Origin of the sequence: Staphylococcus debuckii (assembly GCF_003718735.1) — a bacterium.
GTDB classification, from domain to species: domain Bacteria; phylum Bacillota; class Bacilli; order Staphylococcales; family Staphylococcaceae; genus Staphylococcus; species Staphylococcus debuckii.
The window spans coordinates 1903159-2018501 of record NZ_CP033460.1; the positions used below are offsets into that span (position 1 = coordinate 1903159).

At 35.4% G+C, this 115343-nt stretch carries 108 protein-coding genes, 28 tRNA genes, 3 rRNA genes and 2 pseudogenes; 35 read left to right on the top strand and 106 right to left on the bottom strand.

Going from position 1 to position 115343, the window contains the following annotated elements; all coding sequences use genetic code 11:
* Positions 1 to 273 precede the first annotated feature (273 nt).
* A complete protein-coding gene (locus CNQ82_RS09000) occupies positions 274 to 690 on the top strand; it encodes a hypothetical protein (RefSeq protein WP_123145005.1) in 417 nt (138 codons plus the stop codon).
* 305 nt (positions 691 to 995) lie between these two features.
* Here CNQ82_RS09000 and CNQ82_RS09005 read toward each other — a convergent pair.
* The 34 genes from CNQ82_RS09005 to bcp form a co-directional block, all read right to left on the bottom strand.
* A tRNA-Leu gene (locus CNQ82_RS09005) sits at positions 996 to 1080 on the bottom strand.
* Between the two features lie 6 nt (positions 1081 to 1086).
* Positions 1087 to 1161, bottom strand: a tRNA-Gly gene (locus CNQ82_RS13150).
* A gap of 8 nt (positions 1162 to 1169) precedes the next feature.
* Positions 1170 to 1244 (bottom strand) — tRNA-Gly (locus CNQ82_RS09010).
* Positions 1245 to 1254: 10 nt separating this feature from the next.
* Positions 1255 to 1329, bottom strand: a tRNA-Gly gene (locus CNQ82_RS13155).
* A 10-nt stretch (positions 1330 to 1339) separates the two neighbouring features.
* Positions 1340 to 1414 (bottom strand) — tRNA-Gly (locus CNQ82_RS09015).
* Between the two features lie 11 nt (positions 1415 to 1425).
* Positions 1426 to 1497 (bottom strand) — tRNA-Cys (locus CNQ82_RS09020).
* 7 nt (positions 1498 to 1504) lie between these two features.
* Positions 1505 to 1576, bottom strand: a tRNA-Gln gene (locus CNQ82_RS09025).
* Positions 1577 to 1587: 11 nt separating this feature from the next.
* Positions 1588 to 1660, bottom strand: a tRNA-His gene (locus CNQ82_RS09030).
* 2 nt (positions 1661 to 1662) lie between these two features.
* A tRNA-Trp gene (locus CNQ82_RS09035) sits at positions 1663 to 1736 on the bottom strand.
* A gap of 15 nt (positions 1737 to 1751) precedes the next feature.
* A tRNA-Tyr gene (locus CNQ82_RS09040) sits at positions 1752 to 1835 on the bottom strand.
* 4 nt (positions 1836 to 1839) lie between these two features.
* Positions 1840 to 1915 (bottom strand) — tRNA-Thr (locus CNQ82_RS09045).
* Between the two features lie 3 nt (positions 1916 to 1918).
* Positions 1919 to 1994: transfer RNA gene (locus tag CNQ82_RS09050), tRNA-Phe, on the bottom strand.
* Positions 1995 to 2011: 17 nt separating this feature from the next.
* Positions 2012 to 2087: transfer RNA gene (locus CNQ82_RS09055), tRNA-Asp, on the bottom strand.
* Positions 2088 to 2100: 13 nt separating this feature from the next.
* Positions 2101 to 2174, bottom strand: a tRNA-Met gene (locus tag CNQ82_RS09060).
* A gap of 16 nt (positions 2175 to 2190) precedes the next feature.
* Positions 2191 to 2283, bottom strand: a tRNA-Ser gene (locus tag CNQ82_RS09065).
* A gap of 12 nt (positions 2284 to 2295) precedes the next feature.
* Positions 2296 to 2369, bottom strand: a tRNA-Ile gene (locus tag CNQ82_RS09070).
* A gap of 28 nt (positions 2370 to 2397) precedes the next feature.
* Positions 2398 to 2471 (bottom strand) — tRNA-Met (locus CNQ82_RS09075).
* A gap of 30 nt (positions 2472 to 2501) precedes the next feature.
* Positions 2502 to 2577: transfer RNA gene (locus tag CNQ82_RS09080), tRNA-Ala, on the bottom strand.
* Between the two features lie 16 nt (positions 2578 to 2593).
* Positions 2594 to 2667 (bottom strand) — tRNA-Pro (locus CNQ82_RS09085).
* Between the two features lie 12 nt (positions 2668 to 2679).
* Positions 2680 to 2753: transfer RNA gene (locus CNQ82_RS09090), tRNA-Arg, on the bottom strand.
* A 10-nt stretch (positions 2754 to 2763) separates the two neighbouring features.
* A tRNA-Leu gene (locus CNQ82_RS09095) sits at positions 2764 to 2852 on the bottom strand.
* A gap of 7 nt (positions 2853 to 2859) precedes the next feature.
* A tRNA-Gly gene (locus tag CNQ82_RS09100) sits at positions 2860 to 2934 on the bottom strand.
* A gap of 3 nt (positions 2935 to 2937) precedes the next feature.
* Positions 2938 to 3019: transfer RNA gene (locus CNQ82_RS09105), tRNA-Leu, on the bottom strand.
* 8 nt (positions 3020 to 3027) lie between these two features.
* Positions 3028 to 3103: transfer RNA gene (locus CNQ82_RS09110), tRNA-Lys, on the bottom strand.
* 5 nt (positions 3104 to 3108) lie between these two features.
* Positions 3109 to 3184: transfer RNA gene (locus CNQ82_RS09115), tRNA-Thr, on the bottom strand.
* Between the two features lie 8 nt (positions 3185 to 3192).
* Positions 3193 to 3268, bottom strand: a tRNA-Val gene (locus tag CNQ82_RS09120).
* Between the two features lie 11 nt (positions 3269 to 3279).
* A 5S ribosomal RNA gene (gene rrf / locus CNQ82_RS09125) occupies positions 3280 to 3394 on the bottom strand.
* A 68-nt stretch (positions 3395 to 3462) separates the two neighbouring features.
* A 23S ribosomal RNA gene (locus tag CNQ82_RS09130) occupies positions 3463 to 6387 on the bottom strand.
* A gap of 166 nt (positions 6388 to 6553) precedes the next feature.
* A tRNA-Ala gene (locus CNQ82_RS09135) sits at positions 6554 to 6629 on the bottom strand.
* A 20-nt stretch (positions 6630 to 6649) separates the two neighbouring features.
* Positions 6650 to 6726 (bottom strand) — tRNA-Ile (locus CNQ82_RS09140).
* Between the two features lie 94 nt (positions 6727 to 6820).
* Positions 6821 to 8372 (bottom strand): 16S ribosomal RNA (locus tag CNQ82_RS09145).
* Together the 16S, 23S and 5S rRNA genes with 28 tRNA genes alongside form the textbook arrangement of a ribosomal RNA operon.
* A 771-nt stretch (positions 8373 to 9143) precedes the next feature.
* Positions 9144 to 9599, bottom strand: coding sequence for a peroxide-responsive transcriptional repressor PerR (gene perR / locus CNQ82_RS09150; protein WP_095104564.1), 456 nt, complete (start codon positions 9597 to 9599; stop codon positions 9144 to 9146).
* A 93-nt stretch (positions 9600 to 9692) separates the two neighbouring features.
* A complete protein-coding gene (locus CNQ82_RS09155; RefSeq protein ID WP_123145664.1) occupies positions 9693 to 10643 on the bottom strand; it encodes a phosphoglycerate dehydrogenase in 951 nt (316 codons plus the stop codon).
* A 5-nt stretch (positions 10644 to 10648) separates the two neighbouring features.
* Positions 10649 to 11104 carry a thioredoxin-dependent thiol peroxidase gene (gene bcp, locus CNQ82_RS09160; RefSeq protein ID WP_123145006.1) on the bottom strand — a complete coding sequence of 152 codons (456 nt, stop codon included), beginning with the start codon at positions 11102 to 11104 and terminating at the stop codon, positions 10649 to 10651.
* An 82-nt stretch (positions 11105 to 11186) separates the two neighbouring features.
* Between bcp and CNQ82_RS09165 the strand changes: the two genes are divergently transcribed.
* Positions 11187 to 12476, top strand: a complete 1290-nt coding sequence (locus CNQ82_RS09165) for a glutamate-1-semialdehyde 2,1-aminomutase (RefSeq protein WP_123145007.1) — start codon at positions 11187 to 11189, stop codon at positions 12474 to 12476.
* 109 nt (positions 12477 to 12585) lie between these two features.
* A complete protein-coding gene (locus CNQ82_RS09170) occupies positions 12586 to 13686 on the top strand; it encodes an FUSC family protein (RefSeq protein ID WP_123145008.1) in 1101 nt (366 codons plus the stop codon).
* A 49-nt stretch (positions 13687 to 13735) separates the two neighbouring features.
* On the opposite strand, the gene CNQ82_RS09175 is transcribed toward CNQ82_RS09170, so the two are convergent.
* The 3 genes from CNQ82_RS09175 to mutY all read right to left on the bottom strand — a co-directional run bounded on the left by CNQ82_RS09175 (position 13736) and on the right by mutY (position 17309).
* On the bottom strand, positions 13736 to 15472 hold the full coding sequence (locus tag CNQ82_RS09175) for an ABC transporter ATP-binding protein (RefSeq protein WP_123145009.1): 1737 nt from the start codon (positions 15470 to 15472) through the stop codon (positions 13736 to 13738).
* A gap of 170 nt (positions 15473 to 15642) precedes the next feature.
* Positions 15643 to 16188: a nucleoside tri-diphosphate phosphatase gene (gene ntdP, locus CNQ82_RS09180; RefSeq protein ID WP_095104555.1), complete on the bottom strand. Its 546-nt coding sequence runs from the start codon at positions 16186 to 16188 to the stop codon at positions 15643 to 15645.
* 62 nt (positions 16189 to 16250) lie between these two features.
* Complete coding sequence (gene mutY / locus CNQ82_RS09185) at positions 16251 to 17309, bottom strand: A/G-specific adenine glycosylase (protein WP_123145010.1); 1059 nt, start codon at positions 17307 to 17309, stop codon at positions 16251 to 16253.
* 101 nt (positions 17310 to 17410) lie between these two features.
* Between mutY and CNQ82_RS09190 the strand changes: the two genes are divergently transcribed.
* The gene (locus CNQ82_RS09190; protein ID WP_123145011.1) at positions 17411 to 18394 is read left to right on the top strand and encodes a metal-dependent hydrolase; all 984 of its coding nucleotides are present in this window, start codon (positions 17411 to 17413) and stop codon (positions 18392 to 18394) included.
* 49 nt (positions 18395 to 18443) lie between these two features.
* Here CNQ82_RS09190 and CNQ82_RS09195 read toward each other — a convergent pair whose 3' ends face one another.
* The 7 genes from CNQ82_RS09195 to CNQ82_RS13160 all read right to left on the bottom strand — a co-directional run bounded on the left by CNQ82_RS09195 (position 18444) and on the right by CNQ82_RS13160 (position 24052).
* Positions 18444 to 19295 (bottom strand): hypothetical protein, encoded by an 852-nt coding sequence (locus CNQ82_RS09195; protein ID WP_123145012.1) that lies wholly within the window; start codon positions 19293 to 19295, stop codon positions 18444 to 18446.
* Positions 19296 to 19305: 10 nt separating this feature from the next.
* On the bottom strand, positions 19306 to 20832 hold the full coding sequence (locus CNQ82_RS09200; RefSeq protein ID WP_123145013.1) for an ATP-binding cassette domain-containing protein: 1527 nt from the start codon (positions 20830 to 20832) through the stop codon (positions 19306 to 19308).
* A 16-nt stretch (positions 20833 to 20848) separates the two neighbouring features.
* Positions 20849 to 21163, bottom strand: a complete 315-nt coding sequence (locus tag CNQ82_RS09205) for a DUF1811 family protein (RefSeq protein WP_095104545.1) — start codon at positions 21161 to 21163, stop codon at positions 20849 to 20851.
* Positions 21156 to 21959, bottom strand: coding sequence for a recombination regulator RecX (recX, locus tag CNQ82_RS09210; RefSeq protein WP_123145014.1), 804 nt, complete (start codon positions 21957 to 21959; stop codon positions 21156 to 21158). Before recX ends, CNQ82_RS09205 begins: the two co-directional genes overlap by 8 nt.
* A 243-nt stretch (positions 21960 to 22202) precedes the next feature.
* Complete coding sequence (sgtB, locus tag CNQ82_RS09215) at positions 22203 to 23015, bottom strand: monofunctional peptidoglycan glycosyltransferase SgtB (RefSeq protein WP_123145015.1); 813 nt, start codon at positions 23013 to 23015, stop codon at positions 22203 to 22205.
* Between the two features lie 213 nt (positions 23016 to 23228).
* Positions 23229 to 23756, bottom strand: a complete 528-nt coding sequence (locus CNQ82_RS09220; protein ID WP_123145016.1) for a type 1 glutamine amidotransferase domain-containing protein — start codon at positions 23754 to 23756, stop codon at positions 23229 to 23231.
* Positions 23757 to 23884: 128 nt separating this feature from the next.
* Complete coding sequence (locus CNQ82_RS13160) at positions 23885 to 24052, bottom strand: SE1561 family protein (protein ID WP_240624945.1); 168 nt, start codon at positions 24050 to 24052, stop codon at positions 23885 to 23887.
* 226 nt (positions 24053 to 24278) lie between these two features.
* On the opposite strand from CNQ82_RS13160, the gene yfkAB reads away from it, so the two are divergent.
* A complete protein-coding gene (yfkAB, locus tag CNQ82_RS09225) occupies positions 24279 to 25427 on the top strand; it encodes a radical SAM/CxCxxxxC motif protein YfkAB (RefSeq protein ID WP_123145017.1) in 1149 nt (382 codons plus the stop codon).
* Positions 25428 to 25471: 44 nt separating this feature from the next.
* Here the strand turns inward: yfkAB and CNQ82_RS09230 are convergent, their stop codons facing one another.
* From CNQ82_RS09230 to CNQ82_RS09240, 3 genes are read right to left on the bottom strand one after another with little or no spacing between them, the layout of a single operon-like run.
* On the bottom strand, positions 25472 to 25969 hold the full coding sequence (locus CNQ82_RS09230; protein WP_164711996.1) for an acyl-CoA thioesterase: 498 nt from the start codon (positions 25967 to 25969) through the stop codon (positions 25472 to 25474).
* Positions 25970 to 26028: 59 nt separating this feature from the next.
* Positions 26029 to 27267 carry an aminopeptidase gene (locus tag CNQ82_RS09235; RefSeq protein ID WP_123145018.1) on the bottom strand — a complete coding sequence of 413 codons (1239 nt, stop codon included), beginning with the start codon at positions 27265 to 27267 and terminating at the stop codon, positions 26029 to 26031.
* 38 nt (positions 27268 to 27305) lie between these two features.
* On the bottom strand, positions 27306 to 27512 hold the full coding sequence (locus CNQ82_RS09240; protein WP_095104530.1) for a DUF1128 family protein: 207 nt from the start codon (positions 27510 to 27512) through the stop codon (positions 27306 to 27308).
* 235 nt (positions 27513 to 27747) lie between these two features.
* On the opposite strand from CNQ82_RS09240, the gene CNQ82_RS09245 reads away from it, so the two are divergent.
* The 4 genes from CNQ82_RS09245 (at position 27748) to CNQ82_RS09260 (ending at position 30543) form a co-directional block, all read left to right on the top strand.
* Positions 27748 to 28212, top strand: a complete 465-nt coding sequence (locus CNQ82_RS09245) for a low molecular weight protein-tyrosine-phosphatase (protein ID WP_123145019.1) — start codon at positions 27748 to 27750, stop codon at positions 28210 to 28212.
* A 7-nt stretch (positions 28213 to 28219) separates the two neighbouring features.
* Positions 28220 to 28510, top strand: a complete 291-nt coding sequence (locus CNQ82_RS09250) for a YtxH domain-containing protein (protein WP_123145020.1) — start codon at positions 28220 to 28222, stop codon at positions 28508 to 28510.
* Positions 28511 to 28628: 118 nt separating this feature from the next.
* Positions 28629 to 29705, top strand: a complete 1077-nt coding sequence (locus tag CNQ82_RS09255) for a YihY/virulence factor BrkB family protein (protein ID WP_123145021.1) — start codon at positions 28629 to 28631, stop codon at positions 29703 to 29705.
* Positions 29706 to 29964: 259 nt separating this feature from the next.
* A complete protein-coding gene (locus CNQ82_RS09260) occupies positions 29965 to 30543 on the top strand; it encodes a beta-class carbonic anhydrase (protein WP_123145022.1) in 579 nt (192 codons plus the stop codon).
* Positions 30544 to 30604: 61 nt separating this feature from the next.
* Here the strand turns inward: CNQ82_RS09260 and vraR are convergent, their stop codons facing one another.
* From vraR to map, 5 genes are all read right to left on the bottom strand, one after another.
* Entirely contained in the window at positions 30605 to 31234 is a 630-nt protein-coding gene (gene vraR, locus CNQ82_RS09265) for a response regulator transcription factor VraR (RefSeq protein WP_095104520.1), read from the bottom strand.
* The gene (gene vraS, locus CNQ82_RS09270) at positions 31224 to 32267 is read right to left on the bottom strand and encodes a sensor histidine kinase VraS (RefSeq protein WP_123145023.1); all 1044 of its coding nucleotides are present in this window, start codon (positions 32265 to 32267) and stop codon (positions 31224 to 31226) included. The genes vraR and vraS overlap by 11 nt, the downstream gene beginning before the upstream one ends.
* Positions 32264 to 32965 carry a cell wall-active antibiotics response protein VraT gene (gene vraT / locus CNQ82_RS09275; RefSeq protein ID WP_123145024.1) on the bottom strand — a complete coding sequence of 234 codons (702 nt, stop codon included), beginning with the start codon at positions 32963 to 32965 and terminating at the stop codon, positions 32264 to 32266. Before vraT ends, vraS begins: the two co-directional genes overlap by 4 nt.
* A 15-nt stretch (positions 32966 to 32980) precedes the next feature.
* On the bottom strand, positions 32981 to 33376 hold the full coding sequence (locus CNQ82_RS09280) for a hypothetical protein (RefSeq protein WP_123145025.1): 396 nt from the start codon (positions 33374 to 33376) through the stop codon (positions 32981 to 32983).
* A 133-nt stretch (positions 33377 to 33509) separates the two neighbouring features.
* Positions 33510 to 34277 (bottom strand): type I methionyl aminopeptidase, encoded by a 768-nt coding sequence (gene map, locus CNQ82_RS09285; RefSeq protein WP_123145026.1) that lies wholly within the window; start codon positions 34275 to 34277, stop codon positions 33510 to 33512.
* 254 nt (positions 34278 to 34531) lie between these two features.
* Here map and CNQ82_RS09290 point away from each other — a divergent pair, with 254 nt between their 5' ends.
* Positions 34532 to 35518, top strand: coding sequence for an FUSC family protein (locus tag CNQ82_RS09290; RefSeq protein ID WP_123145027.1), 987 nt, complete (start codon positions 34532 to 34534; stop codon positions 35516 to 35518).
* Positions 35519 to 35566: 48 nt separating this feature from the next.
* Here the strand turns inward: CNQ82_RS09290 and gatD are convergent, their stop codons facing one another.
* The gene (gatD, locus tag CNQ82_RS09295; protein ID WP_123145028.1) at positions 35567 to 36292 is read right to left on the bottom strand and encodes a lipid II isoglutaminyl synthase subunit GatD; all 726 of its coding nucleotides are present in this window, start codon (positions 36290 to 36292) and stop codon (positions 35567 to 35569) included.
* Positions 36289 to 37605, bottom strand: a complete 1317-nt coding sequence (gene murT / locus CNQ82_RS09300; protein ID WP_123145029.1) for a lipid II isoglutaminyl synthase subunit MurT — start codon at positions 37603 to 37605, stop codon at positions 36289 to 36291. The genes gatD and murT overlap by 4 nt, the downstream gene beginning before the upstream one ends.
* 166 nt (positions 37606 to 37771) lie before the next feature.
* On the opposite strand from murT, the gene CNQ82_RS09305 reads away from it, so the two are divergent.
* The gene (locus tag CNQ82_RS09305) at positions 37772 to 38329 is read left to right on the top strand and encodes a 3'-5' exonuclease (protein ID WP_123145030.1); all 558 of its coding nucleotides are present in this window, start codon (positions 37772 to 37774) and stop codon (positions 38327 to 38329) included.
* Positions 38330 to 38392: 63 nt separating this feature from the next.
* Here CNQ82_RS09305 and dinB read toward each other — a convergent pair whose 3' ends face one another.
* On the bottom strand, positions 38393 to 39463 hold the full coding sequence (gene dinB, locus CNQ82_RS09310) for a DNA polymerase IV (RefSeq protein WP_123145031.1): 1071 nt from the start codon (positions 39461 to 39463) through the stop codon (positions 38393 to 38395).
* A 275-nt stretch (positions 39464 to 39738) separates the two neighbouring features.
* Here dinB and CNQ82_RS09315 point away from each other — a divergent pair, with 275 nt between their 5' ends.
* Positions 39739 to 40059 (top strand): general stress protein, encoded by a 321-nt coding sequence (locus CNQ82_RS09315; RefSeq protein ID WP_123145032.1) that lies wholly within the window; start codon positions 39739 to 39741, stop codon positions 40057 to 40059.
* 130 nt (positions 40060 to 40189) lie between these two features.
* Here the strand turns inward: CNQ82_RS09315 and rlmD are convergent, their stop codons facing one another.
* The 5 genes from rlmD to gatC form a co-directional block, all read right to left on the bottom strand.
* The gene (gene rlmD / locus CNQ82_RS09320) at positions 40190 to 41551 is read right to left on the bottom strand and encodes a 23S rRNA (uracil(1939)-C(5))-methyltransferase RlmD (protein ID WP_123145033.1); all 1362 of its coding nucleotides are present in this window, start codon (positions 41549 to 41551) and stop codon (positions 40190 to 40192) included.
* Between the two features lie 59 nt (positions 41552 to 41610).
* On the bottom strand, positions 41611 to 42531 hold the full coding sequence (locus CNQ82_RS09325; RefSeq protein ID WP_123145034.1) for a diacylglycerol kinase: 921 nt from the start codon (positions 42529 to 42531) through the stop codon (positions 41611 to 41613).
* A gap of 207 nt (positions 42532 to 42738) precedes the next feature.
* The gene (gene gatB, locus CNQ82_RS09330; protein WP_095104494.1) at positions 42739 to 44166 is read right to left on the bottom strand and encodes an Asp-tRNA(Asn)/Glu-tRNA(Gln) amidotransferase subunit GatB; all 1428 of its coding nucleotides are present in this window, start codon (positions 44164 to 44166) and stop codon (positions 42739 to 42741) included.
* A 16-nt stretch (positions 44167 to 44182) separates the two neighbouring features.
* Complete coding sequence (gene gatA / locus CNQ82_RS09335; protein ID WP_123145035.1) at positions 44183 to 45640, bottom strand: Asp-tRNA(Asn)/Glu-tRNA(Gln) amidotransferase subunit GatA; 1458 nt, start codon at positions 45638 to 45640, stop codon at positions 44183 to 44185.
* Positions 45640 to 45942 carry an Asp-tRNA(Asn)/Glu-tRNA(Gln) amidotransferase subunit GatC gene (gene gatC / locus CNQ82_RS09340; RefSeq protein ID WP_095107250.1) on the bottom strand — a complete coding sequence of 101 codons (303 nt, stop codon included), beginning with the start codon at positions 45940 to 45942 and terminating at the stop codon, positions 45640 to 45642. Before gatC ends, gatA begins: the two co-directional genes overlap by 1 nt.
* A 388-nt stretch (positions 45943 to 46330) precedes the next feature.
* On the opposite strand from gatC, the gene putP reads away from it, so the two are divergent.
* Positions 46331 to 47872 carry a sodium/proline symporter PutP gene (putP, locus tag CNQ82_RS09345; protein ID WP_123145036.1) on the top strand — a complete coding sequence of 514 codons (1542 nt, stop codon included), beginning with the start codon at positions 46331 to 46333 and terminating at the stop codon, positions 47870 to 47872.
* 65 nt (positions 47873 to 47937) lie between these two features.
* On the opposite strand, the gene CNQ82_RS09350 is transcribed toward putP, so the two are convergent.
* The 11 genes from CNQ82_RS09350 to CNQ82_RS09400 form a co-directional block, all read right to left on the bottom strand.
* Complete coding sequence (locus CNQ82_RS09350; RefSeq protein ID WP_123145037.1) at positions 47938 to 48975, bottom strand: NAD-dependent formate dehydrogenase; 1038 nt, start codon at positions 48973 to 48975, stop codon at positions 47938 to 47940.
* 160 nt (positions 48976 to 49135) lie between these two features.
* The gene (locus CNQ82_RS09355; RefSeq protein WP_123145038.1) at positions 49136 to 50338 is read right to left on the bottom strand and encodes a CamS family sex pheromone protein; all 1203 of its coding nucleotides are present in this window, start codon (positions 50336 to 50338) and stop codon (positions 49136 to 49138) included.
* A gap of 20 nt (positions 50339 to 50358) precedes the next feature.
* Positions 50359 to 52365, bottom strand: a complete 2007-nt coding sequence (gene ligA, locus CNQ82_RS09360; RefSeq protein ID WP_123145039.1) for an NAD-dependent DNA ligase LigA — start codon at positions 52363 to 52365, stop codon at positions 50359 to 50361.
* 3 nt (positions 52366 to 52368) lie between these two features.
* Positions 52369 to 54564 carry a DNA helicase PcrA gene (gene pcrA, locus CNQ82_RS09365; protein WP_123145040.1) on the bottom strand — a complete coding sequence of 732 codons (2196 nt, stop codon included), beginning with the start codon at positions 54562 to 54564 and terminating at the stop codon, positions 52369 to 52371.
* A complete protein-coding gene (pcrB, locus tag CNQ82_RS09370) occupies positions 54564 to 55253 on the bottom strand; it encodes a heptaprenylglyceryl phosphate synthase (RefSeq protein WP_123145041.1) in 690 nt (229 codons plus the stop codon). Before pcrB ends, pcrA begins: the two co-directional genes overlap by 1 nt.
* A 216-nt stretch (positions 55254 to 55469) precedes the next feature.
* On the bottom strand, positions 55470 to 55772 hold the full coding sequence (locus tag CNQ82_RS09375) for a YerC/YecD family TrpR-related protein (RefSeq protein WP_095104475.1): 303 nt from the start codon (positions 55770 to 55772) through the stop codon (positions 55470 to 55472).
* 118 nt (positions 55773 to 55890) lie between these two features.
* On the bottom strand, positions 55891 to 57189 hold the full coding sequence (gene purB, locus CNQ82_RS09380) for an adenylosuccinate lyase (RefSeq protein ID WP_123145042.1): 1299 nt from the start codon (positions 57187 to 57189) through the stop codon (positions 55891 to 55893).
* 219 nt (positions 57190 to 57408) lie between these two features.
* Positions 57409 to 57585: an NETI motif-containing protein gene (locus tag CNQ82_RS09385; protein WP_123145043.1), complete on the bottom strand. Its 177-nt coding sequence runs from the start codon at positions 57583 to 57585 to the stop codon at positions 57409 to 57411.
* Complete coding sequence (locus tag CNQ82_RS09390) at positions 57575 to 58114, bottom strand: DUF2179 domain-containing protein (protein ID WP_371685342.1); 540 nt, start codon at positions 58112 to 58114, stop codon at positions 57575 to 57577. Before CNQ82_RS09390 ends, CNQ82_RS09385 begins: the two co-directional genes overlap by 11 nt.
* 90 nt (positions 58115 to 58204) lie before the next feature.
* Complete coding sequence (gene nadE / locus CNQ82_RS09395) at positions 58205 to 59047, bottom strand: ammonia-dependent NAD(+) synthetase (RefSeq protein WP_123145044.1); 843 nt, start codon at positions 59045 to 59047, stop codon at positions 58205 to 58207.
* Positions 59040 to 60509, bottom strand: coding sequence for a nicotinate phosphoribosyltransferase (locus tag CNQ82_RS09400; protein ID WP_123145045.1), 1470 nt, complete (start codon positions 60507 to 60509; stop codon positions 59040 to 59042). Before CNQ82_RS09400 ends, nadE begins: the two co-directional genes overlap by 8 nt.
* 247 nt (positions 60510 to 60756) lie before the next feature.
* Here CNQ82_RS09400 and CNQ82_RS09405 point away from each other — a divergent pair, with 247 nt between their 5' ends.
* The 3 genes from CNQ82_RS09405 (at position 60757) to CNQ82_RS09415 (ending at position 65066) form a co-directional block, all read left to right on the top strand.
* Positions 60757 to 61830, top strand: coding sequence for a nitric oxide synthase oxygenase (locus CNQ82_RS09405; protein ID WP_123145046.1), 1074 nt, complete (start codon positions 60757 to 60759; stop codon positions 61828 to 61830).
* Between the two features lie 33 nt (positions 61831 to 61863).
* On the top strand, positions 61864 to 62673 hold the full coding sequence (locus CNQ82_RS09410) for a prephenate dehydratase (RefSeq protein WP_123145047.1): 810 nt from the start codon (positions 61864 to 61866) through the stop codon (positions 62671 to 62673).
* Between the two features lie 128 nt (positions 62674 to 62801).
* Positions 62802 to 65066 (top strand): ATP-binding cassette domain-containing protein, encoded by a 2265-nt coding sequence (locus CNQ82_RS09415; RefSeq protein WP_123145665.1) that lies wholly within the window; start codon positions 62802 to 62804, stop codon positions 65064 to 65066.
* Between the two features lie 78 nt (positions 65067 to 65144).
* Here CNQ82_RS09415 and CNQ82_RS09420 read toward each other — a convergent pair whose 3' ends face one another.
* The 3 genes from CNQ82_RS09420 to CNQ82_RS09430 form a co-directional block, all read right to left on the bottom strand.
* A complete protein-coding gene (locus CNQ82_RS09420) occupies positions 65145 to 66521 on the bottom strand; it encodes an aldehyde dehydrogenase (protein ID WP_123145048.1) in 1377 nt (458 codons plus the stop codon).
* 209 nt (positions 66522 to 66730) lie between these two features.
* On the bottom strand, positions 66731 to 67657 hold the full coding sequence (locus CNQ82_RS09425) for a manganese-dependent inorganic pyrophosphatase (RefSeq protein ID WP_123145049.1): 927 nt from the start codon (positions 67655 to 67657) through the stop codon (positions 66731 to 66733).
* 75 nt (positions 67658 to 67732) lie between these two features.
* Positions 67733 to 68284, bottom strand: a complete 552-nt coding sequence (locus CNQ82_RS09430) for a cysteine hydrolase family protein (RefSeq protein ID WP_123145050.1) — start codon at positions 68282 to 68284, stop codon at positions 67733 to 67735.
* 137 nt (positions 68285 to 68421) lie between these two features.
* Between CNQ82_RS09430 and CNQ82_RS09435 the strand changes: the two genes are divergently transcribed.
* Positions 68422 to 69534, top strand: a complete 1113-nt coding sequence (locus CNQ82_RS09435) for a glycosyl hydrolase family 28-related protein (protein WP_123145051.1) — start codon at positions 68422 to 68424, stop codon at positions 69532 to 69534.
* An 86-nt stretch (positions 69535 to 69620) separates the two neighbouring features.
* Here CNQ82_RS09435 and CNQ82_RS09440 read toward each other — a convergent pair whose 3' ends face one another.
* The 6 genes from CNQ82_RS09440 to CNQ82_RS09460 all read right to left on the bottom strand — a co-directional run bounded on the left by CNQ82_RS09440 (position 69621) and on the right by CNQ82_RS09460 (position 74651).
* Positions 69621 to 71183 carry an SLC13 family permease gene (locus tag CNQ82_RS09440; protein ID WP_123145052.1) on the bottom strand — a complete coding sequence of 521 codons (1563 nt, stop codon included), beginning with the start codon at positions 71181 to 71183 and terminating at the stop codon, positions 69621 to 69623.
* A gap of 374 nt (positions 71184 to 71557) precedes the next feature.
* Positions 71558 to 72592 (bottom strand): 6-phosphogluconolactonase, encoded by a 1035-nt coding sequence (pglS, locus tag CNQ82_RS09445; RefSeq protein WP_123145053.1) that lies wholly within the window; start codon positions 72590 to 72592, stop codon positions 71558 to 71560.
* 389 nt (positions 72593 to 72981) lie between these two features.
* The gene (locus CNQ82_RS13165; RefSeq protein ID WP_069796513.1) at positions 72982 to 73110 is read right to left on the bottom strand and encodes an alcohol dehydrogenase; all 129 of its coding nucleotides are present in this window, start codon (positions 73108 to 73110) and stop codon (positions 72982 to 72984) included.
* 13 nt (positions 73111 to 73123) lie between these two features.
* The gene (locus CNQ82_RS09450) at positions 73124 to 74008 is read right to left on the bottom strand and encodes a permease (protein WP_123145054.1); all 885 of its coding nucleotides are present in this window, start codon (positions 74006 to 74008) and stop codon (positions 73124 to 73126) included.
* A gap of 89 nt (positions 74009 to 74097) precedes the next feature.
* The gene (locus CNQ82_RS09455; RefSeq protein ID WP_123145055.1) at positions 74098 to 74418 is read right to left on the bottom strand and encodes an ArsR/SmtB family transcription factor; all 321 of its coding nucleotides are present in this window, start codon (positions 74416 to 74418) and stop codon (positions 74098 to 74100) included.
* A 32-nt stretch (positions 74419 to 74450) separates the two neighbouring features.
* Positions 74451 to 74651 (bottom strand): hypothetical protein, encoded by a 201-nt coding sequence (locus tag CNQ82_RS09460; protein WP_123145056.1) that lies wholly within the window; start codon positions 74649 to 74651, stop codon positions 74451 to 74453.
* A 204-nt stretch (positions 74652 to 74855) separates the two neighbouring features.
* On the opposite strand from CNQ82_RS09460, the gene CNQ82_RS09465 reads away from it, so the two are divergent.
* The 3 genes from CNQ82_RS09465 to arsC are packed head-to-tail and all read left to right on the top strand — an operon-like array spanning position 74856 to position 76881.
* Entirely contained in the window at positions 74856 to 75170 is a 315-nt protein-coding gene (locus CNQ82_RS09465; protein ID WP_123145057.1) for an ArsR/SmtB family transcription factor, read from the top strand.
* Positions 75170 to 76462 carry an arsenite efflux transporter membrane subunit ArsB gene (arsB, locus tag CNQ82_RS09470; RefSeq protein WP_164711960.1) on the top strand — a complete coding sequence of 431 codons (1293 nt, stop codon included), beginning with the start codon at positions 75170 to 75172 and terminating at the stop codon, positions 76460 to 76462. Before CNQ82_RS09465 ends, arsB begins: the two co-directional genes overlap by 1 nt.
* Positions 76463 to 76479: 17 nt before the next feature.
* Positions 76480 to 76881 (top strand): arsenate reductase (thioredoxin), encoded by a 402-nt coding sequence (gene arsC, locus CNQ82_RS09475; protein WP_123145058.1) that lies wholly within the window; start codon positions 76480 to 76482, stop codon positions 76879 to 76881.
* On the opposite strand, the gene CNQ82_RS09480 is transcribed toward arsC, so the two are convergent.
* Positions 76878 to 77297: a hypothetical protein gene (locus tag CNQ82_RS09480; RefSeq protein WP_164711961.1), complete on the bottom strand. Its 420-nt coding sequence runs from the start codon at positions 77295 to 77297 to the stop codon at positions 76878 to 76880. The two genes, arsC and CNQ82_RS09480, sit on opposite strands and share 4 nt — an antisense overlap.
* Positions 77298 to 77592: 295 nt before the next feature.
* Here CNQ82_RS09480 and CNQ82_RS09485 point away from each other — a divergent pair, with 295 nt between their 5' ends.
* Positions 77593 to 78003, top strand: coding sequence for a YolD-like family protein (locus CNQ82_RS09485; RefSeq protein WP_123145060.1), 411 nt, complete (start codon positions 77593 to 77595; stop codon positions 78001 to 78003).
* 42 nt (positions 78004 to 78045) lie between these two features.
* Here the strand turns inward: CNQ82_RS09485 and CNQ82_RS09490 are convergent.
* From CNQ82_RS09490 to CNQ82_RS09505, 4 genes and pseudogenes are all read right to left on the bottom strand, one after another.
* Positions 78046 to 79416 (bottom strand): annotated as a pseudogene (locus CNQ82_RS09490) (hypothetical protein).
* Positions 79417 to 79420: 4 nt separating this feature from the next.
* Positions 79421 to 79783, bottom strand: a pseudogene (locus CNQ82_RS09495) (DUF6262 family protein).
* An 8-nt stretch (positions 79784 to 79791) separates the two neighbouring features.
* On the bottom strand, positions 79792 to 81855 hold the full coding sequence (locus tag CNQ82_RS09500) for a tyrosine-type recombinase/integrase (protein ID WP_164711962.1): 2064 nt from the start codon (positions 81853 to 81855) through the stop codon (positions 79792 to 79794).
* A gap of 2 nt (positions 81856 to 81857) precedes the next feature.
* The gene (locus tag CNQ82_RS09505; RefSeq protein ID WP_164711963.1) at positions 81858 to 82970 is read right to left on the bottom strand and encodes a tyrosine-type recombinase/integrase; all 1113 of its coding nucleotides are present in this window, start codon (positions 82968 to 82970) and stop codon (positions 81858 to 81860) included.
* Positions 82971 to 83165: 195 nt separating this feature from the next.
* Between CNQ82_RS09505 and CNQ82_RS09510 the strand changes: the two genes are divergently transcribed.
* Entirely contained in the window at positions 83166 to 83459 is a 294-nt protein-coding gene (locus CNQ82_RS09510) for a YolD-like family protein (protein ID WP_123145062.1), read from the top strand.
* Between the two features lie 52 nt (positions 83460 to 83511).
* Here CNQ82_RS09510 and CNQ82_RS09515 read toward each other — a convergent pair whose 3' ends face one another.
* Positions 83512 to 83685, bottom strand: coding sequence for a hypothetical protein (locus CNQ82_RS09515; RefSeq protein ID WP_095107244.1), 174 nt, complete (start codon positions 83683 to 83685; stop codon positions 83512 to 83514).
* Positions 83686 to 84116: 431 nt separating this feature from the next.
* On the opposite strand from CNQ82_RS09515, the gene CNQ82_RS09520 reads away from it, so the two are divergent.
* Positions 84117 to 85160 (top strand): C45 family autoproteolytic acyltransferase/hydrolase, encoded by a 1044-nt coding sequence (locus CNQ82_RS09520; RefSeq protein ID WP_123145064.1) that lies wholly within the window; start codon positions 84117 to 84119, stop codon positions 85158 to 85160.
* Between the two features lie 55 nt (positions 85161 to 85215).
* Here CNQ82_RS09520 and CNQ82_RS09525 read toward each other — a convergent pair whose 3' ends face one another.
* The 3 genes from CNQ82_RS09525 to CNQ82_RS09535 all read right to left on the bottom strand — a co-directional run bounded on the left by CNQ82_RS09525 (position 85216) and on the right by CNQ82_RS09535 (position 87258).
* A complete protein-coding gene (locus CNQ82_RS09525; RefSeq protein WP_164711964.1) occupies positions 85216 to 86052 on the bottom strand; it encodes a DUF4097 family beta strand repeat-containing protein in 837 nt (278 codons plus the stop codon).
* A complete protein-coding gene (locus tag CNQ82_RS09530; protein WP_095104429.1) occupies positions 86049 to 86609 on the bottom strand; it encodes an HAAS signaling domain-containing protein in 561 nt (186 codons plus the stop codon). Before CNQ82_RS09530 ends, CNQ82_RS09525 begins: the two co-directional genes overlap by 4 nt.
* A gap of 169 nt (positions 86610 to 86778) precedes the next feature.
* Entirely contained in the window at positions 86779 to 87258 is a 480-nt protein-coding gene (locus CNQ82_RS09535; RefSeq protein WP_123145066.1) for a hypothetical protein, read from the bottom strand.
* A 224-nt stretch (positions 87259 to 87482) separates the two neighbouring features.
* Between CNQ82_RS09535 and CNQ82_RS09540 the strand changes: the two genes are divergently transcribed.
* Complete coding sequence (locus CNQ82_RS09540) at positions 87483 to 88046, top strand: thioredoxin family protein (RefSeq protein ID WP_123145067.1); 564 nt, start codon at positions 87483 to 87485, stop codon at positions 88044 to 88046.
* A 52-nt stretch (positions 88047 to 88098) separates the two neighbouring features.
* Here the strand turns inward: CNQ82_RS09540 and pmtD are convergent, their stop codons facing one another.
* The 6 genes from pmtD to CNQ82_RS09570 all read right to left on the bottom strand — a co-directional run bounded on the left by pmtD (position 88099) and on the right by CNQ82_RS09570 (position 92046).
* The gene (pmtD, locus tag CNQ82_RS09545) at positions 88099 to 88827 is read right to left on the bottom strand and encodes a phenol-soluble modulin export ABC transporter permease subunit PmtD (protein ID WP_123145068.1); all 729 of its coding nucleotides are present in this window, start codon (positions 88825 to 88827) and stop codon (positions 88099 to 88101) included.
* Positions 88824 to 89711 carry a phenol-soluble modulin export ABC transporter ATP-binding protein PmtC gene (gene pmtC, locus CNQ82_RS09550; RefSeq protein WP_123145069.1) on the bottom strand — a complete coding sequence of 296 codons (888 nt, stop codon included), beginning with the start codon at positions 89709 to 89711 and terminating at the stop codon, positions 88824 to 88826. The genes pmtD and pmtC overlap by 4 nt, the downstream gene beginning before the upstream one ends.
* Before the next feature lie 14 nt (positions 89712 to 89725).
* Positions 89726 to 90412, bottom strand: a complete 687-nt coding sequence (gene pmtB, locus CNQ82_RS09555; RefSeq protein WP_123145070.1) for a phenol-soluble modulin export ABC transporter permease subunit PmtB — start codon at positions 90410 to 90412, stop codon at positions 89726 to 89728.
* Positions 90409 to 91299 carry a phenol-soluble modulin export ABC transporter ATP-binding protein PmtA gene (pmtA, locus tag CNQ82_RS09560; RefSeq protein ID WP_123145071.1) on the bottom strand — a complete coding sequence of 297 codons (891 nt, stop codon included), beginning with the start codon at positions 91297 to 91299 and terminating at the stop codon, positions 90409 to 90411. Before pmtA ends, pmtB begins: the two co-directional genes overlap by 4 nt.
* Positions 91296 to 91676 carry a PSM export ABC transporter transcriptional regulator PmtR gene (gene pmtR, locus CNQ82_RS09565; protein WP_095104415.1) on the bottom strand — a complete coding sequence of 127 codons (381 nt, stop codon included), beginning with the start codon at positions 91674 to 91676 and terminating at the stop codon, positions 91296 to 91298. The genes pmtA and pmtR overlap by 4 nt, the downstream gene beginning before the upstream one ends.
* 175 nt (positions 91677 to 91851) lie before the next feature.
* A complete protein-coding gene (locus tag CNQ82_RS09570) occupies positions 91852 to 92046 on the bottom strand; it encodes an SE1626 family protein (RefSeq protein ID WP_095104413.1) in 195 nt (64 codons plus the stop codon).
* Positions 92047 to 92251: 205 nt separating this feature from the next.
* Here CNQ82_RS09570 and CNQ82_RS09575 point away from each other — a divergent pair, with 205 nt between their 5' ends.
* A complete protein-coding gene (locus tag CNQ82_RS09575) occupies positions 92252 to 93547 on the top strand; it encodes an aminotransferase class I/II-fold pyridoxal phosphate-dependent enzyme (RefSeq protein WP_123145072.1) in 1296 nt (431 codons plus the stop codon).
* 98 nt (positions 93548 to 93645) lie between these two features.
* Here the strand turns inward: CNQ82_RS09575 and CNQ82_RS09580 are convergent, their stop codons facing one another.
* Positions 93646 to 94464 carry a MetQ/NlpA family ABC transporter substrate-binding protein gene (locus CNQ82_RS09580; RefSeq protein ID WP_123145073.1) on the bottom strand — a complete coding sequence of 273 codons (819 nt, stop codon included), beginning with the start codon at positions 94462 to 94464 and terminating at the stop codon, positions 93646 to 93648.
* Positions 94465 to 94707: 243 nt separating this feature from the next.
* On the opposite strand from CNQ82_RS09580, the gene CNQ82_RS09585 reads away from it, so the two are divergent.
* Positions 94708 to 95733 (top strand): threonine aldolase family protein, encoded by a 1026-nt coding sequence (locus CNQ82_RS09585; RefSeq protein WP_123145074.1) that lies wholly within the window; start codon positions 94708 to 94710, stop codon positions 95731 to 95733.
* Positions 95734 to 96408: 675 nt separating this feature from the next.
* Here CNQ82_RS09585 and groL read toward each other — a convergent pair.
* Together groL and groES are read right to left on the bottom strand one after the other, a co-directional pair.
* Positions 96409 to 98031 carry a chaperonin GroEL gene (gene groL / locus CNQ82_RS09595; RefSeq protein WP_123145076.1) on the bottom strand — a complete coding sequence of 541 codons (1623 nt, stop codon included), beginning with the start codon at positions 98029 to 98031 and terminating at the stop codon, positions 96409 to 96411.
* A gap of 39 nt (positions 98032 to 98070) precedes the next feature.
* A complete protein-coding gene (gene groES / locus CNQ82_RS09600) occupies positions 98071 to 98355 on the bottom strand; it encodes a co-chaperone GroES (protein ID WP_123145077.1) in 285 nt (94 codons plus the stop codon).
* A gap of 218 nt (positions 98356 to 98573) precedes the next feature.
* On the opposite strand from groES, the gene mroQ reads away from it, so the two are divergent.
* Positions 98574 to 99320 (top strand): intramembrane glutamic endopeptidase MroQ, encoded by a 747-nt coding sequence (gene mroQ, locus CNQ82_RS09605; RefSeq protein ID WP_123145078.1) that lies wholly within the window; start codon positions 98574 to 98576, stop codon positions 99318 to 99320.
* Between the two features lie 92 nt (positions 99321 to 99412).
* Here mroQ and CNQ82_RS09610 read toward each other — a convergent pair whose 3' ends face one another.
* Positions 99413 to 101224 carry an SdrH family protein gene (locus CNQ82_RS09610; protein ID WP_240624946.1) on the bottom strand — a complete coding sequence of 604 codons (1812 nt, stop codon included), beginning with the start codon at positions 101222 to 101224 and terminating at the stop codon, positions 99413 to 99415.
* Between the two features lie 224 nt (positions 101225 to 101448).
* Between CNQ82_RS09610 and CNQ82_RS09615 the strand changes: the two genes are divergently transcribed.
* Positions 101449 to 102249 carry a carbon-nitrogen family hydrolase gene (locus CNQ82_RS09615; protein ID WP_123145080.1) on the top strand — a complete coding sequence of 267 codons (801 nt, stop codon included), beginning with the start codon at positions 101449 to 101451 and terminating at the stop codon, positions 102247 to 102249.
* 306 nt (positions 102250 to 102555) lie between these two features.
* Here CNQ82_RS09615 and CNQ82_RS13470 read toward each other — a convergent pair whose 3' ends face one another.
* Complete coding sequence (locus CNQ82_RS13470) at positions 102556 to 102636, bottom strand: delta-lysin family phenol-soluble modulin (protein WP_047132799.1); 81 nt, start codon at positions 102634 to 102636, stop codon at positions 102556 to 102558.
* A gap of 497 nt (positions 102637 to 103133) precedes the next feature.
* Between CNQ82_RS13470 and CNQ82_RS09625 the strand changes: the two genes are divergently transcribed.
* Genes CNQ82_RS09625 through agrA form a run of 4 tightly spaced genes read left to right on the top strand, consistent with a single transcriptional unit; the run spans position 103134 to position 105899 of the window.
* The gene (locus CNQ82_RS09625) at positions 103134 to 103706 is read left to right on the top strand and encodes an accessory gene regulator AgrB (RefSeq protein ID WP_123145081.1); all 573 of its coding nucleotides are present in this window, start codon (positions 103134 to 103136) and stop codon (positions 103704 to 103706) included.
* A gap of 7 nt (positions 103707 to 103713) precedes the next feature.
* Entirely contained in the window at positions 103714 to 103851 is a 138-nt protein-coding gene (agrD, locus tag CNQ82_RS09630; protein ID WP_095104393.1) for a cyclic lactone autoinducer peptide AgrD, read from the top strand.
* Between the two features lie 31 nt (positions 103852 to 103882).
* Entirely contained in the window at positions 103883 to 105178 is a 1296-nt protein-coding gene (gene agrC / locus CNQ82_RS13475) for a quorum-sensing sensor histidine kinase AgrC (protein WP_123145082.1), read from the top strand.
* Between the two features lie 4 nt (positions 105179 to 105182).
* Positions 105183 to 105899 carry a quorum-sensing response regulator AgrA gene (gene agrA / locus CNQ82_RS09640; protein WP_123145083.1) on the top strand — a complete coding sequence of 239 codons (717 nt, stop codon included), beginning with the start codon at positions 105183 to 105185 and terminating at the stop codon, positions 105897 to 105899.
* A gap of 78 nt (positions 105900 to 105977) precedes the next feature.
* On the opposite strand, the gene CNQ82_RS09645 is transcribed toward agrA, so the two are convergent.
* Positions 105978 to 107441 (bottom strand): GH32 C-terminal domain-containing protein, encoded by a 1464-nt coding sequence (locus CNQ82_RS09645; RefSeq protein ID WP_123145084.1) that lies wholly within the window; start codon positions 107439 to 107441, stop codon positions 105978 to 105980.
* A 212-nt stretch (positions 107442 to 107653) separates the two neighbouring features.
* Here CNQ82_RS09645 and CNQ82_RS09650 point away from each other — a divergent pair, with 212 nt between their 5' ends.
* Both CNQ82_RS09650 and CNQ82_RS09655 read left to right on the top strand, forming a co-directional pair.
* The gene (locus tag CNQ82_RS09650) at positions 107654 to 108739 is read left to right on the top strand and encodes a YeeE/YedE family protein (protein ID WP_123145085.1); all 1086 of its coding nucleotides are present in this window, start codon (positions 107654 to 107656) and stop codon (positions 108737 to 108739) included.
* A gap of 26 nt (positions 108740 to 108765) precedes the next feature.
* Positions 108766 to 108990: a sulfurtransferase TusA family protein gene (locus CNQ82_RS09655; protein ID WP_095104383.1), complete on the top strand. Its 225-nt coding sequence runs from the start codon at positions 108766 to 108768 to the stop codon at positions 108988 to 108990.
* A 111-nt stretch (positions 108991 to 109101) separates the two neighbouring features.
* Here CNQ82_RS09655 and CNQ82_RS09660 read toward each other — a convergent pair whose 3' ends face one another.
* Positions 109102 to 109746: a redox-sensing transcriptional repressor Rex gene (locus CNQ82_RS09660; RefSeq protein WP_123145086.1), complete on the bottom strand. Its 645-nt coding sequence runs from the start codon at positions 109744 to 109746 to the stop codon at positions 109102 to 109104.
* A 536-nt stretch (positions 109747 to 110282) separates the two neighbouring features.
* Between CNQ82_RS09660 and CNQ82_RS09665 the strand changes: the two genes are divergently transcribed.
* Positions 110283 to 112211 (top strand): ABC-F family ATP-binding cassette domain-containing protein, encoded by a 1929-nt coding sequence (locus tag CNQ82_RS09665; RefSeq protein ID WP_123145087.1) that lies wholly within the window; start codon positions 110283 to 110285, stop codon positions 112209 to 112211.
* 373 nt (positions 112212 to 112584) lie between these two features.
* Here CNQ82_RS09665 and tsaD read toward each other — a convergent pair whose 3' ends face one another.
* The 4 genes from tsaD to tsaE are packed head-to-tail and all read right to left on the bottom strand — an operon-like array spanning position 112585 to position 115163.
* Positions 112585 to 113616 carry a tRNA (adenosine(37)-N6)-threonylcarbamoyltransferase complex transferase subunit TsaD gene (gene tsaD / locus CNQ82_RS09670; RefSeq protein ID WP_123145088.1) on the bottom strand — a complete coding sequence of 344 codons (1032 nt, stop codon included), beginning with the start codon at positions 113614 to 113616 and terminating at the stop codon, positions 112585 to 112587.
* The gene (gene rimI, locus CNQ82_RS09675) at positions 113613 to 114080 is read right to left on the bottom strand and encodes a ribosomal protein S18-alanine N-acetyltransferase (protein WP_123145089.1); all 468 of its coding nucleotides are present in this window, start codon (positions 114078 to 114080) and stop codon (positions 113613 to 113615) included. Before rimI ends, tsaD begins: the two co-directional genes overlap by 4 nt.
* Positions 114056 to 114721 carry a tRNA (adenosine(37)-N6)-threonylcarbamoyltransferase complex dimerization subunit type 1 TsaB gene (gene tsaB, locus CNQ82_RS09680; RefSeq protein WP_123145090.1) on the bottom strand — a complete coding sequence of 222 codons (666 nt, stop codon included), beginning with the start codon at positions 114719 to 114721 and terminating at the stop codon, positions 114056 to 114058. Before tsaB ends, rimI begins: the two co-directional genes overlap by 25 nt.
* Positions 114690 to 115163: a tRNA (adenosine(37)-N6)-threonylcarbamoyltransferase complex ATPase subunit type 1 TsaE gene (gene tsaE, locus CNQ82_RS09685; RefSeq protein WP_123145091.1), complete on the bottom strand. Its 474-nt coding sequence runs from the start codon at positions 115161 to 115163 to the stop codon at positions 114690 to 114692. Before tsaE ends, tsaB begins: the two co-directional genes overlap by 32 nt.
* Positions 115164 to 115343: the final 180 nt, after the last annotated feature.

Here is a 115343-nt window from a genome sequence, read left to right on the forward strand (position 1 = left end):
TATAATATTCTATAACAAAGTAACCTAAGCTACAATGTAAATTTTCATTATTGTACTTGATTAAATTGGACCTAAAATATAGACAACTAGAAGAAAATAATTCTGCCTCAAACCAGATCACAAAAAAAGAAATTTTAAGTATAATATGAGTAAGAAGCTATTCAAAATTTGTAAGTAATATTTATGTTTAAACCGTAATAAATAGAGAAAATATGACTTTAATTAATTCCATATTACTATTCCTCTAAAAAATTCATCTTAGGAAGTGGCATCATGAAAAAGATAACAGTTTTCATTACAAGTATCATTGTTTTAGCAATTTTATGTATAACTTTATTAGTTACTACATTCACTTACAAAAATAAAGTAGAAACTTTAGAAACTAAAGTAAACAAGCAAGAAAAGAAAATCAAAGACCAAAAAGAAGCAATTGATGCTTATGAAAAATTTGTAAAAGAAAAAGCAAAAGAAATTGACCAAAACATTGACGACTATTACACAGACCAAGCAAACGAAGTAACAGACGGTAAGTATCAAGAATGGAAAGATACAATTTTAAAAGGTGCTAAAGATAATGGCGGCGATAGTGATGAAACAGCTGCTGAAATGAACGAAAGACTAGAAAAAGAAAACCGTGAACTCCAAGAAAGCATTGATAAAGCATGGAATGGCAACGATATAGAAGAATAACTATTAGGGTAGCTCGTCTACCCTCTTTTTAAACATCAGGAGGTATACATCATGAAAGCAAGAAAAAGTAACTATATATGTCAATATGATTTTAATATTGAAGATAATAATATAGAATTTAATATTTAAACTAAAAGAATTGATGTTTGTAAACATTTTATCCTCGTTCCGAAATTTTAATTCAAAAAGCGCTACTCGTTCCATTTTTGTTCCAAAAAGTTTCTACTTTATGCGTATAAAAAAAGTAGAAATCTTGATTTAACAAGATTTCTACTCTTAAAACACTCTAAATGTTTGTATCGAAATACCGGCGGTCGGGGTCGAACCGACACTCCATTGACTGGAACGGGATTTTGAGTCCCGCGCGTCTGCCAATTCCGCCACGCCGGCTTAATCTGGAGCGGAAGATAGGATTTACACCTATACCTCGTTCCGGGAAGGAACGTGTTCTAAAAGTTGAACTACTCCCGCATACTATATGGAGCGGAAGATAGGATTTGCACCTATATCTCATTCCGGGAAGGAATGTGTTCTGAGAGTTGAACTACTCCCGCATATTATATATGGAGCGGAAAATAGGATTTACACCTATACCTCGTTCCGGGAAGGAACGTGTTCTAAAAGTTGAACTATTCCCGCAAAATTTTAATGGAGCGGAAGATAGGATTTGCACCTATATCTCATTCCGGGAAGGAACGTGTTCTAAGAGTTGAACTACCCCCGCATATTTCATGAAGGCGGCAACCGGATTTGAACCGGTGAATAAAGGTTTTGCAGACCTTGGCCTTACCACTTGGCTATGCCGCCAAAATAACTGGGCTAACTGGATTCGAACCAGTGAGTGACGGAGTCAAAGTCCGTTGCCTTACCGCTTGGCTATAGCCCATTAATATTAAGGGCGACTGATGGGAATCGAACCCACGAATGTCGGAACCACAATCCGATGTGTTAACCACTTCACCACAGTCGCCATGGCAGGGGCAGTAGGAATCGAACCCACATCAAAGGTTTTGGAGACCTCTATTCTACCGTTGAACTATGCCCCTATTAAATTATTAAGATGGTGGAGGGGGGCAGATTCGAACTGCCGAACCCGAAGGAGCGGATTTACAGTCCGCCGCGTTTAGCCACTTCGCTACCCCTCCAAGATGGTGCCGGCCAGAGGACTTGAACCCCCAACCTACTGATTACAAGTCAGTTGCTCTACCAATTGAGCTAGGCCGGCAAATGGTGGTTCAGGACAGAGTCGAACTGCCGACACATGGAGCTTCAATCCATTGCTCTACCAACTGAGCTACTGAACCATAACTATTAAATATAATGGCGGTCTCGACGGGAATCGAACCCGCGATCTCCTGCGTGACAGGCAGGCGTGTTAACCGCTACACTACGAGACCAGACATAATAAAATTGCGGGAGGCGGATTTGAACCACCGACCTTCGGGTTATGAGCCCGACGAGCTACCGAACTGCTCCATCCCGCGGTAATAAAATTTATAATGGCGGAGGAAGAGGGATTCGAACCCCCGCGGGCCGTTAAGCCCCTGTCGGTTTTCAAGACCGATCCCTTCAGCCGGACTTGGGTATTCCTCCTAAAAAATTATATGGACCTTGCAGGACTCGAACCTGCGACCGAACGGTTATGAGCCGTTAGCTCTAACCAACTGAGCTAAAGGTCCAATATATAATGCTACAACTAATAATGAGTGGCGGTGGAGGGGATCGAACCCCCGACCTCACGGGTATGAACCGTACGCTCTAGCCAGCTGAGCTACACCGCCATTGTAAAGTTATGTTGTAAATAATAAATATGGTGGAGACTAGCGGGATCGAACCGCTGACCTCCTGCGTGCAAAGCAGGCGCTCTCCCAGCTGAGCTAAGCCCCCATATTTTCTAAGGTTATCGGGAAGACAGGATTCGAACCTACGACCCCTTGGTCCCAAACCAAGTGCTCTACCAAGCTGAGCTACTTCCCGTAGAAATAAAAGCGCGCCCGATAGGAGTCGAACCCATAACCTCTTGATCCGTAGTCAAACGCTCTATCCAGTTGAGCTACGGGCGCATAATTTAATTGGTGCCGAGGACCGGAATCGAACCGGTACGATAATCACTTATCGCAGGATTTTAAGTCCTGTGCGTCTGCCAGTTCCGCCACCCCGGCAAAATAATGGAGCAGAAGACGGGATTCGAACCCGCGACCCCGACCTTGGCAAGGTCGTATTCTACCGCTGAACTACTTCTGCAAATGCGGGTGAAGGGAGTCGAACCCCCACGCCTTGCGGCGCTAGATCCTAAGTCTAGTGCGTCTGCCAATTCCGCCACACCCGCTATTTAAATGGTGAGCCATAGAGGATTCGAACCTCTGACCCTCTGATTAAAAGTCAGATGCTCTACCAACTGAGCTAATGGCTCTGAGATGGTGCCGGCCAGAGGACTTGAACCCCCAACCTACTGATTACAAGTCAGTTGCTCTACCAGTTGAGCTAGGCCGGCTATTTAAATGGTGGAGAATGACGGGTTCGAACCGCCGACCCTCTGCTTGTAAGGCAGATGCTCTCCCAGCTGAGCTAATTCTCCATTTAATAATTGCCTGGCAACGTCCTACTCTTGCGGAACGTAAGTCCGACTACCATCGGCGCTAAAGAGCTTAACTTCTGTGTTCGGCATGGGAACAGGTGTGACCTCTTTGCCATTGTCACCAGACAATAGAATGATTATACATTCAAAACTAGATAGTAAGTAAATTAATTTTGCCAATCAAAACTTGAAATTGGATTAAGTCTTCGATCGATTAGTATTCGTCAGCTCCACATATCGCTATGCTTCCACCCCGAACCTATTAACCTCATCATCTTTGAGGGATCTTATAACCGAAGTTGGGAAATCTCATCTTGAGGGGGGCTTCATGCTTAGATGCTTTCAGCACTTATCCCGTCCATACATAGCTACCCAGCGATGCCGTTGGCACGACAACTGGTACACCAGAGGTATGTCCATCCCGGTCCTCTCGTACTAAGGACAGCTCCTCTCAAATTTCCTGCGCCCACGACGGATAGGGACCGAACTGTCTCACGACGTTCTGAACCCAGCTCGCGTACCGCTTTAATGGGCGAACAGCCCAACCCTTGGGACCGACTACAGCCCCAGGATGCGATGAGCCGACATCGAGGTGCCAAACCTCCCCGTCGATGTGAACTCTTGGGGGAGATAAGCCTGTTATCCCCGGGGTAGCTTTTATCCGTTGAGCGATGGCCCTTCCATGCGGAACCACCGGATCACTAAGTCCGTCTTTCGACCCTGCTCGACTTGTAGGTCTCGCAGTCAAGCTCCCTTATGCCTTTACACTCTATGAATGATTTCCAACCATTCTGAGGGAACCTTTGAGCGCCTCCGTTACACTTTAGGAGGCGACCGCCCCAGTCAAACTGCCCGCCTGACACTGTCTCCCGCCATGATCAATGGCGCGGGTTAGAAATCCAACACAGCTAGGGTAGTATCCCACCAACGCCTCCACGTAAGCTGGCGCTCACGTTTCCAAGGCTCCTACCTATCCTGTACAAGCTGTGCCGAATTTCAATATCAGGCTACAGTAAAGCTCCACGGGGTCTTTCCGTCCTGTCGCGGGTAACCTGCATCTTCACAGGTACTATGATTTCACCGAGTCTCTCGTTGAGACAGTGCCCAAATCGTTACGCCTTTCGTGCGGGTCGGAACTTACCCGACAAGGAATTTCGCTACCTTAGGACCGTTATAGTTACGGCCGCCGTTTACTGGGGCTTCGATTCGTAGCTTCGCAGAAGCTAACCACTCCTCTTAACCTTCCAGCACCGGGCAGGCGTCAGCCCCTATACATCACCTTACGGTTTAGCAGAGACCTGTGTTTTTGATAAACAGTCGCTTGGGCCTATTCACTGCGGCTCTTCAGAGCGTGAACCCTAAAGAGCACCCCTTCTCCCGAAGTTACGGGGTCATTTTGCCGAGTTCCTTAACGAGAGTTCTCTCGCTCACCTTAGAATTCTCATCTTGACTACCTGTGTCGGTTTGCGGTACGGGCGCCAAATCTCTAGCTAGAGGATTTTCTCGACAGTGTGAAATCAACGACTCGAGGAAAACATGTTTCCTCTCCCCATCACAGCTTGACCTTATGAATGGCGGATTTGCCTACCATTCAGTCTTACTGCTTGGACGTGCACTCCAACAGCACGCTTCGCCTATCCTACTGTGTCCCCCCATCGCTTAAAACGATTATTGGCGGTACAGGAATATCAACCTGTTATCCATCGCCTACGCCTGTCGGCCTCGGCTTAGGACCCGACTAACCCAGAGCGGACGAGCCTTCCTCTGGAAACCTTAGTCAATCGGTGGATGGGATTCTCACCCATCTTTCGCTACTCACACCGGCATTCTCACTTCTAAGCGCTCCACATATCCTTGCGATCATGCTTCGACGCCCTTAGAACGCTCTCCTACCACTGTCCGAAGGACAGTCCACAGCTTCGGTAATATGTTTAGCCCCGGTACATTTTCGGCGCAGTGTCACTCGACTAGTGAGCTATTACGCACTCTTTAAATGATGGCTGCTTCTAAGCCAACATCCTAGTTGTCTGGGCAATACCACATCCTTTGCCACTTAACATATATTTTGGGACCTTAGCTGGTGGTCTGGGCTGTTTCCCTTTCGAACATGGACCTTATCACCCACGTTCTGACTCCCAAGTTAAATTGATTGGCATTCGGAGTTTGTCTGAATTCGGTAACCCGAGAGGGGCCCCTCGTCCAAACAGTGCTCTACCTCCAACAATCATCACTTGAGGCTAGCCCTAAAGCTATTTCGGAGAGAACCAGCTATCTCCAGGTTCGATTGGAATTTCTCCGCTACCCTCAGTTCATCCGCTCACTTTTCAACGTAAGTCGGTTCGGTCCTCCATTCAGTGTTACCTGAACTTCAACCTGACCAAGGGTAGATCACCTGGTTTCGGGTCTACGACCAAATACTCAACGCCCTGTTCAGACTCGCTTTCGCTGCGGCTCCGCATTCGCTGCTTAACCTTGCATCAGATCGTAACTCGCCGGTTCATTCTACAAAAGGCACGCCATCACCCATTAACGGGCTCTGACTACTTGTAAGCACACGGTTTCAAGTTCTCTTTCACTCCCCTTCCGGGGTACTTTTCACCTTTCCCTCACGGTACTGGTTCACTATCGGTCACTAGAGAGTATTTAGCCTTGGGAGATGGTCCTCCCGGATTCCGACGGAATTTCACGTGCTCCGTCGTACTCAGGATCCACTCAGGAGAGAATTGACTTTCGACTACAGGACTCTTACCTTCTCTGGTTCGACTTTCCAGTACGATTCGTCTAATCAATTCTTTTGTAACTCCGTGTAGAGTGTCCTACAACCCCAATGAGCAAGCTCATTGGTTTGGGCTCTTCCCGTTTCGCTCGCCGCTACTCAGGGAATCGAGTTTTCTTTCTCTTCCTGCGGGTACTAAGATGTTTCAGTTCTCCGCGTCTACCTTCGGACATGCTATGTATTCACATGTCGATAACACAACATAACTTGTGCTGGGTTTCCCCATTCGGAAATCTCTGGATCAACGCTTACTTACAGCTACCCAAAGCATATCGTCGTTAGTAACGTCCTTCATCAGCTTCTAGTGCCAAGGCATCCACCGTGCGCCCTTAATAACTTAATCACGTTATTAATTATGTGAGTAATCTTCTTTGCCGTAGGCAAATCGATTACTAGCGATTCATTTAAATGAATAAAGCTTTTAAAACTCTAATTCACTCGGTTTTGCTTGGTAAAATCTATTTTTACTTACTTATCTAGTTTTCAATGTACAATTTTAAATCTTATAATGGTGGAGACTAGCGGGATCGAACCGCTGACCTCCTGCGTGCAAAGCAGGCGCTCTCCCAGCTGAGCTAAGCCCCCATACATCTATTAAATTTAAATGGTGGGCCTAAGTGGACTCGAACCACCGACCTCACGCTTATCAGGCGTGCGCTCTAACCAGCTGAGCTATAGGCCCATTTAATAATGAATGAATAAACATTCAAAACTGAATACAATATGTCACGTTATTCCGTCAGTTTCTATTGAAACTGTTCCGTATATATCCTTAGAAAGGAGGTGATCCAGCCGCACCTTCCGATACGGCTACCTTGTTACGACTTCACCCCAATCATTCGTCCCACCTTCGACGGCTAGCTCCTAAAAGGTTAGTCCACCGGCTTCGGGTGTTACGAACTCTCGTGGTGTGACGGGCGGTGTGTACAAGACCCGGGAACGTATTCACCGTAGCATGCTGATCTACGATTACTAGCGATTCCAGCTTCATGTAGTCGAGTTGCAGACTACAATCCGAACTGAGAACAGCTTTATGGGGTTTGCTTGACCTCGCGGTTTCGCTACCCTTTGTACTGTCCATTGTAGCACGTGTGTAGCCCAAATCATAAGGGGCATGATGATTTGACGTCATCCCCACCTTCCTCCGGTTTGTCACCGGCAGTCAACTTAGAGTGCCCAACTTAATGCTGGCAACTAAGCTTAAGGGTTGCGCTCGTTGCGGGACTTAACCCAACATCTCACGACACGAGCTGACGACAACCATGCACCACCTGTCACTTTGTCCCCCGAAGGGGAAGACTCTATCTCTAGAGCGGTCAAAGGATGTCAAGATTTGGTAAGGTTCTTCGCGTTGCTTCGAATTAAACCACATGCTCCACCGCTTGTGCGGGTCCCCGTCAATTCCTTTGAGTTTCAGCCTTGCGGCCGTACTCCCCAGGCGGAGTGCTTAATGCGTTAGCTGCAGCACTAAGGGGCGGAAACCCCCTAACACTTAGCACTCATCGTTTACGGCGTGGACTACCAGGGTATCTAATCCTGTTTGATCCCCACGCTTTCGCACATCAGCGTCAGTTGCAGACCAGAAAGTCGCCTTCGCCACTGGTGTTCCTCCATATCTCTGCGCATTTCACCGCTACACATGGAATTCCACTTTCCTCTTCTGCACTCAAGTTTTCCAGTTTCCAATGACCCTCCACGGTTGAGCCGTGGGCTTTCACATCAGACTTAAAAAACCGCCTACGCGCGCTTTACGCCCAATAATTCCGGATAACGCTTGCCACCTACGTATTACCGCGGCTGCTGGCACGTAGTTAGCCATGGCTTTCTGATTAGGTACCGTCAAGGTGCGCATAGTTACCTACGCACTTGTTCTTCCCTAATAACAGAGTTTTACGATCCGAAGACCTTCATCACTCACGCGGCGTTGCTCCGTCAGGCTTTCGCCCATTGCGGAAGATTCCCTACTGCTGCCTCCCGTAGGAGTCTGGACCGTGTCTCAGTTCCAGTGCGGCCGATCACCCTCTCAGGTCGGCTACGTATCGTTGCCTTGGTAAGCCGTTACCTTACCAACTAGCTAATACGGCGCGGGTCCATCTATAAGTGACAGCAAAACCGTCTTTCATTGCGGAACCATGCGGTTCCGCATATTATCCGGCATTAGCCCCGGTTTCCCGGAGTTATTCCAGTCTTATAGGTAGGTTACCCACGTGTTACTCACCCGTCCGCCGCTAACATCAGAGGAGCAAGCTCCTCATCTGTTCGCTCGACTTGCATGTATTAGGCACGCCGCCAGCGTTCATCCTGAGCCAGGATCAAACTCTCCATAAAAGTTTATGATTTGTTTGACTAGCTCATAATAACTAATTTATTTTAAAACGTCCAAGACGTTTGTTAATTGGAATTAACGTTGACATATTGTCATTCAGTTTTCAATGTTCATTTTTTCGCGTTACATTTAACTATTATACCAAATTAGAAAAGCGAAGTCAAGAACTTTTTTATTTGTTTTTTTCGTTCCGTCTCGTTCGTTTTTTCTCAACAATAAACATTCTATAATGTTTGCAAGCGAGAATCAATAGTAAAAATTACACTTTGTTAAAGTTTTTAATTAGAACTTCTAAAACTCAATGTGAAATTTACTGTGTCGTTTCAACGACCTATTCATCATATCAAGATACAATGAATGAGTCAATAAAAATCTTAAATAATTTTTGTATAATATTACCTCTTGTGTGATTGATTGCATTGTTAGATGTGCAATGGTGCAATTCGTGTAATTCAGTACTCCGCTTCTTTTCAAATTTTGTGTACTTATTCATTTCCCTTCATTAAAAATCATCTTCACAATCCTTCTTATTATTAAAAAGATGTTAATCTGCTTTCATTTAATCATAAATTGAAATATAAAAAGAAGTAGCCTGAGATATAAATAAATGTCTCAAACTACTTCTTAAATAGGCAACAGCTGTTTTAATAGTGGTTTGCTTATATCAAACTACACTCTATTCTAATCAGCTTTACCGATATAGGACACAAAATAATACTTTCTAAATTATTTTCCCCTATTTTCTTCTTTAAATGAATTCGGGTATTCACCTTTTATTGATCTTCTTTTTCTTGGCATTCTGGACATAGTCCATAAATTTCCATTCTATGATGAGAAATTTTGAAACCAGTTACATGTTGAGCTAAATGTTCTACCTCATGAAGCTGCGGATAATGAAAGTCCACAATCTTTCCGCAGTTTTCGCAAATTACGTGATAATGATTATGCGTATTAAAATCAAAGCGACTAGATGCATCTCCATATGTCAGTTCGTTGACAATACCTGTTTTCTTAAACACACGCAAGTTATTATAAATTGTCGCAACACTTATGTTTGGAAAATCTGGTGACAGTGCCTGATAAATTTCATCTGCAGTTGGATGAGTATCACTTGAAATCAAAAATCTTAAGATAGCTTGTCTTTGCGGTGTAATTCTGATTCCGGCGTTTCTTAAAGATGCAATCGAGTCCTCTAATTGATGTTCAATAGATTCCATTTCTGCACTCATCTAATCCACCGTCTTTCTACTTAATAATAATTATTACTTAATATTAATATAACGGTTAAGATAGCGAAATGTCAATGATTGTACAATTTTTGCTTAATATCCTTTATCTAAATCTACTTTATTCTCAACTACATCTCCGTTATTGAGAAAATGCTTGAAATTTTTGATAAATATATTACTAGCATCTTTAAAATTTTCTCTATGGTTACCTGTAATATGGGCTGTAATTGTTATATTTTCAACTTCGTATAAAGGGCTATCACTCGTTAATGGTTCATTTTCAAAAACATCTGCGTAAGCGTGGCGGATTTGATGATTCTTCAATGCTTCTATCAATGTTTGTTCTGAAGTAATAGTGCCTCTTCCTACATTAATAAACAACGCACTATCTTTCATAGCTTTAAATTCCTTATCACCTAGTAAATGAAAGGTATCAGCAGTTGAAGGTAAAACATTGACTACAATATCTGCATTCGGCAATACTTCATCTAAATCTTTAATTGGATAAACACGATCAAAATCTTTAACTGGATGTCCTGTCGTATTCACACCTTCAACAGTCATACCAAAAGCTTGAGCCAAGTGTGCTGTTTCTTGAGGAATAGTACCCGTGCCTAACATTAAAATCGTTTGGCCATCTACTCTTTCACCCGTCAATTTAGAATCATAAATTTTCTGATCTTGATTACGTCTTGAAATTGCCATCTTTTTATAATCATCTAAAATATAGGCAAAGATAAATTGACTCATCTGTTTAGCATGTACTCCAGAAGCATTAGTTAATAGAATATCTTTCTCCTTAAAATAGTCTAAAGGAAGATTATTCACACCTGCTGCATACCATGCTACCCATTTTAACTTCGGCATTCCTTCAAAGAACGCTTGGTCAGCTTTGCCGCTGTATCCAATCACTATTTCAGCGTCTTCTTTATCCGCTTCATCTATTTCCTCTACATTTTTACGAAAAACAAATTCTACGTCAGGAAAAGTATCTTCTAATAGCTTTTCAGCATCTTTCAATCTATTTAATGAAAGAACTTTCAAATTTCTCACCCCAACATCTCTTTTAATTGATCCATTTGTTCTTTAACTTTTACCTTTTCAATTACATGCGTTACTGTCCCGTTTTCATCAATAACAAAGGTAGTTCTCACGATACCCATTGATTCTTTGCCGAAACTTTTCTTCAATTGATACACACCAGTTTTCTCGGCTAATTTATAATCTTCATCAACTAGTAAATCAAAATTCAAATCATGCTTAGCTATAAAATTCTGATGTTTTTTCTTAGAGTCTCCGCTAATTCCATAAACAGCGATATCTAAATCATTGAACATGGCCATATTATCTCGGAAGTCACATGCTTCTGTTGTACAACCTGGTGTATTATCTCTAGGATAAAAATAAAGAATTGCTTTGTTGCCTTTTAATGTTTCATTAGTAATGACTTCACCATCTTGATTTTCTAATGCAAATTCAGGAAATTTTTCTCCTTTTTCTAACATATGCTCACCCTTCTTCTTGTTATAGTTAATTATATGATACGATAAGAGACGTAAATATTAAATTAAAAGAGGTTGATAAATCATGGAATTTACTGAAAGCGAACGACTTCAAAGCTTATCAGACGAGTATATTTTAGGAGGTGTCAATTCACCTTCTCGCTCATATAAAGCTGTAGGTGGTGGCGCACCTGTCGTAATGAAAGAAGGTAAAGGTCAATATTTATATGACGTAGATGGAAATCGCTATATTGACTATCTGCAAGCATATGGCCCTATTATCACTGGACATGCACACCCTCATATCACTAAAGCAATTCAAGAACAAGCAGCTAAAGGCGTGTTATATGGTACTCCGACAGAACTTGAAATCGAATTTGCTAAAAAATTACGTGAAGCTATTCCTTCATTAGAAAAAATGCGATTTGTGAACTCAGGTACTGAAGCTGTGATGACTACTATCCGTGTAGCACGTGCTTATACTAACCGCAATAAAATTATTAAATTTGCTGGTTCTTATCATGGTCATTCAGATTTAGTATTAGTTGCTGCAGGCAGCGGTCCATCTCAATTAGGCTCTCCAGACTCAGCTGGTGTACCTAAAAGCGTTGCTCAAGAAGTGATTACAGTACCTTTCAATGATATCGAAGCTTATAAAGAAGCAATGGAACATTGGGGTAATGAAGTCGCTGCAGTATTAGTGGAACCAATTGTCGGCAACTTCGGTATGGTAGAACCTAAACCTGGTTTCTTAGAAGCAGTTAACGACATTACACACGAATACGGCGGTTTAGTTGTATATGATGAAGTTATCACAGCTTTCCGTTTCCATTATGGCGCAGCTCAAGACTTGCTAAACGTCTATCCTGACCTAACTGCTTTCGGTAAAATTGTAGGCGGCGGTTTACCAATCGGCGGTTACGGCGGTCGTCAAGATATTATGGAGCAAGTCGCACCATTAGGCCCTGCATATCAAGCTGGTACAATGGCAGGCAACCCTCTTTCAATGAAAGCCGGAATCGCTCTATTAGAAGTATTAGAACAAGATGGCGTTTATGAAGAATTAGATCGTTTAGGTAAAAAGTTAGAAGATGGTTTAAACGAATTAATTGATAAACATGGTATCACTGCAACTATTAACCGCGTTTATGGTTCATTAACACTTTATTTCACAGATGAAAAAGTCACCCACTATGACCAAGCAGAAAATGCAGACGGCGATGCATTTGCTAAATTCTTCAAATTAATGTTGCATCAAGGGATTAACCTTGCGCCTTCAAAATTTGAAGCATGGTTCTTAACAACTGAACATACCGATGCAGATATCGAAGAAACATTACGTGCTGCAGACTACGCTTTTTCACAAATGAAATAAACTTGAAATTCATATCCAATCATTGTATAACTTTATTATACGTTATTATTGTTGAAAGAAATTTCAGCATAACACCGTGCATAAATAGTAAAAAAGGAGCACAAATAATTTGAAATTAGGTGCCAGAATATTTAAGACCGGTATTGCAATTGTCCTTGCGATGCTGATTGCATCTTTACTTCCAAAAAGTGCTGGGTTACCTACCGTAGCAGGTATTGGTGCAATAGTTGCCATGCAGCCAAGTGTTTATCGTTCCTATAAAACTATTAAAGACCAATTTCAAGGTAATGTCATCGGCGCGATTCTAGCTGTAATCATGGTCGCCTTGTTCGGAGACAATATTATTATAATGGGAGCAACGGTAATTATCCTGATTGCCATGTTGTTCCAATTTAAACTTCAACATGTTGCAACCTTAGCTACCGTGACCGCGCTGATTATCATGGGACAAGGTGGTACCACAGGTAATTTCTATTCTGCAGCGTTCTTCCGCTTCGTTCTAGTAATGATTGGTGTTTTCAGTTCATTCATTGTTAACGTTGCCTTCTTTCCACCTAAATATGAGACTAAGCTCTATTATAATTCCATGAATATCGCTAATGATATTTTCAAATGGATTAAATTGGTGTTGAACGATACGACAGAATATCATTATGTTAAAGAAGATACGCAGTCTATCAAAAATCGCATACAAAATTTAGAACAACTTTTCGATTATTACAAAGAAGAGCGTACTATTTTTAAAAAGAACTTGCCTGAATTGAATCGTAAAAAAATTATCTTTAGACAGGTCGTTATTACTACAAGACGCGCATACGATGTATTAAGAAGAATGCATCGCTATCAAAATGATTTGCATCAAATCAGCAATGATTTAATGCTGCAAATTAAATTAGAGCTCGATGATTTAATGACTTCGTATGATCAGATAATGTTGAGTATCGCCCAAAAAGCGCGTTATGATTTCGAAAACTTCCAATCATCTGTAGATAATCCTCAGAAATTAGAATTAATGGAAGCTTTCAGACGTGAAATGGTGGATAAGAAAAACGATTCAGATTACTCTGTTTCCAATTTATTACAGATTATCTCAGCAATTGAGGAGTTCAGTTACGATTTAGAACATTTAGATCGACTCGTTTTAAGTTATTTTGAATATCATCGAGATGATTCAGACATTGATATTGATGATGAAGATTTAGATTTATAGAAGCAAAAAGGAGTATGCCCCACTATCTAGGTGGTCATACTCCTTCTTTTTATAAATCTTGAATTGTGTAAAGGTGATGGTAAGCACCTTGTTTTGCAAGCAATTCTTGATGCGTGCCAGTTTCAATGATGCGTCCGTTTTCAACCACTACTATTTTATCAGCGTGCGTAATAGTTGAAAGACGATGCGCAACAATTAAAGTGGTTCTATTTTCACTCAGATGTGCTAAAGCTTCTTGGATAATCGCTTCACTTTCTAAATCTAAAGCACTTGTTGCTTCGTCTAGAATAATGATTGGCGGATTATTCAAGAAAATTCTTGCAAGAGATATACGTTGTTTCTGTCCTCCTGAAAGTTTGACTCCGCGTTCCCCTACTTCAGTTTCATATCCGTCAGTTAAACTCATAATAAAGTCATGAGCGTTGGCAAGTTTAGCTGCCTCAATCACTTCTTCATCACTGGCATCCGGCTTACCCAGTAAAATATTTTCTCTAATAGTATCTGAGAATAAAATATTATCTTGCTGCACTAGTCCTATTTGATTACGTAAGCTGGAAAGCAAGAAATCTTTAACAGGATGATTATCAATGGTAATGACACCTTCTGTGGCATCATAAAATCTAGGAATCAAATTAATTAAAGTTGATTTCCCGCCACCAGACATTCCTACAAAGGCTACCGTTTCACCTTGATCTACTTTTAAAGAAATATCATCCAATACTTTCGGTGCATATTGATTATAACGGAATGAAACATTTTGGATATCAATATTACCATGTTCAATCGCAATAGGTTTCGCATACGGTTCATCTTTCACATCATAATCTTCATCTAGCAGCTGGAACACACGGTCCATCGAAGCAAAACTTTGCGTTAAAGTAGTAAATGATGAAACCAGACGACGTAGCGGACCGAATAATTGTTCTAAGTATCCTACAAACGCCGCTAAAGTCCCTACTGTAATCGAACCATTAACTGCTAAATATCCACCGACACCTATCACTATAATAGGTCCTAAATCTGTGACAGTATTGATTGCTGCGAATGAATAAGCATTCCAACGTGTATGTCTGAAGGCACGATGTAAGAAATGTCTATTGCGTTTATCAAAATTCTCCGCTTCATTTCGTTCTATCGCAAAACTTTTAATTACTGAAATTCCTTGAACTCTTTCATGTAAAAAGCCTTGAACTTCTGCTAAAGCCTGAGAACGTTCTCTAGTTAATCCACGTAATCTTCCAAAGAAGTAATATACCGTTAAAATATAGAATGGGAAGATGAACATAGCAGCTAATGTTAATTTGACATCTAAAAAGAACATAATAGAAAGTGCAATGATAATAGTCACGCAATCTAACCAAATATTCATGAGGCCAGTCAATATAAAATCTTTAGTCTGCTCTACGTCATTAATGACACGAGAAATAACTTCTCCTGCTTTATTGTTTGAATAGAAACGCGCACTCAGTGCTTGCAAGTGATCATAGAGTCTCTTACGTATATCGTAAAGAATCTTATTACTTGTCCATTGTGCTAAGTATTGTCTTGCATATTCAATAGGTGGTCGTACCACTGCAAAAATAAATAAAGCGATACCTATTGAAATAATTAAACGCATTCCTTTGTCCTGCATTGATAAATCATGATTATTGATAACACCATCAATAACATACTTGATCAATAACGGTATCAACATCGGAATACCGAATTTGATAATCCCAATGATTATTGTCGCTACGATACGCCATTTATAAGGTTTAACAAATTTAAGATATCTGCGTATCATTATAGTTTTATCCTCCCTTGACCTACTTTTCTAAATATATGATTCCAAAAATCAACGAGGCAGAACTGTGCTTTGCTAAGCTTAAGTTCTTACCCCGTTAAATTACCGTAAGCAATAATGATATCATTATAATGAAATATTGGATACAGAATAAAGAAATCTGCTTTGCCTTATGATTTTTGACGCAGCTTTTTATATCTATCTCTCCATACCTTAATAAAGTCTGGAGCAAAAGGTCCCTTTTTCTGTTCAATCCATTGTTGCAGTATATCTACATTTCTGCGTAAAATAACATCAATATCTTTAGGATAGTTCATCTGCTGCATATGCTGCTGATATTCATCTTCATCTAACAAGTGATATTTACCATTAGGATAAACTTTAATATCTAAATCATAATCGATGTATTTCAACGCTTCTTCATCACATACAAAAGGAGAGGAAAGATTACAGTAATAATACACACCATCTTCTCTAAACATACAAATGACATTAAACCAGTACTCAGAATGAAAATACACAATTGCTGGTTCTCGTGTAATCCAAGTACGCCCGTCACTTTCAGTTACAAGTGTATGATCGTTTCCGCCTATAACCACGTGATCTGTGCCTTTTAAAATAGTGGTTTCTGACCATACCCGATGAATATTTCCATCATGTTTATAACTTTGAATTTTAATGTTTTCTCCCTCTTTCGGTATGGTTTCTTTTACCATGCTCCACACCTCCTCGTTAGCTTTTTACACAAAACCAATTATAACATAAAGGCGGGTTCAACTCAGTTTTGGGTGTTTCGGCTCTCAAGATGATTGAGTATTTTATGCATAGAAGCGGGGAAATTAAATTGATTTCTGTCTTTTAAGTCCATCCAGCAATAATGTTCATCGGTATTAATCCGATTAGATTGAACAGAATTCGCCAGTTCGTAGACGTTAATATTCCAAGTTAAGTGCGTAAATTGATGTTTTAATTGATAAGCCACTTTAGCAGGAAGGTTAATATTACTTCCTAGTAATGCTTCAAGTTTTTCTTGACTGCTGCCTTTTTCGAACATAGGAAACTCCCACATTCCATTAAGTAATTTGGCTTGTCTTTGTTCAATTAAGTATTCATTATTTTCATTTTTAATGACAAAGCACTCTTGTTGAATCGTTTTCTTTTTAATTTTTTTAGTCTTTACTGGGAGTTCTTCCACAGTACCCTCATTGAAGGCATCGCAATGAGACTGTACAGGACAGAATAAACATAACGGAGACTTAGGCGTACAAATCAAAGCACCTAATTCCATCATGGCTTGGTTGAATTGACCTGCCTTCGTTTCCACATAGGGTAACAATTCGCTTTCAAATGCCTTTCTAGTTGATTGTTTCGCTGTATCACTGAAATCATTATTTAAGCGAGACCACACGCGAAAGACATTTCCATCTACGGTTGGCAATGGCAAATCAAAAGCAATACTCATGACCGCTGCTTTCGTGTAGGGTCCTACTCCTTTCAACTTTTCAAATTTTTCGGGGTTATCCGGAACTTTCCCATTATATTCAGCGGCTACTTCTTGAATAGCAGTGTGAAAGTTACGCGCTCGACTATAATAACCTAGCCCTTCCCAGTATTTAAGCACCTCATCTTGCTTGGCTTCACTTAAGTCTTCAACTGTTGGAAATCTTTCTGTGAACCGATGATAATAGTCGATCACCGTTTTGACTTGTGTTTGTTGAAGCATAACTTCGCTGATCCAAATATAATATGGATTGGTTGTCTCTCTCCAAGGCATGGCTCTTTGGTTTGCTTCAAACCAATTTAATATATCTTCTTTAAAAGTTTTCTGATGCAACATCTCTTTGTACGGCTCCTTTTGGTGATACAGGTTTATCAATTTTGTTATTTAAGTTTATCATTTATAATAGATGTAAGACTATTTGAAATGAGTGAACAATTATGGATACTGGAACACATATAGTTATGGGTATCAGCCTCACAGCTTTAGCGATGCATGACCCATCTATGTCAGGTCATTTTGGAGTGGCCGCAACCACATTAATTGCCAGTTCACTAATTCCTGACAGCGATACTGTATTAAAACTCAAAAATAACGCTGCCTATATATCTAATCATAGAGGAATTACACATTCAATCCCTTTCACAATACTATGGCCAATTTTAATTACTTTATTAGTATTTACCTTTTCGCAAGGTATCAACCCTCTGCATATTTGGCTTTGGGCACAATTAGGAGTGTTTCTTCATGTCTTCGTAGATATTTTCAACTCCTATGGTACACAAGCATTGCGGCCGTTTTCGAATAAGTGGATTCAACTGAGTGTTATCAATACATTTGACCCTTATATCTTTATCTTATGGTGTCTCGGTATTGTACTGTGGGCTTTCGGTTTAAATGCATATGCGGTGTTTATTCCGATTTTTGTAATTCTTTTCTTTTATTATGTGGTCCGCTTTATTTTTCGCTCTGCGATTAAAAAGCAAGTACTGCGTATGGTCAGCAGCCAAGACAAAGCACATTTAGTTAAAGTCTTTGTTGCTCCGACCATTAAATTTATGGAATGGCGCGTAGCTGTGCAAACAGCTACACATGATTATGTCGGAAAAAGTTACGGCAGAAATATTGTCTTTGCTGATAAAGTAAAGCGTCAAGAATTCCCGGATGAAGCATTAATGGCTGCGCTAAGAAAAGACCCTAACATCAAAGCCTTTTTAAACTTCTCCTCGATTTATCGTTGGGATGCTAAGCAGCTGAGTGATAACATCTACGAAGTAAGATTTATTGATTTGAGATATCTCAAAAATGATCATTATTCATTTGTGGCAATTGCACATTTAGATCAAGAGATGCATATAACTCATTCTTATACAGGTTGGGTGTTCAGTGAACAGAAACTAATGAAAAAACTTTATGCACATTAACTGGTTCAACAAATTGGGCTGGGACATTAATTTGTCCCAGCCCAATTTTTCAATCTGTAATATTTGTAGATTTTACTTTTTCAGGTTCTGCAGTATTTTTCAAATGGATAGAACGCGTGCGTGTCATTCTGAATTTCTCGTAAGCAATATATGGTCGGAAAATATACAGTAATAATGCAGCGATACCAATCCAAACCAAGAAATAAAAATGATATGGTAAATTGCCTAAACTATTAATTCCTATAATTACCGCTTCTTCTATTCCTGAAACCAAGTAGAACAATGGATTCAACATAAGAATATGCATCACTAATGAAGGTTTTTCAGATGGTATATACAGAATCGGTACCGTAACAACCATTAAAGCGAACACAATATATAAAGTGATATCAAATATACGATAATGGCTAATCATCCGGATTAAGCCCAATACTTGCGATGTAAGTATGATAAAGATATTCCACATTATCCAGTAAAAGGCGAGTGCTATAAATGAACTATCTAAGTTCACTGGTTTGACTACCACCACAATACTGATAGAAATAATCATACCTATTGAGAATATCAGCGTATAAATAATTGTTTTGAATGAAGCTGGATAATCGAAATTTTTATATTCAAAGTAATCTCTGCGATAACGCATGGTGTTGAAATAAAGTGTGACGAGTGTCCAAATAAGTGTAATCAATCCGATGTATCGATAGTACCAAATGGCTTGCGTCTCTTCGGTAGTTTTACTCGCTTTAAAACCAATCAACATAGCAACCAACAAAATAACCGATGTTGCTAAAGGAATGACTAACCATTTCCAGTTTCTTTTTAAACTGACGCTTAGATGTCTCAATAATTGCGGTAAGCTGTGGTAAAAGTTAATTGTATTATTAATCATTTTATCTATCATAACGCTTCACCTACAATTCTATATAAATCCATTTATTATTTTTCATATCAGCCACAAAATAGCCTTTACCTGACTTGCAAATCCAAAAATCATTTTGAACATTAAATTCCTTTTTGAATTTATCTTTGTTCACCATTGGATAAACAAAGCCGGTTAAATGTTTCGAATCACTATAAAGCATGCTGACTGGCTGTTGTGTGACTTGCTCAACAAAGCGGTTTTCATTTTCAGGTACTAAAGATTTTTCGGCTTTATTTTTAGACTGACCTAAATGACTGTTGTAGAAATCAATATAATTAATATAATTCGATTTCATATATTTTTCTAAGCTGTCTTTACTATGTGTTTCATATAAACCAGCGGGATTAAAGTAGCGAATATCCCCTTTTTTCGTGATGTAATTATGATCGTCTACTACAATACGATATTTATTATCATTTTCACCCGTAATCGTTAACAAAGCGTATCTTGGAATTTTCAATTCATTGTTTCCGTTCTCAGCTTTAACTTTGAGTTCTGACTCAGTCACTATGCCATATGACAGCTTATCTTCAAACGTTTGCTTTTTATTTGCTTGCAACTTGGTTTGTTCAGCATTCTGAGAGAAATGTACAATACCTTGATTAGTAAATAATAGCGCTGCCGTAATAATGAAACCGATTGCTAATGCAATACTCCAACCAATGATTCTAGATAGAAATTGTGTCGGCTTTGCGTGTTTGTACCGTTCTACACGTCGGAAATTATAAGACATCTCCGGTATGCGTGTACGTTTCTTTTTCCAATCGACATCAAAATTTTTCTTTTCCTCTTCAGTTTCTAAAGATTTTCTGTCATTTTCATGTTCTGTAAAGGCTGGAAGTACTCTGCTTAACGCCCCTTCCATACGCACTTGCCCATGTGAAATCCACACCGCATAATTGCTGACTTTGCGTATAACATCTAAATCATCATCAATCGTGATAAGCGTCAAATCGTTATCAATATAGTCATCCGACAACTCTGAAGCACGCTCTAGGAAAGTTTCATCTAAACAATGAAGCACATGATTAAAAATGATAATACCTGCTTTTGAGCTACGGGCTAAACTGAAAATCAATTGTGCATATTGGCGATCTGATAATCTAAACACCGAGGTTTCTTTTAAATCATAAAGCCCTGCATATCGGATAATTTGTTCTGTTTTATGATTAGATTCTTTATATGTAAATAGTTCTGCTGCATTTTGAACATAAGCTTCAACAGATTCCTCATGCAAATGTTTATCTTCCAAATCCCCGAAAAATAAACTGCCTGAACGACTTATGCGTCCCTTATCAGGTACAACTTCCCCAGCTAAGATTCTGCCTATAAGTGTTTTAGATGCACCAGGTTCTCCAATAACACCTAATGACTCACCTTGATACAGATAGAGTGACACATTGTTCAACTCAATATCTTCAGCATCATAACCATAAGGCAAATACCATTTTTTTCGATTCTTTTTGCGATAGTAATGCGTAATATTCAGTAACTTTAATACAATTGAACTCGCCATATCTGCTTACATCCTTCTATAATTTTAATAATGCGACTGGGATGCCTGTTTCTCGCTCAGCGCTATGCAAAATTTTTCCCCAAGCAAAAATGCCTTTCATGCGATCTACACGCATATAGCGTTTTGTGCCGTCATTTAATTCATATAATTTACCAAATTCAATTTTACTTTGGTCTACCAAATAACTTTCTGCAATAATGACCTTTGTACGATAGACATCGTATTCATTAAGTATGCCATTCATTTCGGCTTTACGCATTTTTTCTTTATATTTTTGTATTTCATCTAATATTTCGCTTTTTTCCATCTTGCTTAAACTTTTCTCACTCATCGCCAATCCCGCTTTCTGTCAATTTATCTTTAATTGTATCATACTCATACCCTTTACGAATTAATGCTTCAATCGTTTTCATTTCTAACTGTTTGCCTTCGTATTTACGTTCATACTTACGATACACTTTCTCAAGTTCTCGTTGGAGCAACATGTCAACCTCTTCTGGATCAGGTTCGAAATCAAGATTTTGCATTGCTTCGTTGATGACTTCAAATGAATATCCTTTTTGTAAAAGCGACTGTTTGACCTTTTCGCTTCTTTTCTTAAGCGGCCCCTTTTTCTGATTCATTAATTTATCAGCCAACGTCACTATCTCTTCCAAAGGTTGTTCTTCTTCGTATTTAGCAGTATAATGCTCTGCTAAGTCTTTCTCAATACCTGCTTTTAAAAGTTTTTGTCGATAAATTTCAGGTCCTTTGTCAGTAGTACGTATCATGGTATTCTTTAAACTTTCTGCATAATCAGCATGATCAATGTAGCCTTCACGATTACAATACTCGATGACCTCTGCAATGGCTGTTTCACTGATTTCATGTTTCTGTAGATGTTGGACGACTTCTTTTTCTGTTCTTTTACGATAAGACAGATACTGAATAGCTAAATGAAGTCCGAATCTGAAATGTTCGTACTTTTGTACTTCTGCCATATCAGCTGGCGTCAGCACGTCCCCTTTTTTCAAATTGAAATGAACTAAAGTATCCATATCAATACCCATTTCAAATGTCTCATCAAGGTATAAGTTAAATCTTTCTTTATTCTTTTTTTGAACTTCAATCTTAGTTACTTTAGGCATAATTTCAACTCGCTTTGATTTCAATAAATTCTATTCGCTACTTATTGTAAAACAAATTTGCTGACTTTTATAGCGTTATACTTTATAGAGATGCAGAGAAATTTTAAGAGATAGGAAGACGATACTATTAAAAAAAGAAGAAGCTGTAATGAGAGCTTTTTTCTTCAAAAAGTAAGGGTTGGAACAAATTAACGTCCCAACCCCTCAAGTCTAACAGTTTTCAGTTCATTTATTTACTTGGCTTTATACTCCTAATTGCGCAAGTGCTGTTTTATATTGACTTTCATCAATATAGCCTTGTTGTTTCATTTTTTCTAAATTTATCTTCACGCGATTTACATAATTCTGCGACATATCATTGACATCATACACACTTGGCGCGTTAATCTTACTAGCTAAAATAGCACTTTGTAAAACCGTAATGGTCGGCATGTTCGGATTGTTTTTGACCGTAGTCGTACCGAAATAATGGTTCGCAGCGCCTTCAATAGTATACTGGTTATCACCGTAATAGATGTTGTTAATATAAAAACTTAATATGTCATTCTTGGAATACTGACGTTCCATACGGCTAGCTACGATAATTTCTTTAACCTTCCGAGTAAAACTTTTCTCGTTGTCGTAATAATAATTCTTAACCACCTGTTGACTGATTGTACTTCCTCCTTGTACATTATGATCACTTAAAGTTGAAAATAATGCTCTGAAAATACCTTTGACATCGAAAGCACCATGGTCATAAAAACGTTCATCTTCCATAGAGATAAAGGCACCTTTGGTATAAGAAGGCATGTCGGATACAGGTACATAAGTAGATTTATCTTTAATCGTATTCAAATCATCTACATTCGCTTTTGATGATAATGCATACATGAGTCCGAAAAAGAGCGCTACAATAATAATAAGACCTATTACAATTTTAAAAAATATTCCTTTGCCTCTGCGCTTTTTCGGCGGAGCGCCTACAGGTTGATAATACGTATTATAATGTGGTGTATTCTGTGTGTTTGATCTAGTAGTTTTTGACTCTCTAGATAGCCTTTCGCTTCTTTTCATATTGACACACATTCTCCTCAATCGTAATTTTTTACTTCATACATATTATAAGTGAGAAACCGCATTCTTAAAATAAGAATATATTAAATAAAGTAAAAATCAGTCTCAAGGAGTACATTAGTTTAAGCCTAACTAAGTAAGAAAGTGGAGCTGCAATAAAAAAAGACTGAGACCTCAATTGAGGTCTCAGTCTTTCTAAACTAAAATTAAACTTTATTTATATTCTTTGTCTAATAATTCAACAATAGCATGATTGAAATCGTCTAAGTCGTCTGGAGTACGGCTTGTTACAAGATTACCATCAACTACTACTGATTCGTCTTTAACGTGAGCACCAGCATTTGATAAATCTTTACGCACATTTAATACTGCAGTCAATGTACGGCCATTTAAGTCGTCAGTATCGATTAATACTTGTGGACCGTGACAAATAGCAAAGATAGGTTTGTTATATTTAATAAATGCTTTTGCGAAAGTACCATAACGGCCGTCTACATCGCCACGTAAGTGGTCTGGTGAGAAACCGCCCGGGATGAGTAAACCTGAGTATTCAGAAGGTTCAGCTGAACCGATACCTACACCTACTTTAGCTTTAGTACCATGTTTACCTACAAGTTCTTCACCTGCTTCATGACCGATAATAACAGTTTTATAACCTGCTTCTTCAATTGCCTCTTTAGGGCTAGTTAATTCAATATCTTCAAAATCATTAGCTAAAATAATTGCTACTGGTTTAGTCATAAAAAATAATCACCTTTCTATTAATTGAAATTTAGTTTATAAATCTAATTTCAAAATAACTATTAATCGATTGATAGTTATTATTTAGACTAAAACTGATGATTTTAAACATATCTGATTCATCAGAATTATTTTTCGTGTTGAACAGTCTTTACTTTTTCCTCTAATTGGCCTAATAAACCAATCCACTCATCCACATCTTCAACACTTACTTTGTCAGGGTCTACATGATTGATTTCATCTACAAACTCCGATAATCTTGTTTGGACGTGGGAAATTAATTCTTTTTCGCTCATTTTCATTATTGAGACGCTCCTTTTTAAAATATAACAACATTCTAACATGAATTTGACTAACACCGTTAAACTATTAATAATGTAGCAGAGTTGAAATTAACTGTACATATGAAATATCTGTGTCATTTAAAGAATAGATTCCTACAATGTTCACTTACCCCTTTTCAACTTCGCCATTCGAAAAGTATAATGATAAACAGAATGAAAATAGAAAGAAGGCAAACTGATGATTGATTATTCAACTCGCATTAAGCAACCTATTTCAATATTGAACGATCCATGGGAAGCTTATAACGATGTAGAAGAATTTGGAGATCTTCAATTAAGTAATATTGAATTTACGACTACAAATTTGTGCAACATGCGCTGCAGTCACTGTGCTGTAGGTTATACATTACAAACAAGAGACCCTGAGCCCTTGCCGATGGACTTGATTTATAGAAGATTAGATGAAATTCCTCATTTACGCACATTATCTATTACAGGCGGAGAACCTATGTTTTCCAAAAAATCTATTCGCAATGTGGTTAAACCATTATTAAAATATGCTCAAAGCCGCGGTATCTATACTCAAATGAACTCTAATTTAACTTTACCGCAAGATCGTTATCTAGATATTGCTGAATATATAGATGTTATGCATATTTCTCATAATTGGGGAACTACTGATGAATTTGCTGAGGTAGGATTTGGAGCTATGGAAAAGCAACCCCCTTTAAAAGCTAAATTAAAACTTTATGAGCAAATGATTGATAATTCTCGTACGCTTTCAGAGCAAGGCATGTTTGTCTCAGCAGAAACTATGTTGAACCAAAATACACGCCCTTATTTAGAAAAAATACATAATGAAGTGGTTCATGATATGAAATGCAGCCGTCATGAAATTCATCCGATGTATCCTTCTGATTTTGCCAGCCAATTAAGTGTGTTGAGTTTAAAGGAAATTAAAGATACAATTCGTCATTTATTAAACATACGCGATAAGGACACTTGGATGTTGTTTGGTACTTTGCCGATTTATCCTTGTATCCAAGACGAAGACGATGCTGCTTTATTTGATGCCTTACGTACAGCTAAGAATGTAACTTTACGTAATGACCCAGATGGACGCAGCAGATTAAATGTAAATGTCTTTACTGGTAATGTAATTGTGACGGACTTCGGCGATGAAAATGGTACGATTTCTAATATCCAAACAGATAAACTGACTGATGTTTACTATCAATGGCTGCAATCTGATTTAGCACGAAGCTTAAATTGTTATTGTGCCCCCGTTCATTGTCTTGGTCCTAATGTGTTAGTTAAGAATATGTACTACCCTCATACAGATTTTCGTGAAAAAGAAAAAATGATGCATCAAATTTTCCAACAATAATAATAAGGCGGTTGCGACGTAGACATGTCGCAACCGCCTTATTATTATTGAATATGTCTTGTTCTTGTTAAGAATTCTAAAGTATCTTTACTTTCTTGTCTTCTTTCTTTTCTGCGTTTCACACGTGCAGGAGCAGTACTATGGAACCATTCTTGAATTTCATTTTCCGGATAGACGCCAGGCACTTTTTTCGGCTTGCCATCATCATCCAATGCAACAAATGTTAAGAAGCTTAAAGCTGCCATATATTTCTTGTCTTCCATAATATCTTCTAGAATAATCTGTACACAGACTTCCATCGAAGTAGAACCTGCATAAGATACCATAGCTTCATATGAGATGACATCACCCGTTCTGATTGGCAATAAAAAGTCTACTGAATCGGTTGAAGCAGTAACTACAGGTGCACTGCTATGCTTCATTGCACAAATAGCAGCAATTTCATCGATGTTGGCCATTAACAGGCCTCCGAACATTGTATGGTGATGATTTGTATCTTGAGGGTATACTTGACGATCTTTAATGCTTAATGAAGCAGACATCGGTCTTTTTTCTCTGTCTTCCACAATAGGTCTCCTTTTTAATCATTATTTTTTTAAAATTAATAAGCCCAGTTTCCATCTTTAAATAAGATTTCTTCTTTCCCATCTTCTGTAATACCATAAATTGTTAAGTCTGAACTTCCAATCATAAAATCTTCATGAATGAAAGCGTCATTTAAGCCTTCAGAGCTTAATTCTTCTCTAGACATTGAAGTACCATCTTTTATAGTAAATGGATAACCTGCACCTAATGCAATATGGCAAGAAGCATTTTCATCTAATAAAGTGTTATAGAAAACACGATTTCGATTTGAAATCGGGGAATCATCTGGTACTAAAGCAACTTCGCCTAAATATTTAGAACCTTCATCTGTTTCAAGTAAGTTGCGTAATACATCTTCCCCTTTTTCAGCCGTAAAATCAACTACTTTGCCATCTTTAAATGTTAAAGTGAAACCGTCAATCAAGCTGCCGTTATAACTTAATGGCAATTTATTTGTAACGTGGCCGTTGACGCGATTTCGGTCTGGTGCAGTAAAAACTTCTTCGGTAGGAATATTAGCTATAAATTCTTGGCCGTCATTTGTAAAGCTTGTAGCATCTTGCCATAAATGATTTTCAGGCAGACCGATTGTTAAGTCTGTGCCTTCGGAAATATAATGCAATGCTGAATAATGTTTGTCTTGTAAATATTTCGCATGCTTACTTAAATTTTCAATATGTTGATTCCAATTTTCAACTGGATTATTACCATCTACACGCACAATATCTAATAATTCATCAATGAATTTTTCGTAAGCTTCGTCTTCGCTTAATTCCGGATACACACGTTGTGCCCATGGTTTATTAGGATAAACGACGACACACCAAGGGAAATCATTATTTTGGCTTGCTTCCATGTAGCCTTTAAAACCTTTAGAGTAGGCACTGCTGTAGGCAGCCTTTTTATCACTCTCTACGCCGCTTAATAAGTCTGGGTCACTGCTGATTAACGCTAAGTTTGCAGCTCCGCGTTCGACGTAGTCCATACGTTCGTCCACATCATATTGTTTTAAGCTTCTTTCAGCAAAATAGTCAGCATCTTCATATTCGAATTTCAAGCGTGTTAATGTATCATCAGCATATTTAACACGTACATCCGAAGCACCACGTTCGTAAGCCGCTTCTACGATATCATGTGTTAATTCTAATGCATCGACTGAAGAACGAATAAATACTGGTTGACCTTCTTGTACATTCATCCCTACGTCTACGATTAATTGTGCATACTGTTTTAATTTGTCTTGTAATTGTGTCATGAATCAATTCCCCCTTAAATTCTAATAGTTGTTATTTCTTATGATTGGCGTAATTCACCGAGCTCTGAAGCAATAGCTGTCACTTCACTAGGTGAAAAATTATCTTTAGATGTCACAAAGTCATGAATTTCTTTAACCTTTTCTTCGTCAGCATCTTCAAATTTATCAGGATCAATAAGTTGCACATTTACAACATTTAATTGTTTACGGATTTCTTCAATCATTTCTCTATTATTTGACTCCATTTTTTTCACCTCTTTATTTTTTTATTCTATCAAAGTACGGTTTTAATGAAAACTTTTAACGAAAAAAGAGAAATTCTCTCTTTAGATATGTCGCAAAAACCGATAATATAGTGATATACAGGTATATTTTATAAATGTTCGGGTAAATACAATCTATGGAACGATAGGTATACCTTATATAAGCTAACATATGTATTTAATATTTACCCGGCAAAATATCATTTGGAGGTAAAACATGGTTACAGTTGCATTTGTCTGCTTAGGCAATATTTGCCGTTCACCTATGGCTGAAGCTATTATGAAACAGCGTTTAAGAGACCGTAACATCGATGATATTGAAGTGACTTCTCGCGGCACAGGAAAATGGAATCTAGGTGAACCGCCTCATGAAGGGACACAAAGTATTCTGAGAGAACACAATATTCCATTCGACGGCATGATTAGCGAACTCTTCAAAGCGTCTGATGACTTTGATTACATTATTGCGATGGATCAAAGTAATGTGGATAATATTAAACAGATTAATCCGCATTTGAAAGGTCAATTATATAAATTGCTGGATTTCAGTGATATGGATGAACAAGATGTACCTGATCCTTATTACACTAATAACTTTGAGGGTGTCTTCGATATGATACAATCATCTTGTGACAATTTAATCGATTATATTCTTAAAGATTCAAAATTAAAAGAGGGGTAGATGAATTATGAATAACAAACTTGTACCAGGAATTCTTTTAGGCGCAGTTATCGGCGGCGCAATTACTCTTGCTGATAAAAATACACGTACAGCACTTAAAAACAGCTATACAAATATGAAAGAAGGCAAACGCAGCAACCAACCTTCTAAAATTAATGTGATTAAAGATGAAATCATGTATTGGAAAGATGCAGTCGAAGAAATTCGCCGCAATAATCCAGAATTAGAACGTGCGCTTAAAGATGCTAAGAATACATTCCAAGAGCGTAAAAAAAATGATAAACATTTAAACGGCTAATTCATTGTCATTTTAATATGTTATATTTCAAGGGATAAGCACACCTAGTATTTAGGGTGGCGCTATCCCCCTTTTTTCAACTAAAATTTAATATTTATGTCACAAAGGAGTCTGTGTTATGTCAAAGAAAAATGACCATAACAAAGAAAGTAACTCTGGTTTATTAAGTAAGGTGAAAGAGAAATCAGCACAAGTGACACATCAGCAGGATAACAAGTATGTGCCGCCTCAAGAATTTCAATCAAAAACACCAAAGAAACCAAATCAAACTTTCTTTGTCGCTAAAAATAATAAACCTGCAAAATATACAAAAGATTCAAATTTTTTATCTTATCTGATTTATAGAATCGGTAAAGATGATGCGTCAGGGTTAGCAGCGCAACTTTCTTATTATTTCATGTTGTCACTCTTCCCTATGTTATTATTCTTATTATCATTGTTACCATTATTTAAAATTGACCGAAATAAAATTGTGGATATGATTGCTAAAAATGCACCTGCTTCTACGGCAGATTTATTAACTGGCATTATCGGCGATATCATGAAAAATGCAAGCGGCAGTATTTTATCTGTTGGTTTGATTTTAGCTTTATGGTCCGCTTCAAACGGAATGACAGCATTAATGAATGCCTTTAATGTTGCTTATGATGTTGAAGACGGCCGTAATCCTATTCTCTTAAAATTAATCAGCGTACTTTTTACAGTTATCATGGGCGCAGTATTTATTGCTGCAATGATCTTACCAGTATTCGGTCAGCAGATTGGACACTTATTGTTCGGCCCGCTCGGTCTAGATAGTCAGGTCAAATGGATATTTAATATTTTGAGTTACGCCTTGCCGTTCGTCGTTATCTTCTTATTATTTGCGACGCTCTATACCTTGGCGCCGAATATTAAAATCAAATGGAAGTCAGTGCTTCCAGGTGCGTTATTTACTTCAATCGTCTGGATTGTAGGTACTGCAGCATTTGGATTATATGTAAGCAACTTTGCTAACTACTCTAAAACATACGGCAGTATCGGTGGTATTATCGTGTTAATGTTATGGCTCTATATTACAGGCTTTATTATTATTGTAGGTGCTGAAATTAATGCGATTATCAATCAAAGACGTACACTGAAACATGCTGATTCACTTGAAGAGCATCAGTTCAAAGTATCTGATCTTCAAAATCCTCATAGTGAACGTTCATAATTGCTAGCGAAAGGCTGGGACATTAAGTTGTTCCAGCCTTTAATCTCTGCATAAACAGTAGATAGCTGAGTAAAAAATGCCCTAGTTCTAAGAAGATTTTTTAAATAAACAGTTCATAAAATGTTCAAACTCTAAACAATTGGGGTATACTATTCATTGGTTGAAAGATTTAAATGATACATATCTTTTTCAACTGTAAGAGATACAACTTGAGAGAACATAAAATTATACAATTTCAAGGAAACAGGAAGTGTAAACAATGACATTATTAGAAAGCATTCTCGCTTATAATAAAGATTTCGTAGACAATAAAGAATTTGAAAACTATTCTACGAGCAAAAAACCAGATAAAAAAGCCGTGCTATTCACATGTATGGATACACGTTTACAAGATTTAGGTACGAAAGCATTAGGATTTAATAATGGTGACTTAAAGGTTGTTAAAAATGCTGGTGCAATTATTACGCATCCCTATGGTTCTACAATCAAAAGTTTATTAGTAGGTATTTATGCATTAGGTGCAGAAGAAATAATCATTATGGCGCATAAAGATTGCGGTATGGGTTGTCTAGATGTCAGCACCGTCAAAGATGCAATGAAAGAACGCGGTGTATCAGAAGAAACATTTAAGATTATCGAACACTCTGGAGTAGACGTCGATAGCTTCTTACAAGGATTTACAGACGCTGAAGAAAACGTTCGTAGAAATATTGATATGGTTTATAATCATCCATTATTTGATAAATCTGTACCAATTCACGGATTAGTGATTGATCCGCATACAGGTGAATTAGATTTAGTACAAGACGGCTATGAAATTGCTGCTCAAAATAAATAATAAATAAATATGAATAGAGCAAGGAGCTGGGACACTACCAAAATGTCTCAGCTCCTTGTCATTATTGGATTAAATCATGTTGGAAAGCATAAATAACTGCTTGTGTTCTATCTTGCACTTCCAACTTGCTTAAAATATTGCTCACGTGAGTTTTAACTGTCTTAATTGTAATATGCGATGCACTGGCAATTTCTTGATTGGAATAACCTTTAGCAATCAATAATAAAATTTCCATTTCACGTTCTGTAAGCATTTCATATAACTCAGCACGTTGATTCATGCGGTTGCGCATTTTAACCAGCACTTCCGCTTCAAATACAGATTCATTATGTTGCGTCTTTCTAATTGCTTCTGCAATGTCGCTCGCACTCGTAGTTTTAAGTATATAGCTGTCTACGCCTGCATCTAAGGCACGATATACTTCATTATCTTCTATATAACTTGTTAACATTAACACTTTAATCTTAGGCAAATCTTTCTTTATTTGTTGCGTAGCTTCTACGCCATCCATATCCTCCATCAACAAATCCATCAAAATTAAATCCGGTTGCAGTTCATGTGCTTTTTCAATCGCTTCCTTTCCAGATTTACCTTCCCCTACTACTTCAATATCAGGTTGTGTTGACAGATAACTTGAAATGCCGATACGAACCATTTCATGATCATCCACAAACAGCACTTTAATCGTCATCGAATTCCTCCTTATTCAGCGGAGCTTTCACCTCAATTCTTGTCCCTGCACCTGGCAAGGATACAATATGCAGCGTTGCTCCGATTTCTAATGCGCGTTCTCGCATATTTTTTAATCCATAACTTTTTTCCATTTTTTCATCGACATCAAAACCTTTGCCGTCATCTTGAATCCGCAAAAGCAAGTAGTCATCTTTGTTAAATAAATCAATGGTTAATTTTGAACCTTCTGCATGGCGCAATGTATTGGAGATTCCTTCTTGTGTAATACGAAATAGATGGTCTTCGATTCCCTTAGGCACTTCAAAATCTTCAATATCATATACCACTTTCAACGACACCTTTTTCTTCAAGTCGATAACTAAATCTTTAATACCTTCACCTAAAGAACGGTCTTTTAATCCCAAAGGACGTAAATGCAACAGCAAAGCACGCATTTCTAGCTGAGAGTCTTGAACCATTTTTTCTAATGTCGGAATTTGTTGATCTAAAGGAGGCTCTAATTTAGTTTCCTTGATCGCAGATAACATCATACTTGCCGCAAATAATTGCTGACTTACAGAATCATGTAATTCTCTTGCTAAGCGTTGCCGCTCATCTTCTATTATTTTCTTTACCTTCGTATCATTCAAGTTATAAGTTTCGTTAGTCAAATCTTGGGTTTTTATCCGCAAGCGATGCAATTCTTGGTTCAAAGGTGCCAACATATGATAAATTTCCAAAGTTTCTTGATAGAGTTCGATATTCTGATCATTAATACCGACAACTTCACCTTCAATAGAGTGTTCAATTTGATCTTTAATCCAGTGATTTTGCTGATTTACTTTATAGGCTAATACCGAGCCTACGATAATACTCATGAGTATTACAATGATATTTAGAAACAAAAAAACTGGAATACCGAAGATTTGTGTGTAAAACATACCTTGAAAGAAAATAATATTTACAAAGACTTTATCTATGAAAAAGAAAATGGCTAATATACTGTAAACTAATATCAACATTGAACCTATCGCTCGTATATAGTGATTCATCGATAAACCACCTCTACATCTCCGATAAATGTAGACGCATAGATATTAATGTTGTAGTTCTCTGCTTTCGTTTCTTCTTTCATCTGTATATGATTATTTTCCACTTTAATGGTTTCATGGTTAATAGATGCATTTCCATAAAATGCAGCCACATGTAAGTTAACATTATAATTTGTCGGAACAATAATTAATATCTTTCCGATGAAATGTCTGACCACAATTGTATTATTTTCTTTAATATTGGCTGCTTTAGTTAAATCAATATGGATATCACCGATTCCATGCTGAATTTGCATATCTTCCCATTTATAAACATAAACAGGTGTGCGTTGATTACCAAACCACTTCTGTTTAATAAATGCAGGTGAAGTTACTTCTTTATCTGAAGCAATTATTTTAAGTGGTTTAAATTTAAAAATAATATAACGGATTATCAATAAGATCATAAATAAGAATAAGATGATAATCGTATATTTATTAGAGAATAACGTAAAAGCAACCAGTAATACACCTATCCAGAAAGCAAGCAAACCTCTTACTTTGTGGAAATATAGGTAGCCGACATAGATTAAGATAATTCCTAATAACAAGACGAGCAAAAAGCCAATTTTTTCAAAGAAAATATAGTAAAAATTGGCTATTATCATTAATGCTGTGAATATAATCAACATCTCAGTCGAGATATATTTATTTGTCATTTTTCGCCACCTTTTCTACGCAACTAAACTCATTTGTGCAATCATATCACATTCTCTTTCTAAAGTAATTCGTGTTTTATTTTGATAAGATAAATCCGCCTCAATTCTTGCACAGTCAGATTCTGCTGCATTTAATTCTTTCATCAATGAATTTAATTCTGCATTTTCAATGTTCTCCATACGTTGAATATTGGAGATTTGATATTGATCTAATAAATCAATGTATTTATTTTCAATTTCAATCGTCAATCTTTTAATCAACTCTACGATATTGACTCTTTTACGATTTAAATAATGAATATATCGTTTAGTTGAATGTAATTTTTTATTTAAATTTTCTTGGCAGTGCACAATACTGCTTTGAATCGTATGTTGATATATCTTTTCTAGATATACTGTAAACAAGTTCATGGAATCACCTCATTTATTATTGACTCCATTATAAAAGAAAGCCGGAGACATAGGGATAGTCTCCGGAACCATCTTTCATTCATACTTTAGTCCTAAGCTGCTTTAAGAGGATTACAATACGATTTCAATAGTATTATGATTCTTTATCATAGTCGATTTTAGTTGTAAGTAATGGACCGTCTTTCGTCACTATCACAGTGTGTTCAATTTGTGCAACATAGCTTTTATCGCTTGTTTCAAATGCCCATTCATTTTTCCCTTCTGTTACAAATGTGGCATTAGAAGAAATGAAAGGTTCGACTGCTAAGACAAGTCCTTCTTTAAGTAATGTTTTTTCTTTCGGGTCATAATAATTCAAAACATAACTTGGCGCTTCATGTAAGGAACTACCTACGCCGTGTCCTGTTAAATTACGGATGACTTTCAAATCATTTTTACGTGCTGTGGCATGCACGGCTTTACCGATTTGACTTAATTTACTGCCCGGTTTAACTTTTTTCATAGCATTATCAAAGGCTTCTTCCGCTACTTCACAGACCTTTTGTTTCATAGGATCAGAAGCTTCTCCAACTACGAAAGATATGCCAGTATCTGCATATAAGCCATTTTTTAAAGCAGAAACATCAATATTGACTAAATCGCCTTCGCGGATTTTGCGTTTACCTGGAATACCATGTGCAACTTCCTCGTTTACACTGATACATGTTTGGCCAGGGAAATTTTCATCATGAATCGGTGCTGATAACGCGCCATGTTCTTCAAATAATTCTTTTGCGATATCATCTAATTCTTTAGTTGTTACACCTGGTTTGGTTGCAGCTTGCATTTTATCTCTGACTAAAGCACAGATATAACCGATTTCTTTTAAACCTTGTAATTCTTCTTCTGTTTTTACAATCATGTCTAAATCCCTTTCCTTTTTAAAAAATTAATTCGTAAAAAGTAAGCCCGTACCAGAAAGTACGGTTAGACTTTATCTTTTCACTGCCGCCATGCAATTTACTCTATTCGAACATCACATTTTGGTACTCATTCCATCTTATTATACCAAAATTAATCTGATATACTAAACGTAGGAAATTTTAAATTGAACTTATAGCTTTACGAATTTGAAAATTGTTGTTGTAAGTGCATCATCCAAGCGAGGTTTTAATTATGAAAAACGACAAATGGTATACCAAAATTATCGGAGCGAGAACCATCAAAACAGGCTTAGCAACTTTCTTAACTGCTTTCTTTTGTATGGCGCTTCATCTGAATCCTATTTATGCAACACTCACAGCTATTGTAACCATAGAACCGACAGCCAAAGCTTCCTTGAAAAAAGGATACAAAAGATTGCCTGCCACCGTTATTGGTGCATTGCTCGCAGTCCTTTTTACATATATATTCAGTGATAAATCTGCTTTAGCCTATGCATTAAGCGCGACTTGTACTATCTTTATTTGTGCTAAATTGAAATTACATGATGGTATCACCGTTGCGACTTTGACTGCTATGGCTATGATTCCAGGGATTGGAGATGCTTATTTATTTAATTTCTTCTCACGCTTACTCACAGCCGTTATCGGTTTGGTAACAGCAGGCTTAGTCAATCTGATTATTTTGCCCCCGCGTTATTATGACCAAGTGGAATCATCAGCTTGGCAAACGGAAACAGACATGTATCAATTATATAGCGAAAGATTGCATGAACTCGTTATTGGTAAATTCGTTTCCGCTAAAAGTAATAAAAAACTGGAAAAGCTGCTGACTAAAAGTATGCATGTCGAAACTTTGATTCGTTATCAAAAGGACGAATTATCTTATCATAAACATGAAGAAGATTGGGTGTTATTGAAAGCTTTAACGAACCGCGCACATATTGATCGGTTATTTATCACTCATCTCTCTAATATTATTTACTTACCGAAAGATACCTTTGTAGTGTTCAATTCAGAAGAACGTGAAGCGATTTTAAAAGTCGCACACAGTATTTCTGAAATTATTGCGACAGGTTATTTTGAACGCGAAACACAATCGATTAATTTATTAAAAGCATCTGTTACGCATCTAGATGAATTTGATAAAGAACAATTGAAAAGTCATTTAATTTATGAAATTCTGCTCACGTATCGTATTCTCGATAATCGTTATGCATGAGAAAAGCAGCGGCTTGCCGATCAATCGTCGGTAAGCCGCTGCTTTATATTATTTATGCTGTTTCTCTAAACGTTCTACAATCGCTTGTTTAGCTGCTTCTTCTTCAGTGTTATCTAGGTTTTGAGGCTCAAATGGAATACCTTTTCTCTCACAGGCTTTCTTTAACAAATAGTCTGTGATTTCATGGTTTTTCGGCAAGACGGGTCCATGCAGATAGGTGCCGAGCAAGTTTTTATAATGAATGCCTTCGCGTCGGTCTTCTTCGTTGTTGCCGTAGCCGTATTTAACTTTGCCGAATGTTCCGAAGTCATGGTAAGTACGTCCCCCGTGGTTCTCGAAGCCGACAATTGTCCCGAACGTTTCGCTTTCGATAACAATGTCGCCTGTTAAACGTTCTTTTTGCGATTGTGTATAGAAATCTAAGATGCCGAGTCCTTCTAATTCTGTGCCATCTGGCGTGATATATTTTGTACCTAGGAACTGGTAACCTCCGCAAATAGTAAGACCTGGCATACCTTCTTCAATGGCTGTTTTAAGCTGGTCTTTAATCTTACTGAGTTCTTCTGTTGCTAGTGCTTGTTCACGGTCACTGCCGCCGCCGATAAAGAAGATATCACAGTTATCGAGCGTCACACCTTCTGTTTCGTTGACTTCTACGACATTCAATTTAATGTTGCGCCATTTCGCACGTTGTTTTAAAGCAATAATATTGCCGATATCACTGTATAGATTCAGTTTGTCTGGCATAAAGTGATAGACTGTTAATTCATTCATTGATTTTCCCTCATTTCAAATGAACGGTTCAATTGTTCAAGCATTGGTGCAAGTGATGTATAGTTCGGAATCGCAACTGTTTTGCCGGTATAATCCATTGTCCGGGCAGTAGCTTTATAAATATCCTTTTCAACAATAACAGGCACATCTACTTCAGCTAATTTCAAGCGCAATTGCAATTCTTCTGCACGAGAACCTGTTACGATAATTGCTTCGATATCTTGGTTGCTTAATTTTTCAAAATCCGCATCATAAATCCAAGAGATATCGCGACCATCTGCTGGTTTGTCATTTAAACTGATGACATACACTTTCTTGCCTTCCAATTGTTCACCCATAGATAAGCTGGCATTCATACCGGCCGGGTTCTTCGCTAAATTAATCATTGCTTCTTTGCTGCCGGCTTTGAAATATTGCATACGTCCGTTATCTGAAGTATAAGTTTCAAAGCCTTTGCGTATCGATTCATCATTTAAACCGAGTTCTCTTAATACACTATAAGCTGCAATGGCATTATAAGCATTGAAATCTCCTGCTATTTTCATATTGAAAGTAGTGTCGCCAATTGTTAAATGAATAAATGGCGATACTGTAAATTTGGATACTTCGTATTTGGGTGCTTCTCGTTTAAAACCGCACACACAATGATAATGACCGATTTGATTATAATGTATGTAATCGTAAACTAACAGACGTCCGCAGTTCGGACAATATTTACTTTCATTCATACTGCTTTGTTCAAATTCGTGTGCATGAGCTTTCATGCCGTAATATACATTAGATTCACTAGCGATTTTTAAGCGACTGACGAAAGGATCATCGGCATTTAATATCAATTTTATACCCTTATGGCTGATTGCTTCTGCAATATTGTTCACCATAATATCAATTTCACCAAAACGATCCATTTGGTCTCGGAAAAAGTTGGTGAACACCATCATTGTAGGTGTCATTTCTTTTAATACACGTGGAATTGAACCTTCGTCAATTTCAATCACTGCAATTTTAGTATTTGGATTGGATTGCACAATAAACGCAGATGTGATACCTGCCGCCATATTTGCACCTTCATTATTATGCACAATATCTATATGATTCGCTCTTAAAGTATGACCGATTAAATTTGAAGTTGTCGTTTTACCGTTTGTACCGCTGATAAATACGACGTCATCTACTTTTTCAGCTAAATTTCTTAAAATGTCTTTATCAATTCTTCTTGCAACTTGACCTGGCAGATCTGTACCGCGTTTACCGACAGCACGGCTTGCCTTACGCGCTAACTTTGCCAAGTTGATTGCCGTCCATTCTCTCATGCACTTCACTCCTCTAAATTTCCTAGATTATTATAACATGCTATAAGGTAAGATAAAAAATTATCTACAATAAATTTTACCTATATCAATTTCTTGACTCAGACAGTGATTTAAAGTAACATTTTACTATTCTAAATGATTATACGAATGAAAGGTCGTTTAAGTAATGAATGATAAAAATGCTTTTGTAGCGTTGGATTTTGAAACAGCTAATGGCAAACGTACCAGTATCTGTTCCGTGGGTATGGTAAAGGTCGTCGATAATGAAATTGTTGAAACCTTTTATACACTCGTGAATCCCAAAGACTATTTTTCACAGCAAAATATTAAAGTCCATGGCATCCATCCTGAAGATGTTGAAACGGCGCCTGACTTTAACTTTGTACTTCCATATATGCTGCAATTTATTGCAGACTTGCCTATAGTAGCTCATAATGCCGCATTTGATATGACGGTACTGCATGCAAGCATTCAAGCATTAGGTGCTGCTACTCCAGAAATGACATATTTTTGTTCCTTACAGCTGGCTAGACGTACAGTCAATGCACGGCGTTATGGTTTAAACCATATGATGGAATATTATCACTTAGATTTTCATGGACACCATGATGCATTAAATGATGCGAAAGCCTGTGCGATGATTACTTTCCGCTTGCTGAAAAATTATGATAGTTTAAATGCAATGCTGGCAGTTTATGGTAAAAATTTAATAGATAAAGGTTAATCGGGGGTTGGGACGATGAAAAAGATTTAATCAATATTATTTTTGTCCCCCGCTTCCGATTTTTTATAAAAAGTCATAAATCGACATATTTTCGTATTTAGTTTCTTCCAAATTACCGACTGTCACACCAATCAAGCGAATCGGAACATCCGGATCCTTTAATTCATTATATAAAGTATAAGCTGTATTATAAATATCGATTTCACTTCTGATGGGATCTCTCAAGCTGCGTTGTCTAGAGAGCGTTTCGAAGCGGTGCGTTTTAATTTTGACGGTTACAGTTTTTCCGGATTTTTGGATTTTATTTAAACGTTCTGCAGTCTTCTCACTCAATTCTCTTACTTTTAATAAAATCACTTCGTCATCATTCTCATCTGTGGTAAAAGTTCTCTCTGTCCCTACTGATTTGCGTATGCGAAATTGTTTCACCGGCCGTGTATCGATACCGCGTGCTTTCTCATAGAGACCATGTCCTCTTTTTCCGAAGATACGAATCAATTCTCTCTCACTTGTATCGTACAAGTCTTGTCCATTATAGATATTATGTTCATGCATAACTTCTTTAGTTGCCTTACCTACTCCTGGAAAATCACCTATTTCGAGGTTCATTAAAATCTCATTTACATTATTATAGTCGATGATTTTCATTCCATTCGGCTTGTTCATCCCGCTCGCTAATTTAGCAAGATATTTGTTGTAAGAAACGCCGGCAGAAGCGGTGAGACCTGTTTTTTCAAAAATATCCCGCCGTATATATTGGGCAATTATTGAGGTCGGCAAGTCGCGACGTACCAAATGTGTTACATCTAAATAAGCTTCATCTAAGGCTAATGGCTCTACCACTTCTGTATAACTGCGGAAGATTTCCATAATTTGACTGGAGACTTCACGATAATAATCAAAACGAGGTTGAATATAATATCCATTGGGACATAATTTATGAGCTTGAGCCATGGGCATTGCAGAGTGAACACCGAATTCCCGTGCTTCATATGAGGCTGTTGTCACCACACCTCGACCACTGGCTTTCCCACCTACAATAACTGGTTTACCTCGTAAAGCGGGTCGATCGCGCACTTCAACTTGTGCGTAAAAATAATCCATATCCACATGAATAATACGACGCTCTTTCACAGGTATCACCTCACTTTCGAGTTATCTCTATATAGTTTAATTATATTACAGTTGGCAAGTAGTATAGAATAAAATGTTCTAAATTCACCTCGTAAAAGAGGAAATGTTAATTTTTTATTCAAAAATTATTAAAGTAATAATAAGATACATTTTATCGTTGTAAATAAATGTATATTTATCGTTTATAACCAAATTAAAGAGGTATAACTTAGCAGACATGAAAACATTAGCTTGTTTCAAGTCTAGTATTCTAAAATTCTTAGGAGGTTTTGTAAATGGCTGAAAAAGATAACAAAATGAGTCATTCAGAAGCGGGTAAACTAGGAGGAGAAGCAACTTCAAAAGAATACAACAAAGATCATTACCAAGAAATCGGCCGTGAAGGCGGAGATGCTACAGCTAGTGAAAAAGGGAAAGAATTTTACGAAGAAATCGGCAAAAAAGGCGGAGACAAAACAGCAAGCGAACACGACAAAGAATATTATGAAAAAATTGGTAAAGAAGGCGGAGACCCTACAGCTAACGAAAAAGGCAAAGAGTTTTATAAAGAAATCGGCAAAAAAGGCGGAGAAGACAACTCTAAATACGATAAGTAATTGAAATATTTGAGGGCTGAACTTTTAAAGTTCGCCCTCTTTTTATTTGGCGGAGCGGAACAGAATTGAATATATCGGACTAGATCCCGATCATCTTGTCCGATATAATTCCATACCTATAATCTCAACCTTATTTTCTTTCAAATAATGCGACGGTTTCGATGTGTGTAGTTTGTGGGAACATGTCCACAGGAGTAATTTCTTTCAATTGATATTGTTCTGTTAAAATACCAGCATCCCTTTGTTGTGTAGAAGGATTGCAAGAAATATAAACAATACGTTTAGGGTTCAATTCTAATAATGTTTTTAAGAATTGTTCATCGCAACCTTTACGCGGAGGGTCCACCATTACGACATCTGGTTGAATTCCATCTGCTTTCCATTGCATAATCACATCTTCTGCTTTACCGCACACAAAGGTAGTATTATCATAACCATTCAACTCAGCGTTTTGTTGAGCGTCTTTGATAGCTGCAGGTACCACTTCTACTCCATAAACATGTTGAGCTTTTTCAGCCATATACAGACCTATTGTACCGATACCGCAATAAGTATCTAACACTGTTTCATTACCATTTAGTTGCGCATACTTTAAAGCTTTATTATATAATTTGACCGTTTGTTCTGAATTAATTTGATAAAATGATTGATCACTGATTTTGAAGGCTACAGAATCTAAATCATCTACTATTTCATCCTTGCCATAAAGCGTTTGAGAGTGTCGGCCCATAATCACATTTGAATGAGATTCGTTAATATTTTGAATCACACTTTTAATATTCGGTACCGCTTCAACCAACTTCTCAATTATAGCTGGAGCTTGTTTAAATCTCTTCCCATTGGTAACAAACACAACCATTACTTCACGTGAGACATGTCCTACACGAATAATAACATGACGCAATAACCCCTCTTTTGATTTCTCATTATAAATTGAAACCTTATGTTGATTCAGCAAATCTTTAATCATAACCATCAAGCGATTTTGTACACTGTCTTGAATGATACACTCTTCCATGTCAATGATATCGTGGCTGCGTTGTCTATAAAATCCCATAATGGCTTTGCCAGCTTTATTTTTGCCGATAGGAATTTGAGACTTATTACGATAATACCAAGGATTCTTCATGCCGATTGTTTCATTAATTACAGTATCGGTATACTTCCCTCTTCTATGGAAAAGATTAACGACTTGATTGCGTTTCATTTCAAGTTGAGCCTCATAGGCAAGATGCTGCAACTGGCAACCTCCGCATTTATAATAATAAACACAAGGAGGCTCTACACGTTCAGGACTATCTTCAAAAATCTGCAATAATTTCCCAATCGCAAAGTTTTTATTGACTTTAATCAGCTTATATTCGATTTCTTCTCCAGTTAATGCTTGGGGAATAAAGACAGGATATCTATCAATTTTCACAACCCCATGCCCTTCATGAGTCAGGTCGATGACACGCCCTTTTCTTATTTCATTTTTCTTTAACGCTTCCACTTTCTTACCTCCATAGAAAAAAGGTCAGGAGTGGTATATTCCTTCCTAACCTTCGATTATCAATCTTGATCAATTAATTCAGTGTTTTTAACATCTTTAGGTGTATAAACTTCGATATGTTGTTTCAAATTCAAGAAATTGGCAGGCAATTGACCGCCGTATTCACCATCCACATTAAGGGGCATTTGTTCAAAAGAAGAAACATTTACAGATTTGGCCTTTTCATAAGTGACCTTTGGATGTTTAATATGTTCCCCTCTTGAAGCTAATGTCATAATGTGTCCTAATTCTGCCAGATTAGCTTTCTCTACAATAATTAAAGTAAAATATCCATCATCTAAGCGAGCATCTGGCACTAATTTTTCAAAACCAGCCATTGAATTTGTCAGGCCTAACAAGAATAATAAAATTTCGCCTTGGAATACTTTGCCATCGTATTCAATACGGACATCAATATTTTTCATTTGCGGCAGCATTTCCATGCCTTTAATGTAGTAAGCAAACGGACCTACAAAAGTTTTCAACTTGCTCGAAGTCTCATAAGAAACTTCCGTAATCCGTCCTCCTGCTGCTAAGTTGATGAAATAACGGCTATTCATCTTACCGATATCTACTTTTACAGTATGACCTTCTGTAATAACATCTACGGCCTTCAGAATATCGGTCGGCAAATGAAGTGCGCGTCCAAAATCATTTACTGTACCCATTGGAATGACACCGATCTTAGGGCGATTCGGATGTTCGGCCACACCATTTACTACTTCGTTCAATGTGCCGTCACCGCCAGCGACAACTAACATTTCATAGTCTTCATGCAGGGCACGTTTGGCTTCTATTGTAGCATCTCCAGCTTTTTGTGTAGCATATGCACTTGTTTCAAAACCTGCTTTTTCCATTTTCACCAAAACTTCAGGCAGCATCCGTTTAAACAATTCCTTACCTGAAGTCGGATTATAAATAATTCTTGCGCGTTTTCTCATAAATAATCCCTCATCATTTTTACTCACATTCAATTTTATATGATTTCCCTTAGAGTTAAAAGTATTAATGGCTGGATTTGACAAATAAACTTCTAAAAAATGAGCTCTTCTGAAAACACCGCAATGGTCTCTCTTTTAAATAATAAAAATCCTGTTATCAATTGTATTTCAACATGCTTGATAACAGGATTATTTTTAAAGTCAGACTCAGCGTTTATCTAATTCTTGTTGTAATAATTTATTAACCATTTGCGGGTTAGCTTGTCCTTTAGAAGCTTTCATAATTTGTCCGACTAAGAAGCCTTTCGCACGGCCTTTACCGTTTTTAAAGTCTTCTACAGATTGAGGGTTATTATCTAATGCTTCGTTTACGAAGTTTAATAATACTGATTCATCTGAGATTTGGACTAAACCTTTGTCTTCCATAATTTGTTTAGCGTCTCCGCCGTTTTCAGCTAATTCTGGGAAGACTTTTTTCGCAATTTTACTGCTCATTGTGCCGTCTTCAATTAACTTAATCATACCAGCAAGATTTTCAGGTGTTAATTTAGTATCTTGAAGTTCAACTTGGTTTTTATTCAAGTACTCATTGACACCGCCCATTAACCAGTTAGAAGTTAATTTTACATCTGCACCGGCTTCAACTGCGCCTTCAAAGAAATCAGACATTTCTTTAGTTAAAGTCAACACGTGTGCATCGTATGCAGGCAAGCCATATTCGTTCACGTATTTTTCTTTACGTGCATCTGGTAATTCTGGAATCGTTTGACGAACGCGTTCTTTCCATTCTTCATCTACATACAATGGTACGATATCTGGTTCTGGGAAGTAACGGTAATCATCTGAACCTTCTTTAACACGCATTAAAATAGTTTTACCAGTTGATTCATCGAAACGACGTGTTTCTTGCAATACTTCTCCGCCATTTAATAATTCTTCTTCTTGGCGTTTTTCTTCGTATTCAAGACCTTTACGCACATAGTTGAATGAGTTCAAGTTTTTCAATTCAGCTTTTGTACCGAATTCTTCTTGACCATATGGGCGTAATGAAATATTAGCATCACAACGCAATGAACCTTCTTCCATTTTACAGTCAGAAACACCTGTATATTGGATGATTGAACGTAATTTTTCAAGATAAGCATAAGCTTCTTGAGGTGAACGGATATCTGGTTCAGACACGATTTCAATTAACGGTGTACCTTGACGGTTCAAGTCTACTAATGAGTATCCGTCTTTATGTGTCGATTTACCTGCATCTTCTTCCATATGCAAACGCGTAATACCAATACGTTTAGTTTCACCGTCTACTTCGATATCAATGTAACCATGTTCTCCGATAGGTTGGTCAAATTGAGAAATTTGATACGCTTTCGGATTATCTGGATAGAAATAGTTTTTACGGTCGAATTTAGATTCAGTCGCAATTTCCATATTTAAAGCCATAGATGCACGCATTGCCCAGTCTACAGCACGTCTATTTACAACTGGCAATACACCTGGGTATGCTAGGTCGATTACATTTGTATTTGAGTTAGGTTCTGCTCCGAAATGTGCAGGTGATGGAGAGAACATTTTAGAGTCTGTTTTCAACTCAACATGGACTTCAAGTCCAATCACTGTTTCAAAATGCATGATTCTTTAACACTCCTTATAAATTTTGATATTGGTCATGTAAGTTATATTGTTGTTCGAATTGATAAGCCACACGGTAAAGTGTTTTTTCATCGAATGGTTTGCCGATAAACTGCAATCCGATTGGTCTGTCATTTGATTGGCCGCAAGGTACTGAGATACCAGGTAAGCCGGCAAGATTGACTGGAGTTGTTAATAAATCGTTTGCATACATTGTTAACGGATCATTGATTTCTTCGCCTAGATTGAAGGCTGGTGTAGGTGTTGTAGGCCCAACTACTACATCATAGTCTTCAAAGACACGTTCAAAGTCTTGACGGATCAATGTTCTTACTTTTTGAGATTTCTTGTAGTAAGCATCATAGTAACCAGAACTTAATGCGAAAGTACCTAATAAGATACGACGTTTAACTTCTTTACCGAATCCTTCGCTACGAGATAATTTATATAATTCATCTAGTGACTTCGCTTCTTTAGAGTGGAAACCATAACGGATACCATCGAAACGAGATAAGTTAGATGATGCTTCAGATGATGCGATAACATAATAAGAAGGAATACCGTAACTTGTATTTGGTAAGGATACTTCTTCAACGATAGCGCCTTCCCCTTCTAAAATTTCAACCGCATTGCGAACCGCTTCTTTCACTTCATCATTCACACCTTCACCTAAATATTCTTTAGGCAATGCAATTTTCATACCGCGGATATCTTTCCCAATTTCTGAAGTGAAGTCGTGGTCTTCAACCGGTGCGCTTGTAGAATCGTGTTTATCTTCACCTACAATTGTTTCTAAAACAATGGCATTATCTTTAACATTACGTGTTAAAGGTCCGATTTGGTCTAATGAAGAAGCAAATGCTACTAAACCAAAGCGAGATACACGGCCATAAGTCGGTTTCATGCCAACAATACCGCAATAAGCTGCTGGTTGACGAATAGAACCGCCAGTATCAGAACCTAAACTAAATGGTACTAAGCCAGCTGCGACTGCTGCTGCTGAACCGCCTGATGAACCACCAGGTACTGCTGAATGATCAAAAGGGTTCACTGTTTTCTTATAATAAGATGTTTCAGTTGAACCGCCCATTGCGAATTCATCCATATTTAATTTACCGATTAATACGGCATTTTCATTATGCAATTTATTCATTACAGTAGATTCATAAATTGGAACGAAACCTTCCAGCATTTTGCTAGCACAAGTTGTTTCAAGACCTTCAGTAATAATATTATCTTTAATTCCCATAGGAATACCGAATAATTTGCCTTCCATTTGGTCTTTCGCTTGCAATTCATCTAATTCTTCTGCTTTTTTAACTGCATTTTCTTTATCTAAAGCTAAAAATGATTGAATACTAGGATCAGTTTCTTCAATTGCGTCATAGATATCTTTGACAACTTCTGAAGGTTTGATTTCTTTGTTCTTAATCATTTTGCTTAATTTTTCAACTGATTCATAACGAATAGACATTACGCATCCTCCCCGCTGATGATTGATGGTACTTTAAATTGGCCATCTTCTGTTTCTTTTGCATTTTTAAGTGCAAGTTCTTGAGGAATGCCTTTGATTGCTTTGTCCTCTCTTAAAACGTTTTGCAAATCTAATACGTGATACGTCGGTTCAACTGAACTTGTATCTGCTGTATCAATTTGTTGGGCAAAGTTTAAAATAGTTTCTAATGTGTCTTGCATTTCAGTAGTTTCTTCTGGTGAAATATGAAGTTTAGATAAATTTGCAATATGTTCAACTTCTTCACGTGATACTCTAGCCATTAATGAATTGCCTCCTTAATAATACTTCATCATTAAATTGTATCAAAAAAATGCTTGGAAATCTAAGGTTTTTAGCTTGCTGAACCTGGCTTGCAGGAACTTTGTCCCTTTTAACTTAATCATAATCTTTTTTAAATGCAAGCTTTTATATGTCTATAAATTATCGCACTTCTGCTTGATTATATTTTTATACATCTCACATTATAAAAACACTGATAAAAACGATGGGAATTTACGTAATCTCAGAATATATGTAAGCGCTTTACACATTGCCATTATGCGTTTATATTTTTTCTCAATTTTTAAAATATTTATACCCCATTTTTCAGAATTATTGTATAATAATGCGTATACATTGAAATTTCAATGAGAAAAGGGGGAAACCACGATGTTTATTTTAGGTACTTCAGTAAGCAGTCAAATTGATGCAGACTGGCAAACGTACATTATGATTGGTGTTTATTTCTTGATACTTGTAATCATCGGGATTTATGGTTATAAGCAATCAACAGGCAATCTGAGCGAATACATGTTAGGAGGACGTAACATCGGACCGTACATCACTGCCCTGTCTGCAGGTGCATCTGATATGAGTGGTTGGATGATCATGGGCTTACCAGGTTCTGTGTATTCTACTGGCTTGTCCGCCATTTGGATTACCATTGGTTTAAGTTTGGGAGCTTATTTAAACTACTTCATTGTTGCTCCAAGATTGCGTGTTTATACAGAACTTGCAGGAGATGCTATTACATTACCGGACTTCTTTAAAAATAGATTAGATGATCATTCTAATATTATTAAAATTATCTCTGGTGCGATCATCGTCATCTTCTTCACTTTATATACACACTCTGGATTTGTTTCAGGCGGAAAGTTATTTGAAACTGCTTTTGGTTTGAACTATCGTTACGGTTTAATTATGGTAGCTGTTATCGTTATTTTCTATACCTTCTTAGGTGGTTATTTAGCGGTATCCATTACAGATTTCTTCCAAGGTGTCATCATGTTAATCGCGATGGTTATGGTACCTGTAGTCGCACTCTTGAAATTGAATGGCTGGGACATATTCCATCAAGTTGCAGAAATGAAACCTACTAATTTAGATTTATTCCGAGGTACTACGGTATTAGGTATTATTTCATTATTCTCTTGGGGACTGGGATATTTTGGACAACCACACATCATTGTGCGTTTTATGTCCATTAAATCTTTTAAACTCTTACCTAAAGCACGTCGCGTCGGTATTATTTGGATGATAATTGGACTTGCAGGTGCCTGTTTAGTTGGGTTGACAGGCATTGCATTCGTACCAGCTTATCATATTACACTCAAAGATCCTGAAACATTATTTATCATCATGGGGCAAGTTCTTTTCCATCCATTAGTTGGCGGTTTCTTACTTGCTGCAATATTGGCTGCTATTATGAGTACGATTTCTTCTCAATTACTCGTAACTTCTAGTTCATTGACAGAAGATTTCTATAAATTAATTCGTGGTAAAAAAGCAAATACTAAAAAACATGAAAAAGAATTCGTACTTGTCGGTCGTATTTCCGTAATGGTAGTTGCGTTTGTAGCAATCTGGATTGCTTGGACTCCAAATGATACTATTTTAAACTTAGTTGGTAACGCTTGGGCAGGCTTTGGAGCAGCATTCAGTCCACTCGTTCTTTTCTCATTGTATTGGAAAGGCTTAACAAGAGCTGGCGCAATCAGTGGTATGGTTGCTGGGGCAGCCACAGTTATTATTTGGATTGTATTCATTAAGCCATTAGCAGATATCAATGAAATATTTGGTTTATATGAAATTATTCCTGGTTTTATTATGAGTGTAATCTTTACTTATGTAGTAAGTAAATTAACTCAAAAACCAAGTGCACGCACGATCGGAGAATTGGACGAAGTCAAACAAATTCTTCATACTAAATAATTTACACTAAAAAGCCTCATCGCTACTTGTTTGTAACGACGAGGCTTATTTGTTATCTTAAATAACTATTTTTTATCGTGCTTTGCATATGATTTACTCGTAATTTGTCCGCCATTTACAATCACATCTTTTTCTGGGAATGGCTTTTCATCGAAGAAGTTTGTTAATAAGTTTTTAACCCCTTCTTCAATACGATGTTGTGCTTCAATTACCATACCTGAATAATGAATGGTCATAGCATTACGCGGCATTTTTCTCCAAGGATGATCAGCTGGCGCAGGTTGAGGATACCAAACGTTGCCACCGTAACCTTGAATATGATTTTCTTCTACCATTTGGACAATTTCATCTTTGTTCACGATTTTACCACGTGCACAGTTAACGATATAACTTCCGTCTTTCATTTTGCTGATAGTATCATAATCAAATAAATTATCTGTCTCAGGAGTCAATGGTGATGTGATAATAATAACATCACTCGTAGCGACTAACTCATCGAAATCAACGTATTTCGAGAAGTCTGTATCTTCTTGACTAGAACGTCTGTGATGTTGAATATTAACATCGAATGGTTTCAAACGTTCACCAACTAAACGTCCGATTCTGCCTAAACCGAAGATACCGATTGTTTTATGTTGTAATTCAAATGCATGGTTAGTCACTTTAGTAAGATTCCAAGTACCTCCTTCTGACTGATGGTGTCCTTCTTCATAGTTACGCACTAAAATCAAAGTTAACATTACAATATGTTCTGCCACACTGACCGTATTGGAATCTGTTACTTCGACAACAGAAATATTATGTTTGCTGGCCGCTTCTAAATCAACATGGTCAGAACCTACCCCTGCTGTCACAGCGAGTTTCAAATTGGGTGCTTTTTCAATACGTTCTGCAGTCATATAGGCTGGATAGAAAGGTGCACTGATTACAACGTCCATATCTTTAAGATGTTGATCTAAATCTTCCTCTCCGTTTTTTAAAACTACTAATTCATGTCCTCTTTCTTCTAAAAAAGGACGTAAATTTAATGCAGATTGATCATCTAATATATTATTTTCAGTTTCCCCTTCAGTTGCTTCAGGAAATAATGCTACAATTTTCATTTATAATCACCTTATTCTTTATATTTTATATTTTGAAAAGTTAGTCACATTAGTTCTAAGTTTCCCTTATTGCACTTACCTAAACAATTCAACATGTTTTATCACATTTTTGTCATAAAAAAAGACACCTTCATTAGGCGTCTCTTTTATAAGCATTTCTTTAGTTTTTATAAATATGAACTTGCGGTTTTTTATCATCTTTCGTTTTAGTAATTAAAGCTCTTGCATTATTTCCATCTTTAATATGAATTTCATATTCATCAATACTGCTGAAATATTTTTCAGCTTGTTCTGTTACATATTGTGTAATACCAGTCAATTCTGCTTTACCATAATAATCAATTGGTAAGTCAATAGAAACTTGTTGTGGTTTTTTATTTACAAATTTTGCTTTACCTACTGCTTGCGTAAAGTTTGTAAAGTATGATTGCAAGTTATCGTTGAATTGCTTGAAATTATTGTTCAAGCTTTCATCTAAGTCGCCCGCTTCTTGTGAAGGCAGTAATACTGTTTTCTCATCAATCGATTTCCAATCATTGATTCGCGTCTGACCCTCATCAGCAGTTGCACCTGCTACAAACTCACCAGGAATAATTTCATCTTCTCCTGATTGAAGATAAATCGCAAAGTGAATTGGAATGTCTTTCAATGCTTTGTTTTCACGTAAACGAGATAAGATTTCGTCTGACATACGTTTACCTTCTTTTTCAACTTTAGCTTTGTCTAATTTCTTGCTGAAAGTTTCGCCATCTTTTTCTTTTTGATAGTAGTAAACACTGTTCATTGCTAGACCGATTGTCATTCCTTTAATTTTTTTACCTTCAGTATCTCTGTTGCCGTAGAAGTCTTGTTCTAAAATATTAGATAAATAAGCTGGTGACTTTTCTGCAATTTTCTTTTCGTCTTTTTCACCATTATGTGAAGGATTCAGTCCTAAATTTTCATTAGCATTCTTGTCTTCTTTATCATCGGCAGACATCTTATCAATTTCAGATTTCGTATATTTCGGTTCAAGATAGGAATTGATTGTATCTTTGTCTAGATATTGTCCGTCTTGGTAAAGGTATTTATCAGTTGGAAAGACTTCTTTGCTTTGTTTCAGCAAACCATCCTCAAAATCTTCGCCGTTGTAGCCACTTGCCATATTTTGTTGCAGCAGACCTCTTGCTTGGCTTTCTTTAAAAGGTAAAATTGTACGGTAATTATCCCCTTGCACATCTTTATCCGTAGCAATTTGCTTAACATTATTAGAATCTGTTTTCTGACTGCTTTCATTTTTCTCTGATTTATCTTGCTCATTCTTATTGCCACACGCTGTGAGAATCAATAAGAGAGAGATGAGTAATACAAATGTCCGCTTCATGCCCCGATCTCCTCTATTGTTTATTTGTTTTCAATTTCTTTTTGTTTTTCCATAAATTCTTCTTCAGACCAGACTTCAGTACCAAGTTTTTCTGCCTTAGTTAATTTAGAACCTGCATCTTCTCCTGCAATTACAAGATCTGTATTTTTAGTTACGCTGCTCGTTGTTTTGGCACCTTGAGCTTCAAGCCATTTTGAAGCTTCAGTACGCGTCATGTTATGCAGTTTACCAGTTAACACAACCGTTTTGCCGTTAAACTCAGAATCAGTCTGGATTTCTGTTGTTTTTAGGCCTTCATATGTCATATTAACATTTTTTCTGCGCAGTTTTTCAATTAAAGCGATAATGTCTTCGTTATTTAAATACGTAATTAAAGATGTCGCTAATTTATCACCGATGTCATGAATTTCCAGCAACTCTTCTTCAGTAACTTTAAATAATCTATCCATGGTTTCAAAACGCTCAGCAATCACCTGGCTGGCTTTGACACCTAAATGTCTGATACCTAATCCGAACAAAAGATGTTCGAGTGAATTATCCTTCGAATCTTCGATTGCTTTTAATAAATTATCCGCTTTCTTTTCACCCATTCTTTCAAGCGGTAATAAATCATCTTTAGTTAAATAATAAAGATCGCCGACATCTTTGATGATTTCATTTTCATAGAGCTGCATAATAATCTTAGTACCTAATCCATCGATATTCATGGCTTGTCTAGAGACAAAATGAATCATACCTTCTACTAATTGTGCTGGGCATTTAGGGTTGATACAACGTAACGCCACTTCACCATCTAAACGGACTAATTCGTGACCGCAACTTGGACAATGCGTCGGCATGTGATAGGTTTCAGTACCTTCTGGTCGCCGTTCAGGTAAGCTCCGAATAACTTCAGGAATAATATCTCCTGCCTTTTTAATCACTACGCTGTCTCCAATACGGATATCCTTCTCATGAATCAAATCCTCATTATGCAAAGAAGCGCGAGAAACTGTCGTACCTGCAACTCTGACAGGTTCTAACACGGCAGTTGGCGTAACTACTCCTGTTCTGCCGATACTCAACTCGATATCTAGTAACTTGGTCACTACTTCTTCAGCAGGGAATTTATAAGCAATAGCCCATCTTGGTGATTTCTGAGTAAACCCAAGTTCATCTTGTTCTTCTAAATCATTGACTTTGATTACAATACCGTCGATATCATAAGGTAATGCTTCACGATGTGCTGTCCAATATTTAATATACTCTAACACACCCTCAATGTCTGCAACTCGTTTACGATTTTGATTGGTTTTGAAACCGAGTTCATCTAATTCATCTAAAGCTTCACTTTGAGATTCAGCGTGGAAATTCGTAAAATCATTTACACTATATAAAAAGACACTGAGTCGGCGTTTAGATGCAAGTTTCGAATCTAACTGGCGCAATGAACCTGCTGCTGCATTTCTGGGATTGGCAAAAGCTTGCTCGCCCGCTTCTTCCTTTTGCTGATTTAAATGCTCGAAAGATTTCTTCGGCATATAAGCTTCGCCGCGTACTTCAAATGTCAGCGGTTTATTGATACGCAAGGGAATCGCGCGAATCGTACGTAAATTGGCAGTAATATCCTCTCCGATGGTACCGTCACCACGCGTTAAACCTTGCACGAAGCGGCCCTCTTCATATTTCAAAGAAACGGCTAAACCATCAATTTTCAATTCACACATGTATTCCACTTTGCCTGCTTTTTCACGTACACGTGCATCAAAGCGACGCAATTCTTCTTCATTAAACGCGTTGCCTAAACTAAGCATAGGTGTATCATGACGTACTTTGTTAAAAGTCACTTGTGCTTCTCCGCCTACTCTGACTGTCGGAGAATCTTCTGTTTTATATTCTGGGTGTGCATTTTCGATATCAATCAATTCACGCAGTAACTTATCGTATTCACTATCAGGAACTGACGGATTGTCTTGAACATAATATTCATGACTGTATTTATTTAAAAGATGATGTAACTCTTGTACTCGAGCTGCAAGTTCGGCCATACATTAATCCTCCTTCTTCTCAATTGGAGCAAAATTCGCTAGTAATCGTTTCGGTCCTTGTGACTTGAAAATAATATCTAATTCTACTGATCCATTTTTCTCATTCACATTGCTGACCATACCTTCACCCCATGCTTTATGCATCACTTTATCTCCGACATGCCAATCGCTAGAAGCAACTGCTGCGTTTCTAGAAACACGTCGGCTAGGTCCGCGTTTAGCAGGTTTCTTATCACCGAAGGAACTACCGATTCTGCTTTCTTTCTTTTTACCCTTATCCAGCAAATCTTCTGGAATTTCTGTTAAAAATCTGGAAGCAGCATTAGATTGAATGCCTCCGAATAACGTTCTAGAAGTCGCGTGTGTCAGGTATAACTCTTCTTCAGCACGAGTAATGGCTACATAACAAATACGGCGCTCTTCTTCCATTTCATGTTCATCGTCACTTTTAATGGAACGAATATGCGGGAAGATAGATTCCTCCATACCCATAATAAAGACGATTGGGAATTCCAAACCTTTTGCAGAGTGCATCGTCATTAAAGTTACGCCATTTTCAATATCTGCTTCATCAATATCAGCAACCAATGATAAATCTGTTAAGAAGTTAATTAATGACTGTTCTTCTAACGGTGTGTTTTTCTCGTAATCCATTGGTACAGACATGAACTCTTCAATATTTTCTAACCGACTGCGTGATTCAAGTGATTGATCACGTTCTAACATTTCTTTATAACCAGATTTTTCCAAGATTTCTTCTACAATTTCAGTGATTTCTAAGAATTCTTGTTCTTTAATCAAGTTAGAAATTAAGTTGTAGAATCCTAACGCTTCTTTGACTACCTTCTTAGATAGTCCGATAAAGTCCGCTTCTGCCAAGGCATCAAACATACTGATATCATTCTGTTGTGCGTAATTTTGAATTTTATCTACAGAGGTTGGACCGATACCGCGTTTCGGTACATTAATGACACGTTGCAAACTGATGTCATCATTACTGTTAGCCACTAAACGTAAGTAACTGAGTAAGTCTTTGATTTCTTTACGGTCATAGAACTTATGACCGCCGACCATTGTGTATGGAATATTAGCTTTCATAAATGTTTCTTCAAGCACACGAGATTGTGCATTCGTACGATATAAAATGGCCATATCATTGAAGCTTTTATTATTTTCGCGTTGCTGACGCATGATTTCTTTTACCACGTATTGTGCTTCATCTTTTTCAGTCACTGCTTCATAATAATTGATTTTCTTACCTTCATTATTGGCTGTCCATAAGCCTTTAGGTTTACGTTCTGTATTATTTTTTATCACTTCGTTCGCAGCATTTAAAATTACTTTCGTTGAACGATAATTCTGTTCCAAGAAAATCGTTTTAGCATTTGGGTAATCTTCTTCAAACGATAAAATGTTTTGTATATCAGCACCACGCCAACCGTAAATAGATTGGTCTGAGTCACCTACGACACATAAGTTTTTAAATTTACGAGCGAGTAATTGCACTAAAGTGTATTGAGCACGATTGGTATCTTGGTATTCGTCAACGTGGATGTATTGGAATTTATTTTGATAATATTCTAAGACGTCTGGAACACGTTCGAATAAGGTAATTGTAGTCATAATCAAGTCGTCAAAATCTAATGCTGCATTTCGGGACAATTGACGTTGATAACCTTCATATACACGTGCGACCATGTCAGACATGAAATCTGTCGCTTCGGCTACTGCATCTTCAGGTGTTTTCAATTCATTTTTCAAATTGCTGATTTGACCGATAAACATTCTTGGTTCATAACGTTTCGGATCGATATTTTCTCGTTTCAGCACATCTTTTATCACTGATTTCTGGTCAGTCGGATCAATAATCGTAAAGTTGCGTTCAATCCCAATGCGGTCTGCATCTCTACGTAAGATTCGTACGCACATGGAGTGGAAAGTCGACATCCAGATTGCTTGTGCCTCTTCGCCTACAAGTTTCTCTACACGTTCTTTCATTTCACGTGCGGCTTTGTTTGTGAAAGTGATGGCCAATACATTATAAGGAGAAACTCCCTTTTCATCTAACAAATAAGCAATTCGATGCGTTAAGACTCTCGTTTTTCCTGAACCTGCTCCGGCCATGATTAAAAGCGGGCCTTCTGTTGTGCGCACCGCTTCGCTCTGTTCCGTATTCATATTGTTTAATAACGCATTCATTATGATTTCTCCTTTATTTTTACAGTTTTCAATGCTTGCTTTACATCCTCATACACTAAATTACCTACTACAATAGTGTCAGCAACTTCCGCAGCTGCCTTCGCATCGTTGATTGAGGATATACCTCCTCCATAAAAGACATGGGCCTCTTCCAAGGTTTCTTTGGCGGCACGCACCTTTTCCATATCACCAAAGGTACCGCTGTATTCTATGTACATAATCGGAAATCTATAGACTTTATCTGTCATCAAGGCGTAAGCTTCAATATCTTCGGTCTCTAAGTTGGTTTGAGCTTGTGTCTTTACTGCCACTTTCGAATCAGGATTCAAGACGAGGTAGCCTTGGAAGATGACTTCATCGAAATCCATCATGTGCCCGTATTCTTTCAATGCTTCTAGTAAAATGCCGTTTTGGTAGGTCACATCTGGGCTGTTCAACACCATCGGAACGAAGTAAAAATCAAAGCCGGGCATTGTACTTTCAAGATTAGAAATCTCGAGCACTAAGGGAAGCGGGTAGCGGCGGACGCGGCTCATTAATTGAATCACATTATCTTCAGTTACATTATCTGTTCCGCCGATAATAATGGCGTCTGTTTCTGACATGCAAATTTTGTCTAAATCCTCATCGTTAATCATCTTTGCAGGATCTAATTTAAACACATGTTTCCACTTTTTAATGTCGTACATATCTACGCTCTCCTTCTCTTAACATACCTTTGATTATATCATTTTTAGGGGTTAGATTCTAAGTTGATGTATATGAAAATCTTTAAAGCTTTGTAAAAAAATATACTTTCAAATTCCATGAAAATATGTTTCCGCTTACTTCTTATTTCCAGTGTTTTACGGCGTATAAAACCCATTCGCACTAAACTAAATGGAATGGGTGGTGTATATCAAACGTTATTCATTTGTTTCAATATTCATTCGGTCTAATACTACTGTGTATGCATCATTGCCCCATTGTAATGAGCGTTTTACTCTGGAAATAGTCGCTGTTGATGCACCGGTTTCTTTTTCGATCGTTGCGTATGTGTATCCTTGTTTAATCATTTTTGCGACTTGGAGTCTTTGAGATAACGATTGAATTTCGTTGACTGTACATAAGTCGTCGAAGAATTGGTAACATTCTTCTCTATTTTCAAGCGTTAAAATCGCATCAAATAACTCATCTAATGCCTTGCCTCGTAATTTCTCAATTTGCATATCAAACAACTCCTGTTCTATATATTCATACCTATTTTAACGTACTAATACGTTAAAGTGTAGTAATCCAATACGAAAAGGAGTTGTTTTTTTATTATATCAAATTATAACATACAAATTAGTCTGCTAATCCTGCACGTTCAAAAATTGTATCTACTTGATTTAAGTGATGTTTAGGATCGAAGGCTTTATCTAAATCTTCTTTGCTTAATACATCTGTAATTTGTGAATCTTGTTCAAGTAATTCACGGAATGGCGTTTTAGTTTCCCAAGATTTCATAGCTTTAGGTTGAACTAAATCGTATGCTTGTTCACGTACCATACCTTTATTGATAAGTGTTAATAGTACACGTTGTGAATAAATCAAACCGAAAGTTTTATTGATATTTTCCATCATATTATCTTCAAATACAGTTAAACGGTCGATAATGTTTGTAAAGCGGTTTAAAGCATAATCTAAAGCGATTGTCACATCCGGCAACATAATACGTTCTGCTGAAGAGTGAGAAATGTCACGTTCATGCCATAAAGGCACGTCTTCGTATGCAGTTGTGATATAACCACGGATGACACGAGAGATACCAGTGATATTTTCAGAACCGATTGGGTTACGTTTATGCGGCATTGCCGAAGATCCTTTTTGACCTTTAGCAAATGCTTCTTCTACTTCACGTGTTTCAGTTTTTTGTAATCCACGTACTTCCACTGCAAATTTTTCCATAGAAGTAGCAATTAAAGCAAGTGTCGCAATATAGTAAGCGTGACGGTCACGTTGCAATGTTTGTGTTGATACTGGAGCTGCATCAAGGCCTAAATGTTCTGTAACGTATGCTTCGATTTCAGGAGGAATATTAGCAAAAGTTCCTACTGCCCCGCTCATTTTACCCACTTCAATTTCTTCTCTGACTGCTTTGAAACGTTTCAAGTTACGTAACATTTCTTGATACCATAATGCCATTTTCACACCAAATGTAGTCGGTTCAGCGTGGACGCCATGTGTACGACCCATCATTAATGTATATTTATATTTTTTGGCTTTAGCAGCTAATACTTCGATAAAACGTTCAATGTCTTTTTCTAAAATATCGTTCGCTTGTTTGATTTGATAACTTAATGCAGTATCTACTACATCTGTAGAAGTTAAACCATAATGCACCCATTTACGTTCTTCGCCTAATGTTTCAGAAACTTGACGTGTAAATGCCACTACATCATGACGTGTTTCTAATTCGATTTCTTTTGCACGATCTACATCTACACGTGCATTTTCACGAATTTTCTTAACGTCTTCCTCTGGGATAAATCCTAATTTACTCCAAGCTTCGCATGCTAGAATTTCAACCTCTAACCATGCTTCATAACGATTTTGGTCTGTCCAAATTTGAGACATTTCTTCTCGAGAATAACGTTCAATCATTTCATAAACTCCTATCTTAAAGTTTGATTTTTAAATATCCATCGTTCGCTTTATATGTACATTATCATTGAATTTTTTGAAAAACGTTCGACTTTTTATCCTTATACTCTCTATTTTAACAGAATATTTTTCAAATGTATAAAGATTTTCAGAACTTTTTCAAGAAAAAGGACTAGAACATTAATTCGTCCCAGCCCAAGCTTTCTTGCATTTACAGCTTTACTCTTCTATTTTTTTACCGACAAATTGAATAAATTGACGTTCTACTTCAATACTGCCGTCATTATTTTCACGATAGACTGGTTTTTCAAAACGTTTCACAGGCATATATCCCGCTTCTCGCATACGTTTCAAACAATCTTGTATTGTTTCATCTTCTCTGACTTCAAATTTCATCTGTATCATAGGCCTTTAATTTTTTACTTCGTACGCCTTTAACCCAGAATCCGCCATGGAGTGTGCGGGCTTCATATGCGATAACGAATGCTTTTTCATCAAGTTGTTTAATGGTATCCATCAACTTCAACTCAAAACGTCTAGGTGTAAGAATTTGCATTACAAGACGTTCGCCATCTCTTCCGTATGCTGGGAAATGCGTAACACCATAACCTAAATTTCTTAACTGTGTAGGCAAATCTAACTCATAATTAGCGGTCGTCACATTGACCACTGAATATCCCAAAGCAAGTTTCTCTTCAATTTTCATACCGACAATGATACCGATAGAGAAACCTAAAGCATAAGCAATAATATTTTGGAATTTATCTAAGTTCGCCATAACAAGTCCTAAGCCGATAATGTAAATCAATACTTCCACAAAACTCACCGCTGCAGCGATGTAACGGTAACCTTTCAAGGTAAGAATTGTACGGACTGTTAAGCATGTGACGTATGCCACGTTAATGACAAAGATTGCAAGCAACATCAGCCAAGGATTCGCTGATATAACTGACAATATAACAAACCTCTTTTCAAATTTTGATTCACATTATTTTATCAGTCGCTCAATAATTTGTCACTCTTTTTCTTTATCAGAGTCAGTTTTAGGCCATGTAAATCGTGTATAAGCAAGCTCTCTTTTATGGGCATTACGTAAATAATGCTGTTCTATTTTTTTCTGATCTGCTTCAGAGACAGGACGTCCTTCTAAATAATCGTCAATAGCTTGATAAGTCACACCTAGCGCTTCTTCATCCGGCAATTGCGGTTTATCATCTTCTAAATCGGCAGTCGGTATTTTTTCGTATAAATGCTTCGGCGCGCCTAAATATTCTAGTAACTGTCTGCCTTGGCGTTTATCTAAACCGAAGAGCGGCGCAATATCTGCTGCTCCATCTCCGTATTTTGTAAAGAAACCTGTAATATTTTCGGCTGAATGATCGGTACCGATAACAATTCCGCTTGTATTTGCTGCTATCGCAAATTGTACTTTCATGCGTTCACGTGCTTTTTCATTACCGCGTTGAAAATCAGTTAAATGAAAGCCCGCTTCTTCCAAAGCTTTCACACCTTGATCAACTGCTGGTTTAATATTGACCGTTACCGTTTGATCAGGCTGAATAAATTCTAAAGCATCTTCTACTTCATCTGCATCTCTTTGTACACCATATGGAAGTTTCACTGCGATAAATTGACAATCACGTCCTTCTGAACGCAACTCGCTCACCGCGATTTCTGCCAAACGTCCTGCTAATGTAGAATCTTGTCCTCCCGAAATACCTAATACCAAAGTTTGAATAAAGCTGTGTGATTGAACATAAGTTTTAATAAAACGAATAATGTCGCGTGTTTCTGACTCACTGTCGATTTCAGGTTTCACTTTCATCTCATTTAAAATGATATCGCGCAATTCACTCATGACGCTCCTCCATTTCTTTGACATTTTCAGCCACTTCGAAAATTTTCTGTTGCTTATTATCCCAACAAGCTTGACTTAAGTCGACTGGGTATTCTTGAGGGTTCAAGAAACGTTTGTTTTCTTCCCATAAATGACTTAAATTGCTTTCTAAGAAGTTTTGAGCGGTCTTTTCATCTGGTAAATCATAAACTAACTTGCCATCTTTATAAATATCATTATGCAAGTCAATCGCCTCGAATGATTTAACAGTCTTGCTCTTATACGTATGCACAGGGTGGAACAATTTCAACGGTTTTTCATCATATGGATTTTCATAAGCCATAGTAATATAATCGCCTTCAGCTTTGCCTGTTTTCTTATTAATAATACGATAGACATTTTTCTTACCCGGTGTCGTAACTTTTTCAGCATTATTAGAGAGTTTAATACGGTCTTGATATTCGCCGTTTTCATCCTCTACTGCTACTAATTTATACACGGCGCCTAGTGCGGGTTGATCATGACCTGTAATTAATTTTGTACCGATACCCCAAGAATCGACTTTAGCGCCTTGTGCTTTCAAACTCATAATTGTTTGTTCGTCCAAGTCGTTAGAAGCAATAATTTTAGCATCTGTAAATCCAGCATCATCAAGCATTTGACGTGCTTTTTTAGACAAATACGCAATATCGCCTGAGTCTAAACGAATACCGATGAAGTTGATTTTATCGCCTAATTCTTTCGCAACTTGTATCGCAGAAGGCACACCTGATTTCAAAGTATGGAAAGTATCAACTAAGAATACACAATCCTTGTGACGTTCTGCGTATTTTTTGAAAGCAACATACTCATCACCATATGTTTGAACAAAAGCGTGTGCATGTGTACCGGAAACTGGAATTCCGAATAATTTACCAGCACGGACATTACTTGTCGCATCAAACCCGCCGATAATAGCTGCTCTTGCTCCCCATAAAGCTGCATCTTCTTCTTGGGCACGACGTGTACCGAATTCCATTAACGTATCGTCAGGTGCCACTTGTTTGATGCGGCTTGCCTTAGTTGCAATCAATGTATGGAAATTGACAATGTTCAAGAGAATCGTTTCTACTAATTGCGCTTGAATTAACGGTGCTTCCACTCTGACAAGCGGTTCATTATTGAAGCAAACCTCTCCTTCTTCCATTGCTCTGACATTACCAGTAAAACGTAAATCTTTTAAGTAATCTAAGAAATCATCTTTGTAGCCGATAGATCTAAGATACTCAATATCTGATTCTGTAAAATGGAAATTTTCAATAAATTGAATTGCTCTGCGTAAACCGTTAAATACAGCATATCCGCTATCGAATGGCATTTTACGGAAGTATAAATCAAAGACTGCCTTTCTTTCGTGCACATTATCATACCAATAGCTTTCCGCCATATTTATTTGATATAAATCATTATGAAGCATTAAGCTATCATCTTTGTATTGATACATAACTTTCTCCCCAATCAACCGTTTTGTGTTTAGTTTATCACAATAACTGTTCCTTTAATACGTTAGCACCCTCTTTATCTTACTTTTCAGCAAATCAAAATAAACCATGTGTGATTTTATTTGTAAATAGTATATTAGTGGATGTGAAAATTTTGTTGAATTTGTGAAAAATTCATGCATAATTAATGGAATTTTATTAGGGCTTTTTAGTTAAAAATTCTATAATAATAGATGAGGTGAATGCGGAATGTTATTAGAAAAAGCGAGAGAATTTATTAACACAATGTATCGCGAATTAAACTATTCACAAAGCGAAATTGATAGTCGCTTGGACGAAATTAAAAATGAAATTGCTGAAACAGGAACCTATCGACATACGAGCGAAGAACTCACATATGGAGCACGAATGGCTTGGCGTAATTCCAACAGATGTATCGGACGCTTGTTTTGGGAAACATTGATTGTTCAAGATGCCAGAGATGTAGAAACGAATGAAGATTTTATAGAAGCGATTGATACGCATTTAAAAGAAGCCACAAACGGAGGCAAAATCAAATCTTACATTACTATTTTTTCTCCGGATCAGCCTCCCACTATTTATAATAATCAACTTATACGTTACGCAGGTTATGAGGATAAAGGCGACCCGGCTGAAAGAGAGATTACAAAGCTTGCCCAGCATCTCGGTTGGCAAGGTGCCGGTACAGACTTTGATGTCTTGCCTCTGATTTATCAGTTGCCGTATGAAACAGAAATGCGCATGTACGAACTGCCTCCAGAATTAGTACTCGAGGTACCTATCGAACACCGCAACTATCCTAAGTTAAAGGAATTAGGTATTAAATGGTATGCGGTGCCGATTATTTCAAATATGGATTTAAAAATTGGCGGAATCACTTATGGAACCGTACCTTTCAATGGTTGGTATATGGTTAATGAAATTGCGGTGCGTAATTTCACAGATAGTTATCGCTATAATTTGATAGAAAAGGTTGCAGAAGCGTTCGAATTTGATACACTTAAAAATACTTCATTTAATAAAGATCGTATCGTCGTTGAGCTGAACGATGCTGTTTATCATTCATTCAAAAAACACAATGTTTCGATTGTAGATCACTTAACAGCTGCGAAACAGTTTGAACATTTTGAACGCAATGAAGAACAAGCAGAGCGTCAAGTAACCGGAAAATGGTCATGGCTAGTGCCGTCTCTTTCACCTACACTCGTTTCAAATTACCACCATGGTTATTCAAATGAGATGAAAGAACCGAACTTTTTCTATAAAAAGAAAGCTGAAAAAACAGGCTGCCCTTTCCATTAATCAGTGACTGAGATCACCAAAGGGGAATTACAGATGAATTTATATTATTTAGGTCCGAAAGGTACATTTTCATACCTTGCTTCTCAAAAGTATCTGCCAGAAAACGAAGCAGATTATATACCGAAATCAAATCTGTATGAGGTTGTACAAGCTGTACAAGATTATCCGGGCAGTATCGGTATTGTGCCGATTGAAAATTCAATCGAGGGTACAATTAATATTATTGCTGATGGTTTAGCGAACCAAAATATTTATGCCTTAGATGAAATACATTTGAATATTCAATTTGCGTTGTATGGTCTGCGAGGTATAGAATGCTCTCAACTCGACAAAGTGTATTCAATTGCACCAGCCATCAGTCAAACGAGCAATTTTATAGCTGAACATGATTATCAAATTGGTTACACAGAAAGCACAGTGCAAAGCTTAGATTACATTGATGCGCACACTGGTGCCATCGCTCCAATGGGATTGACCGATATTCATAATCACAATATTTCAGCTTTAGCTCAAAATATTGAAGATTTCCCACATAATGTGACGCGCTTTCTAGTCATCGGCAGTCAATTGGAACTGTCAGAAACTGCGACAGATACTATGTTGCTCATTACACCGAAAGAAGACCGTGCCGGGTTATTAGCGACAATATTGAATACGTTTGCTATCTTTAATATCAATTTATCTTGGATTGAATCTCGTCCTTTAAAAACGCAGCTTGGCATGTACCACTTCTTTGTACAAGCCGACACGCCTTTAAATGATGAATTGCATAAGGTGATTAAAATACTAGAAACTTTAGATTATCAAGTTAAACTTATCGGCTCTTTCAACAAAAGCATATAAAGCAACTACCCTTTTAGAGCAGCTCACTAATGAGGCCGTTTTAAAGGGGTTTTATCATTATTTTTCAATACTTAGGACAATTATGTTAAGGGTATATAGCTCAATGAGAGGTGAAACTAATGGCAAAAATGGATACTATCCGTATACACGGAGCGAAACAAAACAATTTAAAGGATATTTCTGTAGATATCCCAAAACATGAAATTACTGTCTTTACAGGGCGTTCTGGATCTGGCAAATCATCATTAGTATTTAATACACTCGCAGCTGAATCTGAACGCTTACTCAATGAAACTTATTCAACCTATATACAGCACCAATTGACACAATACGAAAAACCAGATGTAGATTTAATTGAAAATCTGCCTGTGGCTATGATTATTAATCAAAAACGCTTAGGTGGAAACTCACGTTCTACTGTCGGAACTATTTCTGATATTTACGCATCTGTGCGTTTATTATGGTCTAGAATCGGCGAACCTTTCGTCGGCTATTCCGATATCTTCTCCTTCAATAATCCAAAGGGTATGTGTGAGACTTGCTCTGGATTAGGTTATGTAGAAGATATTGATTTGAATGAGTTGCTTGATTATGATAAATCATTAAATGAAGATGCAATTAAATTCCCTTCGTTTCGTCCCGATAGTTGGCGCGGTAAACGTTATTTGTACTCAGGACTGTTTGATAATGATAAAAAGTTAAAAGATTATACTGAAGAAGAAATGAATACTTTCTTATATACAGAACCTACTAAATTAAAAAATCCGCCTAGCAATTGGCCGCGCACTGCTAAATTTGAAGGATTGATTCACAGATTCAGACGGTCTTTTTTATTAAATGATAACTTTGAAAAAAATAAATTCCGTAGTGATGTCGATCGTGTGGTAACTTCTAAAGTCTGCCCTACTTGTCATGGTAAACGACTGAATCAAAAGGTATTAAGTTGTAAAATTAACGGCTTAGATATTGCAGATTTCACTGCGTTGCCTATTGATGAAGCCATTGAGTTCTTAGAACAAATCGATTCACCAAAAGCAAAATTTATTATTGAACCTTTACTGCAACAAATGAAATCATTAAGTTATATCGGTTTAAATTATTTATCACTTTCTAGAGAAACAACAACTTTATCAGGCGGCGAATCACAAAGAATCAAATTAATCCGTCATTTGAACAGTCCGCTCAGTGATTTAGTTTATATCATTGATGAACCGAGTGTCGGGCTGCATCCTGAAGACATTCAACGTATCAATGAAATTATTATATCTTTAAAGAATAAAGGCAACACCGTTCTAGTGGTAGAACATGACCCAGATGTGATCAAAATTGCAGACCATATTATCGATTTAGGTCCTTTTGCTGGGAAAAATGGCGGCGAAATTACTTTTGAAGGGACTTATAAAGCTTTACTTTCTTCAGACACCAGTACTGGGAAAGCTTTAAGACGCAAACATACTTTGAAAAAGCACCCTATTCAAAATGAAGATAAAATTCACTTATCACATATTTCTAGAAATAATTTACAAGATGTTTCTGTTGAGCTACCAAAGCATGCTATGACGGTCGTGACAGGCGTTGCTGGCTCAGGAAAAAGTTCTTTGATACATGCGGGATTTGAGAATCAAGATAATGTTACTTTTATTGACCAAAAGCCTGTACATGCTTCCAGTCGTTCTAATCTGCTCACCTACTTAAATATTTTTGACGATATCAGAGACTTTTTCAGTAAAGCAACTGGCATGAAGAAAAGCATGTTCAGTTATAACTCTGAAGGTGCTTGCCCAGAATGTCACGGCAAAGGCGTTTTAAAAACTGAGTTAGCTTTTATGCCTGACTTTACACAAGTATGCGATGTGTGCGGAGGTACACGTTATCGTCCAGAAGTATTAGAAGCTAAAGTAGATGGTTATTCTATCGCGGATATTTTATCTTTGACTGTGGATGAAGCAATAGACTTCTTTAGCAGTAACCCAAAAGTTGCAGAACCGCTTCAAGCTTTAAAAGCTACCGGCCTTGACTATATGACCCTCGGACAGTCTCTTGATACACTTTCCGGCGGTGAAATCCAACGTGTCAAACTTAGTCGTTATTTAACAGAATCAGCTTCAGTAGAAAATCAAATCTTTATCTTTGATGAGCCAACAACTGGTCTGCATGAAGATGATATTCCAATTCTGATAGAGAGCTTTAATCATCTTATCCAACGCAACAATACAGTAATCCTAATAGAACATAATTTGACGATGATGACAGAAGCGGATTGGATAATCGATATTGGTCCTTATGCCGGCTCGCGTGGCGGAAAATTATTATTCGAGGGATTGCCGAAAGATTTATTGAAAGAAGATCAATCGGTAACCGCAAAACATTTACGTGGCTATCTTAACCAATAATAAATCATTATGAATATAAAGAAGAGACCCTATGGAAACGGTATATCCCGCTCCTTAGGGTCTCTCTTATTTTAAAATTCATTTAAATAAGTTTTTGACATATGAAAATTTCCCTTTATATGGTGGGAAAATAAGACCAGATTCTAATCGCGTTGTTTTATAAATATAGGATTTTTCATGCGTAAATGTAGAGAATGAATATTTGCCATGATATTTTCCAAATCCAGAAGCACCAACGCCCCCAAACGGTAAATTCGGGTTAGCTAATTGCAGCATTGTATCGTTTATAGCGCCTCCGCCAAAGGACAATTCATTCAGCATACGGTCTGTACAGTTTTCATCTTCACTGAATAAATATAATGCTAATGGTTTAGGTCGCGCTGCAATAAAGTCGATGGCTTCATCTAACGAATCATATGATAGCAACGGTAAAATCGGTCCGAAAATTTCTTCTTGCATCAATGGATCGTCTGTTTTGACATCTTTGACAATTGTCGGCGCCACATAACGGTTCTCCGCATTGACTTCTCCGCCGATTATAATATCTCCGGTGCTGTCTTGCAATAAATGCTGCAATCGCGCAAAATGTTTGTGATTCACAATTCTGCCGAAGTCCGGACTATTTTCTGGAGTTTTGCCATAAAACTCTTCTATAGTTTTACGTAAAGCTTGAATAAATTCATCTTGAACTGATTTTTGAACCAGAATATAATCTGGTGCTACGCAAGTTTGACCAGCATTAGTAAATTTCCCCATCGCTATACGCTCACTTGCAACTTTCAAATTCGCTGTCTCATCAATAATAACTGGTGATTTGCCGCCTAATTCTAAAGTTACCGGTGTCAGATGTTTGCTGGCTGCTTCATAGACAATTTTGCCCACTTTTTCACTGCCCGTAAAGAACATATAATCGAAAGGCAGATTTAATAAAGTCTGCGTTTCGTCGATACCGCCTTCTACAGTAGTAACATAAGCTGCTTCAAAGGCATCTTCAATAATCTTAGCAATGACATTCGACACATTCGGCGTCAATTCAGAAGGTTTGACGATGGCTGTATTCCCTGCCGCAATTGCACCGATTAATGGTTCAAATACAAGTTGTACTGGGTAATTAAACGGTCCGATAATCAATACAGTTCCAAGGGGTTCTTTCTTAATATAACTTTTAGCAGGGAATAAATATAAAGGCGTATTGACTTGTTTCGTTTTAGCCCATTTATGTATTTCCTTACGCGCACTACTGATGCTTTTTAAGACCATTCCTATTTCAGTCGCATAGGCTTCAACTTTATTTTTTCCTAAATCTAAATGCAATGCTGCCAACAATTGCTTTTCATGTTGATTAATAGCCTTTTTTAAATTTTTTAATTGCTTACGGCGATACTTGATATCCTTTGTAATTTGGGTTTTATAATAACCTTGGCAGTCATTAAATCGTTCTTGAATCGTTTTCAATGATTTTAATACTCCCTTCGTTTTGCATTCCTGATATGTTTATTTTATTTACCCTTTTTAACTCTCTTTTATTTTCTTCTTTTTAAAAAATAAAAAACTAGAATAAGTCAGAAAGCAAGAATGCAATTACTCATTCTCATCATCTTAACTTATCCCAGTTTATAAATCTAATAATATTTATCGTTACCTATCAGACCATAATTCAATTCTTATGATAAGGCTGCAGTAATCGGTGGTACAATTTGTTTCTTACGTGATACCACACCTGGTAAGAAAGCAGTATTATTATCTAATTCTACATCAAATGCTTTAGCAATTTTATCTTTATCTTTGCCGAGCACAAGAATTGTTGAATCACTATTTAAAATATCAGTTGCTACCAATACGAAAATGTCGTATTCTGCGCCACTTAAAGTTTCAGTAATCGCTTGTTCTAATTCAGCTTGACGTGCAAGAATTTCATTCACATCTACTGTATTGACTTGACCGATTCTTACAGAATAATCGCCCATTTCGAATGTTTTAGCATCCGCATTGATAATTTCAACTGGTGATTTATCCACTGTTGAAGCGCCTGCTTTCAACATTTCCAAACCGTATTCTTGAGCGTTGACACCAGCAAGATTTTCTAATGCTTGTGCTGCTGCTTTGTCTTGCTCAGTACAAGTTGGTGATTTGAATAATAAGCTGTCAGAAATAATTGCAGATAACATTAAACCAGCAATTTGCGGTTTAATTTCGAACTCTTTTTCTTTGAACATTTTATACAGAATCGTAGCTGTGCAGCCTAGTGGTTCAGCACGGTAGTATAAAGGTGCAGCTGTATGGAAATTTGCGATTCTATGGTGATCCACTACGTGAAGAATATTCGCACTTTCAATTGAGTCTGCGCTTTGTTGGAATTCATTATGGTCAACTAAGATAACATCTTTATCTGTTAAGTCATCTGATAATAATTCAGGTGCTTCTGCTTTAAAATAATCTAAAGCATATTGTGTTTCTGGATTTAATTCCCCTAAACGATAAGCTTTCGCAGAATCGTTTCCGTTCAATCTTTCAAATTCAGCCATAATAATTGCTGAGTTGATTGCATCAGTATCTGGACTTTTATGCCCGAAAATATAAGTACTTGCCATGTCCTGAGACACTCCTTGTCATTAAATTTTATAATTCATATCTAATTAATTCTATTTTAGCACGATTTGAAACGGTTATTCTACCTTTGCACCTAATACATTTTTAAAATGCTCTAGTGCAAATTCATGACCTGCCGGATTAAAGGAGGCCACTCCCTTTTCAGGTATAGTCGTATTATACCCTTTATTATACGCTGAAACAGCAGTATGCAATACACAAATATCCGTACAAACTCCAACAATTTCGATATCTTTGATACCACGCTCACGCAATAAGCTATCTAAAGGCGTACCAAAGAAAGAATCATAACGACGTTTATCTAAGAAATGAACATTTTCATGCTCCTTGATACTGTTATACACCTCTTTAACTTTGCCATATAACTCTCTTCCCGAAGTCCCCTCAATATTATGCGGCGGGAACAACTTGCTTTCAGGATGATATTCATCATTTTCATAATGCAGATCCATCATGATAAATATTTCATTACCCTTTGCATCAAAATCCTCCATACGTTCAGCAATAAAGTCATCGATTGCTTGCCCCGGTTCACCGCAAGTCAGCTTACCATCCGGCGCTACAAAATCATACGAATAATCCACAACAATCAAAGCTTGCTTTGCCATTATGCATAACCCCCATTTTTGTTTATACTAATACTATCTCGTTTATACTTAGAATAACCTACTTCACAGAATTTATCGACCATACATACCCTACTATTTTTTTGAAAAAGAAACCTTTGGAAAGCAGGTGGCAGCAAATGATTATCAACCCAGTTCAATTCGGCCTCGTCGGAAGACATAAACATAAAGATACTAAAGCCTTGCAACGAGCGCTCAACTTAGCTAAAAAGCATCCAGGCAGCATTGTTTATATTCCAGCAGGAACTTATCATATTAAACGCGCGCTAACCATCTTTGAGGGCACTACTTTATTTTTAAATGAAGCAGCAGTGCTGCAACGTCACGGCAAAGATACTTTGTTGAAAAACGGCTATCGTTACGGTCAATATCATGGTTATCGTGGGAATGGACACTTACGCATTATCGGTGGAACTTTCGATATGAACGGTTCACGTATTCCAGATAACAATACAGCGATGTGTATCGGGCACGCAAAAGATATTGTATTGTATAATGTCACAATTAAAGACGTAGTCGGCGGCCATGGCATCGATGCCTGTGGTGTAGACGGATTAATGATTACACGTTGCAACTTTGAAGGCTTTTTAGATATTAAGGGCGATCGCAGTTTTTCAGAAGCCATCCAATTAGATATCCAAGTTCCAGGCGCCTTCCCGAAATTCGGTACGCGCGATGGCACTATTACTAAAAACGTCTCTATTTCCGAATGTTATTTCGGTCCTTCCGAGACACCGAGCTTTAACAGTTGGAATCGTGCTATCGGTTCACACGCGACACGTCATAACCAATATTATGAACATCTTTCTATTTTTAAAAATACTTTTTACCAAACCGGAGATTATGCATTAACTCCGCTTAAAGCTAAAGATGTCTATATCATGGATAATCACTTTATTGATTGCGCAGGCGGTATTCGTTTTCTCGGAACTAAAGATGATAAAAATACCGCTGACATCCAATCAGGTTGGATTACCGGTCCACAAAGCGGAACGCACGTGAATATCATTAACAACCGCTTCGACGGTAATATGAAAAAAGATGCTGTCCACATCCGCAATTATAAAAATATTCAACATCAAGATGTCATCGTTGCAGATAATGTTTTTAATGAAACGCACCAGCACTTACATTTAGAAGATATCGATCAACTCATAGTGCAGCAACCTTCACTATCATCCAAACATGTCAAACTTAAAAATGTTTCAAACGAAATATTAGTATTAAAGTGAGTAATAGAGTTGGGATATATAGTATGGGGCCAAGCAGAAAAGGGATTGAAACATCTAACTACGTCTCAATCCCTTCATTTCATTGTTTATTTAACTAGTTTTAACGGTTCGCTGATATCGATACCTAAGGCAAATGGCATTAAGAAGTAAACGACTAAGATAATGAGTATCGCACTGATCATATTGACCCAGAACCCGACACTAGCCATCTTCTTAATAGAAATCAAACCTGTACCAAATACGATAGCGTTCGGCGGTGTACCAACCGGCATCATGTATGCACAGTTAGAAGCCATAGCTGCTGGCACCATTAATAACAATGGATGTACGCCGATTGCTACTGAGAGTGTTGCTAAGATTGGCAGAATCATAGTGGCTGTCGCAGTATTAGAAGTCACCTCAGTTAAGAATAGAACAAACATCGTAATAACAATAACGATGAGAAGCGGACTAACGCCATTTAAAGCTACTAATTGCTGGCCTAACCATTTAGCTAAACCACTTTCCGAGATACCTTTTGCAAGTGCTAAACCGCCTCCGAAGAGAATTAAAACGCCCCAAGGCAACTCTTTAGCAACTTCCCAATCAATAATTCTTTTATATTTTTTAGTATTTTTAGCTGGAATAATGAAGAGCAGAATTGACACGAACATTGCAATCGTTCCATCTTGAACTAAAGATGTCGGCCCCCACTGCTTTAAGACAAATTCGCGGATAATCCACAGAATACTGGCTATAGTAAAGACAGTGAATACAACTTTCTCTTCATATGAGACCTTTCCTAATTCTTTCAACTTCGTTTTAATAAGTGCATCTCCGCCAGGCAAATATTTTAACTCTTGTTTAAATGCCACATAGCGCAAATATAACCATGTTAAAAATAATAGAACAATGACTGTCGGCACACCGATAATCATCCATTTAGCGAAACTAATTTCATGTCCGAAAGCTGCATGATACTGTCCTTTTAAAATAATCAATGGCGGTGTCCCGATTAACGTTCCCATACCGCCTATAGTACCAGCATATCCGATTGCCAACACTAAGGATTGTTCAAATTTCGATAAACTTTTCTCATGATGTTCTTTCTCATTTAATTTTTTAGCTTCTGCAATGATTGCTAAACCAATAGGAATCATAATCATTACTGCTGCTGTATTGGATACGAACATAGATAAACCGCCTGTTGCTAACATAAACCCAAGTAATATTTTACCTGTACTTGTTCCAATACTATTAATAATAATTAAAGCTACCCGTGTATGTAAGTTCCATCTTTCCATTGCTATTGCTAAGATAAATCCTCCTAAGAATAAGAAGATAATATCATTGCCATATTCTGAAGTAACTTGAGCCGGATCCATAACATGTCCAATCGGCATCAGTACTAGCGGCATTAAGCTGGTCGCTGGTATAGGTATAGCTTCGGTTATCCACCATACAGCAATCCATGCTGTACTCGCCATCACAAATACCCCTTTGTAACCTAAACCTTCTGGATGTACAAATAATAAAATTAAAGCAAATAAAACAGGTCCCAATATAAGCCCAATCAATTGTCCTAAATTATAAGGCTTATTTTTCTTCTTATTGGAAAAGAATGTCAGACTGCCTGTCATGAAAAAATTGCTGTTATGTTGTTTCAGCATAACAATCCCCCCTCTTTCAATAGCTGTGTATCTATTTAAATAAAATAAATATATCTATTGCTTAGATATGCTATTGTTTTATTAAGTTTATCATAATTTTCTGGATATTTAGACATTTTCGTGAAAACGAATACATAATTTTAGGTTATGTATTTTGATAACTTATATTTATTATTGATGAGGGCAGGAGTTTCGGGAGTGAAAAGTAATGTTGGATAGGTAGTGAGAAGCGGAGTGAAACATGAAGTAAAGACTGCTGTCTCTAATATTTTGAAGTTCTCTTTTTAGATTAACCTCTGTCAGAGCAATTGGCCGAATATACTACATCTAATAAGAAAGAACCGAGACATTTAATGTGTCCCGGTTCCTCTATATTAATCGAAAATAACACAAACACCTTCTGCTGCATGGTGTTGGCCATCTGTTAAACTCAGTTTGCCGCTTTCTTGATGACGTTCGAAAACAGTAACTTTATACTCGCCTTCTTGGTGTGCACACACTAAGTAGTTATCATCTTCTGTGATGTTGAAATCACGCGGGAATTCATCACCACTTGGTACAATTTCTACAAACTCCAGTTCATCACCTTTTTCATTGACTGCAAAAACTGCAATACTATCATGACCACGATTACTGATATATAAATAGCGTTGATCATGTGATAAACGGACTCCTGCTAACTTACTTTCATCTTTGAAATCTCCAGGCAATGTAGAATAATTAGCAATTTCTTCAAAATGACCATTCACATATTGAGTCACGCTGACTTTGTTGGCTAATTCATGCACCACATATGCGAATTTGCCATTTTTATGAAATTCAATATGACGCGGACCAAAACCTGCTTCAAACTCTGAAATGGCTGCGACATCATATCCATTTTCATTAAAGGAATAACTTACAATACGATCTGTCCCTAAATCACAAGCAGCTACAAACTTTTTATCAGGCGTTTGATGTGCATAGTGTACATGTGGATGATCTTGTCTCTCATGTGGTCCTGTTTTATAGTTATGTTTCAATTCCTCTATTAAGCTGACTACTTCACCTGTTGCAGAATCCAACTCATATAAACGAATAATGCCTGCTCCGTACACCGCTTCAAATAAATATTCTCCATCATCAGATACAGAAATATAACATCCTGTTCCTTCAACAGAATCTAAACATTTATTCAGCAATACTAGTTCGCCATCATTTTCAATGCGGAAACTAGCAATACCGCAGCGTTCGCCTTCTTTAGTAATCGCATATAAGAATTGATTTTTCCTTGTTAAGTATGTCGAAGCTTCAATTTCAAATCCTGTTTCTACTTTTTCAATTGCAGCTTTCGATTCATCCAATACGAAACGGTAAATCCCCTTACCTTCTTTTTTCGTATAAGATCCAATGTAACCTGATTTTGTCATTTTTTACCCTCCTTTATTAATATTCATTGTAAGATATTCCCGCTAAAAAAGATAATACTTCAGTTTTTTCTCTCCATTCTCAGCTCAAAAAAATTTAAGAATTAAACTTGCAAATGCGAACAAATGTTCGTATAATAAAATTATCAACTTGAACCACAAGCAGGTGATATCTTTGAAGGACTCACAATCGGAAACAGATTATCGAAAAATCCCACGCAGCCAATTAGAAACAAACATCCCTCAAGGAAGAGGGATGGTGAAATGGGCCCCATTCATTATATGTACTAAATTAATATAAATATAATATTAACAATAAATCTAACATAATAAACATATATTATATGTCAAATTTAAAAAGACACCGATTAAAAAACGGTATCTTTTCTAGCTTAGCAACATTTATTATTTTCTTTTTTCTCATCCTTCTCTTCTTTAACATCTTTACTTTCTTCAATTTCTACAGAGCAACATTCTTGGTCTTTGGGTTTTAATTTATTCAACACATCTTTGATTCCCATTTAATTCACCTCCTTAAATAATTGAATTAACAATTAAGCCAGTAGCAATAGCTACAACTAAAATTGCGATAATAAATGATATTACAAATTTTTTCTTGAATAGCTTAGATAGCAATACAACTTCTGGAATACTTGCACCAGCGCCACCAATGATCAACGCAACAACTGTTCCTAAAGACATTCCTTTTGATACTAACGCTTCAGCTATAGGTAACATTGTTTCGGGTCTAATATACATAGGAATTCCTATAATAGAAGAAATGAATACGGGTAAAACACCATCTCCACTTGCATATTTAGTAATAAATGTTTCGGGTACGAACCCATATATAAAGGCACCAATAAACACACCAATAAATAGGTAAGGAAGCATTGGATATAAAAATGCCCACGCATCATTTAATGCTTGTTTAAAACGAGATCCTTCTTTATTGGCAAAAAATCCATCGCCTTTAACATTTACGCCTTTATAGGTTTCAGCTAAATTCATTTTTGAAAATACAAAACCTGTTAAGATACTAAATATTGCTAGTACAACAAAATAAACTATTGCAACTTTCCAACCTAATAAAGCCCATAACATAAACATCATTAATGGATTCATCAATGGTGAAGCAATTAAAAAACTCATAGAAGGACCAAAAGGGACTTTAGAATTTAATAATCCTGCGAGTATTGGAATAGTTGAACAGGAACAAAAGGGAGTAATCGCACCAAATACCATGCCTAAAAAATAATTAATTCCTTGGTTATGCTTACTTAACATGTTTTTGATTTTATCTTCCGAAACTACTTGTTGAATTAAACTTACAATAAAACTTACGATTATGAACAGTATTAATAATTCAAAAAATAGCATTAGAAATGTTTTTATAAATTCCATAATTGAATCTATCATTAGTATAACGCCTCCGAATTTATTTAATCAACTTTTTTTGATATATTAATCAAAAAAAGTTGATTAACTCTATGTTAAAAAGAAGATACTTAAAGTATCTTACAGCAAGTATCTTCATTTAAAACCACCTGTATTTGTTGCTCATTAATTTTATAATAATTCCATGTGCCATGCTTTTCAGCAATAAGTATATTAGCATCTACTAATTTTTTTAAATGATAGGAGAGTTTAGATTGTTTTAACGCTAATAATTCTTCTAAATCACAAACACATAAAGTATTTGAATCGCTTTGACGTATTGAATGTAGAATTTTAAGTCTAATTTTGTCAGCGAGCGCATTAAACATCTGTTCATAAAATTCTAATTGTTCTTCCTCGGTTCTATTAGGGCTAGATTTAATAACTTCCATTGAAAGTTCACCTCTCTTATATTTACATACCTCTATTTTTGTTTAAGTTCTTGTATTGCTAAATTAAAATGAGTTTCTGTCATTTTACCATACATATCAGTCTCACCTTTAAAAAACTCTTTCTTCATATATATTATAGCTTCTTTTAAAGTGACTTCTCTTGATGTCATGATTAGGTTCAAATAACTAACAAAATAATCAACAGATAGTGTACTTGCATGATTTACTCTCATAAAATAGAACTCCTTTATAAAATACTAAAACAATACATCAACTTTTTTTGATGTATTAACTATAAATTATTTTTTTAACTTTTGCAAGATAATAAAACTAGTTATTTACGACGCACTCTAATCTAATACTAAAATTAGTCGAAAAACTACATAGACACAAAGCTATATAGATGTTAATCTATGTTATGGATAGGAGGTATATTTATGTCTTATAAAGATTTATCAGCAATATTAAAAGTTTTATCAGATTCAAGCAGATTAGAAATACTAGATTTACTATCTTGTGGTGAATTATGTGCCTGTGACTTACTAGAACATTTTCAATTCTCACAACCAACTCTAAGTCATCATATGAAGTCGTTAGTAGAAAACAATATAGTTACTACAAGAAAAGACGGTAACAAACACATGTATCAACTTAATCATGCTATTTTAGATGACGTCAATAAAAATTTAACTATCGTTAATACTTCTGATCAACGCTGTATATGTAAAAATGTGAAATCAGGTGAATGTTGATGATGACAGCTTTAGCAATTGTGATTTTTCTTTTAACTTTAACCTTTGTGATATGGCAACCTAAGGGATTAGATATTGGTATTACAGCTTTAATTGGAGCTGTCGTTGCTATCATTACGGGAGTCGTAAGTTTTTCCGATGTATTAGAAGTAACAGGTATTGTTTGGAATGCTACCTTAACATTTGTAGCTGTTATTCTTATTTCATTAATATTAGATGAAATTGGATTTTTTGAATGGTCTGCGATACATATGGTCAAGGCTTCAAACGGTAATGGATTAAAAATGTTTGTTTTTATCATGATATTAGGGGCAATTGTAGCAGCATTTTTCGCAAATGATGGTGCAGCTTTAATCTTAACGCCCATTGTATTAGCGATGGTAAGAAATCTAGGATTTAATAAAAAAGTGATTTTTCCTTTTATTATTGCCAGTGGTTTTATTGCCGATACTACATCACTACCTTTAATTGTAAGTAACTTAGTTAATATCGTTTCTGCAGATTACTTCGATATTGGATTTATTGAATATTTTAGTCGAATGATTATTCCTAATATATTCTCTCTGATTGCCAGTGTTCTTGTTTTATGGCTATATTTCAGAAAATCTATACCTAAAACGTTCGATACAGAAAATCTTACGATGCCTAAAGACGCAATTAAAGATCCAAAACTATTTAAAATTTCATGGATTGTATTAGCAATACTACTCGTGGGATATCTTGTTAGTGAGTTTATACAAATACCTGTATCAATCATTGCTGGTATCATTGCCTTAATATTCGTATTATTAGCGCGTAAGTCTAGAGCAGTACATACGAAACAAGTCATTAAAGGTGCGCCATGGAATATTGTTGTATTTTCTATTGGTATGTACTTAGTTGTATTTGGTTTAAAAAATGTAGGTATCACAACAATTTTAGCCGACGTATTATCTAATATTTCAATTCATGGATTGTTTGGCAGTATCATGGGCATGGGCTTTATATCGGCCTTTTTATCATCAATTATGAATAATATGCCTACAGTTTTAATAGATGCTATTGCTATCGGACAATCAAATGTAGTTGGAACTATTAAAGAAGGTATGGTTTATGCGAATGTCATAGGTTCTGATTTAGGACCTAAAATTACGCCAATAGGTTCTTTAGCAACATTATTGTGGCTACATGTTTTAACTCAAAAGGGTGTGAAAATTTCATGGGGAACATACTTTAAAACTGGTATTATCATCACTATTCCAGTATTATTTATAACACTCTTAGGTTTATACCTTACACTAATTATATTTTAAGAAAAGAGGCTTTAATTATGGATAAGAAAACAATTTATTTTATATGTACTGGCAACTCTTGTCGTAGCCAAATGGCTGAAGGCTGGGGAAAGCAAATATTAGGTGAAGACTGGCGTGTATATTCTGCAGGGATTGAAACACATGGCGTTAATCCTAAAGCAATTGAAGCTATGAAAGAAGTGGATATTGATATCTCAAACCATACATCAGATTTGATTGATAGTGATATCTTAGAGCAGTCAGATTTGGTCGTAACATTATGTAGTGACGCAGATGATAATTGTCCTATATTACCTCCAAGCATCAAAAAAGAACACTGGGGTTTTGATGATCCAGCAGGTAAAGAGTGGTCAGAATTCCAACGTGTTAGAGATGAAATCAAAAATCGAATAAAACAATTCAAAGAAACATTCGTTTAATTCGAGTGTTTCTTTGAATTATTTAACCTTCTCCATTTACTATCTAAATCTTGAGTGCCTGACTTCATGTCCTCATCAAAATTTTTTAATGTATATATTTTTGTTTTATCATGTCCATCAAAACACCTTACATTTAACATATCAATTTTCTTATTTGTATCTAAATAAAAAAACAACTCGTAAGTTTTTATTTCATTTGAATCGATTATAAAAGAGTATGACCCATTATTAGCTAATGGAATTTTATTGATTGTGTATTCATTTATTTGTATAAAATCATCTACTTTTTTATTTTTATAATAAGCCACAATATTGAAATCTCTTATTATTTGCTTTATTTCTTTAGTATTATGAATTTCTATCCATAAAGGAACTTGAATTCTATATAAATTCTCTGCTTCTTTTGATTTACACATTGGTTTAGACGTTATTATACTAGGAACATGTTTAAAGTAGATATACAAATTTCCTCTTCTTTTAATAAATATTTCATAGTACTTTGTATTACAAACATTACAGTTCCAGTCAATATTGTTATAAAAGCTCCCAAAAGTATATTTAAAATTTCTTTATTGTTTATAAACTCGATAATCTCACTCAACCTTTCCATCTAGGAAATAACTTATTTTGAATTAATTAATCACCTTAAAAAATTTATATAATCCTTGCCGGAGCAGAACGTATGTTCTATAATTGTGGTGAGGTGATTTTATGATTCCTAATCCAAACGCTCCTGACAAATATAAATATGAAACTGATTATAGAAAAATCCCAAGAGAATATTTAAACCCTAGAATTCCTCAAGGGCGCGGAAAAATCAAATGGCAAGCTTTTGCGACTCTCCCACAACAGTTTGAAATTTTAGAGCAAATTATAAAGAATCAAGATAATGTTGAAAAACCGTTGCTAACATATGATTCATTAGATAATTTAGACCAGATTTTTCAAATGAAAATTAGAAAAGATGAGTTATGTACAATCACATATTGGGAAGACGGTAACATTTCAAAATATACGGGAAAAATTTTAAAAAAGGATGAAATTGGTAATACATTTTCCTTTTCTGATACTAACAATAATATATATAATTTAAATAATGCTAACGTTTGTAGTATCACTTAACACTATTTAAACTTTTAAAAAGTTTAAATAGTGTTTTTATAATTACCTTTTTCGAAATACTTCTAGCAAAATCATTATAAGTATAATACTGATATTAAATATATTATTTTTATCACTGAAAAAATTTCTACTACTTGGAAAATTGATAAAAGACTTATTATTAACAAAAGTTTATTTAATTTTTCGCTTATTTCTTCTTCCTTATATGACTGTTCCAATTCAATTAGTGATAATTCTTCTTTGTTTAATTCTTCAATATATTGAGGAGATTTAAAATCATTATTATTTTTTAGATACAAATATAAATATAAACTAGGTAAAAGCTTTGTTCTATAAATAATTGCAATAGATCTCTTGAAATTTAGTATCCATTGTCTAAAATATAGGGCTTCTTTTTTTTCCATTTAAATTATATTGTTGATACCCATACAATTGTAATTCATTTAACATAGTTTCTAAGAAAAAGAAATTAGCAGAACTATTGAAATAAAGTGCCATTTGAGAACATTGTTCTAAAACATCTCCTTCTTGCTCATCCATCCAAACTACAAAAACAGATGCTTTATTCAAGAAATTTATATAATTATCGCTATAACCATCTTGCCTAAAATGTTTACTTTTTCCTTCAAATGAAAAAATAGGCGCATTTACTAACCACTCTTGAATCTTCACGTCCTCATAGAAAGGATCATCAGTAAATTCATTTTCATTAGCTAAATAATAAACTTCAAAACCCATCTTTTTAGATACTTTGTATTCAAAAATATCCTTACTATTATTTTTTATAATTCTATTAATTTGCCTAGAAACATCTCTAATATTTTTACAATGTCTATTACCATACAATTGATACTGTCTTTATCTATTATTTTTTTCTTGATTAATTAGAGGATATATCTTATCTTTTACACATGAGAAAGTACTATACAAGTCGCTTCCAAAGTTTATACTCTCTAAGTCTTCAATGATTTCTATAACAAATGTACCATTGTTAAATATAGTTAAGGTTAAAAAAAATAAATTCAAAGTGTTCTCATGAGTAATTTCAATATGTGGAGTAAATATATATTTTTTATATTTGTATCCATTTATATTATTTTGATCAAACAATCCATCATTAATATTTGCATTAGTAGCAAATTTTTCTAAAAATTTTTCTAGTTTTTCGTGATATTCTTTTGTATGTCTTTTATATCTTCCAGGTAAAATCCAATAATCATAATTTACCGGGGGGTTGTCAGGAGATAAAATGCGTATAACTCCTTTTACATTCAATAGAATTTCCTCAACTTTTTCAAACCAAGGGTTCATGTTATTATCTTTTATATTTATAGCAGTAGCATATTGATATGTTACTTTATAGCCTTGTAATTTATTAATATCTTCAAGAATCTTTTCAATTTTATTGTCCATTATTTTAAATATCCTCATATAACCTAGAATATAAAACGCTAATTTCTTCTTTCAACATTTTTTTCTTTTTCTAAAGAATTTACTTTTCTTTTTAAAGAGGAGATTAACGCATCTTTACCGTCATTTTTATTTTTATGAACAAATATTTCTCTGTTTTGTTCACGTAACTTCTCTATTTTCTTTCGAATTTTATTATTTTTATATAATGTAGCTTTAGAAACTTTTGAATGTTTAGAAACGATGTTAAAGTTAATTTCTTTATTTTTTGAACTAAATCATTTATTGCTTTATCAACTTTTTTCTCGGTTTTAACTTTTCGTTCTGCATGCAACTGTTTTAATTGTTCTTGTCTATTAAATTTTTCCATCTTAACCTCTATACTTTTATTCTATTACTTCTCCCGAATATAATGTTTCCATCTTTTATATTACCTAGTATTTCTTCATATTTATTTAATATATTTATATGCTTTTCAACCATATCTTGTCTATTATTATTTTTAGCTAATTCTATAGATTTGACCGTTGATTTGATATGTAATTCATATTTTTCAACATCTAAATCAGAAAATCCAATAGCTAAATCCTTACATGGTTTCCCAGAATTACAAGTCAGGCATGGCGGAGCTTCCATGTATGGACAATCACCGCTCAATCTAGCATGACAAGTGCCATAAGGATTGTCCATTGCGTTTAATTTATGTTCTTGCCATAAAGAATTCAATGCTTTTTCAGATAGTTCACTACTATGCTGTATATTTTTAATTTTACCGTCAACATCAAAACTAAAAGCTCCTTGATCAATAACAGATTCAAAAGCCTTTCTTTTTGTATCATCAAGTAACTTAGCATATCTTAGAGTCATTTCTGGTGAGGAGTGTGCTAATAATTCTTGTATCGTTAATATATCTGCTCCACCATTTAACAATTTTACTGCATAGGTATGTCTAAATTGATGGGTTTTGAAATGGAAGATTTCTCCTTGTTCATCAATAATATTTTTAGTCTTTGATAAATGATTTAAGTGTGCTCTGACCATATGTTGTGTAAAGGGCATTCCCTTTCTTTTTCCTTTATAAATAGCAAAAATATAATTATTAGGATTATTATCTTTTGTACTTTTACTTTTAGAATCGGCTATTAAAACTGCTATTATATCAGCTAATTTATTATCAATTGGTATTCTATGTCCTTTAACAAAAGTTTTAGCAATATCTGTGATAATTGAATACTTTCCATTAACTTTTGCAAGGCAATTATTTTTTAATGTCAATACATCAGAAATTCTTAATCCTGTTTTAAAAGCTATCCAAACTACAGGTATTAAATCTTTATGCAAATCATTTATATGCTCAAAAAGCTGTTCCAATACAAAGTCTGGGATATAATCAATTTGGCTACTATTTTTCTTTTCGTGTTTAGGTAAGTCTTGAGGATAAATTAAAAATCGTATATCTTGGTACGGTGCTATAGCATAGTTTTGAGTTATAATATCGTTTAAGAACCTTCTAATTGTTTTTAATTCTTCTCTCACAAAGTTCTTAGTACTTTGCAAATTTTTATTAGCTGCATATTCAAATAAAAATTCTATATATGCTTCGATATGACATCTATCTAGTTCATTTAAACTATTCCTTGTTTCTTTATTTTTAGATATATTTTGAAAAAAACTAGTTAAAACTCTTATATAAAACCTTGCTGTAGCAAATGCTATATCACCAGTTATCAAACGATTTTTCAAATATTTTTTTGCTAATTCTCGCATTTTAATTGACTCAATTTTTTCAAAGTTTAAATAATTGCCAGTTAGTGTTTTATTATAACTCAACCCATATTTTTCTAAATTTCTAATATCCCATTTATCTTTTTCCCATTCTTCTCGCTTATCAATGAACTTAATTAGATTAATGTACATATTCTTTAAAAAAGAAGCCAGTCCGCTTTTGTATTCATAATCACCAAAGACTATTGTTGATGATCTTCTTTTTATTGGTATATTATTTTCAGTCAGCCAATTAAACCAGTGCTTTTCTAATGTATTTATATCACAATCCAGTAAAGAATTTAAATTTGGATAAACTTCATTAAAGAACTTAGCAATTTTATTAAGCTTTACTGCTCCAGTATTAAATAAATTAGATAAAGACCAATCCTCTTTAACTATCAGTTTCAAAAAAAGGTATTTAAATTCTAAATTCAAATTTTTACTTTTAATCCTAAAGAAAACATTTTTTCTTTTGTCTCTATAGTTCTTGATACTATCTTGAAATTGCTTGAATTTGTTAAAAGCTGTAATGTGCCACTCATCATTTTTAAAAAAGTAATCATCATGTATTTCAGTTATTAAAACCTCTCCTTTTATATTGATGGCTCTACTTTGTAATGTACATAATTCATTAATCATAGTACTGTTTGTAGGTAAATTAATTGGTATTGACATAGTCATTCCCCTTTATTAAAAACTTGAAATTGATGCTTTACTTTATTCCAATCTTCACGTATATCTTCTTCAGTAGGATGAACATATAAATTAATAGTCGTTTGTATATTACTATGACCAAGTCTTTCTTGAACTTGTTTTATATCCTTAGTTTCATTATAAAAAACAGTTGCATGTGTATGGCGAAATAAATGAGGATGAACATTTATAGATGTTTTATGTTTTAGCCTTTTAAATAATGAATATATATCACTATAATTCATAGCTTCTCCTACATTTCTCCCCTTTATTTTTACAAAAAGATAATCAGAACATATTGAAAGTTCGTCAATTATTTCGTAGACATAATCATCGTATAAATCAATTAACGATTGGGAAATAAATATTTTTCTTTCCCCAGTTTTCAAATAAGTACCATTATCATTAAATCTATTTTTCAAAACTATTTGATGGCCTTTTCTAAAGTTAAATTTAATATCATCAATACGTAATGATAATACCTCACCTATACGTAACCCGGTTTCATATAGTAATTGTATTAAGAATTTATCTCTAATATTATTAGCTTCCTCTAATAATTTCTTAACCTCCGCATTAGTTAACACTTCTATTTTTTTCTTTGGTTCTTTAACTTTCAAAATATTTTTCAACGTTCTATAGTCCTTATTTATGTGATGCATGAAACTTTTATATTTTTTAGAGTATTTACTTTCCATATGCATAAAATCATAGAAATTAACATCTAATTTTTTGCTCCTATAGAGATAATCATAAAAATTAGATACTACAGTCATAGTCAGATTAATTGTCTTAGGACTAATGCTTTTTCCTTTTCGGTGATAAGAGAGGACATTCTCATATTCAAAAGGTGTTTTCATCCATCTTATAAAATCAACAAAGTTATCAAAACTAACTTCTTTATAGCATATCTTTTTACTTTCTAAGTAAACAAAAAAATTTTTTAGTGCATAGGCATAGGTTTTCTTGGTATTTAAACTTTTCTTAACACTATCCAGATACTTCAAATATCTTACTGCATCTACTATAGGTTCATTATTACCATCTAAAATCATAAAATTAATACCATTCTTAGATTTTACTTCTACTATTTTCATAATAATCTCATTTCTAATTTTAATAGTATAAGTATACACTATTCAAACTCTTTTTACATCATACATATTAAACTTATTACACGTAATAAAAAAAGACTATTTAATATTTTTACTTTGTTCATTTTTTCTTAAAATATGATTCATTTTAAACAAAATAGTCTATATTCTTCAACATATATATAACCTTTCGCAACTTTGCCAGAGCAATTTGAACGCTTACATCAATATGCTGTAGATCAAACCAAAGTAGAACGTCCCGTCTTATCTGAAGACCAAATTCACGAACTCAATCAACAGATTCAAACGGCATTTCATACTCAAACTGCTATTAAGGTACGTTACTTTAAAAATGGTTGGATACGTGCTTTAGATTTAATGCCGACAAAGATTGATTATTTAGAGCAACTTCTCATCGGCAAAGATTTAAAAACGTTACAACTAGTACAGCTCTCTTTATTAGATATCGTTCACATCACTTTGCTCCGCTAGTAAAAATGAAAAAGCACTTGCCGATTAAATCAGCAAGTGCTCCATCTCTTAATTATTCATTTCCAGATTCGATATCTGAAACGATTTCTTTTGTTCTTCTTTCAATGTCTTCAAAATCTTTCTTAAAGACATAAGCGAATACTGCTACACCTACGCCGACAACAACTGACACGATAAGTGCTAAGCTGAAGAAGAATTTGAAAAAGCCTTTAATAAAGTCTAACATTTTATTTTCACCTCTATAAAAATAATAGCCTGCATATTGTAATAATAGCACACTTAAATTCATCATTAAAACATATACCCTGATATGTTTGAATTCAAGCATTCAACCTAGAATTTATTTTACCAAAACACAGAGAAAATATATGTAAAAAAACGAAATAAGAAACCTGCTGCAATCAAGTTTACTATTTCGTTTTATATTAAGATTAAGTATTAAGCGCCTCTCCACCATCTGTATACAGCAGAATAAGCTCTGTTATAATAATCTTGAATCATATTCATCACCTCTGAACGTTTGCTTCGCGTTTCAAGTGACATTTGCTCTTTCTTTCTACTGACTATATTGTAATACACAATTATTTCTAGAGTCTATTAATAAAAAATTACATTATTGTAACATTTGTAAATACAAAAAATTAAGGAGATATTACAATGCAAAAAGTTCACTCAGATATCATGACTTTTCGAGGTTCACACTTTGATTTAGGAGTAGAAACAGGGAAATGGATGAAACAAACTCGCTTACTTCAAAATCGAGAAAAAGAATGGAAAAAACGTTTGCCACGTTTTGATATAGATGTTAACGAAACATACGATATATTCCAGACTTACGCTCCACAAATATGGGAAGAATTAATCGGTATGCGTGAAGTGCTTGAAATGCCTATAAGACAAATTGTTTTCAATTTTGCACACTATCGATTTACGCCGATTAAAAAGGATAGCGGATGTACAGTATTTTTAGGGAACGACTATCTTGTCAGAAATTATGACTATCATCCTGCAACTTATGACGGGCGTTATTTATTGTATCAACCTCATGATGGCGGCTTAGCCCAAATTGGACCTACTTCAAGAATTACAGGAAGAATGGACGGTCTGAATTCTGCTGGTTTAGCTATGGGATATAATTTTATGCATCGCAAAAAGCCTTCGAATGGGTTTGTATGTTATATGATTGGGAGACTGATTTTAGAACTATGCAAAGATACAAATGAAGCCATTCAGTTATTGAATGAACTTCCACACCGCAGTTCGTTTAGTTATATCGTAATGGATAAAAATTTAAATCACGCAATCGTCGAAGTCTCTCCACGTGATATTAGCGTAAGATACGATCGCACTTGTACTAATCATTTTAAATTATTAACTCATGAAAATAGAAATTATACTAAAGAATCTAAAGAGCGACTCGCTCGTACACTAAAGCAAACAGATATCCACATGGACAAAATAAAAGCTTTTGAATTATTTAATAACCCATCTTATGAAATTTACAGCAAATTATTCAGCAGTTGGTCTGGTACAATTCATACTAGCTTGTACCAACCCGAAACTATGCAAGCTTGGTTAGCGTTAGGAGAAAATGGTGTTCCAATCCAAATTGACTTTGCTAGATGGTTAGAAGGCAATGAGCTTGATATGACAACAATTGAAGGTATTATCGATACTGATATACAATTTGCCTCTAAATAATAAAGAGGGACAAGATAATCCTTAAATAAGGCTTTATCATCTTGTCCCTACTCTATTAATTAATTTTTATATCACCATGATTAGTGTAAAATTCAAGAACATTTTCGCCACTGCCGACTTTCTCATCCTTAAAGTAAGGGTTATTAACAACTTTTTCTCCATCAGATGGATTTAATTTTAATAACGTATCTTTAGGAACATTTTTATACGAGAAGCTGATACTTCCTTTTTTAGCAAATGATTTTAAATCACAAGCATCAGCCATCTTATTTAAAGTGATATTACCGTTCTCAATTATAAATACACTGTCTTGTACAATTGATTGCGTACCTGCTATAGAACCATTTTGAATTTTGACATCACTATTTTTTAATGTCGTCTGATCAAAGTCTAAATCTGTAGATTCTGCTTTGACCTCTATATTATCAAAGCGACTTTTAATAAAATTGATATTAGAAACATTATTCCAAATTGTAACTGTCTCAGCTGTTAGTTTATCTGTTACAATATTTCCAGTATCTGTCGAAATATTAATGTCTTGCAGTTTTTTCTTTGGCACTTCAATAATCATGTTTTGCTTATTCTGCTTAAAAGGATTGATTGTAGGTGCAATATCATTCTTTTGTTTCTCTGAAATTTTTAAAATACCGTTGTGAATTGAATAGTTGATTGGCTTCTCACCATTGTAATTCAACTTTAACTTATCCCCTTGCACAATTTTAATATTCGCCTTTTTACCACTTACCGTAATATCTTGAACTTTTTCATCAGTAAAAGTTTTATGTACTTTTTCATTAGGCAAGATATTTTTATCATGTACAAACCAAACCAGAGAGCCGAGTGAAAAGAAAGTAATAAATATGACAATTCCGATTATCAATAATTTCTTCATCCTTGCATGCTCCCTTTTATTAGTTTTAAGTTCCATCGTAAATATTTCAAAATTAATTTATACAGAATTTCAGCTAATTTAAATATTAAAACAATAAATATAATACCTAGACCCAAATAACCTATCGAGAATAAGAAGTCACTAAATAGAAAATGTGAAAATCCATCTAAGATGTTTGCAAATGCCATTATAATCGGTGATAACAGCAAGACAAGCGAAATGAGCAGCATAGCAAGCATAATAATTACTACAAAAATCAAAGGAATTAATATAATCACTAAAGTCAGCAATCCTATACCAACAGTTGCCAATACTGCTTTGGTAACATTCTGCGCATTAGGAGCGCTTTCTGCATTATCAATTGCGTGTTGAGCATAAATCTCTTTAGCAATTTTCTTAGGAGATTCCATACTTTCTAAGATTTCAACTTCAGAACGTCCTTTTCGTTCTCCTTCATAAAAGATATCTTCATAATGAAACATGATTCGGTCTTGTTCTTTTCTGGGCAACCATCTTAATTCGCTTTCCAAGTCATTTAAAAATGTAATTTTGTTCAATTGGTCCACCTCCCAGATTTCCCTATATTATACTTTAAACTCACAAAGCTTTAAAATATTTAAACTTTAAAAATATATATAAATGTTTATTGCCTATGTTCTTAATAATAAATTATTCTAACAAAAAAGATGACGCCTTAGATTATCGACGCCACCTTTAAACATAAATTTACCATTTATAAAATTCAATTCGTCGAATTTCATCATTTTGATATAAAACTTTCAAATTAAGATGGTTATCTTTATCTGAATAAGTTAAAGTTTTATAATCATTTTTACCTTTACTCAATTGATAGCCGCTTCCTAATGCTTGTATTACATCATCGATAGAATCCCCTACTGTGAAATTTTGATTTGTTCCGATTTTATTATCTTTAATTAGCATAATCCCTTTAATACGTTGTGATTTTTTATCTACCTTCACCATAAAATTAGGATGCTTTTCATTATAATAAAAATTGTAGCGATCAACTTGAATCTCGTGATTCACTTTAAATCCTTTTTCATTAAATTTTTCATTCATTTTTAAATTATCAATTTTCAGTTCAGATAAATCGACTGATTTTGTATTATTAATATACCCCGATATTAATAGAGTTACTACACTGATTACTATAAATACAGTAATTGCAACCAGCTTATTTCTCATAGAATTCACCACTTTCTTTAATTTAATTAAGTTTGTTCTATTTTCATCTCTATCATACTACTTTTTAATTATTTACACTCTAAAATATGCTATGTAATCGTTTTTTTCACAAAAGATGAGCGTTTTAACCACAAACTTTAAATATTTGAATTTTCTAAACTTTTCCTTTTTATTCCTTATTAAAAATTGCTATAATATTTATAATATACGAAGGGGGTATGAGCATGGCAAATTTAGAAACGTACTATAAAAACAGCCAAGATCTAAGCACGTACATTGAGCAAATGAGTGAAAATAAGGAAGCATTGTTAAAAATTTACAATGATTTTTCAGTACCGCAAGATGATGAGCGTATCAATAAAATTAAACAAAAAGATTATAACAAAGTACTTGTGATTTCAGAAGATTGGTGTGGGGACGCCATGATGAACATTGCAATTTTGAAACACATCAGCGAATTATTAAATTTAGAAGTCCATGTCTTTCACAGAGACCAAGACACTGATTTAATTGATCAATATTTAACTAATGGCAAATCACGCTCAATCCCAATCTTTATATTCTTAAACGATAACTTTGAGCAAGAAAATGTTTGGGGGCCACGCGCAACTTCTGTTCAATCTTTTGTAGAAAAAACACGTAAAGATTACTTACCAAGCAAAGAAGATCCTGATTATGACGAAAAAGCACAACAAGTACACACGGTAATTGCTAATCGTTTCAAAACAGATTCTAATCTTTGGAAAGATGTCTATAATTCAATCATTGATAAGTTACTCAACCCTTAAAGCATAGGTAAAGCCGGAATGCAGCATAGCTGATTGATTCCGGCTCTTCCAATTATATATCTTTGCGTGAGATGTACAATGCATTTGCGATGAAGAATACCACAATCGATGCTGAAGAGATAAACCACTGCCAATGTGAAAATGTGTAGCTGCCAGAGGTTGTTTTGCTAGTTAAGTAACTAAACGGAATATACTTTAAAGATTTTTGAATATTATCCCCGATTTTTGGAATCATTGGTATGAATGGTTCTGCAAACGGCACAATTAATATTAAGAAAATACCTAGTGCATAAATAAGTGCTGGTTTTGGCACAATTAAGGAAATTAAGAACAGCAACAAACCAAAGAATAAGAAGAAAATCAAATAGAACCATAAAATTTGTATAAACTTCTCATCCTTAAGATCCGGCCCTTTAGTTACACTTTGGACAATATATACAAACAAATCAAGGATACCTGTCATTAATAAAGCGATAAACATAATTGAAATTACTTTAGCAATAAAGTATTTCACACGACTGCTGACTTTATTCAAGTAAAGCTGAATCGTACCTTGTCCAATATCCCTCGTAATTGTTTTAATCACAAAGAGTAAACCGACTATAGAAAAGAACCAACTGCCCGCTGACATAATCGTATCAGCATTAACTTTATGCATTTGTTGATTAATCAAAGCTGTAATACCGATTAATGGTAAGAAAGTTAAAATGAATGCTAAATAAGTGAGCGGACTTTTTAAAATACTAATTATGTCAAATTTTACTAATTGAAAGATTTTCACTTTTTCTCACCTCTTTGATTAATATTAAAGTAAGTATCTCTTAATGAAGTTTTACGTGTTTCAATATATTCAGGATATATTTCTAACCCTGCCAAACCTTTTAATAAAGGCTTATAATCTTTTATAGCTTGAAGAGAAATTTCTCCTGACTCCTTATGACTCTGTAGAATTTTAAAGTGCACAGTTAAATAATCTAAAACTTCTTTGAACTTTTCATTTGTCAAATCATGGCCTAACGTTAAAACAGTTGTATCTTGAGGTGTGCCTTGTGACATATCAACATCTTGAACAAAATGACCGTCACTTAGAAAAACGGCTCTATCACAAATCAATTCAATATCTTCCAGTTTATGACTTGAAATTAAGATATGCATATTTAATTCTTTTACAAGTTTTTGAATTGTTTCTAATACGTCAATTGAGCCATCTGGATCCATACCATTTGTAGGCTCATCCAATATTAAATATTTCGGTTTATTCATTAATGAAACTGCTATAGCTAGCTTTTGTTTCATCCCCATTGAATACTTTTTAACTTTCTTTTTTATATACGGTGCCATACCGAATGCATCGATAATTTTTTGTGCATATGCTTTATCAAAGCCTTTGCCTAATACTTGTGCAAAAATTTTCAAGTTGTACAAACCTGTTTTATTGTCATAAAGTTTAGGATGTTCAATTAAGTATCCCACTCTATCCTCAGGAGATAAATCTACCTTTCCTTTATAATTAATAATGTTACCATTCATAATCTTCATTAAAGTTGTTTTACCAACGCCGTTCTTACCAATTAAACCGACAATACGACTGTCATCAAAGTTAAAATCAATATCATTCAATACTTTGTTATCGCCATATTGCTTGGTGATATGTTCTAATTTCATCAAAATTACCTCCTTTAATGTAGTTGTTTCGTTTTTTTAATTCGTCTCAACTGTTTTAAATAAGTAAAACTAAAGAAAGCTAAACTAAGAATCAATAACAAAACACCTGCGCCATTTATAAAGTTATTGATAAAACTATCTGTCATTTTCATAGGTTTTGTAATACGGACTACACCAAACATTGCAAAAGTAATCACAAACGGCATAATAAGATTCATCACAACTACAAATCCCCAATAGGGTATAAAATCTCTTCTGATTTCAGAACACTTAGGAAATGCAATCGCATGTCCTATCAAATTTATTGCTATGAAAAATAAAGGGGTAGTCATATTTACACCATTAATCTCCCCGCTTGCTGGAATGTCATAATAGCAAAGTAAAATTAAAGCACCAGCTAGAGACATAATAACAGTGGTTAAATAATGCGCATCGGTTTGTTCTTTAGCGCTAAAGGGCAAGCTGTGATTAAAATAATAAGCTTTATTTCCGCCCAATTTAAATTGCAATCTAAATGCGTTTCCGCAATCAAAAAGAGAAATAAGCATTATAATTGCAGCAATAATTGAATAGAAAAAACCTCCAATCATTGTATTTTTATCAATAAACAAGTGATATATAGGCGAGATTATCAGTAAAATTAAATAGAGTATTAATGATGATTTCCTTAGTTTTAAATTACGTATAATGAGTTTTTTCATAGAATATCACCTAATTTAATCGTGTCTAATCCACTTTGCTCGATATTCACCATTAATTCTTCAATGCTAGGCTGTTTAATTACTACTCGATTACCGAATAATTCTTTAAAAGCTTCTGCCTCTCTAGTTAAACCTTCATAACCTGTTTGTTTTATTTTCAAATTGATAATATAACTCATTAATTCTTCATCAAGGTCTTCGATATTCCCACGTATAACTTGATATTTTTTCAATAATGTATGTTTTTGTTCATCAAAGATAATTTCACCGTTCTTAAGATAGACAAGATGATCTGCTATTTTTTCAATATCTGAGATAATATGTGTAGAAAAGAAAACCGATTTTTTCTCATTTATTAATTCATCTTGAATAATTTCAAGCACTTCATTTCGAGTTACAGGATCTAAACCCGCTGTCGGTTCATCTAGTATATAGAGTTCTGCATGATGACTGAAAGCAATTGCAAATGAGAGTTTCATCTTCATTCCTGTAGAAAAAGTCTTGATTTTCTTATTTAAAGGTAATTGAAATTTTGCGATATATTTTTCAAATAATCCTTTATCCCAAGTGCTATACATCAGACTAAAGACTTTTTCGCACTTTGTAATATTCCACTTTTCATTTAAGTATAATTCTGAATAGATAAAGCCTATTTTTTCTTTGATTTCTTTTTCAAAGTTCGGCATTTTCTCGCCCAGCATATGAACAGTACCGGAGTCAGGTGCTAAAAGATTCATAATCAAACGAATCAATGTTGTTTTTCCTGCACCATTTGAACCAATAAAACCAGTGACATAACCTTTTGGTACGTGAAATGAAATATCACTAAGTTCAAAGTTGCTAGTCTGATAAGTAAGATGCTTAACGTCAATGGCATTTTGATTCATTCTCTTTCCTCCTCATAAATCAGCGATAAAATTTCAGTCAGTTCATCAAGTGACATCCCAATGGTCTTTGCTTCTTTGACTAATGATTTCGTTAAATCTTCAATCACAATAAATTGTTTTTCCTTCAATATAGCGTTATCTTGTTCTTTGACAAAAGTGCCTCTCCCTCTCACCGTTGTCACAAATCCATCTTTTTCAAGATCTTCGTAAGCGCGTTTAGTCGTAATTAAACTTACACTTAAATCCTTTGCAAGTTCTCTCATAGATGGAAGGTGTTCGCCAGGTGAAATATAGCCCTTAAGAATATTCTCTTTGATTTGCTGCTTGATTTGTTCATAAATCGGATATTCACTATTATTATTAAGCAGTATTTTCATGTAACTCCTCCATAACTGTATATACACAGTATACACACATATATACATGATGTCTACAATTTTCAATACTTTTATTGCTAATACAGTGAAATTGCTTATCTAAGTGTATATATAAAGTATATATAAAGTATATACAAAGATAAAAAAAGTAACCGCACTTAAAATATAAATGCAGCTACTTTTTATTGAACTTATCTCTTTCTCTTTTTCTTCTATCGTTATTGCGACTAATAAAAGCGCAAATCATAAACATAATTGCTGCAAGCATTAATTTGATGCCCGAACCTTCCTGATGGGCCGTTTGAAAATAGATACTTACCGCAAAACATAGCAACGCAATAACAACGAAGATTTTTGTTAAATGTTTCATTTTTTCACCTCAAACAAGTTGATTATAACAAATATTTTCTGTACGTACATATCTTGCAACAATTCATGAAAGCTATTTCATTTTCTTCTTTAGATAAAAAAATGTGTCAATTTGGCAGAAATTTCTATAACTATACTTTATATTTCTACGTATTCAAGATAAGATAGTAATAAATTAAGACTTAAAAAGTGAGGCTGAATTTATTATGAACCCATTAGCACTAGACTTAAATGAGCAACTGACTCAATCCAATCCTGTCATTTTGGATATGCTTTCTGATTTAGGAAAACACATGTTTTATCCGAAAGGTATTTTATCTCAATCAGCAGAAGCAAAAACTACTAAGTACAATGCGACAATTGGAATGGCTACAGATGATAACGGAAAACTTTATTCACAAACTATCTATGATTTATATCAACATCTTGATCCAGATGAAATTTTTCCATATGCACCGCCTCAAGGTATTGAAGAATTACGTGGTCTTTGGGAAGAGAAGATTCTGCAAGAGAATACTGATTTAACACAAAAGCAGATTTCCAGACCTGTCGTAACTAATGCATTAACACATGGATTATCTTTATTAGCAGATTTATTTGTTAATTCAGGAGACACTGTATTATTACCTAAACAAAATTGGGGAAACTATAAATTAATTTTCAATACACGTCACGGTGCCGAATTACAAACTTATTCAATTTTCGATGAAGATAATCATTATACGACTGATGGGTTCGTAAATGCACTTAAGAACTATAAAAATGATAAAGTGATTTTATTATTAAATTATCCTAACAACCCAACTGGATATACGCCTACTGCAGAAGAAGTTAAATCACTCACTGAAGCAATTAAAGAACTTGCAGAACGCGGAACTAAAGTTATTGCTATTATAGATGATGCATATTTCGGTCTTTTCTATGAAGATGTTTATACTCAATCTATTTTCTCAGCTTTAACACAAATCCACTCACCTAATATCTTGCCTGCTAGATTAGATGGAGCCACTAAAGAGTTCTTCGCATGGGGATTACGTGTCGGCTTTATCACTTTCGGTATTCAAGATGAGATGACGAAAGCAGTGCTTGAAGCTAAAGTTAAAGGATTAATTCGTAGTAATATTTCTAGCGGTCCAATGCCTTCTCAAAGTGCTGTTAAATATGTATTGCAACCTGAACACCGCGAACAATTTGATAAAGATGTTCAAAAACATATCAATACACTGAAAGAACGTTATGAAGTTACTAAATCAGTGGTATATGATGATAAATATAAAGATGCTTGGAAAACGTATGACTTCAACTCTGGATACTTTATGGCTATTCAAGTTAATGGTGTTAATGCTGAAACATTGCGTAAGCATCTTATTGAAAAATACTCCATCGGTACAATTGCTTTAAATGATACTGACATCCGTGTTGCATTTAGCTGTATCGAAAAAGATGATATTCCTCATGTTTTCGATTCAATTGCTAAAGGCATTGCGGACTTGAAAGCTTAATATTTAAAATTATTGATATGGTTAAACAGTAAACTCCCTATAAAGCAGTCAGAGCTTTATAGGGAGTTTTAGTTTGTATAGATTCTTTGGTGTTACACTTACTTCCATTCTTTCGGCACAATAAATCCTTTATATTTATCTTGTTTCTCATACCATTTTTGGAATTCTTTAGAATAATATGCTTTTTTAAGCGCTTTTGCCCAATCAGTATCTTTATTTTCCTCATTAATCGTCAAAACAACTTTATGCTGCTGAGGCGTTTTCTCTACTAATAATCCATCTGCAATGATACGCTTTGAATCCGCGATATAATTTCCATTTACCACGCCATAGTCCACATCATCTAGTGAACGTAAAATCTGTGCAGGATGTAACTCTTTAAATTTCAAATTATACTTGCCAGGTTTCACGCTATTTTGATTAAAGTTAACAGTCCCTGCGTCTTTATCGATTTTTACCCAGCCTTCTTTTTCAAAGATGCGAAAAGCTCTTTCTTGGTTGACTGGATCATTAGGAACTGCGATTGTTTGACCGTCTTTTAGTTCTTTTAAAGAAGAGTGTTTCTCAGACCACAATGATTGCGGAGCAGTCGGCACATCATTATTCACTATCATGTGGCCTTTCATTTTGTTATTGATACTATTCATATACGCTCTACTTTGAAAGACTGAAGCATCTACATCCCCTTTGATCATAGCGGGATCTATTTGATCATTTTGCGAAAAAGTTTTGATTTTCACGTCATATCCTTCTTTTTTCAAAATGGGTAATATACCTTTCCTGAATTGCTCTTCATATGTACCAACACCAAAAGCAATCGTAAATTTCTTTTGCTCAGGTTCTTTGGCACTTTGCTTACCGCACCCTGCAAGTATGCATGCAAAAATAAGTGATACTATAATTAATCGTTTTGTCATGGTGTTATCCCCTTCTATTTCTTACTAAATTACTATGTTTAATATATTAGCATTATTGTTCTAATAAATGTAGTGCAACTTTTAATTTTCGTTAAAATGAGTAAATGCCAATACTCCAAATAGCTAATGTCTAGCAATAAATTTCTGAATATTTAAAAAAATAACTTGGTAGATGCGGCAGAACCTGTTAAAATATATAAATATTACTAAATTGCAATACAACATTTAATGGGGGATTAACACATGATTTCATTTGAGAACGACTATCTAGAAGGCGCACATGAAAAAGTTTTAGAAAAAATTGTTGAAACGAACTATATACAAGAACCAGGCTACGGTAGTGATTCATTCAGTAAAGAAGCCATCGAAAAAATTAAAGATGTAATCGGACAACCAGATGCATCAGTATATTTTTTAAGCGGTGGCACACAAACAAACCAAGTAGTTATTGATGCAGTACTAAAGAAATATGAGGGTGTTATTGGAGCAGACACAAGCCATATCAATGTTCATGAGGCGGGAGCAATTGAGTTTTCAGGTCATAAAGTACTTACTCTCCCATCTGAAAAAGGAAAAATCACGGCAGATCAAGTACAAAAATATATCAACGACTTGTATGAAGACTCTAACTACACACATATGGTCACGCCGGGGATGGTTTACGTTACTTATCCAACAGAATACGGCACACTCTATACAAAATCAGAACTTGAGGCATTATCTCACATTTGTAAGAGCTTCAATATTCCGCTTTATATTGATGGTGCACGTTTAGGTTATGGTTTAGTTAGTTCAGAAGCTGATGTGGATATTAAAGATATTGCTCGCTTAGCAGATATATTTTATATAGGCGGTACTAAAATCGGTGCGTTGTATGGCGAAGCAATCGTATTTTCTCAACAATATAAGCCGCAACATTTCAACACGGTTATCAAACAACATGGTGCACTCTTAGCAAAAAGCAGACTTGTGGGTGTGCAATTTTCAACTTTATTTACGGACAACTTATACTTTGATATCAGCGCGCATGCTGTAAAAATGGCGATGAAGATTAAAAAGGCTTTTGTAAATAAGGGTTATCAATTATATATAGATTCTCCTACTAATCAGCAGTTTTTCTTAATTGATAATCGTACAATTACTGAACTCAGTAAAAAAGTAAAATTTACATGCTGGGAAAAATTTGATGACAATCATAAAATTGTTCGGTTCGCTACTAGTTGGGCTACACGTGAAAAAGATGTAGATTTTCTTATAGAACAAATTTAAAATTACTTTTATATTTGTTGAAGAGCGGGATAGTCATAATATTAAATAAAAATTATTTCCGTCCCAGCCCTCTAACTCCTACTAGGATAAAAAAAGACGTGAGGCAAGCTCGTTATCTATTGAGATAGCGACAACCTGTAAAATAACACATTTATTTACCAGTATCCGTTCCAAATCTAAAATATAAACAAAGTGCTATTATCGGAATCAGGAAAAACCTTTTAAATATTATATAACTCAAAATCAATATTATGAAGTAAGCTATAAGAGTAAAGATTATAGTACTCACTAGACCAATAAATTGATTTCCATCCTCTGATCTAGAAATGTGAAGAGAATATATAAACTCTCCTACATAATTGAGGGAAATTAAAAATAAATTTTTACAAATATAAATGGTACATCCTATTGATAAAAAAAGCGCTAAAAGTTCTAAAAGTTCCACATTCTTTATCTCCTTTTATCTTTTTATATCTCAAATTATACATTATATTTTAAGTCTAACCACGCATATAATATAAAATAATTTATTTGAAGTCACTAGAGTTAGTAATAAAAAAGGCGTTTCTCAAAAGATTAACTAATCTTATGGGAAACGCCTTAAAAAATATTATTCAAATAATTATGTCATTCCAAAAACATAAATACTGCAACACCAACGGTTCAGAACCTATTTTACATCATACCTGGCATTCCACCCATTGCTGGGCCGCCTGCATCATTATTTTCTTCAGGAAGTTTTGCTACTACTGCTTCTGTAGTTAAGAACATTGCGGCTACACTTGCTGCGTTCTGCAATGCGGAACGTGTTACTTTAGTAGGATCTACGATACCTGCATCTAACATATTTACCCATTCATTTGTTGCAGCATTATAACCTACACCTGGGTCAGCATGTTTAAGTTTTTCAACAATAATTGAGCCTTCCAAGCCAGCATTTTCAGCAATTTGACGAACTGGTGCTTCAAGTGCTTTCAATACGATATTGATACCTGTTTCAACATCGCCTTCCGCTTCAATTTCAGCCACTTGTTTATATACATTCACTAATGCAGTACCGCCGCCTGCTACGATACCTTCTTCAACAGCTGCACGTGTTGAGTTTAAAGCATCTTCTATACGAAGTTTACGTTCTTTCAATTCTGTTTCACTAGCAGCCCCTACTTTGATTACAGCAACGCCACCTGTTAATTTAGCTAAACGTTCTTGTAATTTTTCACGGTCGAAATCAGAGTTAGTTTCTTCAATTTGTGATTTTAATTGTGTTACACGTGCATCAATTGAATTTTTGTCTCCGTCACCGTTAACAATTGTAGTGTTATCTTTAGTAACCTCTACTTTGTTAGCAGTACCTAACATATCAACAGTTGCATCTTTCAAGTCATAACCTAAATCATCAGTAATAAATTGTGCACCTGTTAAGATAGCAATATCTTCAAGCATAGATTTACGACGATCGCCGAAGCCAGGTGCTTTAACTGCGACTGCAGTAAATGTACCACGCATACGGTTTAATACGATATTTGTTAAAGCGTCACCTTCAACTTCGTCTGCAATAATTAAAATAGGACGATTAGATTGAACAATTTGTTCTAATAAAGGAAGAATATCTTGGAATGAACTGATTTTCTTATCTGTTACTAAAATATAAGGGCGTTCTAAATCCGCTTCCATTTTTTCCGAATCTGTCACCATATAAGGTGATTGGTAGCCACGGTCAAATTGCATACCTTCTACCACTTCTAATTCTGTATTGAAGCCATTAGATTCTTCAATACTGATAACGCCGTCATTACCTACTTTATCCATAGCTTCAGAAATGTATTGACCAATTTCTTCATCTGCAGCTGAAATCGCACCAACTTGCGCAATTTCGTTTTTATTTTCAACTTTTTGTGATTGGTCATGTAAAGCTTTCACCGCTTCAGTTACTGCTTTATCAATACCTTTACGTAAACCTACTGGATTAGCACCGCTTGTTACGTTTTTCAACCCTTCTTGAATCATAGCTTGTGCTAATACTGTTGCTGTAGTTGTACCGTCACCAGCAATTTCATTTGTTTTATTTGCTACTTCTTGAACTAATTTAGCTCCCATATTTTCGTATGGGTCTTCAAGTTCGATTTCTTTAGCAATTGTGACACCATCATTTGTAATTAAAGGTGCGCCGTATTCTTTATCTAAAACGACATTGCGTCCTTTAGGTCCGATTGTAACTTTAACTGCGTTCGCAAGTTGATCTACCCCGCGAAGCATTGATTGACGTGCATCTTCAGAAAATTTGATTTCTTTAGCCATAAATTATAGCCTCCTGTGTTAATGTGATTGATATTGTTTTTATTGTACGATTGCAAGAACTTCTTCTTCGTTGATTACAAGATATTTCTCTTCTCCTACTTGCACTTCACTGCCAGCGTATTGTTCAAACACCACTGTGTCTCCTTCTTTGACCTCTGGAGTTACTCGCTCACCATTATCAAGTAATCTACCTGGTCCAACTGAGATTACTTTACCTTCATTTGATTTTTCTTTAGCTTTATCAGTTAATACAATACCGCTCTTAGTTGTTTGTTCACTTTCGACTCTTTTAATAATCACGCGATTTCCTAATGGTTTTAGCATAAAGCGTTCCTCCTCTGATATGTTGCATATTGCATTTCAAATCTTTAATTTTATTATTTATTAATCAAATTGCTTTAGCACTCTCAATTCAAGAGTGCTAATTTACTTCTTATATTAATCAAAATAGGTCAAAACATCAAGCATTAAGAATTATATTTTCGTCTATCCTTCTTTTAGTATAGAATAGAAGTAATTATTAATTTGGAGGATTGAAACTTATGTCGCGATTATGGTTTTCAATACTTACCCTAATCGTATACGCATGCGCACTATTCGGAGTTCAAGGTTTCTATAGTGCAGGTGTATACAAGGGACTGCAAGGCAAATCCTTAATGCTTGCTACATCCTATACGCAAGTCGGCTTAATGGTTGTCGCTGCGATTTTAATATTATGGATGAATAACCATGTAAAAAACCCTACACATCTTGATATAGCAAACGATAAAGTAAAGAAACGGTTCGTTATTCCTTGGGCGCTTGTAGGATTAATCGTCGTATTGGTGTATCAAGTGATTGCATCATTGATTAACCAATTTGTGTTCAAAGTGGATCAACCGAGTCCCAATACAACTGGCATTATGAAAATGATTCAAGAAGCTCCAATTTTCATTATTCTAGTGACTATTGCTGGACCTCTTCTAGAAGAATTTGTTTTCCGAAAAGTTATTTTCGGCAATATCTATGAAATACTGAAAGGCAATAAAGTAGTTCGTTTTATTATTGCTGCTACAGTAAGTTCAGCTTTATTTGCTACAGCGCATAACGATCCATCATTTATTATCGTTTACTTCGGTATGGGCTTTATTTTATCCGGCTTTTATATTTATACCAAACGGATTGCTGTACCAATATGTATTCATATTCTGATGAACAGCTATGTAGTGGTTATACAATTCTTATTTGCCGACAAAATAAAAGAAATGCAAGAATCTATGCAAATGATACTACATATTTTTCTTACTTAGTATTATCACCTGATATACAATTCAAACGTATATCAGGTCTTTTGTTTAGAAAAAAACTGCCAAAGCTATAAACTTTGACAGTCCTCATCAATTTAATCTTCTTTTTCTTGATTCTCATCATTTCTGCGATGAATAATCATTAAAATAATAAACCATATAAACGCTGCTCCGAATGTTGCTAACAATGTAGCGATTAAGCGAGGGTGACCTTTTTCAATTTTTTCACTTTCTGTTTTGGTTTCTTTTCCCTCTTCCTTAGTATTATCAATTTTTTCTGAGTAATCTTTAGCATGGTTAGTAGACCCTACTTCGAAATTAGCACTTTTCTTAGTGCGTTTTAAATCAGGCATTGAACCAATATCCCCGGTAATTAGTCCTAATACTTGCACATCCAAATTATCATAATATTGTTGAGCATCTGTTGGGTTGAAAAATTGATATTTAAAATAACCCGTACTTTCTTGAAGGTTATTTAAATCTCGATTACTCGCAAAATTTTGATGTTCTAAAGCACTATGGATATCGCCTTCAGTGGTATTACTATCTTCACTCATGCGGCTCACTTGATTGATAACAAACGGATTGTATTTAAAGGAACCCGTTACAATATGTCCAAAGCGATTGCCTGCTAAATTCATAGTAGTAAAAGGCACTAGATATTGACTAGCCTTATGCATTGTCTTATCAGATGCTTTTTGCTGAGTTGGAGGCTGAGTTAAATTATTATAAAAGTTGCCTTTCCATGAATTGCGATTAGGGTGCTTTTTATTTTGCTGCTCAGTTGCCCCACTCGTTTTTGCATAAGGATAATTATTCCAATTTTTAGTCGGAACTTTATTAGAATTATTCGGTAATTTTGTATATCCATTCTTTTCTTTATAATAATTATTTTCTTTTCTGCCTGTTGTATTTGTATCTTGTTGTTTATCCTTATTCAAGTCAGGTTGAGGACGACGCGTTGGTGTTTGATGATTTTGAGATGGCGCTTTCGGATTTTGATTCCCTTTTGGTGGTTGAGGTTGTTTAGGCTCGTTCGTCGACTCTGTATCTTTTTTAGGGTTCGGCGAATCTGGTTGTTCAGTACCTGTATTTGTATGATTTTCTTCTTTATTTGGTTGGGCAGTTCCCGCGCCCTCTTTTTCAGAACCATCATTCTTAACATGCGTTGAGTGACTGCCACTGCCACCTTTACCATCATTCGGGTCTACATTTGAAGGATGCTCTTCACTATTACCCGGCTGTTGATTCGGCTTTGTTGTTTCATTGTGTTCCCCCGTGTTTGTGGGACGCGCATTTCCGTTTTCTTGCCCATTGGAAGGTGCATTCGGCTGATTAGGTTCTTCAGCATTTTCATTTTTAGTATTATTTGCAGGAGGTTTTGATTCATTAGGTTGATGTTCTTCAGCATTTTCACCTGCACTATTATTCTCGTTATTATTTGGAGTGGTATTAGGTTTTGAACCTGTTGCATTCTCATCTGTTTCTTCAGAATGGTTAGTCGGATTTTGTGTTTGATTTCCATTTGCCCCATTGTTTGATGGAACTTGAGCACCTGAAGAATCTGGATGTGATGCTTCTTCTTTATTCGAAGTGTGATTATCATCAGCTGGGCTTGATGGATTATTACTATCATCTTGTTTTGGTACATTAGTGGCCGGATCAGATTCACCATTGTTTATTTCCGGCTTATTTGGAGGCTGAACACCTTGGTTCTGAATATCTCGGCTTTTTTGACTCGAATTTTGTTGTGATTCATCACTATTATCCTCTGTCGCCGTGTTAACTTGCGGAACTTCATTATTGTTTTGGGATTCTGCGGCTGAAGCATTCAAATGCGCACATGGAAAAAGAAATCCAGCTGCTACTACAGAAATTGATAGATTTTTTATAATTTTATTTTTCATCACAAAAAGCACCTCCCTTCTTACAAAAATATAGTAATCAATTTAAGTATATAAGAAGATGAAGATAAATTCTATAAGTTGGACTGATTGAAATGAACTATTAATATTATTAATAATTTGTAATATTTACTATTGTATGCAAGAGTAATTTGAATATTTGCAACATTGGAATTTCAGTTCGTAATTTAGTAAAGTGAATATAAAAGCGAGGGAGATGACGCAAAATGAAAATTCAACTTTTCCAATTCAATATTCAACCTGCAGATACAAAAGCTAATCAGAAAAAAATTGAAGCTCTATTTTCAGAGCAATTAGACTCAGATACAGAAATCGCAGTCATACCCGAAATGTGGAATAACAGTTACGCCTTAGATAAATTGGAACAATTAGCGGATCAAGATTTACAACAGAACTTCCCTTTTATCCAGAAATTAAGCCAACAATATAATGTCACAATTGTTGCGGGATCGGTTTCGAATAGCAGAAACCAACAAGTATATAACACTGCATTTACAGTCAGTAATACAGGAGAACTTCTCTATCAATATGATAAGATCCACCTTGTCCCGATGTTAGATGAACATCTATTTTTAAATGGAGGGCAAGAAGTACCTTATACTTTCCAGCTGGCTCGAAATGTCAAAGCGTCTCAAATTATTTGTTACGATTTAAGATTTCCTGAAATCGCGAGACACCCCGCAATCAATGGAGCAGACATCCTCTTCTATGTAGCAGAGTGGCCTAAAGCACGTTTAAATCATTGGAGAACGTTATTACAAAGCAGAGCCATTGAGAATGACAGCTTTATTGTTGCTTGTAATAGTTGCGGATTTGAAAAAGACGGCGGAACAGAGTACGCGGGTCATTCTATGGTAATTAATCCGAATGGAGACATACTAGCAGAAGCTGGCGAACAAGAAGAAACTTTAACAGTGGATATTAATCTAGCTGAAGTAACAAAACAACGCGAAAATATTCCAGTGTTCGAAAATCGCAAACCTGCCCTTTATAAATATGATAATTAAAGAAAAAATGCCCGTGAGTTTGGGAGGAACTCACGGGCTATTAAACTTATTATTAAGGGAATGTTTACAGTTATTTTTCTATCTATTTTTGGGGATGTTATTAATTATGAAAAATTTTAGTGAATTTACCGATATATGATAAATTTAATGATGCTCACGATAATTTTAATTACAGTTTATCTATTAAATGTTCTATCCAACAGATAAGCTATAAGGAACAGGAGGGAAATGCAAGGACAAACATTCCCTCCTGAAAAGGATTAAACAATTTAGTGCTTATACTCAAAGGACAATAAATAAAAGGGATTATTTTTTAGTGAATTTGTTTACTGTTTCGATAATTAATTTTACGAAATCACCGATTGTACCTACGATATCGCCTGCCATGTGACATACCTCCTTTACAATTTTTTAATGGTCAGTCGCGCATCCCATTCTTTTCTTTGCGAAGAATATCAAACGAGAATGCTGAAACTGTTCTTCTATACAAATAATCTTCGAACAACGCATTATTTAGCGTATTTTTTTACAGTGTCTAGAATCAAGTTAACAAAGCTTTTAACTGTGTCTACAATGTTGCCTGTCATCTCGACGCCTCCTCTCGAATTTGAGGTTTAGACATATATTCACCTATGTCTATAAGTAAAATTCTTCCTTCACTTCTATCACATCTCTGTGATACATCCTTATTAAAACATCTTGTTTAAATCTTTTGTTAAAAATTCCCTAAATAACTGTTTTTCCTACAAAACTGTATGCAAAATTATGTTAAAATATCGATATTAGCAATAATGGTACAGTTAGGAATTATAAATGAACAGTTAGGCAATAAATGAAAATTGCATACATTTAGGTTGTATAATGTTAATGAGGAGAGTGAGGCTATGCAAAAGGCTTTAGAAAGACGTATTGATGCTTGGGCGCAAGCCTTGCAAAAAAGAAATAACTTAGATCGAATTGCTTATTTAAAAATCAAATTAGGTCTTGAAGTTTTCTTTAGTAATCTTTTTAAAACAATAGTTGTTTATGGACTTGCTCTTCTATTCCATGTTTTTTTATACACTTTAACTGTTCATTTAAGCTACTTCATTATTAGACACTATGCACATGGCGCACATGCGAAATCAAAATTAGCATGTTATATAGAAAGTATTATGTTATTTGTAATTTTACCGTGGATATTGGTTTCTATCGATATACCACCAATTTTTATGACAGTAATGGGAGCGGTTGCATTTGTATTGATATGTATCTACGCTCCTGCTGCAACGCTTAAACAGCCTATTCCAAATCACATGAAGAAAAAGAAAAAAATTATGGCTATTAGTATAACTGTAATTTTGCTCATTGGTTCGTTCTTTATTCCACAACCTTTTAATGAGCTTGTACAGTTAGGTATCGTTTTAATTGGTGCTGCACAATTGCCTATATTTTTTCCAAAACAATCGAAAGGATGAAATTTAAATGGATATTTTAAACGGTATTTTTAAACTTTTCGCTTTTATCTTTGAACAAATTGGCAATATTGCTAAATATAATCCTTGTGTTGGTTTTTTTGATGAACCAGAAGTGCCTAGCGAACTATTAGACGAACAAAAATAAGTTTTTTCTTATTTAGAAAGTGTGAAAAAACATGGAGCTTTTAAACAGCTTATTTATAGCAGTTTTTCAAGAAGTTATGCTTTTCATAATTGCTAAAATAATTTTAAATATTAAATATGCAGCTAAGGATATATTATATATCTTGCTTATCATTTTAACTGGTAGTTTTTGTTACTACTTTTTTAATCGATTTGCTTTATTTATAGTAATCATAGCTGCTATTTTGTATTTTTATAAAAAAGTAAAACTTTACTCTTTTCTTACTATAATTGGAAGTATATTAATTTTATATCTCAGTAGTATGTCTACTCTATTGATATTTTTATTATTTGATATACGTAGTTTAAATATAATTATAGTTAATTTAATCTATATATTAATATTTGTATCTGTATCAATAGTTTGTTCTTTATCACTGAGATATCTTATTAAAATTTTGAGACAATCTTATTTATCGACCAATAAAATCTACATAACACTTGTAGCATTATTTCTATTCTTTACATTTGTGATGCTTTTTACTTTTATGCCATCAAGCATTGATAAATCAAGTACATTCAAACTTGTAATTATAGTATATGTGGCATTTATTTTAGCAATAGTTATACTGGTTATTGTCATATCTGTCTCGTTACTCCGCGAAATGCGCTACAAACGTCAAATGCAAGAAATTGATAATTACTATAAATATACAGTGCGTATTGAAAAGATTAATAATGATATGCGTAAATTCAGACACGACTATGTCAATATTTTATTATCTATGTCCGAATTTATACGAGATGACGATATGGAAGGTTTGAAAACTTATTTCGATAAAAATATCACACCTTTAAAAGATAATATTCAAACTAAATCATTTAAGATTAACGGTATCGAACATTTGCAAATACGTGAACTTAAAGGCTTACTAACTAGTAAAATTATTCAAGCTCAAGAAAATAATATTCAAGTGAGTGTAGAAGTACCAGACGAAATTAATGAGATTTCACTGAATATGATAGATTTATCAAGAATGGTTGGAATTATATTAGATAATGCTATTGAAGCTTCTTTAGAAATTGACAATCCATTGATTCAAATTGGGTTTATAAAAGAAGAAAACTCAGTAATGATCATTATTATGAACAAATGTGCGAAAGATATTCCTAAAGTGCATGAACTTTTCCAAGAAGGTTTTTCCACTAAAGGAAATAATAGAGGTTTAGGATTGTCTACATTAAAAGAAATATCCGAAAGTAAGGATAATGTCTTATTGGACACAGTCATTGAAAACGATTACTTTATTCAGAAACTAGAGATTATCAATACGAAACGTAAGGAGTGAGATAATGAAAATTATTATCTGTGAAGACGATCTGCAACAACGTTCTCATATCGAAGAAATTATCAATAATTATATTATGATTGAAGAAAAACCATTAGAAATTGTTTTGTCAACTGCGGATCCTTATGAAGTATTAGAGTATGCGAAAGCAACAAACGAAATTTGTTGCTATTTCTTGGATATCCAATTAGATGCAGATATTAATGGTATTAAACTCGGTAGTGAGTTGAGGAAATATGATACGATGGGCAGCATCATATTTATTACAAGTCACAGCGAACTCACTTATCTTACTTTTGTTTATAAAGTGGCTGCCATGGACTTTATTTTTAAAGACGATCCAAGTGAAATGAAATCACGTATTATCGATTGCCTTGAGACTTCCCTCACACGTTTGCAACTTCTTTCAAAAGAAAACAATGTAGAGACTATTGAATTAAAGAGAGGCAGCAATTCGGTATATGTGAATTACGATGATGTGATGTTCTTTGAATCTTCCTCTAAATCGCACCGTTTAATTGCACATTTGGATAATCGCCAAATTGAATTTTATGGCAGTTTAAAGGAACTGAGCAACATAGATGACCGCTTCTTTCGTTGCCATAACAGTTTTGTGATTAACCGCAACAATATTGAAGAAGTCATTTCTAAAGAACGCGAAATTCATTTTAAAAACGGCGAACATTGCTATGTCTCAGTTCGCAACCTTAAAAAAATATAAATTTAAAAGCCGATTAAGACCTTTAATAAATGTCTGAATCGGCTTTATGTTTGTGCAGTATGATTTTAACCGTATTTTTTACCCAAAAATCGGTTTTAGATTATATTTTGTAAACTTCAAATAAACTTGTCCAGATTCAGTGCCTGCTTTAATACCAGTACTATTTTCATCAGGAAAGATACGTGAAGACATGACTCTTTCTCCATCGTTACAAAAGATTTCAATACTCGAAGAATCCACGAATATTCTTAATTGTTCAAGCGGTTGAGCAAGCTGCACAGAACATTTTGTGCCATAAGCTTCATTCGGCAATGCCCCACTCTCGCTGCAATCTAAAGTAACTAATCTAGAATGTGTATTATAAGTAATGAGCGTAGTATTTTTTCTAGAAGCTCTAAGTTCAAAATATATTTCTGTCGCTTCATTTTCCAAAATATCAATCAACATTTCGAACTGCTCGCCCTCGTATGGATGCAGTTGTTTCGTGAATTTATTAGCGTAGCCTAAAGCTGTTTCTTCATTGTATCTAAGTGCTGTATAAGATGGATGCGGACGTTGATATAATTTGCCTTGTTCGATGGAGAGCGTTCTTGGTATGGATAAACAAGGTGCTGTATCAGCTTGATTCAATTCTTCAATATCTCCTTGTGCTTCAAGTAAACCCATCAAGACTCGGTTACCCGCTTCATCTTCAAACGTTTGAGGAGCAGTGAAACCAAATCCTTCATCCAATAATTTATAGTCACCATGATTCATGGTTAATCTTTCGAAATCCAAATGTCCTAATAAGAAACCTGAGTGAATTTGATTATCTTCATGATGTACCGTAAACATCAATATATCATAGCCGCTTATTGTAAAATAATCTGGTGAAGTCCAGGCTTGGCCAAAATCTGCAAGTTTGGTTTTAATAGGCTTTTCATATTTCCAACTCAAAGGATTTTCAGCACTATAAACTACTATTCTGCCTTGTTTTTCTTCAGTTTGTGCACCAAATAATGCATAAAACTGATCATCTTTTGAAAAAACTTTAGGATCTTGCAAGCTAGGCAAGAACTTTTCAGGTGGGTTTTCAACGACTGGTTTAGGATATTTATTAGCTTGGTGATGATTGTTGATAAATGCTAATAATTGATATGGTATCAGCGCTTTATCGCTACTTGCGCCTTGCCCCGTATAAAGATAGTGCAAATTATCTTGATAGATAAAAATACTGCCGCCTTTAATTCCGTACTCATCAAAACGGCTATCTGGCTGCAATACACTGCCGTCCGCTTCAAAATGTACTAAATCAGTTGTTTCATATTGAAACCCATAACTTAAGCCTTCTTGAGAATAAAATGGATACCACTCATGAGAAATATAATATTTACCATTATGGTATATCATCCCATTAGGTTTACCTGCTGCTCCGAATGGAGGGTGCAGATGAAATGTTTGTGTATAGGAAGATTTACTGACTTGTTGTTTCATTTCAGTCAGTGCTTCCGTAGAAGTTTGTTCTATACGTTGAAATGATGTTTCATTTGTCCATGGTTGCATGAAGGCGCTCCTCCTGTTTCGTACGATAATAGTCATTATCCATATTTTAGCATATTTCACTGTGAGCTTATATCTCATTTTTAAGCTTGAATATTAAAATTATATGCTCCTAACAAAATTAAAAATTAAAATAGAAAAAATCTCCTCTTGCAAATGATAACATTCTTTATTATTATAAAGCTTATTAACATTATCGGAAATGAGGGGATTTAATGCTATGGATGATTATTAGTGGACTTCTGGTCGGAAGTTTGCTCGGATTTGTTATGCAGCGTACACGTTTCTGCTTAGCTGGAGGCTTCCGTGATATGTACGTTCAAAAAAACAATAAAATGTTTTATGCTTTATTGATAGCGATATCAGTTCAGGCAATCGGTTTACTTGTCTTTACAGCTATTATCGGCAAACCTTTAGATAATGGTACCTTCCCTATCGCAGGGACAATCGTCGGTTCATTTATCTTCGGTGTAGGAATTGTACTTGCTGGCGGTTGCGCTACTGGAACTTATTATAGAGCTGGCGAAGGTTTAATCGGCAGCTGGCTGGCATTATTTTCATATGCTGTCTTTTCAGCCATCACTAAAGCTGGTGTACTAAAACCAGTCATGGAAAAATTAAATTCGAAAACTAACGTGAATGCTGATATGTCAACAAGCACTGGTATCCCTGCTTGGATTTGGGTAATTGCGATTGTGGCTATAACAGGTTATCTGGTAGTCAGAACACTACGTAAGCCTAAACCTAAAATTGCAGTACCAAAATTAAAACAACGCTATACAGGCGTACGTCACTTCTTCTTTGAGAAGAAGTTTCATCCTTTCGTCGCTGCCATCGCAGTCGGATTAATAGCTTTACTTGCATGGCCGATGAGTTACTCAACTGGACGTGAGGGCGGATTAGGTATTACAACTCCTTCTTCCAACCTTGTACAATTCATTTTATCTGGTAAAACTTCTTTCTTAGACTGGGGAGTGTTCTTAGTCCTTGGTATTTTTATCGGCTCATATATCGCAGCCAAAGGATCTAGAGAATTCGCTTGGAGACTTCCAGATAAGAAAACATTGCGTAATAGCGTTATCGGCGGTGCCTTTATGGGATTCGACGCTTCTGTAGCTGGTGGATGTTCAATCGGAAATGGTTTAGTAGCTACAGCAGCTCTATCATGGCAAGGCTGGATTGCTTTAGCTGCTATGATTTTGGGTACTTGGTTTATGAGTTACTTCTTATTCGTCAAACCTATGAAGGCCGTACAAAAGTCTTCTCATCAAAATGCAGCACGTCCTGCAGCACAATCATAATTTCAAACTTATTAAGGGGTGTTTATATGTTATACGAACTCGGTACAGTAGGTATGGTTTGTCCTTTCCCACTAATTGAAGCACAAAAGAAAATGGAAGAATTGCAAATCGGCGATGAGTTGAAAATTGACTTCGACTGCACGCAAGCAACAGAAGCGATTCCGAATTGGGCAGCTGAAAAGAATTATCCAGTAACCAATTATGAACAACTTGGAGATGCTTCTTGGACAATTACAGTTCAAAAAGCTTAAAAACTTATTAAAATTAAGAATGGACATCATTCTACAGGCAAATAAAATGAGCTGGGACTTCTTATGAGGTCCCAACTCTATTTTTAATAGCAATAGCTTTGGCAATCTTTTTTAGCTATTAGTACGTAAATTATTCATAAAGAACAACAAAGATTGTAATTCAATTCCTAAATCTATTTGATGAACTGATACATCTTCCGGCACATCAATACGTACTGGAGTGAAATTCATGATACCTTTGACATCACTCTGCACGAGTTGATTAGCAGCTTCTTGTGCCGCGGGACCAGGTGTTGTAAGTATAACCACATCCAAATCAGCTTTTTTCAAGGCTTTTTGAAGATCTTGCATATCTTTCACAACAACATTGCCGATTTGCTGGCCTATAATATCATCACGTACATCAAATGCCTCAGTAATTAACATCTCATCATGAATAGAGAAATTATATGAGAGCAAGGCCTTACCTAAGTTCCCTACTCCCACTAAACCAATTTTAATGGTATCTCGCTCGCTAATTTTACTCTTGAAAAATTCTAACAGACTTTCAACATTATAACCATAACCTTTCTTACCCAATTCTCCAAAGTAAGAAAAATCTCTTCTGATTGAAGCAGAATCAATATCTAAGGCCTCGCTGATTGTCTTAGAATTAACACGGTCAATGCCTTTTTCATGAAGTTGGTTGACAAGTCTGTAATAGAGCGGCAAACGTTTTAAAGTCGCACGAGGAATATTATTTTTTTGATTACTCATTTATGTTTACCCCCACATCTTTTAAACTATTTCTCAATTTCCCGAAGGTACTACACAGAAATAGTTGTGCTTAAATATGTTTCCAACGGACAAATTGATATATGCAAATAGTTTTTGTTTTATATTGTTCTTACATTAATCTTCCTAAACAAGAAGGAATAAAGCATTTTTATTAACTAAGTATACCTTATATACCCCCTAAAATAAATGACTGTAAAAGTAACTTTCTATGAACAATTTAAACAATATCCATATAAATTACAGTTAAATTTGTCACTTATTTTTCAGCAATGTAGTTATCATTATACGATTAAATATATAATTTGAACACATGATATCCTAACAAATTTAATACAATTGAATATTCACTTTCAATTTCAATGTAAATCTGCATTATTTTTCAAACTCGAAAATCAAGAAGATTTAATAGGCATATCCAAGTTTAGCACTTATAATGGTAAGTAAGTGATTAAAAGAGCCAAGAAAGGAGGACTACGAGATATTCCACAACTACTTTATCTCGTAAATTAAACGGCATGATATTACTACAACTAAATGATGTCTCTAAATCTTTTGATGGAGAAGAAATCTTCAGCGATGTCCATTTTGAAGTTAAGAGTCATGAGAAAATCGGTATTGTCGGTCGCAATGGTGCCGGCAAATCTACCCTAATGAAAATCATTGCTGGTGTTGACAATTATGATGAAGGTCATATTTCAAAAATCAAAAACTTAAAAGTAGGTTATTTGACGCAACAAATGACATTAGATACTAATCATACTGTTTGGGAAGAAATGTCGAAACCGTTTGCGAAACTTAAGCAAATGGAATTAGATATGCAAGCAGAAACAAATTGGTTAGCTGAACATGCGGATGCCTACGAAACTGAGACATTTAAAGAACACATGTCTAAATATGAATCCCTCTCTAACCAATTCGAACGCTTAGAGGGTTATCAATATGAAAGCAAGATTAAAACTGTGTTACATGGTTTAGATTTCACAGAGGACGACTTCCATCGGCCAGTCAATGACTTCAGCGGTGGGCAAAAAACACGTTTGTCTTTGGCTCAAATGTTATTGAGTGAACCTGACTTATTACTACTAGATGAACCTACCAACCATCTAGACATGGAAACCACACAATGGTTAGAAGATTACTTAAATTACTTTAAAGGCGCTATCGTGATTATCAGTCATGACCGCTTCTTCCTCGACAAAACAGTCAACCAAATTTATGATGTCGCTTTAGGAGCCGTTCAACATTATGTCGGCAACTACAGTAAGTTTATTACGCAACGTGATCAATACTATGAAAAACGTATGCAAGAATATGAGCGGCAACAAGCTGAAATCAAGCGACTTGAAACTTTTGTGGAAAAGAATATTACACGCGCCTCGACGAGCGGAATGGCAAAAAGTCGACGTAAAGTATTAGAAAAAATCGAACGTATAGATAAACCAATGTTAGATGCTAGAAGCGCCATTATCCAATTTGCTTTCGATCGCAATACCGGTAATGATGTCTATCATATCCGCAACTTAGAAATCGGTTATGAACATCATCCTGTGACTTCCCCTATTACACTTGAAGTCACAAAAGGCGACCATATTGCAGTTATCGGACCTAATGGTATAGGTAAATCTACTTTTATCAAAACAATTGCTGAGCGTCTTCCGAAAATTAGTGGCGAAATTAGTCATGGTGCTAATTTACGAGTCGGTTATTATGATCAAAAACAAGCTGAATTCAAATCAAATAAAACAATTCTCGATTATGTATGGGATCAGTACCCTACAATGCCAGAAAAGGATGTGCGTGCAGTACTCGGTCGTTTCTTATTTGTGCAAGATGATGTCAAAAAAGTGATTAATGATTTATCAGGTGGCGAGAAAGCACGTCTTCAACTTGCCCTCCTCATGTTAGAAAGAAATAATGTGCTTATCTTGGATGAGCCTACCAACCATTTAGATATAGATTCAAAAGAAATGCTGGAACAGGCACTGCAAGATTTTGAAGGCACCTTAATTTTCGTTTCGCATGATAGATACTTTATCAACCAACTCGCTAATAAAATTTTCGATATGGATGAAACTGGTGGCACAATGTATGCGGGTGATTATCAATATTACTTGGATAAAACTGAAGAGAAAGCTGCTTTACAAGCAAAGGCTGAAGCAGAGCAAGCTGAAAAGAAAGCATCTGAGAATACTACCAACTCTTATTCAGAACAAAAAGCCCAGAAACGTGAACAACGTCAAATTGAACGTCAAATCGAAAATTGCGAAACAGAAATTGAAGCTTGCGAGCAAAAAATCGCAGAAATTGATGAGCAATTGACCCAGCCAGAAATCTTCAGTGATCCTGAAAAAGCTGGACAATTGGCTGAAGAGAAAAACCATACCGAACAACAGCTCGAACATATTATGAAGCGTTGGGAAGAATTACAAGAAAAAATAATTTAATCCATAAAGGTTACAGAGGACTAAAAATGATTACTTCATTTTAGTCCTCTTTTATTACAATTCCTTAACAAAATTATCAACATTAAAAATCCCTTAACATCAACTATCCACAGAGTTATCCTAGTTATCCACAAGTAATAAGTTACTTATTCCTCATCTATTCACACTGCTTTTCCTGTTTATACACATTTATCACCACACTTATCCACACTTTATACACTTTCTGTTGATAAGTACGCACGTTCGCTATTGACAATTGTAAAAGCTGTATTAAATAAGTTAAAACTGTAAATCCTTAAAAAAAGCGGAAGCTCGAACAAATTAATGTCACAGCTTCCGCTTCATCTATAATCATTATTTTTTATACCCATATTTATGACTGCTCAACTGAAAAGTCTTCAATATCTAAACTGCTATGTCCGTTCAATTGCATATCGCTTCTCATGCCAGCTTTATATAGATAATGGCCTGCTGCACCTATCATTGCTGCATTATCCGTACATAATTTAGGGTTCGGTATCGATAATTTAATTCCGTGGTCAGCGCATGCTTTCTTCAATTCAGTGCGCAATCCTTTATTACTTGCTACTCCGCCAGCTACAATTAATTGATTAACATGATAGGTTTCACAAGCTTTTATAGCTTTTCCAACTAAAACTTCTACGACACTGTTTTGGAAACTTGCCGCTACGTTTTCAGGAATAATAGCTGCGTCTTTCTGTCTTAAATTATGCAATTTATTGATGACTGCACTTTTCAAGCCACTGAAACTGAAATCAAAGCTGTCAGGTTCTAACCATACACGAGGGAAATCATAAGTATCTTCACCTTCAGCTGCCAATTTGTCTACTTGCGGTCCGCCGGGGTAAGGCAATCCAATCGTACGCGCTACTTTATCATACGCTTCACCTACTGCGTCATCTCGTGTTTCTCCAATCACTTCGAAACTCAAATGATCTTTCATATAAACCAGCTCTGTGTGACCCCCTGATACAATTAAAGCCATTAAAGGGAATTCAAAAGGTTCTTCTAAATTATTGGCATAGATATGGCCAGCAATATGATGCACAGGAACGAGAGGTTTGTCATATGCAAAAGCGAGTGCTTTAGCTGCATTGATTCCGATTAATAATGCACCGATTAATCCAGGGCCTTCTGTCACTGCTACAGCATCAATTTCTTCCATAGTAACCTCTGCGGTTTGTAAGGCATCTTCAATCGTAGCAGTGATGCCTTCTACATGATGACGACTTGCCACTTCTGGCACCACGCCGCCAAACCGTTTATGACTTTCAATTTGACTTAAAACTGTGTTGCTTAAAATCTCTTTACCGTTCTTGATAACACTGGCACTTGTTTCATCACAACTCGATTCAATTGCTAAAATTAATGTTTCTTTATTCATTTTAAATCCACCCACATCACGAGTGCGTCCTCACCTTCTCCATAATAATTCTTACGTTTGCCGCCATAATTAAATCCTAAATTTTCATAGACATGTCGTGCCGTACCATTTTCAACTCTCACTTCTAAACTCATTACGTTGCATGTTTGTCGTGCATAGCTCATCGCATACTTTACAATTAATTGACCTAAACCATATCCTCTCAAGTCTTCTGCAATCGCTACCGTCGTAATTTGTGCTTGATCTACCACCGTCCACATTCCTATATAACCGATGATTTCATGTTCAAATTCCATCACAAAATAACGCGCAAATTTATTACGTTCCACTTCGTGATAGAAAGCATCAATCGTCCATGAACTATCATCAAAACACATACGCTCTAAATCATAAACTTGCGGCACATCTTCCAAAGACATCAAACGAATATTTAATTGGTCTAGGACTTCTGATTGTTCAGCCAATTGCGTTCTGCCTCTGATAGTTTTAAATAATCCGGATGGAATGTGTGAATATTTTCAGGCTCATGAATCAAAGCTTTCATCTTAGAAGCTTGAGGAAGCGTTTCAACCAGTTTGCCCTCAAGCAAAGGTTTTATTTTTTCCAAATCATTTCCTGCAAAAATATAGTCTTTCTTACTTTCAATTAAGTAACTATTTAAATCTGCAATAGTCATATATTGATCTTCCAGCACCGTTTCTAATTGCCCGTTCCGATAGTAATAAACGCCTGTATAGACCGCTTCACGTCTCGCATCTATCACTGGCACAATCCACAATCCTGCTTGCAGATCCGGCAACGTGGCCGCCAGTGCTTCCAATGAAGAAACGCCATATAACTTCGTTTGTAAAGCATAAGCCAAAGTCTTAGCCGTTGTCACCCCGATGCGCAATCCCGTATAAGAGCCGGGTCCTTTAGCTGCAACAATAGCATCTAATTCTCGTTTGTCGATTCCTGCCTCCTGCAAAATACTTTGTATGGCAGGCATCAACTGAATAGAATGATTGCGTTTTAAATTCGTTGTATGTTCAACAAGAACATTATCATCTTGCATTACAGCAAGCGACATCGGTTTATTCGATGTATCCAGCAGCAAGTAATTCACGTTCCACTTCCTCCTTCATCTTGTCATATCGTTTACCGTTCGCCTCTATTGAAATTGCACGCGACGTAGCATCCAGTGCTTCAATATTAATACGTAAGAAATCTTCAGGCAGAAAGTCAGTAATAAATTCACTCCACTCAACCACCGTCAATGCACGATCATTAAAGTATTCATCAAATCCAAGATCCTCTTCAGCATCTTCCAAACGATAACAATCCATATGATGAAATTTCATATTCGTTCCTTTATAAGATTTTATAATATTGAATGTCGGAGAATTGATAGTACGCTTCACACCCAAATGCTTACCGATAAATTGACTTAAAGTCGTCTTACCAGCACCTAGATTGCCCTCTAATAAAATTAAATCCCCTGGTTCAACAAACGCCACCAAGATTCCAGCAAAACGATTCATTTGATCAATAGTGTTGATTTTAATCATCTTAAATCTCCTATAAATCTGTGTGATACAGAAAATTTTTATCCTCTATATTGTAACACGTCAGGCAACACCCTCTGAATAATTTAAACCATTTTCACTTCGTAAAAGAAACCTTTTGAAGAGTTGGCTGAAATCTGAAAGTTAACCTAATTTTGAAAAAATTCTCACAAAACTATTGAC

Bases quoted from the DNA above. Each gene is read 5' to 3' on its own strand.
- CNQ82_RS09000 (WP_123145005.1), top strand. From the start codon at position 274: ATGAAAAAGATAACAGTTTTCATTACAAGTATCATTGTTTTAGCAATT.
- perR (WP_095104564.1), bottom strand. From the start codon at position 9,599: ATGAGTGCAGAAATGGAATCTATTGAACATCAATTAGAGGACTCGATT.
- bcp (WP_123145006.1), bottom strand. From the start codon at position 11,104: ATGTTAGAAAAAGGAGAAAAATTTCCTGAATTTGCATTAGAAAATCAA.
- CNQ82_RS09165 (WP_123145007.1), top strand. From the start codon at position 11,187: ATGGAATTTACTGAAAGCGAACGACTTCAAAGCTTATCAGACGAGTAT.
- CNQ82_RS09175 (WP_123145009.1), bottom strand. From the start codon at position 15,472: ATGATACGCAGATATCTTAAATTTGTTAAACCTTATAAATGGCGTATC.
- ntdP (WP_095104555.1), bottom strand. From the start codon at position 16,188: ATGGTAAAAGAAACCATACCGAAAGAGGGAGAAAACATTAAAATTCAA.
- mutY (WP_123145010.1), bottom strand. From the start codon at position 17,309: ATGTTGCATCAGAAAACTTTTAAAGAAGATATATTAAATTGGTTTGAA.
- CNQ82_RS09190 (WP_123145011.1), top strand. From the start codon at position 17,411: ATGGATACTGGAACACATATAGTTATGGGTATCAGCCTCACAGCTTTA.
- CNQ82_RS09195 (WP_123145012.1), bottom strand. From the start codon at position 19,295: ATGATAGATAAAATGATTAATAATACAATTAACTTTTACCACAGCTTA.
- CNQ82_RS09200 (WP_123145013.1), bottom strand. From the start codon at position 20,832: ATGGCGAGTTCAATTGTATTAAAGTTACTGAATATTACGCATTACTAT.
- CNQ82_RS09205 (WP_095104545.1), bottom strand. From the start codon at position 21,163: ATGAGTGAGAAAAGTTTAAGCAAGATGGAAAAAAGCGAAATATTAGAT.
- recX (WP_123145014.1), bottom strand. From the start codon at position 21,959: ATGCCTAAAGTAACTAAGATTGAAGTTCAAAAAAAGAATAAAGAAAGA.
- sgtB (WP_123145015.1), bottom strand. From the start codon at position 23,015: ATGAAAAGAAGCGAAAGGCTATCTAGAGAGTCAAAAACTACTAGATCA.
- CNQ82_RS09220 (WP_123145016.1), bottom strand. From the start codon at position 23,756: ATGACTAAACCAGTAGCAATTATTTTAGCTAATGATTTTGAAGATATT.
- CNQ82_RS13160 (WP_240624945.1), bottom strand. From the start codon at position 24,052: ATGAGCGAAAAAGAATTAATTTCCCACGTCCAAACAAGATTATCGGAG.
- yfkAB (WP_123145017.1), top strand. From the start codon at position 24,279: ATGATTGATTATTCAACTCGCATTAAGCAACCTATTTCAATATTGAAC.
- CNQ82_RS09230 (WP_164711996.1), bottom strand. From the start codon at position 25,969: ATGTCTGCTTCATTAAGCATTAAAGATCGTCAAGTATACCCTCAAGAT.
- CNQ82_RS09235 (WP_123145018.1), bottom strand. From the start codon at position 27,267: ATGACACAATTACAAGACAAATTAAAACAGTATGCACAATTAATCGTA.
- CNQ82_RS09240 (WP_095104530.1), bottom strand. From the start codon at position 27,512: ATGGAGTCAAATAATAGAGAAATGATTGAAGAAATCCGTAAACAATTA.
- CNQ82_RS09245 (WP_123145019.1), top strand. From the start codon at position 27,748: ATGGTTACAGTTGCATTTGTCTGCTTAGGCAATATTTGCCGTTCACCT.
- CNQ82_RS09250 (WP_123145020.1), top strand. From the start codon at position 28,220: ATGAATAACAAACTTGTACCAGGAATTCTTTTAGGCGCAGTTATCGGC.
- CNQ82_RS09255 (WP_123145021.1), top strand. From the start codon at position 28,629: ATGTCAAAGAAAAATGACCATAACAAAGAAAGTAACTCTGGTTTATTA.
- CNQ82_RS09260 (WP_123145022.1), top strand. From the start codon at position 29,965: ATGACATTATTAGAAAGCATTCTCGCTTATAATAAAGATTTCGTAGAC.
- vraR (WP_095104520.1), bottom strand. From the start codon at position 31,234: ATGACGATTAAAGTGCTGTTTGTGGATGATCATGAAATGGTTCGTATC.
- vraS (WP_123145023.1), bottom strand. From the start codon at position 32,267: ATGAATCACTATATACGAGCGATAGGTTCAATGTTGATATTAGTTTAC.
- vraT (WP_123145024.1), bottom strand. From the start codon at position 32,965: ATGACAAATAAATATATCTCGACTGAGATGTTGATTATATTCACAGCA.
- CNQ82_RS09280 (WP_123145025.1), bottom strand. From the start codon at position 33,376: ATGAACTTGTTTACAGTATATCTAGAAAAGATATATCAACATACGATT.
- map (WP_123145026.1), bottom strand. From the start codon at position 34,277: ATGATTGTAAAAACAGAAGAAGAATTACAAGGTTTAAAAGAAATCGGT.
- CNQ82_RS09290 (WP_123145027.1), top strand. From the start codon at position 34,532: ATGAAAAACGACAAATGGTATACCAAAATTATCGGAGCGAGAACCATC.
- gatD (WP_123145028.1), bottom strand. From the start codon at position 36,292: ATGAATGAATTAACAGTCTATCACTTTATGCCAGACAAACTGAATCTA.
- murT (WP_123145029.1), bottom strand. From the start codon at position 37,605: ATGAGAGAATGGACGGCAATCAACTTGGCAAAGTTAGCGCGTAAGGCA.
- CNQ82_RS09305 (WP_123145030.1), top strand. From the start codon at position 37,772: ATGAATGATAAAAATGCTTTTGTAGCGTTGGATTTTGAAACAGCTAAT.
- CNQ82_RS09315 (WP_123145032.1), top strand. From the start codon at position 39,739: ATGGCTGAAAAAGATAACAAAATGAGTCATTCAGAAGCGGGTAAACTA.
- CNQ82_RS09325 (WP_123145034.1), bottom strand. From the start codon at position 42,531: ATGAGAAAACGCGCAAGAATTATTTATAATCCGACTTCAGGTAAGGAA.
- gatB (WP_095104494.1), bottom strand. From the start codon at position 44,166: ATGCATTTTGAAACAGTGATTGGACTTGAAGTCCATGTTGAGTTGAAA.
- gatA (WP_123145035.1), bottom strand. From the start codon at position 45,640: ATGTCTATTCGTTATGAATCAGTTGAAAAATTAAGCAAAATGATTAAG.
- gatC (WP_095107250.1), bottom strand. From the start codon at position 45,942: ATGGCTAGAGTATCACGTGAAGAAGTTGAACATATTGCAAATTTATCT.
- putP (WP_123145036.1), top strand. From the start codon at position 46,331: ATGTTTATTTTAGGTACTTCAGTAAGCAGTCAAATTGATGCAGACTGG.
- CNQ82_RS09350 (WP_123145037.1), bottom strand. From the start codon at position 48,975: ATGAAAATTGTAGCATTATTTCCTGAAGCAACTGAAGGGGAAACTGAA.
- CNQ82_RS09355 (WP_123145038.1), bottom strand. From the start codon at position 50,338: ATGAAGCGGACATTTGTATTACTCATCTCTCTCTTATTGATTCTCACA.
- ligA (WP_123145039.1), bottom strand. From the start codon at position 52,365: ATGGCCGAACTTGCAGCTCGAGTACAAGAGTTACATCATCTTTTAAAT.
- pcrA (WP_123145040.1), bottom strand. From the start codon at position 54,564: ATGAATGCGTTATTAAACAATATGAATACGGAACAGAGCGAAGCGGTG.
- pcrB (WP_123145041.1), bottom strand. From the start codon at position 55,253: ATGTACGACATTAAAAAGTGGAAACATGTGTTTAAATTAGATCCTGCA.
- CNQ82_RS09375 (WP_095104475.1), bottom strand. From the start codon at position 55,772: ATGCAAATTGAGAAATTACGAGGCAAGGCATTAGATGAGTTATTTGAT.
- purB (WP_123145042.1), bottom strand. From the start codon at position 57,189: ATGATTGAACGTTATTCTCGAGAAGAAATGTCTCAAATTTGGACAGAC.
- CNQ82_RS09385 (WP_123145043.1), bottom strand. From the start codon at position 57,585: ATGAAATTTGAAGTCAGAGAAGATGAAACAATACAAGATTGTTTGAAA.
- CNQ82_RS09390 (WP_371685342.1), bottom strand. From the start codon at position 58,114: ATGTTGCTTGCAATCTTTGTCATTAACGTGGCATACGTCACATGCTTA.
- nadE (WP_123145044.1), bottom strand. From the start codon at position 59,047: ATGAGTGAATTGCGCGATATCATTTTAAATGAGATGAAAGTGAAACCT.
- CNQ82_RS09400 (WP_123145045.1), bottom strand. From the start codon at position 60,509: ATGTATCAATACAAAGATGATAGCTTAATGCTTCATAATGATTTATAT.
- CNQ82_RS09405 (WP_123145046.1), top strand. From the start codon at position 60,757: ATGTTATTAGAAAAAGCGAGAGAATTTATTAACACAATGTATCGCGAA.
- CNQ82_RS09410 (WP_123145047.1), top strand. From the start codon at position 61,864: ATGAATTTATATTATTTAGGTCCGAAAGGTACATTTTCATACCTTGCT.
- CNQ82_RS09415 (WP_123145665.1), top strand. From the start codon at position 62,802: ATGGATACTATCCGTATACACGGAGCGAAACAAAACAATTTAAAGGAT.
- CNQ82_RS09425 (WP_123145049.1), bottom strand. From the start codon at position 67,657: ATGGCAAGTACTTATATTTTCGGGCATAAAAGTCCAGATACTGATGCA.
- CNQ82_RS09430 (WP_123145050.1), bottom strand. From the start codon at position 68,284: ATGGCAAAGCAAGCTTTGATTGTTGTGGATTATTCGTATGATTTTGTA.
- CNQ82_RS09435 (WP_123145051.1), top strand. From the start codon at position 68,422: ATGATTATCAACCCAGTTCAATTCGGCCTCGTCGGAAGACATAAACAT.
- CNQ82_RS09440 (WP_123145052.1), bottom strand. From the start codon at position 71,183: ATGCTGAAACAACATAACAGCAATTTTTTCATGACAGGCAGTCTGACA.
- pglS (WP_123145053.1), bottom strand. From the start codon at position 72,592: ATGACAAAATCAGGTTACATTGGATCTTATACGAAAAAAGAAGGTAAG.
- CNQ82_RS13165 (WP_069796513.1), bottom strand. From the start codon at position 73,110: ATGGGAATCAAAGATGTGTTGAATAAATTAAAACCCAAAGACCAAGAA.
- CNQ82_RS09450 (WP_123145054.1), bottom strand. From the start codon at position 74,008: ATGATAGATTCAATTATGGAATTTATAAAAACATTTCTAATGCTATTT.
- CNQ82_RS09455 (WP_123145055.1), bottom strand. From the start codon at position 74,418: ATGGAAGTTATTAAATCTAGCCCTAATAGAACCGAGGAAGAACAATTA.
- CNQ82_RS09460 (WP_123145056.1), bottom strand. From the start codon at position 74,651: ATGAGAGTAAATCATGCAAGTACACTATCTGTTGATTATTTTGTTAGT.
- CNQ82_RS09465 (WP_123145057.1), top strand. From the start codon at position 74,856: ATGTCTTATAAAGATTTATCAGCAATATTAAAAGTTTTATCAGATTCA.
- arsB (WP_164711960.1), top strand. From the start codon at position 75,170: ATGATGACAGCTTTAGCAATTGTGATTTTTCTTTTAACTTTAACCTTT.
- arsC (WP_123145058.1), top strand. From the start codon at position 76,480: ATGGATAAGAAAACAATTTATTTTATATGTACTGGCAACTCTTGTCGT.
- CNQ82_RS09480 (WP_164711961.1), bottom strand. From the start codon at position 77,297: ATGTGTAAATCAAAAGAAGCAGAGAATTTATATAGAATTCAAGTTCCT.
- CNQ82_RS09485 (WP_123145060.1), top strand. From the start codon at position 77,593: ATGATTCCTAATCCAAACGCTCCTGACAAATATAAATATGAAACTGAT.
- CNQ82_RS09500 (WP_164711962.1), bottom strand. From the start codon at position 81,855: ATGTCAATACCAATTAATTTACCTACAAACAGTACTATGATTAATGAA.
- CNQ82_RS09505 (WP_164711963.1), bottom strand. From the start codon at position 82,970: ATGAAAATAGTAGAAGTAAAATCTAAGAATGGTATTAATTTTATGATT.
- CNQ82_RS09515 (WP_095107244.1), bottom strand. From the start codon at position 83,685: ATGTTAGACTTTATTAAAGGCTTTTTCAAATTCTTCTTCAGCTTAGCA.
- CNQ82_RS09520 (WP_123145064.1), top strand. From the start codon at position 84,117: ATGCAAAAAGTTCACTCAGATATCATGACTTTTCGAGGTTCACACTTT.
- CNQ82_RS09525 (WP_164711964.1), bottom strand. From the start codon at position 86,052: ATGAAGAAATTATTGATAATCGGAATTGTCATATTTATTACTTTCTTT.
- CNQ82_RS09535 (WP_123145066.1), bottom strand. From the start codon at position 87,258: ATGAGAAATAAGCTGGTTGCAATTACTGTATTTATAGTAATCAGTGTA.
- CNQ82_RS09540 (WP_123145067.1), top strand. From the start codon at position 87,483: ATGGCAAATTTAGAAACGTACTATAAAAACAGCCAAGATCTAAGCACG.
- pmtC (WP_123145069.1), bottom strand. From the start codon at position 89,711: ATGAAATTAGAACATATCACCAAGCAATATGGCGATAACAAAGTATTG.
- pmtB (WP_123145070.1), bottom strand. From the start codon at position 90,412: ATGAAAAAACTCATTATACGTAATTTAAAACTAAGGAAATCATCATTA.
- pmtA (WP_123145071.1), bottom strand. From the start codon at position 91,299: ATGAATCAAAATGCCATTGACGTTAAGCATCTTACTTATCAGACTAGC.
- pmtR (WP_095104415.1), bottom strand. From the start codon at position 91,676: ATGAAAATACTGCTTAATAATAATAGTGAATATCCGATTTATGAACAA.
- CNQ82_RS09570 (WP_095104413.1), bottom strand. From the start codon at position 92,046: ATGAAACATTTAACAAAAATCTTCGTTGTTATTGCGTTGCTATGTTTT.
- CNQ82_RS09575 (WP_123145072.1), top strand. From the start codon at position 92,252: ATGAACCCATTAGCACTAGACTTAAATGAGCAACTGACTCAATCCAAT.
- CNQ82_RS09580 (WP_123145073.1), bottom strand. From the start codon at position 94,464: ATGACAAAACGATTAATTATAGTATCACTTATTTTTGCATGCATACTT.
- CNQ82_RS09585 (WP_123145074.1), top strand. From the start codon at position 94,708: ATGATTTCATTTGAGAACGACTATCTAGAAGGCGCACATGAAAAAGTT.
- groL (WP_123145076.1), bottom strand. From the start codon at position 98,031: ATGGCTAAAGAAATCAAATTTTCTGAAGATGCACGTCAATCAATGCTT.
- groES (WP_123145077.1), bottom strand. From the start codon at position 98,355: ATGCTAAAACCATTAGGAAATCGCGTGATTATTAAAAGAGTCGAAAGT.
- mroQ (WP_123145078.1), top strand. From the start codon at position 98,574: ATGTCGCGATTATGGTTTTCAATACTTACCCTAATCGTATACGCATGC.
- CNQ82_RS09610 (WP_240624946.1), bottom strand. From the start codon at position 101,224: ATGAAAAATAAAATTATAAAAAATCTATCAATTTCTGTAGTAGCAGCT.
- CNQ82_RS09615 (WP_123145080.1), top strand. From the start codon at position 101,449: ATGAAAATTCAACTTTTCCAATTCAATATTCAACCTGCAGATACAAAA.
- CNQ82_RS13470 (WP_047132799.1), bottom strand. From the start codon at position 102,636: ATGGCAGGCGATATCGTAGGTACAATCGGTGATTTCGTAAAATTAATT.
- CNQ82_RS09625 (WP_123145081.1), top strand. From the start codon at position 103,134: ATGCAAAAGGCTTTAGAAAGACGTATTGATGCTTGGGCGCAAGCCTTG.
- agrD (WP_095104393.1), top strand. From the start codon at position 103,714: ATGGATATTTTAAACGGTATTTTTAAACTTTTCGCTTTTATCTTTGAA.
- agrC (WP_123145082.1), top strand. From the start codon at position 103,883: ATGGAGCTTTTAAACAGCTTATTTATAGCAGTTTTTCAAGAAGTTATG.
- agrA (WP_123145083.1), top strand. From the start codon at position 105,183: ATGAAAATTATTATCTGTGAAGACGATCTGCAACAACGTTCTCATATC.
- CNQ82_RS09645 (WP_123145084.1), bottom strand. From the start codon at position 107,441: ATGCAACCATGGACAAATGAAACATCATTTCAACGTATAGAACAAACT.
- CNQ82_RS09650 (WP_123145085.1), top strand. From the start codon at position 107,654: ATGCTATGGATGATTATTAGTGGACTTCTGGTCGGAAGTTTGCTCGGA.
- CNQ82_RS09655 (WP_095104383.1), top strand. From the start codon at position 108,766: ATGTTATACGAACTCGGTACAGTAGGTATGGTTTGTCCTTTCCCACTA.
- CNQ82_RS09660 (WP_123145086.1), bottom strand. From the start codon at position 109,746: ATGAGTAATCAAAAAAATAATATTCCTCGTGCGACTTTAAAACGTTTG.
- CNQ82_RS09665 (WP_123145087.1), top strand. From the start codon at position 110,283: ATGATATTACTACAACTAAATGATGTCTCTAAATCTTTTGATGGAGAA.
- tsaD (WP_123145088.1), bottom strand. From the start codon at position 113,616: ATGAATAAAGAAACATTAATTTTAGCAATTGAATCGAGTTGTGATGAA.
- tsaE (WP_123145091.1), bottom strand. From the start codon at position 115,163: ATGATTAAAATCAACACTATTGATCAAATGAATCGTTTTGCTGGAATC.